At 57.7% G+C, this 113482-nt stretch carries 111 protein-coding genes and 3 pseudogenes (2 of these 114 cut by a window edge); 67 read left to right on the top strand and 47 right to left on the bottom strand.

The features are described 5' to 3' along the window. The 5 genes from H0484_RS05270 to H0484_RS05250 all read left to right on the top strand — a co-directional run. Positions 1-2955, top strand: the 3' portion of a protein-coding gene (locus H0484_RS05270) for an efflux RND transporter permease subunit (RefSeq protein WP_226953406.1). 249 nt of this gene lie to the left of the window's left edge; 2955 of the gene's 3204 nt are visible here — the last part of the coding sequence; the start codon falls outside the window, past its left edge; its stop codon occupies positions 2953-2955. Further along, entirely contained in the window at positions 2952-4427 is a 1476-nt protein-coding gene (locus tag H0484_RS05265) for an efflux transporter outer membrane subunit (RefSeq protein WP_226953405.1), read from the top strand. Before H0484_RS05270 ends, H0484_RS05265 begins: the two co-directional genes overlap by 4 nt. Further along, positions 4424-5152, top strand: a complete 729-nt coding sequence (locus tag H0484_RS05260) for a pyridoxine 5'-phosphate synthase (RefSeq protein ID WP_226953401.1) — start codon at positions 4424-4426, stop codon at positions 5150-5152. Before H0484_RS05265 ends, H0484_RS05260 begins: the two co-directional genes overlap by 4 nt. 17 nt (positions 5153-5169) lie before the next feature. Continuing rightward, complete coding sequence (locus H0484_RS05255) at positions 5170-5745, top strand: nitroreductase family protein (protein ID WP_226953399.1); 576 nt, start codon at positions 5170-5172, stop codon at positions 5743-5745. Positions 5746-5824: 79 nt separating this feature from the next. After that, positions 5825-7210 (top strand): dihydrolipoyl dehydrogenase, encoded by a 1386-nt coding sequence (locus tag H0484_RS05250; protein ID WP_226953398.1) that lies wholly within the window; start codon positions 5825-5827, stop codon positions 7208-7210. Positions 7211-7237: 27 nt separating this feature from the next. Here the strand turns inward: H0484_RS05250 and H0484_RS05245 are convergent, their stop codons facing one another. The 6 genes from H0484_RS05245 to H0484_RS05220 all read right to left on the bottom strand — a co-directional run bounded on the left by H0484_RS05245 (position 7238) and on the right by H0484_RS05220 (position 13665). After that, positions 7238-7801 carry an SCO family protein gene (locus H0484_RS05245; RefSeq protein WP_226953717.1) on the bottom strand — a complete coding sequence of 188 codons (564 nt, stop codon included), beginning with the start codon at positions 7799-7801 and terminating at the stop codon, positions 7238-7240. A gap of 101 nt (positions 7802-7902) precedes the next feature. Then, positions 7903-9987: a M3 family metallopeptidase gene (locus H0484_RS05240; RefSeq protein WP_226953397.1), complete on the bottom strand. Its 2085-nt coding sequence runs from the start codon at positions 9985-9987 to the stop codon at positions 7903-7905. Between the two features lie 101 nt (positions 9988-10088). Beyond that, entirely contained in the window at positions 10089-10958 is an 870-nt protein-coding gene (folD, locus tag H0484_RS05235) for a bifunctional methylenetetrahydrofolate dehydrogenase/methenyltetrahydrofolate cyclohydrolase FolD (protein ID WP_226953395.1), read from the bottom strand. Next, on the bottom strand, positions 10955-11581 hold the full coding sequence (locus tag H0484_RS05230; RefSeq protein WP_226953394.1) for a response regulator transcription factor: 627 nt from the start codon (positions 11579-11581) through the stop codon (positions 10955-10957). Before H0484_RS05230 ends, folD begins: the two co-directional genes overlap by 4 nt. Further along, positions 11578-13335, bottom strand: coding sequence for a PAS domain-containing sensor histidine kinase (locus H0484_RS05225; protein WP_226953393.1), 1758 nt, complete (start codon positions 13333-13335; stop codon positions 11578-11580). The genes H0484_RS05230 and H0484_RS05225 overlap by 4 nt, the downstream gene beginning before the upstream one ends. Positions 13336-13383: 48 nt before the next feature. Next, on the bottom strand, positions 13384-13665 hold the full coding sequence (locus H0484_RS05220) for a peptidylprolyl isomerase (protein ID WP_226953392.1): 282 nt from the start codon (positions 13663-13665) through the stop codon (positions 13384-13386). 379 nt (positions 13666-14044) lie between these two features. Between H0484_RS05220 and aceE the strand changes: the two genes are divergently transcribed. The 7 genes and pseudogenes from aceE to purF all read left to right on the top strand — a co-directional run bounded on the left by aceE (position 14045) and on the right by purF (position 24853). Then, positions 14045-16756, top strand: a complete 2712-nt coding sequence (aceE, locus tag H0484_RS05215) for a pyruvate dehydrogenase (acetyl-transferring), homodimeric type (RefSeq protein ID WP_226953391.1) — start codon at positions 14045-14047, stop codon at positions 16754-16756. 14 nt (positions 16757-16770) lie between these two features. After that, positions 16771-18450: a dihydrolipoyllysine-residue acetyltransferase gene (aceF, locus tag H0484_RS05210; RefSeq protein WP_226953390.1), complete on the top strand. Its 1680-nt coding sequence runs from the start codon at positions 16771-16773 to the stop codon at positions 18448-18450. An 11-nt stretch (positions 18451-18461) separates the two neighbouring features. Then, a complete protein-coding gene (lpdA, locus tag H0484_RS05205; RefSeq protein ID WP_226953389.1) occupies positions 18462-20219 on the top strand; it encodes a dihydrolipoyl dehydrogenase in 1758 nt (585 codons plus the stop codon). A gap of 444 nt (positions 20220-20663) precedes the next feature. Continuing rightward, positions 20664-21959, top strand: coding sequence for a bifunctional tetrahydrofolate synthase/dihydrofolate synthase (folC, locus tag H0484_RS05200; RefSeq protein WP_226953388.1), 1296 nt, complete (start codon positions 20664-20666; stop codon positions 21957-21959). 47 nt (positions 21960-22006) lie between these two features. Continuing rightward, positions 22007-22804: an SPOR domain-containing protein gene (locus H0484_RS05195; protein ID WP_226953386.1), complete on the top strand. Its 798-nt coding sequence runs from the start codon at positions 22007-22009 to the stop codon at positions 22802-22804. Further along, positions 22801-23286: pseudogene (locus H0484_RS05190) on the top strand (CvpA family protein); the annotation flags it as partial. The gene H0484_RS05195 and the pseudogene H0484_RS05190, both read left to right, overlap by 4 nt. 109 nt (positions 23287-23395) lie before the next feature. Next, positions 23396-24853, top strand: a complete 1458-nt coding sequence (gene purF, locus H0484_RS05185) for an amidophosphoribosyltransferase (RefSeq protein ID WP_226953384.1) — start codon at positions 23396-23398, stop codon at positions 24851-24853. A gap of 11 nt (positions 24854-24864) precedes the next feature. Here purF and H0484_RS05180 read toward each other — a convergent pair whose 3' ends face one another. From H0484_RS05180 to H0484_RS05160, 5 genes are all read right to left on the bottom strand, one after another. Next, a complete protein-coding gene (locus H0484_RS05180) occupies positions 24865-25638 on the bottom strand; it encodes an IclR family transcriptional regulator (RefSeq protein ID WP_226953383.1) in 774 nt (257 codons plus the stop codon). An 87-nt stretch (positions 25639-25725) separates the two neighbouring features. Next, a complete protein-coding gene (locus tag H0484_RS05175) occupies positions 25726-26154 on the bottom strand; it encodes a RidA family protein (protein WP_226953382.1) in 429 nt (142 codons plus the stop codon). Positions 26155-26160: 6 nt separating this feature from the next. Further along, the gene (locus tag H0484_RS05170; RefSeq protein WP_226953381.1) at positions 26161-27204 is read right to left on the bottom strand and encodes an aromatic ring-hydroxylating oxygenase subunit alpha; all 1044 of its coding nucleotides are present in this window, start codon (positions 27202-27204) and stop codon (positions 26161-26163) included. 34 nt (positions 27205-27238) lie between these two features. Next, positions 27239-27466, bottom strand: coding sequence for a recombinase-like helix-turn-helix domain-containing protein (locus tag H0484_RS05165; RefSeq protein ID WP_226953380.1), 228 nt, complete (start codon positions 27464-27466; stop codon positions 27239-27241). Further along, entirely contained in the window at positions 27467-27787 is a 321-nt protein-coding gene (locus tag H0484_RS05160) for a hypothetical protein (protein ID WP_226953379.1), read from the bottom strand. 321 nt (positions 27788-28108) lie between these two features. On the opposite strand from H0484_RS05160, the gene H0484_RS05155 reads away from it, so the two are divergent. The 12 genes from H0484_RS05155 to H0484_RS05100 all read left to right on the top strand — a co-directional run bounded on the left by H0484_RS05155 (position 28109) and on the right by H0484_RS05100 (position 39692). Then, complete coding sequence (locus tag H0484_RS05155; RefSeq protein WP_226953377.1) at positions 28109-28897, top strand: ABC transporter ATP-binding protein; 789 nt, start codon at positions 28109-28111, stop codon at positions 28895-28897. Between the two features lie 80 nt (positions 28898-28977). Beyond that, positions 28978-29970 (top strand): ABC transporter substrate-binding protein, encoded by a 993-nt coding sequence (locus H0484_RS05150; RefSeq protein WP_226953376.1) that lies wholly within the window; start codon positions 28978-28980, stop codon positions 29968-29970. Further along, the gene (locus H0484_RS05145; protein WP_390624813.1) at positions 29970-30848 is read left to right on the top strand and encodes an ABC transporter permease; all 879 of its coding nucleotides are present in this window, start codon (positions 29970-29972) and stop codon (positions 30846-30848) included. The genes H0484_RS05150 and H0484_RS05145 overlap by 1 nt, the downstream gene beginning before the upstream one ends. Positions 30849-30863: 15 nt before the next feature. Then, positions 30864-31646, top strand: a complete 783-nt coding sequence (locus H0484_RS05140) for an SDR family oxidoreductase (protein ID WP_226953374.1) — start codon at positions 30864-30866, stop codon at positions 31644-31646. Between the two features lie 18 nt (positions 31647-31664). Continuing rightward, positions 31665-32210, top strand: a complete 546-nt coding sequence (locus tag H0484_RS05135; protein WP_226953373.1) for a cupin domain-containing protein — start codon at positions 31665-31667, stop codon at positions 32208-32210. Between the two features lie 37 nt (positions 32211-32247). Beyond that, on the top strand, positions 32248-33075 hold the full coding sequence (locus tag H0484_RS05130) for an alpha/beta fold hydrolase (protein WP_226953372.1): 828 nt from the start codon (positions 32248-32250) through the stop codon (positions 33073-33075). Continuing rightward, positions 33072-33899 (top strand): IclR family transcriptional regulator, encoded by an 828-nt coding sequence (locus tag H0484_RS05125; protein WP_226953371.1) that lies wholly within the window; start codon positions 33072-33074, stop codon positions 33897-33899. Before H0484_RS05130 ends, H0484_RS05125 begins: the two co-directional genes overlap by 4 nt. Then, entirely contained in the window at positions 33896-34687 is a 792-nt protein-coding gene (locus tag H0484_RS05120; protein ID WP_226953370.1) for an SDR family oxidoreductase, read from the top strand. The genes H0484_RS05125 and H0484_RS05120 overlap by 4 nt, the downstream gene beginning before the upstream one ends. Beyond that, positions 34680-36368: a thiamine pyrophosphate-binding protein gene (locus H0484_RS05115; RefSeq protein ID WP_226953369.1), complete on the top strand. Its 1689-nt coding sequence runs from the start codon at positions 34680-34682 to the stop codon at positions 36366-36368. The genes H0484_RS05120 and H0484_RS05115 overlap by 8 nt, the downstream gene beginning before the upstream one ends. A gap of 14 nt (positions 36369-36382) precedes the next feature. Further along, positions 36383-37198 carry an aspartate dehydrogenase gene (locus tag H0484_RS05110; protein WP_226953368.1) on the top strand — a complete coding sequence of 272 codons (816 nt, stop codon included), beginning with the start codon at positions 36383-36385 and terminating at the stop codon, positions 37196-37198. Positions 37199-37244: 46 nt separating this feature from the next. Then, on the top strand, positions 37245-38720 hold the full coding sequence (locus H0484_RS05105) for an aldehyde dehydrogenase (protein WP_226953367.1): 1476 nt from the start codon (positions 37245-37247) through the stop codon (positions 38718-38720). Positions 38721-38729: 9 nt separating this feature from the next. After that, positions 38730-39692, top strand: coding sequence for a VOC family protein (locus tag H0484_RS05100; protein ID WP_226953366.1), 963 nt, complete (start codon positions 38730-38732; stop codon positions 39690-39692). A gap of 73 nt (positions 39693-39765) precedes the next feature. Here the strand turns inward: H0484_RS05100 and H0484_RS05095 are convergent, their stop codons facing one another. Together H0484_RS05095 and H0484_RS05090 are read right to left on the bottom strand one after the other, a co-directional pair. Continuing rightward, positions 39766-40533, bottom strand: coding sequence for an MFS transporter (locus H0484_RS05095; protein WP_226953364.1), 768 nt, complete (start codon positions 40531-40533; stop codon positions 39766-39768). After that, entirely contained in the window at positions 40524-40781 is a 258-nt protein-coding gene (locus tag H0484_RS05090; protein ID WP_226953362.1) for a hypothetical protein, read from the bottom strand. Before H0484_RS05090 ends, H0484_RS05095 begins: the two co-directional genes overlap by 10 nt. Before the next feature lie 35 nt (positions 40782-40816). On the opposite strand from H0484_RS05090, the gene H0484_RS05085 reads away from it, so the two are divergent. Then, positions 40817-41443, top strand: coding sequence for a helix-turn-helix domain-containing protein (locus H0484_RS05085; RefSeq protein WP_226953361.1), 627 nt, complete (start codon positions 40817-40819; stop codon positions 41441-41443). 11 nt (positions 41444-41454) lie between these two features. Here the strand turns inward: H0484_RS05085 and H0484_RS05080 are convergent, their stop codons facing one another. The 3 genes from H0484_RS05080 to map are packed head-to-tail and all read right to left on the bottom strand — an operon-like array spanning position 41455 to position 45358. Then, entirely contained in the window at positions 41455-41964 is a 510-nt protein-coding gene (locus H0484_RS05080; protein WP_226953360.1) for a disulfide bond formation protein B, read from the bottom strand. 4 nt (positions 41965-41968) lie between these two features. Then, positions 41969-44530, bottom strand: coding sequence for a [protein-PII] uridylyltransferase (locus tag H0484_RS05075; protein ID WP_226953359.1), 2562 nt, complete (start codon positions 44528-44530; stop codon positions 41969-41971). A 15-nt stretch (positions 44531-44545) separates the two neighbouring features. After that, positions 44546-45358 (bottom strand): type I methionyl aminopeptidase, encoded by an 813-nt coding sequence (map, locus tag H0484_RS05070; protein ID WP_226953358.1) that lies wholly within the window; start codon positions 45356-45358, stop codon positions 44546-44548. A 349-nt stretch (positions 45359-45707) separates the two neighbouring features. Here map and rpsB point away from each other — a divergent pair, with 349 nt between their 5' ends. The 16 genes from rpsB (at position 45708) to H0484_RS04990 (ending at position 61317) form a co-directional block, all read left to right on the top strand. Beyond that, the gene (rpsB, locus tag H0484_RS05065; RefSeq protein WP_226953357.1) at positions 45708-46463 is read left to right on the top strand and encodes a 30S ribosomal protein S2; all 756 of its coding nucleotides are present in this window, start codon (positions 45708-45710) and stop codon (positions 46461-46463) included. Positions 46464-46599: 136 nt separating this feature from the next. Beyond that, positions 46600-47475: a translation elongation factor Ts gene (gene tsf / locus H0484_RS05060; protein ID WP_226953356.1), complete on the top strand. Its 876-nt coding sequence runs from the start codon at positions 46600-46602 to the stop codon at positions 47473-47475. Between the two features lie 96 nt (positions 47476-47571). Continuing rightward, entirely contained in the window at positions 47572-48288 is a 717-nt protein-coding gene (gene pyrH / locus H0484_RS05055; protein ID WP_226953355.1) for a UMP kinase, read from the top strand. 13 nt (positions 48289-48301) lie between these two features. Then, a complete protein-coding gene (frr, locus tag H0484_RS05050) occupies positions 48302-48862 on the top strand; it encodes a ribosome recycling factor (RefSeq protein ID WP_226953354.1) in 561 nt (186 codons plus the stop codon). 27 nt (positions 48863-48889) lie between these two features. Continuing rightward, positions 48890-49648: a polyprenyl diphosphate synthase gene (gene uppS, locus H0484_RS05045; protein ID WP_226953353.1), complete on the top strand. Its 759-nt coding sequence runs from the start codon at positions 48890-48892 to the stop codon at positions 49646-49648. A 13-nt stretch (positions 49649-49661) separates the two neighbouring features. After that, complete coding sequence (locus H0484_RS05040; RefSeq protein WP_226953352.1) at positions 49662-50528, top strand: phosphatidate cytidylyltransferase; 867 nt, start codon at positions 49662-49664, stop codon at positions 50526-50528. Beyond that, a complete protein-coding gene (locus tag H0484_RS05035; RefSeq protein WP_226953351.1) occupies positions 50525-51721 on the top strand; it encodes a 1-deoxy-D-xylulose-5-phosphate reductoisomerase in 1197 nt (398 codons plus the stop codon). Before H0484_RS05040 ends, H0484_RS05035 begins: the two co-directional genes overlap by 4 nt. Before the next feature lie 102 nt (positions 51722-51823). Further along, positions 51824-53152 carry an RIP metalloprotease RseP gene (gene rseP, locus H0484_RS05030; protein ID WP_226953350.1) on the top strand — a complete coding sequence of 443 codons (1329 nt, stop codon included), beginning with the start codon at positions 51824-51826 and terminating at the stop codon, positions 53150-53152. A gap of 50 nt (positions 53153-53202) precedes the next feature. Further along, entirely contained in the window at positions 53203-55566 is a 2364-nt protein-coding gene (gene bamA / locus H0484_RS05025) for an outer membrane protein assembly factor BamA (protein ID WP_226953349.1), read from the top strand. A gap of 154 nt (positions 55567-55720) precedes the next feature. Then, a complete protein-coding gene (locus H0484_RS05020; protein WP_226953348.1) occupies positions 55721-56293 on the top strand; it encodes an OmpH family outer membrane protein in 573 nt (190 codons plus the stop codon). A 6-nt stretch (positions 56294-56299) separates the two neighbouring features. Beyond that, the gene (gene lpxD / locus H0484_RS05015; protein ID WP_226953347.1) at positions 56300-57415 is read left to right on the top strand and encodes a UDP-3-O-(3-hydroxymyristoyl)glucosamine N-acyltransferase; all 1116 of its coding nucleotides are present in this window, start codon (positions 56300-56302) and stop codon (positions 57413-57415) included. A 45-nt stretch (positions 57416-57460) separates the two neighbouring features. Beyond that, on the top strand, positions 57461-57913 hold the full coding sequence (gene fabZ, locus H0484_RS05010) for a 3-hydroxyacyl-ACP dehydratase FabZ (protein ID WP_226953346.1): 453 nt from the start codon (positions 57461-57463) through the stop codon (positions 57911-57913). Then, a complete protein-coding gene (gene lpxA / locus H0484_RS05005; protein ID WP_226953345.1) occupies positions 57913-58707 on the top strand; it encodes an acyl-ACP--UDP-N-acetylglucosamine O-acyltransferase in 795 nt (264 codons plus the stop codon). Before fabZ ends, lpxA begins: the two co-directional genes overlap by 1 nt. Further along, positions 58704-59900, top strand: a complete 1197-nt coding sequence (gene lpxB / locus H0484_RS05000; RefSeq protein WP_226953344.1) for a lipid-A-disaccharide synthase — start codon at positions 58704-58706, stop codon at positions 59898-59900. The genes lpxA and lpxB overlap by 4 nt, the downstream gene beginning before the upstream one ends. After that, positions 59890-60504, top strand: a complete 615-nt coding sequence (gene rnhB / locus H0484_RS04995) for a ribonuclease HII (protein WP_226953343.1) — start codon at positions 59890-59892, stop codon at positions 60502-60504. The genes lpxB and rnhB overlap by 11 nt, the downstream gene beginning before the upstream one ends. A 42-nt stretch (positions 60505-60546) precedes the next feature. Next, a complete protein-coding gene (locus tag H0484_RS04990; RefSeq protein ID WP_226953342.1) occupies positions 60547-61317 on the top strand; it encodes a TrmH family RNA methyltransferase in 771 nt (256 codons plus the stop codon). A gap of 65 nt (positions 61318-61382) precedes the next feature. Here H0484_RS04990 and ppsR read toward each other — a convergent pair whose 3' ends face one another. Then, on the bottom strand, positions 61383-62216 hold the full coding sequence (gene ppsR, locus H0484_RS04985; protein WP_226953341.1) for a posphoenolpyruvate synthetase regulatory kinase/phosphorylase PpsR: 834 nt from the start codon (positions 62214-62216) through the stop codon (positions 61383-61385). A gap of 213 nt (positions 62217-62429) precedes the next feature. On the opposite strand from ppsR, the gene ppsA reads away from it, so the two are divergent. The 4 genes and pseudogenes from ppsA (at position 62430) to H0484_RS04965 (ending at position 65848) form a co-directional block, all read left to right on the top strand. Then, on the top strand, positions 62430-64802 hold the full coding sequence (gene ppsA, locus H0484_RS04980) for a phosphoenolpyruvate synthase (protein WP_226953340.1): 2373 nt from the start codon (positions 62430-62432) through the stop codon (positions 64800-64802). A gap of 77 nt (positions 64803-64879) precedes the next feature. Further along, a pseudogene (locus tag H0484_RS04975) lies at positions 64880-65089 on the top strand (integrase); the annotation flags it as partial. A 76-nt stretch (positions 65090-65165) separates the two neighbouring features. Continuing rightward, entirely contained in the window at positions 65166-65528 is a 363-nt protein-coding gene (locus H0484_RS04970) for a type II toxin-antitoxin system RelE/ParE family toxin (protein WP_226953716.1), read from the top strand. Then, positions 65525-65848 carry a helix-turn-helix domain-containing protein gene (locus H0484_RS04965; protein WP_449288523.1) on the top strand — a complete coding sequence of 108 codons (324 nt, stop codon included), beginning with the start codon at positions 65525-65527 and terminating at the stop codon, positions 65846-65848. Before H0484_RS04970 ends, H0484_RS04965 begins: the two co-directional genes overlap by 4 nt. 126 nt (positions 65849-65974) lie before the next feature. On the opposite strand, the gene H0484_RS04960 is transcribed toward H0484_RS04965, so the two are convergent. Next, a complete protein-coding gene (locus H0484_RS04960) occupies positions 65975-66310 on the bottom strand; it encodes a type II toxin-antitoxin system HicB family antitoxin (protein WP_226953339.1) in 336 nt (111 codons plus the stop codon). 212 nt (positions 66311-66522) lie between these two features. On the opposite strand from H0484_RS04960, the pseudogene H0484_RS04955 reads away from it, so the two are divergent. After that, positions 66523-67785 (top strand): annotated as a pseudogene (locus H0484_RS04955) (NAD(P)/FAD-dependent oxidoreductase). Between the two features lie 604 nt (positions 67786-68389). Here H0484_RS04955 and H0484_RS04950 read toward each other — a convergent pair. Further along, on the bottom strand, positions 68390-69247 hold the full coding sequence (locus tag H0484_RS04950; RefSeq protein WP_226953338.1) for a sulfurtransferase: 858 nt from the start codon (positions 69245-69247) through the stop codon (positions 68390-68392). Positions 69248-69322: 75 nt separating this feature from the next. After that, on the bottom strand, positions 69323-69784 hold the full coding sequence (smpB, locus tag H0484_RS04945) for an SsrA-binding protein SmpB (RefSeq protein ID WP_226953337.1): 462 nt from the start codon (positions 69782-69784) through the stop codon (positions 69323-69325). 49 nt (positions 69785-69833) lie between these two features. Between smpB and H0484_RS04940 the strand changes: the two genes are divergently transcribed. From H0484_RS04940 to H0484_RS04930, 3 genes are read left to right on the top strand one after another with little or no spacing between them, the layout of a single operon-like run. Continuing rightward, the gene (locus tag H0484_RS04940) at positions 69834-70268 is read left to right on the top strand and encodes a type II toxin-antitoxin system RatA family toxin (protein ID WP_226953336.1); all 435 of its coding nucleotides are present in this window, start codon (positions 69834-69836) and stop codon (positions 70266-70268) included. A gap of 1 nt (position 70269) precedes the next feature. Then, positions 70270-70620: an RnfH family protein gene (locus H0484_RS04935; protein WP_226953335.1), complete on the top strand. Its 351-nt coding sequence runs from the start codon at positions 70270-70272 to the stop codon at positions 70618-70620. Positions 70621-70629: 9 nt separating this feature from the next. Then, positions 70630-71784 (top strand): enoyl-CoA hydratase/isomerase family protein, encoded by a 1155-nt coding sequence (locus tag H0484_RS04930; protein WP_226953334.1) that lies wholly within the window; start codon positions 70630-70632, stop codon positions 71782-71784. A 78-nt stretch (positions 71785-71862) separates the two neighbouring features. Here the strand turns inward: H0484_RS04930 and ygfZ are convergent, their stop codons facing one another. Next, positions 71863-72810, bottom strand: a complete 948-nt coding sequence (gene ygfZ, locus H0484_RS04925) for a CAF17-like 4Fe-4S cluster assembly/insertion protein YgfZ (RefSeq protein ID WP_226953333.1) — start codon at positions 72808-72810, stop codon at positions 71863-71865. Positions 72811-73046: 236 nt separating this feature from the next. On the opposite strand from ygfZ, the gene mltG reads away from it, so the two are divergent. The 5 genes from mltG to H0484_RS04900 all read left to right on the top strand — a co-directional run bounded on the left by mltG (position 73047) and on the right by H0484_RS04900 (position 77604). After that, positions 73047-74060 carry an endolytic transglycosylase MltG gene (gene mltG, locus H0484_RS04920; RefSeq protein WP_226953332.1) on the top strand — a complete coding sequence of 338 codons (1014 nt, stop codon included), beginning with the start codon at positions 73047-73049 and terminating at the stop codon, positions 74058-74060. Positions 74061-74098: 38 nt separating this feature from the next. Beyond that, positions 74099-74722, top strand: a complete 624-nt coding sequence (gene tmk / locus H0484_RS04915) for a dTMP kinase (protein WP_390624812.1) — start codon at positions 74099-74101, stop codon at positions 74720-74722. Next, positions 74719-75774: a DNA polymerase III subunit delta' gene (holB, locus tag H0484_RS04910; RefSeq protein ID WP_226953331.1), complete on the top strand. Its 1056-nt coding sequence runs from the start codon at positions 74719-74721 to the stop codon at positions 75772-75774. Before tmk ends, holB begins: the two co-directional genes overlap by 4 nt. A gap of 51 nt (positions 75775-75825) precedes the next feature. Then, positions 75826-76596, top strand: coding sequence for a TatD family hydrolase (locus tag H0484_RS04905; RefSeq protein WP_226953330.1), 771 nt, complete (start codon positions 75826-75828; stop codon positions 76594-76596). Between the two features lie 144 nt (positions 76597-76740). After that, the gene (locus tag H0484_RS04900; RefSeq protein WP_226953329.1) at positions 76741-77604 is read left to right on the top strand and encodes an ankyrin repeat domain-containing protein; all 864 of its coding nucleotides are present in this window, start codon (positions 76741-76743) and stop codon (positions 77602-77604) included. 45 nt (positions 77605-77649) lie between these two features. On the opposite strand, the gene H0484_RS04895 is transcribed toward H0484_RS04900, so the two are convergent. From H0484_RS04895 to H0484_RS04885, 3 genes are read right to left on the bottom strand one after another with little or no spacing between them, the layout of a single operon-like run. Further along, positions 77650-78453, bottom strand: coding sequence for an RsiV family protein (locus H0484_RS04895; RefSeq protein WP_226953328.1), 804 nt, complete (start codon positions 78451-78453; stop codon positions 77650-77652). Between the two features lie 14 nt (positions 78454-78467). Beyond that, complete coding sequence (locus H0484_RS04890) at positions 78468-79169, bottom strand: glutathione binding-like protein (RefSeq protein ID WP_226953327.1); 702 nt, start codon at positions 79167-79169, stop codon at positions 78468-78470. A 24-nt stretch (positions 79170-79193) separates the two neighbouring features. After that, a complete protein-coding gene (locus H0484_RS04885) occupies positions 79194-79685 on the bottom strand; it encodes a glutathione peroxidase (protein WP_226953713.1) in 492 nt (163 codons plus the stop codon). Positions 79686-79821: 136 nt separating this feature from the next. Between H0484_RS04885 and arsC the strand changes: the two genes are divergently transcribed. Beyond that, complete coding sequence (gene arsC, locus H0484_RS04880) at positions 79822-80166, top strand: arsenate reductase (glutaredoxin) (RefSeq protein WP_226953326.1); 345 nt, start codon at positions 79822-79824, stop codon at positions 80164-80166. Between the two features lie 19 nt (positions 80167-80185). On the opposite strand, the gene H0484_RS04875 is transcribed toward arsC, so the two are convergent. Then, positions 80186-81130: a PPK2 family polyphosphate kinase gene (locus H0484_RS04875; protein WP_226953325.1), complete on the bottom strand. Its 945-nt coding sequence runs from the start codon at positions 81128-81130 to the stop codon at positions 80186-80188. Positions 81131-81195: 65 nt separating this feature from the next. On the opposite strand from H0484_RS04875, the gene H0484_RS04870 reads away from it, so the two are divergent. Next, the gene (locus H0484_RS04870) at positions 81196-83490 is read left to right on the top strand and encodes a heavy metal translocating P-type ATPase (RefSeq protein WP_226953324.1); all 2295 of its coding nucleotides are present in this window, start codon (positions 81196-81198) and stop codon (positions 83488-83490) included. Here the strand turns inward: H0484_RS04870 and H0484_RS04865 are convergent. Next, the gene (locus H0484_RS04865; RefSeq protein ID WP_226953323.1) at positions 83460-84509 is read right to left on the bottom strand and encodes a YeiH family protein; all 1050 of its coding nucleotides are present in this window, start codon (positions 84507-84509) and stop codon (positions 83460-83462) included. The genes H0484_RS04870 and H0484_RS04865 overlap by 31 nt on opposite strands. Before the next feature lie 116 nt (positions 84510-84625). Here H0484_RS04865 and H0484_RS04860 point away from each other — a divergent pair, with 116 nt between their 5' ends. Then, positions 84626-85522 (top strand): LysR substrate-binding domain-containing protein, encoded by an 897-nt coding sequence (locus H0484_RS04860; protein ID WP_226953322.1) that lies wholly within the window; start codon positions 84626-84628, stop codon positions 85520-85522. A gap of 29 nt (positions 85523-85551) precedes the next feature. Here H0484_RS04860 and H0484_RS04855 read toward each other — a convergent pair whose 3' ends face one another. Further along, entirely contained in the window at positions 85552-86055 is a 504-nt protein-coding gene (locus tag H0484_RS04855; protein ID WP_226953321.1) for a DUF2165 family protein, read from the bottom strand. Between the two features lie 144 nt (positions 86056-86199). Between H0484_RS04855 and H0484_RS04850 the strand changes: the two genes are divergently transcribed. From H0484_RS04850 to H0484_RS04835, 4 genes are all read left to right on the top strand, one after another. Then, positions 86200-87069 carry a pirin family protein gene (locus H0484_RS04850; protein WP_226953320.1) on the top strand — a complete coding sequence of 290 codons (870 nt, stop codon included), beginning with the start codon at positions 86200-86202 and terminating at the stop codon, positions 87067-87069. A gap of 390 nt (positions 87070-87459) precedes the next feature. Beyond that, positions 87460-88638 carry an ABC transporter substrate-binding protein gene (locus tag H0484_RS04845; RefSeq protein ID WP_226953319.1) on the top strand — a complete coding sequence of 393 codons (1179 nt, stop codon included), beginning with the start codon at positions 87460-87462 and terminating at the stop codon, positions 88636-88638. A gap of 212 nt (positions 88639-88850) precedes the next feature. Further along, the gene (gene azu, locus H0484_RS04840) at positions 88851-89300 is read left to right on the top strand and encodes an azurin (RefSeq protein ID WP_226953318.1); all 450 of its coding nucleotides are present in this window, start codon (positions 88851-88853) and stop codon (positions 89298-89300) included. Between the two features lie 9 nt (positions 89301-89309). Beyond that, complete coding sequence (locus H0484_RS04835) at positions 89310-89735, top strand: universal stress protein (protein ID WP_226953317.1); 426 nt, start codon at positions 89310-89312, stop codon at positions 89733-89735. A 60-nt stretch (positions 89736-89795) separates the two neighbouring features. On the opposite strand, the gene H0484_RS04830 is transcribed toward H0484_RS04835, so the two are convergent. The 6 genes from H0484_RS04830 to H0484_RS04805 form a co-directional block, all read right to left on the bottom strand. Next, a complete protein-coding gene (locus H0484_RS04830) occupies positions 89796-90971 on the bottom strand; it encodes a PQQ-dependent sugar dehydrogenase (protein WP_226953316.1) in 1176 nt (391 codons plus the stop codon). Between the two features lie 4 nt (positions 90972-90975). After that, a complete protein-coding gene (locus H0484_RS04825) occupies positions 90976-91836 on the bottom strand; it encodes a slipin family protein (RefSeq protein ID WP_226953315.1) in 861 nt (286 codons plus the stop codon). 58 nt (positions 91837-91894) lie between these two features. Beyond that, positions 91895-92389, bottom strand: a complete 495-nt coding sequence (locus H0484_RS04820; protein ID WP_226953314.1) for an NfeD family protein — start codon at positions 92387-92389, stop codon at positions 91895-91897. 1 nt (position 92390) lies between these two features. Further along, positions 92391-93785, bottom strand: a complete 1395-nt coding sequence (gene fumC / locus H0484_RS04815; RefSeq protein ID WP_226953313.1) for a class II fumarate hydratase — start codon at positions 93783-93785, stop codon at positions 92391-92393. A gap of 113 nt (positions 93786-93898) precedes the next feature. Then, on the bottom strand, positions 93899-94927 hold the full coding sequence (locus tag H0484_RS04810) for a type I glyceraldehyde-3-phosphate dehydrogenase (protein ID WP_226953312.1): 1029 nt from the start codon (positions 94925-94927) through the stop codon (positions 93899-93901). Between the two features lie 14 nt (positions 94928-94941). Beyond that, positions 94942-95712 carry an SDR family oxidoreductase gene (locus H0484_RS04805; RefSeq protein WP_226953311.1) on the bottom strand — a complete coding sequence of 257 codons (771 nt, stop codon included), beginning with the start codon at positions 95710-95712 and terminating at the stop codon, positions 94942-94944. A 140-nt stretch (positions 95713-95852) separates the two neighbouring features. On the opposite strand from H0484_RS04805, the gene H0484_RS04800 reads away from it, so the two are divergent. After that, positions 95853-96461 carry a glutathione S-transferase family protein gene (locus H0484_RS04800; RefSeq protein WP_226953310.1) on the top strand — a complete coding sequence of 203 codons (609 nt, stop codon included), beginning with the start codon at positions 95853-95855 and terminating at the stop codon, positions 96459-96461. A gap of 50 nt (positions 96462-96511) precedes the next feature. On the opposite strand, the gene H0484_RS04795 is transcribed toward H0484_RS04800, so the two are convergent. The 6 genes from H0484_RS04795 to H0484_RS04770 all read right to left on the bottom strand — a co-directional run bounded on the left by H0484_RS04795 (position 96512) and on the right by H0484_RS04770 (position 102031). Beyond that, complete coding sequence (locus H0484_RS04795; RefSeq protein ID WP_390624811.1) at positions 96512-97093, bottom strand: VUT family protein; 582 nt, start codon at positions 97091-97093, stop codon at positions 96512-96514. Between the two features lie 11 nt (positions 97094-97104). After that, the gene (gene proC, locus H0484_RS04790) at positions 97105-97941 is read right to left on the bottom strand and encodes a pyrroline-5-carboxylate reductase (RefSeq protein WP_226953309.1); all 837 of its coding nucleotides are present in this window, start codon (positions 97939-97941) and stop codon (positions 97105-97107) included. An 8-nt stretch (positions 97942-97949) separates the two neighbouring features. Then, on the bottom strand, positions 97950-98462 hold the full coding sequence (locus H0484_RS04785) for a Dps family protein (RefSeq protein ID WP_226953308.1): 513 nt from the start codon (positions 98460-98462) through the stop codon (positions 97950-97952). A 109-nt stretch (positions 98463-98571) separates the two neighbouring features. Then, entirely contained in the window at positions 98572-99516 is a 945-nt protein-coding gene (locus tag H0484_RS04780; RefSeq protein WP_226953307.1) for a LysR substrate-binding domain-containing protein, read from the bottom strand. A 43-nt stretch (positions 99517-99559) separates the two neighbouring features. After that, complete coding sequence (gene recG / locus H0484_RS04775; RefSeq protein WP_226953306.1) at positions 99560-101623, bottom strand: ATP-dependent DNA helicase RecG; 2064 nt, start codon at positions 101621-101623, stop codon at positions 99560-99562. A gap of 21 nt (positions 101624-101644) precedes the next feature. Then, positions 101645-102031, bottom strand: a complete 387-nt coding sequence (locus H0484_RS04770; RefSeq protein ID WP_226953305.1) for a Rid family detoxifying hydrolase — start codon at positions 102029-102031, stop codon at positions 101645-101647. Positions 102032-102357: 326 nt separating this feature from the next. Between H0484_RS04770 and H0484_RS04765 the strand changes: the two genes are divergently transcribed. Continuing rightward, the gene (locus H0484_RS04765; protein ID WP_226953304.1) at positions 102358-103176 is read left to right on the top strand and encodes an alpha/beta fold hydrolase; all 819 of its coding nucleotides are present in this window, start codon (positions 102358-102360) and stop codon (positions 103174-103176) included. A gap of 2 nt (positions 103177-103178) precedes the next feature. Here H0484_RS04765 and H0484_RS04760 read toward each other — a convergent pair whose 3' ends face one another. Next, complete coding sequence (locus tag H0484_RS04760) at positions 103179-103955, bottom strand: ferredoxin--NADP reductase (RefSeq protein ID WP_226953303.1); 777 nt, start codon at positions 103953-103955, stop codon at positions 103179-103181. Positions 103956-104274: 319 nt separating this feature from the next. Between H0484_RS04760 and H0484_RS04755 the strand changes: the two genes are divergently transcribed. From H0484_RS04755 to H0484_RS04745, 3 genes are read left to right on the top strand one after another with little or no spacing between them, the layout of a single operon-like run. Continuing rightward, positions 104275-105312, top strand: a complete 1038-nt coding sequence (locus tag H0484_RS04755; RefSeq protein WP_226953302.1) for a Fe(3+) ABC transporter substrate-binding protein — start codon at positions 104275-104277, stop codon at positions 105310-105312. 1 nt (position 105313) lies between these two features. Continuing rightward, a complete protein-coding gene (locus H0484_RS04750; RefSeq protein WP_226953301.1) occupies positions 105314-106975 on the top strand; it encodes an ABC transporter permease in 1662 nt (553 codons plus the stop codon). A 19-nt stretch (positions 106976-106994) separates the two neighbouring features. Next, entirely contained in the window at positions 106995-107795 is an 801-nt protein-coding gene (locus H0484_RS04745; RefSeq protein WP_226953300.1) for an ABC transporter ATP-binding protein, read from the top strand. Between the two features lie 44 nt (positions 107796-107839). Here the strand turns inward: H0484_RS04745 and H0484_RS04740 are convergent, their stop codons facing one another. From H0484_RS04740 to rph, 7 genes are all read right to left on the bottom strand, one after another. Then, on the bottom strand, positions 107840-108238 hold the full coding sequence (locus tag H0484_RS04740; RefSeq protein ID WP_226953711.1) for a type II toxin-antitoxin system VapC family toxin: 399 nt from the start codon (positions 108236-108238) through the stop codon (positions 107840-107842). 8 nt (positions 108239-108246) lie between these two features. Further along, complete coding sequence (gene vapB, locus H0484_RS04735; RefSeq protein ID WP_226953299.1) at positions 108247-108477, bottom strand: type II toxin-antitoxin system VapB family antitoxin; 231 nt, start codon at positions 108475-108477, stop codon at positions 108247-108249. 196 nt (positions 108478-108673) lie between these two features. Beyond that, positions 108674-108991, bottom strand: coding sequence for a helix-turn-helix domain-containing protein (locus tag H0484_RS04730; protein WP_315859922.1), 318 nt, complete (start codon positions 108989-108991; stop codon positions 108674-108676). A gap of 63 nt (positions 108992-109054) precedes the next feature. Continuing rightward, complete coding sequence (gene glnA / locus H0484_RS04725; protein ID WP_226953297.1) at positions 109055-110470, bottom strand: type I glutamate--ammonia ligase; 1416 nt, start codon at positions 110468-110470, stop codon at positions 109055-109057. A gap of 111 nt (positions 110471-110581) precedes the next feature. Then, positions 110582-111790 (bottom strand): radical SAM family heme chaperone HemW, encoded by a 1209-nt coding sequence (gene hemW / locus H0484_RS04720; RefSeq protein WP_226953710.1) that lies wholly within the window; start codon positions 111788-111790, stop codon positions 110582-110584. A gap of 59 nt (positions 111791-111849) precedes the next feature. Beyond that, complete coding sequence (gene rdgB / locus H0484_RS04715) at positions 111850-112461, bottom strand: RdgB/HAM1 family non-canonical purine NTP pyrophosphatase (protein ID WP_226953296.1); 612 nt, start codon at positions 112459-112461, stop codon at positions 111850-111852. Then, positions 112458-113240: a ribonuclease PH gene (gene rph, locus H0484_RS04710; protein ID WP_226953295.1), complete on the bottom strand. Its 783-nt coding sequence runs from the start codon at positions 113238-113240 to the stop codon at positions 112458-112460. The genes rdgB and rph overlap by 4 nt, the downstream gene beginning before the upstream one ends. Before the next feature lie 83 nt (positions 113241-113323). On the opposite strand from rph, the gene H0484_RS04705 reads away from it, so the two are divergent. Then, positions 113324-113482 carry the 5' end (the start) of a YicC/YloC family endoribonuclease gene (locus tag H0484_RS04705; protein WP_226953294.1) on the top strand. Its footprint extends 768 nt past the window's final position, so only the first 159 of its 927 coding nucleotides appear in the window; its start codon is at positions 113324-113326; its stop codon lies off the right edge, out of view.

The following is a 113482-nucleotide window of genomic DNA, read 5'->3' as shown; positions in this document are numbered from 1 at the left end:
TCGTATGGACAAGCCGAGATCACTGCGACCTTCCAGCCGGGTACAGATCCGGACATGGCTCAGGTGGACGTGCAGAACCGTATCTCTAACGTCACCTCCCGTTTGCCTGCCGCTGTCATGCAGCAGGGTTTGAAAGTCGAGCAAAGTAATCCGGGCTTTCTGTTGTTGGTCACGATGTCGTCCTCTGACGGCAGCATGGACCAAACCGCTATTGCCGATTACATCGCCCGTAACGTTCAGAACGAAATCGCGCGCGTGCCCGGCGTGGGTAAGTTTCAGCTGTTCGCTTCACCCCGAGCCATGCGCGTTTGGGTAGATCCCGATAAGTTGACGGGCTTCCAGATCAGTATGGCGGAAGTCATGTCTGCGATTGCCAACCAGAATACCCTGGTGTCAGCCGGTATTCTGGGATCGCCTCCCAACCCCAGTGACCAACAGGTCTCTGCGCCTATCGTGGTCAATGGCGAATTACGCACGGTCGAAGAATTCGAGAACATCGTGTTGCGTGCCAATACAGATGGGTCTTCGGTTCGCGTAGGCGACATTGCCAGAGTGGCGGTTGGTTCAGACAACTACCAGTTCGGTGCTCGCCTGAATGGCAAGCCCACGGCAGCTTTTGCTATCTCTCTTACTCCTGATGCCAACGCTTTGTCGACGGCCGAGGGTGTAAAGACCAAAATGGCCGAGCTGTCTCAGTATTTCCCGCCCGGCATTGAATACGCCGTTCCTTACGACACCACGCCTTACGTCAATACCTCCATCAAGCAGGTGATACACACGCTGGTCGAGGCCATGTTCCTGGTGTTCGTGGTCATGTTCATCTTCCTGCAAAATGTACGCTATACGCTGATTCCAGCGCTGGTGGTGCCTATCGCCATCTTGGGGGCGATGACGGTGATGCTGGCGCTGGGGTATTCCATCAACGTGCTTACCATGTTTGCCATGGTGCTGGCCATCGGGATTCTGGTGGATGACGCCATTGTGGTGGTGGAGAACGTCGAACGTATCATGGTAGAGGACGGGTCCTCACCCCGAGAGGCCACCAGCAAGGCCATGCCGCAGATCAGCGGTGCGGTTGTGGGTATGACGCTGGTGCTGGCGACGGTGTTTTTCCCGCTGGCTTTCATGAGCGGTTCGGTAGGTATTATTTATCGCCAGTTTGCCGTGGCCATGGCGGTTTCCATTCTGTTCTCCGGCTTTCTGGCTCTGACTTTCACCCCAGCGCTGTGCGCGACCATCCTCAAGCCTATTCCCAAAGGTCACCACGAGGTGAAACGGGGTTTCTTCGGCTGGTTCAACCGTAAGTTCGACGGGCTGACGCATAGCTACGAAGGTTGGGTGGGTAAGTCTCTCAAACGCACCGGGCGCTTGATGCTGGTGTATCTGGTGCTGGTTATTGCCATGGGTTTCCTGTATTTCAGGCTGCCTACCTCCTTCCTGCCTCAGGAAGACCAAGGCTACACCATCGTCAACATCGAGCTGCCCGCCGGCGCTACCGCCAACCGCACCATCGATGTGATCGAGCAGGTCGAGAATTACTTCTTCGATCAGCCTCAGGTGAAAGACGTCATTACGGTTCAGGGCTTTAGCTTTAACGGTAGCGGCTTGAACGCGGCTATTGCCTTTACGCCACTGAAGGATTTCTCCGAGCGTAAAGGGGTAGAAAACTCGGCCCAGGCGATTGCCGACCGTGCCAATGCGCACCTGTTGTTCGGTATTCCCGACGCTATGGCGTTCTCCATCGTGCCACCGGCCATCTCGTCTCTGGGCAACGCCGCCGGCTTCGACATGCGCTTGCAGGATCGTGGTGGGGTGGGGCAGGTTGCCTTGCAGCAAGCCACTCAGCAATTGCTGGGCATGGCCATGCAAAATCCCATGCTGTCTGGCGTTCGCGTCACAGGCTTGGGGCCTGGGCCTCAGCTCGATGTCACCATAGATCGTGAGAAAGCGGCTGCGCTAGGGGTGGACTTCAGCGACGTTGCTGCCGTGCTTTCCGCTGGCGTGGGTTCTAGTTATGTATCGAAATTCCCCAATATGGGGCGCATCGAGAACGTCTGGGTACAAGCCGAAGACTCGCAGCGCATGGGGCCCGAAGACATCATGAAGATGACGGCGCGCAACCAGGCCGGCGAGGCTGTGCCCCTGTCTTCGTTTGTGAAAGCCGACTGGAGCTTCGGCCCGGTGCAGGTGGTGCGCTACAACAGCTACCAGGCGATTCGTATCGGCGGTACGGCAGCCCCGGGGTACTCCACTGGCGAAGCCATGACCGAAATGGAAAACATGGTGGGGCAACTGCCCGCGGGTTTTGGTTACGAGTGGACGGGGCTTTCTTACCAAGAAAAGCAAGCCGGCGCGCAAACCCTAGTGCTCATGGGTTTGGCCATGTTGGTGGTATTCATGGTGCTGGCCGCCTTGTATGAAAGCTGGGCTATCCCCCTGTCGGTGATGCTGATGGTGCCGCTGGGCATGTTGGGTGCGGTGGGGCTGGTGACTGCCCTGGGCATGGAAAACAACGTGTATTTCCAGGTGGGTATGGTCACCGTTATCGGTTTGGCGGCAAAGAACGCGATTCTTATCGTTGAGTTTGCCAAAGACGTGTATGCCGAAACAGGTAATCTGGTGACGGCCACCATCGAGGCCGCACGCCTGCGTTTCCGCCCCATTCTGATGACGTCCTTTGCCTTCATTCTGGGTGTGGTGCCGCTTACCTTGGCCAGCGGCGCCGGCGCAGCAGGCCAGAACGCCGTGGGTTTTGGCGTATTGGGCGGTATGCTGGCAGCCACGCCTTTGGCTATGTTGTTCGTGCCTACGTTCTTCGTATTCGTCATGACGCTCTTCAAAGCCAAAGTTAAGGCTAATCCACACCACACGTCGTTGACATCAGTGCATCACGACGATGCCGCAGACGAAACCCCCCCGACGTCGGGCTCGGACAAACAAGGAGATCAGGCATGAAGCAGCAAGTTTTTCGACGTGCCTGGTTGCCTTTGGTGCTGGGCGTGGTGTTGTCGGGCTGCTCGTTGGCGCCCAAGTACGAGCGTCCCCAGGCACCGGTACCCGCCCAGTTGCCCCTGGCGGGGGCTGCAGCCGAATCCAGCGATATGGCTGCCGATCTGGGATGGCGCGAGTTTTTCCGGGACCCTCAACTGCAAGCGCTGATTGAGCTGGCCTTAGAGAACAACCGCGATTTACGCATGGCCGTTTATCGTGTTGACGAGGCTCGTGGTCTTTACGGCGTACAGTTCAGTGATCGTTTGCCCACCATAGGCATAGGTGGGCAAGGGCAGCTTACGCGCCTGCCCGAAGACATGCGCCAGCCAGGTGCCGACAGCGTTACGCGCACCTACCAAGCCGGGCTGGGCATTACTTCGTTCGAAATCGATTTGTTCGGGCGGGTACGCAATCTCAGCGAAGCGGCCTATCAGCAGTATCTGGCAACCGAAGCAGGGCGCCGCACCGCGCATATCGCTTTGGTCGCCCAGGTGGCTCAGGCCTATTTCAGTCTGCGAGCCGCCGAGCAACAGTACGCACTGGCGGGCAGCACACTTAAGGCGCGCCAACAGTCCTACGATTTGGTTAAGCTGCGTTATGACAATGGCGTAGCGGGCGCGCTGGATTTGAATCAAGCCAGCAGCCAGCTGGAAAGCGTGCGTGCCGATCTGGTGCAGTTTGAGCGCCTGAAGACGCAGGCAGCTAATGCCTTGCAACTCTTGCTTGGTCAAAGTGTGCCGGCCGATTTGCCAACAGCGGCGACTTTTGGCAAAGATCAGTTGCTGGCTCAGGTCCCGGTGGGTTTGTCCTCCGAAGTCTTGCTGCGTCGTCCTGATATTGACAGCGCAGAGCACCAGCTATTAGGCGCAAACGCCAATATTGGTGCTGCGCGCGCTGCCTTTTTCCCCAATATCAGCCTGACCGGAATTCTGGGTTTTGCCAGTCCGGCATTAGGTGGCTTGTTCGGCTCGGGTAATCGTTATTGGACCTTCCAGCCCAATATCACCATGCCCATTTTTGCCGGCGGTACGGTAGGCAATCTGCAGGTGGCCGAGGCACGCAAGAACATCGCCATTGCCCAATACGAGAAGTCCATCCAGACAGCCTTCCGTGAAGTGGCGGATGCCCTGGCGGGCGAGGCCACCTACGCCGCTCAGCTTGATGCGCTGCGCCGATTAGAACAGTCGGCTGCCGAGTCGCTTGAGCTTTCCCGTCTGCGTTACGACAACGGCATAGATAGCTTCTTGCAGGTTCAAACGGCAGAAATCACCTTGTTCACTACCCAGCAACAGTTTATACAGGTGGGGCTGGCTTCTTTGACGAACCGGGTTGAACTCTACAAGGCTCTGGGTGGCGGCTGGAATGCCGATACGGTGTCTGAAACGTCGCCTGATACAGAGCAAGCGGCCTCCACTACCCAAGGTGACGCCTCATGATAGAGTTGGGCGTCAATATCGACCACGTGGCTACCTTGCGGCAGCAGCGTGGTACCGATTACCCAGATCCCATCCGTGCCGCGCAGGTGGCTGAAGATGCGGGGGCCGATCTGATCACCCTGCATTTGCGTGAAGACAGACGCCATATCCAGGATGCCGACGTCTTTGCCATGCGCAAGGCCATACGCACGCGCATGAATCTGGAATGCGCGGTCACGCCGGAAATGCTGGAAATTGCTTGCCGCGCGGAACCCGATGATGTGTGTCTGGTGCCCGAGCGGCGCGAAGAGCTGACGACCGAAGGTGGTTTGGACGTCATCACTCACGAGCAGTCGGTGCGTGCGGCTATCGAGCGCTTACAGCAGGCGGGTATCAGAGTGTCGCTGTTCATCGACCCAGACGCCCAGCAGATTCGTCAGGCGCACGCGCTGGGCGCTACGGTGGTCGAGCTGCATACCGGTGCCTATGCCGAAGCGGCGATGGCTGATCAGCCCGCTCATCTTGAGCGGCTGCGCGAAGCCGTGGCCGTCGGTGTGGGTTTGGGCTTGCGTGTCAATGCGGGCCACGGCTTACACTATGACAACGTCGCGCCCGTCGCAAGCATGCCCGGCATAGCAGAACTTAATATCGGCCATGCCATAGTGGCACGCGCCGTATTCGATGGCTTTGAGACCGCTGTGCGCGATATGAAGGCCTGTATGATTCGTGCCGTATACGGCAAGTAGTGTTAAGGAGTTTGTGCATGACCGCCACCCCCATCGAAGCCCTGTTGTCGCGTCGCTCTGCCAAATTGGTGGGCGCTCCGGGCCCGGATGCCGAGCAACTGGATCTTATTTTGCGTGCAGGGATGACTGCGCCGGATCATGGCCGTGCTCAACCATGGCGCTTTACCTTGATCGAAGGGCCCGCCATTGTTGAGTTTGGCGAGTTTGTCGTGCGTGCTCAAGAAGCCGCCGGGCAACCCATGCCCGAGCAAAAGATCAACACCATGCGGTCTTGGCTGGCTCAGGCACCGTTGCTGCTGGCCTTGGCCTGCCACCTTAATCCAGAAGACAAGCGCTTTCCCGAACAGGAACGCATATTGGCTGCCGGTGCGGCTGTCACACAAATGTTGAATGCCGCCCATATCTTGGGTTTCGGCGCTTTCTGGAGCACGGGTTTGGGTACCTACCTGCCCGCCGTACAGCAAGAGCTTGGCTATACCGAACCCGAGCACAGGCTGCTGGGTTTCATGTCCATCGGTACACCGTTGCGGGCCATGCCCAGCCCTATGCGCCCCGACCCTGCGACATTCATTCGCCGCTGGCCGCAAGCCTGAGCCTTTTTGAACCCGGCGCAAAGGCCGGGCGGCACGCTTGCCGGCCATTGCGCAGACCTCCATCACAAGGAGTACTGACATGCGGACCCTACATACCGATGTCGCTGTAATAGGTGCGGGCACAGCCGGCATGACGGCGTATCGCGCCGTAAAAAAACAAGGTAAGCAGGCTCTGCTGATCGAAGGCGAATACTACGGCACGACTTGCGCCAGGGTAGGGTGCATGCCTTCCAAATTGCTGATTGCCGCAGCACATGCTGCCCATGTCATGCGTCAGGGCCCCACGTTTGGCGTGCATATTGACGACCGGATACGTGTGGATGGCCGGCAAGTCATGGAGCGTGTTCGCAACGAGCGAGACCGCTTCGTGGGTTTCGTTCTGAAAGACGTAGAGAATTTTCCTGCCGAAGATAAACTTTGGGGCCAGGCGAAGTTCCTGTCCGCCACGCGCATCCAGGTGGGTGACGATACCGTGGTTGAAGCGTCCAGCGTTGTCATCGCAACGGGTTCGGCACCGGTCATCCCCGAGATGTATAAAGGGCTGGGCGACAGGCTTGTAGTCAACGACGATGTGTTTTCATGGCAAGACTTGCCCAAGCGAGTGATGGTCGTTGGTACAGGTGTTATTGGCCTGGAGCTGAGCCAAGCCCTGGCGCGGCTAGGTGTAGAGCTTGTCGCGGTAGGGCGCAGCGCGAGCTTGGCAGGCATTGCCGATGAGCAGGTTAAATCCAGCGCACTTGAAGCGCTACGCGAAGAACTGGATATTCAGCTGAATGCGCAGGTATGCAGCGTCAAGCGCGAGGATGACGAGGTGGCGGTGGAATATAAGCTTTCTGACGGCACTTTACGCCAGGAGCGCTTTGACTACCTACTGATGGCGGCGGGGCGTAAACCCAGACTGGAGGGTCTGGGCCTGGAAGACATAGGCGTCAAGCTGAACGACAAAGGTATGCCCGAGTTCGACGTGCAAACCTTGCAGTTGCAAGGGCAGCCTATTTTTCTGGCGGGGGATGTCAATGGACTGCATCCCATTTTGCACGAAGCCACAGACGACGGTTACCTTGCCGGTAAGAACGCAGCGGCTTATCCCGATGTGCAGGCAGGCGAGCGACGGGCCGCCTTGGGCATCGTGTTCACCGAACCCCAGATCGCCAAAGCGGGCAAAGTGGGCAAGTCTTTACCCGACGATGTCGTGATAGGTGAAGTCAGCTTCCGCAATCAGGGGCGTTCACGGATCATGCTGGAAAACCGGGGCTTGCTGAGACTTTATGTGCAAAAAGGTAAAGGCTTGCTATTGGGTGCCGAGATGGCTGGGCCCAGAGTCGAGCATTTGGCACATCTGCTGGCTTGGTCGATTCAGCAAAAATTAACCGTTGCACAGATGCTTGAGATGCCGTTCTACCACCCTGTGATAGAAGAAGGTTTGCGCACCGCCTTGAGGGACGCGGCAGCGAAACTAGCCTGAGTGTTGGCGCCTTAAGCCTTAAGGGGCTTAAGGCCGCATCAATGCTTTGACGTTTTCGGCCAACTCGCCCACCGAGCTTGCATCCGAGGCCAGTAATCTGGCCTTGCCTTGTTGATCGAAAATATAGATGCCCCGCGCATGGGTGACTTCATAGCGCTCGGGGTCATCACCTTGGGGTTTCTCTATCTGATAGGCCACGCGATAACGCCGCGCCACATTGGCTATCTGCTTTTCCGTGCCGGAAAGCCCCATGGCATGGGCATCGAACATACTGACATAGGCCTGCAGTTGCTCGGGCGTGTCACGATGCGGGTCGACACTGACGAACAGAATGCGTGCATTCCGGGCATCATCCCCAAGCTTTTGCATGACCATGGAAAGTTGCCCCATGGTGGTGGGGCAAATGTCGGGACAATTGGCATAGCCAAAGAACATCATGACCACCTTGCCCGCCAATGCGTCTTCGGTGACCAGGGTGTCATCCGGCCCTTGAAGCGTGAATTTCAAGTCGGGTAAAAAGCCAGAGACCTTATGAATAAGAGGGCGGGCCGGCGCTTGCTCTGTGGGCGTAAGCGCCATAGCAGCGGGCATGCCCAAGGCGCTGATCAGTGCCGAGGTACAAAGCAGGCTACGAAGAAAAAGCGCGGCGGACATGCGTAGAGGCCTCAATAGGTTTTTTACTGAACAGTGCCTTAGGCACTGGCCGTATCAGTGGACAGAGCCGTGTCCATACCCCCATGGCGCAACAAAGCATCCAAAAGCGGGGCTCGGCCACGAAACGCCAGGAAGGAGTCGGCTGCGGGACGTGTGCCGCCCACTGCCAACACTTCGTCCAGAAAGCGCTTGCCCGTGTGCGGGTGCAAGGTGTCTTGCCGGCCTTCGGCCTGTGCGGCTTCTTCGAAAGCAGCGTAAGCGTCGGCGGAAAGTACTTCGGCCCACTTGTAGCTGTAATAGCCCGCCGCATATCCGCCCGCGAACAGATGCGAAAAATTGTGCGGAAAGCGGTGCCAGCTGGGCGGAATGACCACCGCCACTTCTTGACGTACCTCGTTCAGGGTTTGCAGCACCTGAGCGATATTCATACCTTCAGGGCGCGCATGGATGGCCATGTCAAAAAGGGCGAACTCGATTTGGCGTACGGTTTGCATGCCGCTTTGGAAGTTGCGGGCGGCCAACAGCTTGTCGTAGAGTTCGCGAGGCAGGGGTTCGCCTGTTTGCACATGGGCGGAAAGCGCCTGGACTACCGGCCATTCCCAGCAAAAATTTTCCATGAACTGGGAAGGCAGCTCGATGGCGTCCCATTCGACGCTGGCAAAGGCGCTGACGCCCGGTTCGTCTACCCGTGAGAGCAGCGCGTGCAGCGCATGCCCGCTTTCATGGAAGAGCGTGATGACGTCATCATGAGTCAGCACCGAAGGCTTGCCGTCGGCAGGTGGCGTGAAATTGCAGGTCAGGCCCACCACTGGCAGTTGCAGGTGTTGACCTATACGGCGGCGATTGCGTTCGCTATCTACCCAAGCCCCGCCTTGCTTACCCTGACGCGCATAAAGGTCGACAAGCAGATAGCCCAAAACCTGCCCTTGCGCATCGACAGCACGCAAGGCTTGGGCCTGAGGGTGCCAAAGCCGGATCTCGGGGCAGGCTTCCAGGGTGACCTGGAACAGGGTTTTGACGACCTGGAACAAACCTTGCATGACGCGGGGCTCGGTGAAGTACTGCTTTACCTCGTCTTCGGAGTAGGCATAGCGCTTTTCGCGCAGGCGTTCGGCGTAATAGGGAAGGTCCCAGGGCTCGAGCTCTGTGATTTGATATTGGGTCTTTGCGAAGGCGCGCAGTTCGTCAAGGTCGCGCTGCGCATAGGGTTTGGCTCTATGTGCCAGATCGCGCAGGAACTCCTGAACCTCGCCTGCCGTGCGGGCCATACGTGTTTGCAGGCGCAGCTCGGCAAAATCGGCGTAACCCAATAACTTGGCTTCTTGAGCCCGCAAAGCCAGCAGACGTTCAATAAGAGCGGAGTTATCTTGCTCGGGCTTGCCATGCTCGGATGCCAGGGTGCCGTAGGCGCGATACAGGGTGGCACGTAGCTCGCGGTCATGGGCATATTGCATGACGGGCAGGTAGCAGGGCATTTTCAGGGTCAGCAGCCAGCCGGCCTTTTCTTGCTCTTCAGCGCGCGCGCGCGCCGCCTGTACGACATCGACGGGAATACCGGCCAAACGGCTTTCATCCTCGATCAGCAAGGTCCACTGATCAACGGCGTCCAGCACATTCTCGGAAAATTTTTGCGACACCTGGGCCAGTTCCGCAGCCAACTGCATATAGGTTTCGCGATCTTCTCCTTCGAGACCTACGCCACTAAGCTGGAAGTCGCGCAGCGCGAGTTCGACCACACGCTGACGGGTAGAGGGCCAGTGCTGAAAGTCGGGGCTGGATTGCAGGCGCTGATATTGCTGATACAAACCCAGATGCAGGCCTGTCCAGGTAGAAAACTCGGAAACCTTGGGCAGGCAGTCGTTATAGGCCTGACGCAACTCGGGCGTATTGACTACGGCGTTCAAGTGGCCGACCACCGACCAGGCGCGCCAAAGCTTCTCGCCGGCGGTATCCAGGGGGTCGACGATGGCTTCCCAAGTGGCGGGTAGCGCAGGGTTGGCGGCGGCCTCGACCGCTGCTCTGGCCTGTTCGATAAGCTGATCGACAGCCGGCTCGATATGAGCGGGTTCTATGGCGACGTAATCTATCAGGGTGTCGAGCGGGGCAAGCAGAGGATTGGTCATGGGCAGGCAAAACTCGGAAATTGAACAGTCATATAAAGCAGACAGCCCGACCGCCCGTTGGTTCCTTGGGGGGGCCGGGATCGCTAAGCGAGGAACTGGCTTCAGTCCAACAGGGGCGTGTGAGACAAGGAGCGCTCGGCAGCTTCGATGGTGTTGACCAGCAGCATGGCGATGGTCATGGGGCCTACGCCGCCGGGCACGGGGGTGATGGCGCCGGCCACAGCGCAGGATTCGTCGAAAGCGACATCGCCGGTAAGGCGGCCATCAGGCAGGCGGTTGATGCCCACGTCGATGACGATGGCGCCAGGTTTGATCATGTCAGAACGGATCATATTGGGGCGACCCGTTGCCACCACCAAGACGTCGGCACGGCGTGTCTGGGCGGCCAGATCGCGCGTTTTGGAGTTGCACAGCGTGACCGTTGCGCCCTGAGCCAGCAGCAGCATGGCCATGGGCTTGCCTACGATGTTGCTGGCACCGACAACCACGGCTTCGGCACCACGCAGCACGACTTTTTCGGATTCCAGCATCTTCATAACGCCATAGGGCGTGCAGGGAATGAAGCGAGGCTGGCCCGTCATCAGCAAACCTACGTTGCTGATGTGAAAGCCGTCCACGTCTTTGTCGGCGGCTATGGCGGCTATGACCTGATTGGCGTCGAGAGGGGCAGGCAAGGGTAGCTGCACCAAAATGCCATGAATGGCGGGGTCGGCGTTCAGGCCTTCGATAACATCCAGCAAGGTGGCTTGTGGGGTGTCAGCCGCCAAGCGAATTTCACGCGAGTACAAACCGGCTTTCTCGCAGGCCTGGGCCTTATTGCGCACGTATACGTGAGAAGCCGGGTCGTCACCCACCAAAACTACGGCTAAACCGGCGGTGATGCCTTGTGCCCGCAGGGCCTTGGCACGTTGCGCAACGTCTTCGCGTATGCCGGCGGCCAGCGCTTTGCCGTCTATGATGCGTGCACTCATTTGCTTCCTTGCGGCTGGTTCAGGGCGATCTTCATAAGATCAGCCACCGTGGTGACTTCGAGTTTTTCCATGATGTTGGCGCGATGAGCTTCTACGGTCTTGATGCTGATGTTAAGGTCGCCGGCAATTTGCTTGTTAAGCCTGCCCGCCACAATGCGCTCAAGAACTTGTTGCTCGCGGGAGGTAAGACGGTTAAGCACGGCCTGCTGGCTACGTTGTGCCAGCATCTCGGAGGCTTTGTCTGAAGCCGTTTGCAGCATACGGGCCACGATGCCGCGCAAATCGGTTTCGTTAAAGGGTTTTTCGAGAAAGTCGACGGCGCCTTTCTTGATGGTGGAGACGGCCATTGGTACATCGCCATGCCCGGTGATAAACACGATGGGCAAAGGCGCTTCACGAGCTAAAAGCTCTTCTTGAAGCTCGAGGCCACTCATGCCGGGCATGCGGACATCGACGATCAGCACGGCAACTTCGTCTGGTTCGTAAGCGCCAAGAAAGTCTTCGGCACTGCTGAAACTCTTGACGCGGTAGCCGTTGGCTTCCAGCAGCCAACGTAGCGAGTCGCGCACGGCTTCGTCATCGTCCACGATGTAGACGGTGTGGGAAGTGGGAGGGTTGGTCATGCGTGTAGCTCCTGAGGGTTCTCGGAGAGGTCTGGCGCGGGAAGGGGCACGCGAGGAAGCGTGAAACGGAAAATGGTGCCGCCTTCCGGGTTGGCAGTCGCCCAGAGGCGACCGTGGTGAGATTCGATGATGGTGCGGCAAATGTTCAAGCCCATGCCCAGCCCCTCGGATTTGGTGCTGTAAAAGGGCTCGAAAAGTCGCTCGGGATTCTGCAGGCCATGGCCGCGGTCAATGACGGCAATCTGTATCTGGTTGTCCTGCTCGGTAGCCTCGACGTGCAGAGTGCGATATTCGCTGTTCTCCATGGCTTCTATGCCATTTTTAAGCAGATTCAGCAGAACTTGCTCGATAAGTATGGGGTCGGCCATCACCTGCGGCACGGGGGAGGGCATGGAGGCGTCTATGCCAATTTGGCGCTTGCGGGCGTCGATATCGGCAAAGGCGATGGCATTGTCCATGATCTGGGTGAGCGGAACTTGCTGGCGCCGGGGTTCGCTGCGTTTGACGAACTCGCGGATGCGGCTGATGATTTTGCCGGCGCGTTCGGCCTGGCGCGCGCCTTTTTCAAGCGCTTCCAGCAGCACTTCGGGCTGAGCATTGCCTGATTTGATCATGGCTGAGGCAGCCATGTTGTAGTTGGCAATGGCGGTAAGGGGCTGATTCAATTCGTGCGCCAGCGAGGACGCCATTTCACCCATGGTGGTCAGGCGGCTGGTGAGCTGGATTTTCTCTTGCTGCACGCGCGATTCTTCTTCGTGCTCGCGGCGTTCGGTAATGTCGCGAGCCACTTGCAGCCTGACGCGCCGACCGTCCGTCCAGGCCAACATGCGGTGATGTACTTCGAACCAGCGTTGAGCCGACCCGGAAAAAACCTCTACGGTTTCGTCGGTAAAACGGCCCAGACGCCCCCCCAAGAGTTCTTCGTGGCCATTGGATTGCGCACCGAAAAAGCGTCGGTAGGTGCGGTTGGCAAACAACAACTCCAGGCCTTCGGGCGTGTCGGCCACCACCGAGATGGCATCGTCCAGGCCTTCGAGCACTGTCATGAAGCGTTCGTGGGCGGCGGTGAGAGCCTCGCGTATGCGCTTGGGCTCGGTAATGTCGGTCATGGAGGTCATCCAGCCGATCTGGTCGCCGTTGGGGGCGCGCAAAGGCGAAACGTACATACGAGCGGTAAAGCGTGAACCGTCGCGGCGTTGGGCTTCGACTTCGAGGCCGCTGCTGGGTGTGCGACCTGAAAGCAGTAGGTCCAGGGTTTCTTCGTGCTGGGCATGGCGACCGGGCAGCCAATAGGGGAAGGGCTTGGTTCTTCCGATAAGGTCGGCTTCGTTCCAGCCTATCATGCGGCAAAAAGCCGGGTTGACATAGGCGATGCGCCCCTGCATGTCAAAGACCCGCATCCCGGTGGTAATGGAGTTTTCCATGGCCCGGCGAAACCCGGTTTCCGCGATAAGGGCGGCTTCGGCGCGCGTGCGATAGCGTGTGTAACGCCAGAGCACCAGCAGGGAAATAACGATAAGCGACGATAGCGCGATGACGAACAGGTTAAGCCGCTGCAAACGGGCTTCCTGGTCGATGGTAACGAACATCACGCTATCGTTCTGCAGGCGTTGCATCCAGATGAACACGCCCATGACACACAGATACAAGACGAGCACAACCACCGGCGTTACCCAGTAGCCGCTGCGGCGCGACATCTTGGCCTGCTCGTAGAAGGTGGTCGGGATGAGGGATTTCTTGGGTGTGCTAGCCATGGCGCGTGACAACAATGCGGCCCATAGTTTACTAGGCGTTAAGGGTGCTTAGTCTTGGCGGCTGGTGACTTCGACAAGATGGTAGCCAAACTGGGTTTTGACCGGGCCTTGTACTACGCCTACGGGGGCGCTGAAGACGACAGCGTCGAACTCGGGAACCATTTGACCGCGACCGAAGGAACCCAGGTTGCCGCCGTCTTGGCGGGAGGGGCACTGCGAGTGTTGGCGAGCAACGGCAGCAAAATCAGCGCCGCCTTCGATGTCGGCCTTGAGTTGCTTGCATTGGTCCTCGGTGGGTACCAGGATGTGGCGAGCGGTGGCTTGTGGCATAGTGGTTTCCTAAGAAGAGGTTTGCGCAGGCATAGAAGTATGCAGCGCCTCGTCATTCTAGCTTACAGCTAGGATAGATCTGAGGTCGTGCAGTGATCTCTGGTGTAGTCTTTGAGAAAAGTTGAAAGGCCGGAAACCCTTGTGCGGCGCAGCATTTGGCGGTTTTCATGGATTTATTTTCATATTATGAAATTAATCACCACAAAGTGAAATTTACCTTGCTCAATGGCATCCTCTTTCCTAGAATGGCTGCGTGCATTACGTGTAGAGCGCCGGATGACGCCTGTCCCGAACTCATGCATGAAACCCCAGATATAGGATCCGTAGCCGAGACCCGGCTGCGGATAGCTGACCCAACATAACCCTTCAGGAGACGCTTATGTCCTCTATGGATCAGGCCAACGCGCTGACGCGCATTACCGAATCGGATGTCGAAGCCCAAGAGTGGCTCGACGCCCTGGAAGCTGTGCTCGAGCGCGAAGGTCCCGACCGTGCGCATTTCTTGCTTGAGCGTCTCATCGATTTAGCACGCCGTTCGGGCACCAACGTGCCTTTCACGCCTTACACGGGTTACGTCAACACGATTCCGCCGGGCCTTGAAACGCCTAGCCCCGGCAATCAGGAGCTCGAAGCCCGCATTCGTTCGTACACCCGTTGGAACGCCATGGCCATGGTGGTCAAGGCCAATAGCCATAACCCGCCTGACGGTGGCGATTTGGGCGGTCATATTGCCTCGTTTGCCTCGTTGGCGACCATGATAGAAACCGGCCAGAACCATTTCTGGCACGCGGATGATGGCGAGCATGGCGGCGATCTGGTGTATTTCCAAGGCCATACTTCGCCTGGCATGTACAGCCGCGCCTACCTTGAGGGGCGCCTGACTGAAGAACACCTGGATAATTTCCGCCAAGAGGTTGGGGGCAAGGGGCTGTCTTCGTATCCGCACCCCAAGCTCATGCCCGAGTTCTGGCAGTTTCCCACCGTTTCCATGGGCCTGGGGCCCATCATGGCCATCTATCAGGCGCGCTTTCTCAAGTACTTGCATGCGCGTGGCATTGCCGACACCAGCAAGCGTAAAGTCTGGGTATTTTGCGGCGACGGCGAAATGGATGAACCCGAGTCCTTGGGTGCGCTCAGCATGGCGGCACGCGAAAATCTGGATAACCTCATTTTCGTCATCAACTGCAACCTGCAGCGCCTGGACGGCCCAGTGCGTGGTAACGGCAAAATCATTCAAGAACTCGAAGGCGAGTTCCGCGGCAGTGGCTGGAACGTTCTTAAGCTGATCTGGGGCGGCTACTGGGACCCCTTGTTGGCGCACGACAAAGAAGGCATCTTGCGCCGTATCATGGAAGAAACCGTGGACGGCGAATATCAGGCTTACAAGGCCAATGATGGGGCTTTCGTGCGTAAGAACTTCTTCGGCAAGCACCCCAAGCTGCTGGAAATGGTCAGCCGCCTGAGCGACGACGATGTCTGGCGCCTGAACCGTGGCGGTCACGACCCCCATAAGGTGTACGCCGCTTTCGACGCCGCCACCAAGCACAAGGGTCAGCCTACCGTGATTCTGGCCAAGACCATCAAGGGTTATGGCATGGGTCACGTGGGTCAGGCCAAGAACCCCACGCACCAGCAAAAGAAGCTGGATGTCGAAGCCATCCGCGAATTCCGCAATCGCTTCAATATTCCTATTCCCGACGAAAACCTGGAAAAACTGCCTTATTACAGGCCGGCTGAAGATGCGCCCGAGATGCAGTACATGCACGAGCGCCGCAAAGAACTGGGTGGTTATCTGCCCAAGCGCCGGGTTAGGGCTGATGAGCAGTTCAAGGCGCCTGAGCTTGAGGTCTTCAAGGCTGTGCTCGAACCCACCGCCGAAGGCCGTGAAATCTCCACCACCCAGGCTTTCGTGCGTATCTTGAACCAGGTATTGCGCGACAAGCAGTTGGGTCCGCGTGTCGTGCCGATTCTGGCCGACGAATCGCGTACCTTCGGTATGGAAGGCTTGTTCCGCCAGATCGGTATTTATGCGCCGGAAGGCCAGAAATACGTGCCAGTCGACAAAGACCAGGTCATGTATTACCGCGAGGCTTCCGACGGCCAGCTGTTGCAAGAAGGGATCAACGAAGCGGGTGCTTTCAGTTCGTGGATAGCGGCGGCGACGTCCTATTCCACCAACAACCGCATCATGTTGCCGTTCTTCATCTATTACTCGATGTTCGGCTTCCAGCGCGTGGGCGATCTGGCCTGGGCGGCTGGTGATATGCGTGCGCGCGGCTTCTTGCTGGGCGGTACCGCAGGCCGCACGACCTTGAACGGCGAAGGCTTGCAGCACGAAGACGGCCATAGCCACATTCTGTCGTCCATGATCCCCAACTGCGTGTCTTACGACCCCACGTATGCACACGAGCTGGCTGTCATTATTCAAGACGGCATGAAGCGCATGGTAGAAAACCAAGAAGACGTTTTCTACTACATCACCGTCATGAACGAAAACTATGCCCAACCCGGTCTGACTGCCGGCGACGAAGAGGGCATTATTCGCGGCATGTACAAGTTCCGCAGCAATGGCAAACCCAAAGACAAGCTGCGCGTGCAGTTGATGGGCGCCGGTACCATCTTGCGTGAAGTGCTTGCCGCACAAGAGCTGCTTGAGAAAGACTGGGGCGTCAGCTCCGATGTCTGGAGCGTGACCAGCTTTAGCGAACTGCGCCGCGATGGCATGGATTGCGAGCGTTACCGCCTGCTGAACCCCACCGACAAAGCAGCTCCCCAGCCTTACGTGACGCGTCAGTTGGTCGACACCACAGGCCCCATTGTCGTGTCTACCGACTACGTCAAGCTGCTGGGTGATCAGATCCGTCCGTTCGTACCTGAAGGCCGCCGTCTGGCGGTGCTGGGTACCGATGGCTTTGGTCGCTCCGACTTCCGCTACCGTCTGCGTGAACACTTCGAGGTTGATCGTCATTTCGTCGTGCTGGCTTCCTTGCGCGCCTTGGCCGACGATGGCTTGGTGCCCGTGGAAAAGATTGCCGAGGCCATTGCCAAGTACGGCATTGATGTCAACAAGTCCAACCCGCACCACGCTTAAGCAGGAGCCCCGACATGAGCAAAACCCTGGAAATCAAAGTGCCCGATATCGGCGACTTCGATACGGTGGAAGTCATAGAAGTGTTGGTGGCCGAGGGCGACGAGATCAAGGCCGAACAAAGCCTGATCACGGTCGAATCGGACAAAGCCTCGATGGAAATCCCTGCTTCGGACGCGGGCAAGGTCAAGTCCATCAAGGTCAAGGTGGGTGACAAAGTCAGCGAAGGTTCGGTCATCGTTGAAATCGAGTCGCAGTCCGAAGCCGCTGCCGAGGCGCCTGCCAAAGAGGAAGCTGCTAAAGCCGAGGCGCCCGCCAAGCAAGCTGAGCCCAAAGCTGAAGCCAAGGCTGAGGCCAAAGCTGCTCCGGCGGCCAATGCCCAGCCTGTCAGCGTCACCATTCCCGATATCGGTGATTTTGACTCCGTAGAAGTCATAGAAGTGCTGGTGGCCGAGGGCGATACCGTCAAGGCCGAGCAAAGCCTGATTACCGTTGAGTCGGACAAGGCCTCGATGGAAATCCCATCGTCGGCGGCTGGCGTGGTCAAGGCCTTGAAGGTGAAGGTGGGCGACAAGGTTGCCAAGGGCAGCGAGATCTTGCAATTGCTGTCTTCCGACGAAGGCGCCGCTCCTGAAAAGGCTGAAGCTCCCGAAGCGCCAGCGCCTAAAGCCGAAGCCAGCCAAGAGCAGGCGCCCAAGGCTGAGGCTGCGAAGGCGGAAGCTCCCGCGTCAACCAGCGTATCGCCTACCAGCGGGCTTTATCCCGACGATACGCCTTTGCGCCAGCTGCCTCATGCTTCTCCCTCGGTGCGCAAGTTTGCACGCGAGTTAGGGGTAGATTTGAACCGCGTGCAGGGCAGTGGCGATAAAGGCCGCATCACGTTTGACGACGTGCGCGGCTTTGTCAAACAAGCCTTGGCGGGTGGGGCGGCAGCGTCGTCCAAGCCGGCTGCAGCGGGTGGCGGCCTGACAGTGCTCGACTGGCCCAAGGTCGATTTTTCCAAATTTGGCGAAATCGAAAGCAAGCCTTTGTCGCGCATCAAGAAAATTTCCGGTGCGAACCTGCATCGTAACTGGGTGATGATTCCACATGTCACCAACAACGAACAGGCTGACATCACCGAGCTTGAAGAACTGCGTCAGACGCTCAACAAAGAGAATCAGAAAGCAGGCATCAAGGTGACGATGCTGGCCTTCCTGATCAAGGCTGTGGTGGCGGCGCTCAAGAAATTCCCCGAGTTCAATGCCTCGCTGGATGGCGACAATCTGGTGCTCAAGCAGTACTACCACATCGGCTTTGCCGCCGATACGCCCAATGGGCTGGTCGTGCCAGTGATCCGTGATGCGGATCGCAAGGGCATTATTGAACTGGCCAAAGAAACCTCCGAGTTGGCCGCTTTGGCGCGCGACGGCAAGCTGTCGCCCTCGCAGATGCAAGGCGGTTGCTTCTCTATTTCGTCTTTGGGCGGAATCGGCGGCACGTCCTTCACGCCCATCATCAATGCGCCTGAAGTCGCTATTCTTGGGGTGTCGCGTTCGGCACATATGCCAATCTGGGACGGCAAAGCCTTCCAGCCACGCCTGATGCTGCCCATGTCGCTCTCTTATGACCACCGCGTCATCGACGGTGCTTCAGCGGCGCGCTTTAATGCCTATCTGGCCGCATTGCTGGCCGATTTCCGCCGCATCGCACTGTAGGAGACACGGATATGACGACGGAACTGCATATTCCAGATATAGGCGACTTCGACACCGTCGACGTCATCGAGGTACTGGTATCCGAGGGCGACGAGATCAAGGCGGAACAGAGCTTGATCACGGTTGAGTCGGACAAGGCTTCCATGGAGATTCCCGCCAGCGAAGCCGGGGTGGTCAAGCAGGTATTGGTCAAGGTGGGCGATAAGGTCTCGAAGGGCACAGCGATTGTGCGCATCGAGGCTGCTGCCGCCACCGAGAAGCCGGCTACCGAGAAAAAGTCGGCTCCGGCTGAAGAAAAGCCTGCGCAAGCTACGCCCGCTGCTGCACCGCAGGCGGCCAGTTTCGATGGCAAGGCTGACGACGAATACGATGTGCTCGTGTTGGGCGCAGGGCCTGGCGGTTATTCGGCGGCTTTCCGCGCCGCCGATCTGGGCCTTAAGGTGGCGCTGGTCGAGCGCTACGCCACGCTAGGCGGTGTTTGCCTCAACGTGGGCTGCATTCCTTCCAAGGCTTTGCTGCATACCGCAGCTGTGCTCGAAGAAGCGCAGACCATGGGCGAGCACGGGATCAAGTTTGCCGCGCCCACCATAGACCTTGATGCTTTACGCAAGCACAAGGAAGAGGTCATTGGCAAACTCACCGGTGGTTTGGCGGGTATGGCCAAAGCACGCAAGGTTACCGTGGTTCAGGGGCTGGGGCGGTTTGCCGACCCGCATCATCTGGCGGTTGAAGCCGCCGATGGCAAAAAGCAAACCCTGAAATTCAAGTCTGCCATCATTGCGGCGGGCAGCCAGTCGGTCAAACTGCCTTTCCTGCCGGACGACCCCCGTGTGGTGGATTCAACCGGCGCGCTGGAGCTTAAATTCATTCCCAAGAAGATGCTTATCGTTGGCGGTGGCATCATAGGCCTGGAAATGGGTACGGTTTACTCGGCTTTGGGTGCGCGCCTGGATGTCGTGGAAATGCAAACCGGCTTGATGCAGGGCGCCGACCGTGACTTGGTCAAAGTCTGGGAAAAGCGCAACAAGCACAGATTCGACCACATCATGCTGGAAACCCGCACGGTGTCAGCCGAGGCCAAAGAGGACGGCATTTGGGTCAAGTTCGAAGGCAAGCATGCGCCTGCCGAACCGCAGCGCTACGACTTGGTGCTGCAGGCAGTGGGGCGCTCGCCCAACGGCAAGAAGATAGGCGCGGATGCCGCTGGGGTGCAGGTGGACGAACGCGGCTTCATCACCGTCGACCGCCAGCTGCGCACCAATGTGCCGCATATCCATGCCATCGGCGACATCGTGGGCCAGCCCATGTTGGCGCACAAGGCCGTGCACGAGGCGCATGTGGCGGCTGAGGTCATTGCGGGCCAGAAGTCTTTCTTCGACGCGCGTGTCATTCCTTCCGTGGCCTACACGGATCCTGAAGTGGCTTGGGTGGGTTTGACCGAGGAAGAGGCCAAGAAGCAGGGCGTTGCCGTGCAGAAAGGTGTGTTCCCTTGGGCTGCTTCGGGGCGCGCGATTGCCAATGGCCGCGACGAGGGCTTCACCAAGCTGCTCTTCGACGCTGAAACCCATCGTATTTTGGGCGGCAGCATCGTTGGCACGGGTGCCGGCGATTTGATCAGCGAAGTGGCGTTGGCCGTCGAGATGGGGGCCGATGTGGTGGATATCGCCAAGACCATTCATCCGCATCCTACCTTGGGTGAGTCGGTGGGGATGGCGGCTGAAGCTGCCGAAGGTACATGCACGGATTTACCGCCGGTGCGCAAGAAGTAATCTGTTTTTTTCTGTGCTGTTGTGGTTTGCACAGGCTGAAAGTGTTAGGCGCCGCGAAGGGTTTTTAGAACCTTTTGCGGCGTTTTTCTTTTGGCGTGATTTTTTTTGGTTTCTTAAGTCGTGCGGATGAGGTACCGGACGGGGGCCGCAGCTCGCGCGGTTCCAGCTGTGCTGGAACTTCCCGACCGACAGGCCTTGCCCGGGGCGGTCGCATAACTCGCAACGCAGGTCATCCCCCGGATGACCTGCAAACGTGTTGCTCAGACAGATGCGCCCTTGCAGCCCCGTTCAAAACCCGTCGGTCGGCGCACTCAAATGCGTTCCCCATCCGGCACACGTACGGCTTAAGAACACCACTTCCGTCAGTCACCCAAACCCGCCCACAATGCTACTATCTCATCTTCCCCCGCAACACCCCCATTCCCCCTAGATTCCGCCGCCATCATGACCGCCTCAAGACCGAGCCCGGAAGCCTCGCTGGACACCTGGCTCGCCTACCTGGAAACCCTGCATCCCACCACCATAGAACTTGGCCTGGACCGCATACGCCGCGTTGCCCAAACCCTGGAACTGCAACTGCCCTGCGTCAAAATCACCGTGGGCGGCACCAATGGTAAAGGCTCTAACTGCGCCATGCTCGAAGCCATCCTGCTTGCAGCGGGATATAAAGTGGGCCTGTATACCTCGCCGCACCTGGTGAATTTCAACGAGCGTATACGCATAAACGGCGACTCGCTTGACGATAGCGCCATCGTTCAGCAGTTTGCCCGCATCGACGCTGCACGCGGTGAGACCAGCCTAAGTTATTTCGAGTTTGCCACCCTGGCAGCCATGCTTGCCTTCCAGCAAGAAGGGGTAGAGGTCGCCATCCTGGAAGTCGGCCTTGGCGGTCGACTCGACGCCGTCAACATCATGTCGGCTGACTGCGCCATTGTCACCAGCGTCGACCTGGACCACGTTGAATGGCTGGGCGACACACGCGAAGCCATAGGCTACGAAAAAGCGCATATCTTTCGGCCAGGTAAGCCGGCCATTTGCGCCGACCCCATGCCACCCGACAGCCTGGTGCAGTATGCCGAACAGATAGGCGCCGACCTTTGGCGCTTCGGGCGCGACTTCAATTATTCCGGCGACAAGCAGCAATGGGCCTACGGGGGCCGTGATCAACGGCGCCGGGCGCTGGCTTATCCCGCCTTGCGTGGGGCTAATCAGTTGCTTAACGCCAGCGCTGCGCTGGCCGCTTTAGAGTCATTGCAAGACCTTCTGGTCGTGCCCCAACAGGCTGTCAGAGTCGGGCTATTGCAAGTGAATCTGCCGGGGCGCTTCCAGATTCTGCCAGGCCGGCCCACCATCGTATTGGATGTGGCTCATAACCCGCATGCCGTCGCCGCCTTGTCGCAAAATCTGGACAACATGGGCTTTCATGCCTATACCCACGCAGTGGTGGGCATGGTGCAAGACAAAGACATTGCAGCCACCCTAAAGTCACTGGTGGGCAAGGTCGACCACTGGCATTGCGCCAGCTTGCCGGGCCCACGTGGCGCCAGCGCCGCCAAACTGGCGGGCATCGTACGCGAATTGTTACCTCGCGAAACGGATGAGCCCGTCACCGTTACGGAATATGAAAACCCGGTTCTGGCCTTTCGTGCCGCGCAAGGACAGGTGGACGAGAATGATAGAATTCTGGTATTCGGTTCATTTTCGACAGTTGGCCCCGTACTGCAAGAACTGGGCCGCTAGTGTCCTGAATTTGGCATGCGGGCCAGTTGCGGCCATAAGGTGTATACATGGGTTGGTTTTCTCGTAAAGATTCCGAGTCTGAAACCGGGCGACGCTCCAGCGGTCGCGGGCAACGGGCGCTTGATGACGACACGCATGCTTTGCGTCAGCGTGCTCGGCATCGCCTGATCGGCGCATTGGCGCTGGTGCTGGCTGCCATCATCGTTGTGCCCATGCTTATCGGCACCGAGCCCAATGCTCCAGCGCCTGTGCCTCAGGTCGTGCAGGCCAATATTCCGCCTTTACCCGAACCCATCACCCCCGACACCGGCATGCAAGCCGCAGCCAGCGGCCAGGTTGACACCACACCTCCGGTAGATTCACCCCTGCCGGCACCGACGCCCGTGCCAGAACAGCCGCCCGCGCCCGTGCCTCCCGCTGCGTCTACAAGCACGCCACCGGTCTCGCCTCCGCCTGCGCCACCTAAGCCCGAACCAGAACCCAGCAAACCCGCCGCCCCCGAAAAGCCCGCTGCCGGTAATCGTACCGACGACGGCGCAGTGGCACTGGCTTTGTTGGAAGGCCGCTCTGCCGAGAAACCCGCTTCGCCCCCACCCGCGGCAGCCGCTCGTGGCAATTTCGTGTTGCAGATCGTGGCTCTAAGCAGCGATGCCGAGGCTCAGAATCGGCGTGCCCAATTGGTGGCGGCAGGTGTCACCAACGCCTATGTAGAGTCCGCCAGCTCTGGGGGCAAAGCCACCTATCGCCTGCGAGTCGGTCCATTCCCCACGCGCGAAGCGGCTCAGGCAGCTCAGACACGACTGCGTGCATTGGGTTACGACAACAGTTTCATCTCTTCTAAGTGACGAGTTTCGACTACCTCGTTTTGGCCATTTTGGGCGTCTCCGGCCTGCTCGGTCTGCTACGCGGCTTCATCAAAGAAGCCTTATCCCTCATCGCCTACGGGGTGGCTTTTATGGCCGCTATCTGGTGGGGGCCTCGTATCACCGGCTGGCTGATGCCCTATATCGAGAACGACCTGCTGCGCATGGCTGCCGCTTATGGGGCCGTGTTTATTGTGACGCTGCTGCTGGTGGGCCTGCTGAACGTTACATTGGCCACGCTGATCCAGAAAACTGGCTTAACGCCTGCCGACCACGGCTTGGGCGGCTTGTTTGGTTTGCTGCGCGGGGCGCTCATCGTGGTGGTCTTGGTCGCGCTGGCAGGCTACACAGAGCTACCCAAAGAGCCCTGGTGGACCCAAGCGCGTTTATCAGGCACTGCGGTGCAGGGCGTACAAAAAATCAAACAGTGGCTGCCGCCCTCGCTGGCGCAGTGGCTGCCGTATCCAGAGTCTTACCAAGACTCAGAGGAAGTGCCGGCCAGTTCTCGCGCCGTATGGCGCAAGCAACCTTTTGATGCTTCTCTATCTCTCTCTTGACTGATCGGAACCAACCATGTGTGGAATCGTAGGGGTGATGGGGCGTGCCCCCGTCAACCAGACCATCTATGACAGCTTGCTGCTGTTGCAACATCGCGGCCAAGATGCAGCGGGCATTGCCACCGCGCACGAACAATTTTTCAATATGTTCAAGGCCAAAGGCCTGGTGCGCGATGTCTTCCGCACCCGTAACATGCGCTCTTTGCCCGGTAATAGCGGGGTGGGGCAAGTGCGCTACCCCACAGCGGGTTCCAGCGACAACGAGGATGAGGCACAGCCTTTCTACGTGAATGCACCGTTTGGCATCACCTTTGTGCACAACGGCAATCTGACCAACTGGCGTAGCCTGCGCGAAGAACTCTTTCGCATCGACAGACGCCACATCAACACGAACTCCGATTCTGAAGTGCTGTTGAATGTCTTTGCACACGAGTTGCAGTCTGCTGCCAGCGGTGCCAACCTGGATGACGACGCGGTGTTTGCTGCTGTGTCGGTTGTGCACCGACGCGCCAAGGGTGCCTACGCCGTCATTGCCCAGATTGCCAGCTTTGGCATGGTGGCATTCCGTGACCCGCATGGCATACGGCCTTTGTGCTTGGGCCGGCAAGAAACCGAGAACGGAACCGAATGGATGCTGGCCTCGGAGTCCGTGGCATTGACCGGTTGTGGTTTCAGCTTCGTACGCGACGTTGATCCCGGTGAGGCCATCATTATCGACCTCGATGGCCAGGTGCGTAGCCGTCAGTGCGCTGATAACCCCAGCTTGACCTCCTGTCTGTTCGAGTATGTTTATTTTGCACGTCCTGACTCATTGATGGACGGCGTTTCCGTCTATCAGGCGCGTTTGCGCATGGGCGAGTACTTGGCTGATAACGTAGCCAGAGCCCTGCGACTGGGCGACATCGATGTGGTCATGCCGATTCCTGATTCTTCGCGCCCTTCGGCCATGCAGTTGGCGGCGCGGCTAGACTTGAATTACCGCGAGGGTTTCATCAAGAATCGCTACATCGGCCGTACTTTTATCATGCCCGGCCAGGCCGTGCGTAAAAAATCGGTGCGCCAGAAGCTAAGCGCCATAGACATGGAATTCCGTGGCAAAAATGTGCTGTTGATAGACGACTCCATCGTGCGTGGTACCACCAGCCGGCAGATCGTCGATATGGCTCGCGAGGCGGGTGCCAATAAGGTGTTCTTTGCTTCAGCGGCGCCCCCAGTGCGTTTCCCCAATGTGTACGGTATAGACATGCCTACCCAAGCCGAGCTTATCGCCACAGGCCGCAGCATAGATCAGATCGCCGACGAGATCGGTGCGGATGGCTTGGTCTTTCAGCACCTTGAAGACCTTGAGCGCTCGGTACGCGACTTGAACCCTGCTATGACGCAGTTCGAGGCATCTTGCTTTGATGGCAAGTATGTCACGGGCGATATCGACGCTCAGTATTTGGCCGAGCTCAGCCGTTCACGCGGTGCTTGAGCGCTGTAAATTCAGTAATTCAGGCAGCGGGAAAGCTCTAGGGCGGCTGCGCGTAAGCGCACCGTCAGTGTCTCCCGCTTCTCTTGGGGAATACTGGCGCCAGGCACGGTAATGCCTACCGCTGCGCGCACGACGCCTTGTGCGTCGAGCACGGGTGCGGCTAGCGTAGAAATATTGGGCTCAAAAAAGCCTTCTTCCACGATGTAACCTCGTGCGCGGTCGTCTTTCAGCAGCGCGTAAAGTTCGGCAAGTGTCTGAGGGGTGCGCGGCGTATAAGTGCGTAGTTTTTCTTCGGGGTAAAGCGTTTCCAGCTGCTCGTAGGAAAGATGGCAGAGCAGGGCGCGGCCTAATATGGTGGCATGAGCCGGCAGACGTGTACCAACGTGCACCGAGCTGGTAAACACCGAGGGCGAACTGGCTTTTTGCACATAAATGATGTCTCGCCCGTCGCGGATGACAAGATTGGCGCTATAGCCTGCATCGTCGCGCAAACGTTCAAGTATGGGGCGGCCCAATTCGGTGATCGATAGCGACGCCAAGTACTCAAAACCCAGCTTGAGCACGGCTGTACCCAGCTGAAACTCGTGGTTGCCGGGCACGCGTTCAAGATAGCCCAGGCTTTCCAGCGTGACTAAAAGACGAAAAATGGTAGTGCGGGGGACTTGCAGGCGCCGAGCAAGCTCGGGTGCCCCAAGGCTGGGGGTTTCACGCGAAAACTCGGACAGAATGCGCAAACCACGCTCTAGTCCAGGAACTGCATACTTATCGGAAGTCGTGGTGGCCATGCCTGTCTGGGGTTGCTAAGCAAAGTGCTGATTGTGGGGGGACTTGGCGCGTCTGTCAAAAACGCTGACCCGCCTTTCCCGCAGCAATCATGGTGTGCTGGGAGCCAGACGGAAATCCAAGCGGGCGAAGGCGTCGATTTCTATGGTAAGACCAGGAAAAACCAAAGCCTGTATGCCAACCAATGTAGAACACGGATACTGAAGCCCGGCAAAGAAATCGGCCCGGGCTTGGTTGACAGCGTCTTTATCGGCGATGTTGGTGAGATAGATCACAAGTTTATAGAGATGCGCGCGCTGCACGCCGGCGGCCACCAGATGCTGTTCTATCTTGGCAAAGATGCGCATCGCCTGTTCGTAGGTAGACAGATAAGAGCCGTCGGGCGTGGCGGCGGGGTGCGCCGTCATGCCCGACAGGACGATCTCTGGGCCCATGATGAGGCAATTGGACCAGGTTGCGCCGGGCGGCACGCTAGCGCCCGGGGCGGGTAAGTTGCGGATAAGCTGAGGTTCGGCCATCTGTGCTTAAGCCGTGGCGGCCTCTGGGGTTTGCACCGCTTCGGCCTGCAACTGCTGAATGGCCAGCTGACGCAATTGGCGACGGGTGCGCACGATGCCCACATCGTGCTGATACAGGATCTCGCGCTTGTTGGCGTCGGGGTCCATGACTTCCAGCACTTCGCGGTCTTGCTCCAGCACAGCCCAGTGGCGGGCCTCCAGGCGGTTCTTGTACAGAAAACGCCAGACATCGCGTTGCCAACCCGAGACCTTGCGCATGCGCCAATGGAAGACAGCGGCCACATTGGGAGCGATAGGGGTGTAGCAGCCGATAATCACGAAGCTACCGCCGGGGCCACCGGTGTTGGGGTAGGGAATATCCAGACGCAGCCAGTGCAGCCCCGTATCGGCAAATTCGCTCCAGTCGAAGTTGACGTCGCGCTGGTTTGCTTTCTCGAAGATGAAACCGTGCTCGGTATCGCGCAGCTGAAACTTGGAGGCTTGTGCGCCTACGGACATGCTATGCGACTGCTTGTGCAGGAAGGTACCGTGCATGGGATCCATGACGTTATCGATGACGTAACGGTAGTCGCCAGCCCATTCTGTATAGCACAGGAAGCCCGAATACTCGTCGGAAATCAGTTGCTCGGGCAGGTTCAAGGGGGGCGGGTTGTCTATGTTTTTGTCTGTGTTGTACAAAAAGATGACGCCGTTGCTTTCTTTAAGATGGAAAGCAAGCGTGGGGCGCGAGCCTTCGAGTTTGCAACCAGGGCTGCCAGGCACCGAAACCACCGTGCCGTCGTGGCGCACCTGTACGCCGTGATACCCACAGGCGATCTTGTTACCCAGCGGCACCCCGACGGAAAGCGGCGCGCCGCGGTGGGGGCAGTGGTCTTCCAGGGCATAGGGTGTGCCCTCGGCGTCGCGCCAGAGCACCAGGCGATAGCCCAGACGGCGCAGGCTGGTGGGTTTGGCAGTCACAAAACCGGAAGGGCAGATGGCATACCAGCGGTTTTTGATGCCGCGCGCCAAGACGGCATCGATTTCAGCTTCAGACGGGGTAGTAGTCATGTCGGATTCCTGAGTATGGGAGGCCGTAAACAGCCTAGGCTTCGAGGCTGAGCCTGTGCAGCTCGGCGGCGAGCAGTTCTTCGGTCCAGGTGGTGGCTTTGCTTTGCGGCAGCGGCCCCGAAGCATTGAGAGCGGCCACCAGGCCTGAAAGTTCAACCACGCCCGAGCCAAACGCACGCTCGATGGCGTCGCCCAGCAGATTCTCGTATGCCGAAGGCTCGCGCGTGCGGGCCTGGTGAGGTTCGAGGTAAAGCTTGTTCATTCATTGGCCTCCGTTTTTGACGCGTTCCTTGATGCGTTCGCGTACAGGGATGAAGTCGTAAGTGGGATAGCACTCGGTAGTAAAGACGCCCCAAGCGCAACGTTCGAGTTCGACGTTGACCATAGGGATGAGCGAGACAGGCAAGCGCAGCGTGACGATTTGCCCCAAGCCCATGGCCACAGTCCAGGAGACGACTTCTACGCCTTCAGGGGGGAAGCGGTCCCACCATTGGCTGGCCTTGAGCTTGCCTTGGATGGCATCGAGATTATTGGACTGGTCATGTTTGAGAATGACCGTAAGCATAGCTTTCTCTGTCGTCATATTGCTGGCTGTTTGTTTCATATAAAAAACAACGTTTTATTTTTATATAATGTAGTGCTTTATCGCTGACCCCACCATACGGGGAAACCCGGTGGTTGAATTCTCGCTTCATAGAGCAATACCAAGTTGAAAGCCCAAGAATTTCCCATTATTACGGGGTTTTCAGCGAATTCCAAATAAGGATTCAAGGGATATCCCCAATACAACTTCTCTTCCAAGATCTGTAAATTTTGTTTGTATAGTAAACGCTGTTTCATATATAAACCAAACGCAAAGGCTGCGGGGCTGCCTCAGGCTTATCTTGCAAGGAATACCTTCATCATGATGGAAATTGAATTCAGGAACGTCGGTAAGTCTTTTCCCGATAAACAAAGCGGTTCGGTACGCGAAGCCGTTGCCAACGTCTCTATTTCCATTGCCAAAGGCGAAGTGGTTTCCCTGATCGGCCCTTCGGGCTGTGGCAAAAGCACCTTGCTGAATATGGGTTCGGGCCTTTACAGCCCCACCGTGGGCGAGGTTTATGTAAATGGCAAGCAAGTCAAAGGGCCTGTGCGCGAAGTGGCCTTCATGCTGCAAAAAGATTTGCTGATGCAATGGCGCACCATAGAAGATAACGTGGCATTGGGGCTGGAGATCGCCGGCACTCCCAGGGCTCAACGCAAGCGTGTAGCGGGCGAGCTGCTTGAGCGCTGCCATTTGAAAGGTTACGAAAAACATTATCCGCATCAGTTGTCCGGCGGGATGCGTCAGCGCGCTGCGCTGGCTCGCACCCTGGCGGTAGACCCGCAGGTGATGTTGCTGGACGAACCGTTTTCTGCGCTGGATGCACAGACCAAGATGGTGCTGCAGCAAGACTTGGCCCAGATGCTGGCCGAACACAAAAAGACCGCGCTCTTCATCACTCACGATCTGGTCGAGGCCATCGCCTTGTCCGATCGGCTCTTTGTGATGAGCGAGCGTCCCGGCACCATCATTGAAGAAATCATTGTCGATCTTCCTTTGCGCGACAACCCGCTTGAGCGCCGCAAGCTTCCCCAGATTGGTCCCTTGCAAGGGCGATTGATGGATCTGTTGAAGATCGGTAAAGAAGATAAAGCGGCTTTGCACTGATCGCGTCGCCGCCCAAGATTTGCTTGTCTGCCGTACGTGTACTCACTCAACCTATGAAGATGGACCCCTGGAGATAAACCATGAAAATCAAGAAGCTGATAGCCGCCATCGCCGTAGGCGCATGCGCCGCCATCGTGCCGTTTACCAGCGGCGCTCAAGAGAAAAAACTAGAGCCGATTACCTATTTGTTGCCGGCGCCGCAGAATCTGCCGGCCTTCGCGCCTTGGATGATCGCCAAGCAGCAAGGTTACTTTGAGGCCGAAGGTCTGGACGTTAATTTCGTGACGGGCAAGGGCGGGGTAGACGTGGCCAAACAGGTGGGTGCCGGTAACGCACCCATTGGTGGCGCCATTGGCGATACGCCCATCATCGTTCGCGCCAACGGCGTACCGGTGAAGTCTGTGGCGCTGGTAGGTGGCGGTGGTCTGACCTTGATCGCCTCGCATGCCGACGACCCAGTCAATGAACCTGCCCAGCTGAAAGGCAAAACCATCACCGTCATGGCTTATACCGACACGACTTACTACTCCTTGTTGGGCACCATGAGAATGGCAGGCCTGACGCGTGAGGACGCCGAGATTCAGGCGGCCGGCCCTGCCGGGGTATGGCAGTTGTTTGCTTCGGGTAAATCTCAGGTGATGGCTGCGGTCGGTGACTGGGTCGTCATGGCTGAAGAAGCTGGGGCGAAGGTGCACTTGATGAATCCTGCCAAAGGTTTCAACAGCATGGCTCAAGCCATCATCGCTTCCGATGAAATGATAGAAAAGAACCCCGAGCTCATCCAGCGTGTGGTGCGTGCCACGCTTAAAGGCATGACGCTGATCCAGAACGACATCGATGGGGCGGTTGCGGCTTACGTGAAGGCTGTGCCTGCACACCAAGGCAAGGAAGATCAGGTCAAACGCATCTTTGAACTGTTCAACAAGTATCTGTATGCCGGTCAAACCGTACCCGGCATTATGGATCCTGCCCGTTTGGAATCCGTACAGAAGTTCTATGTTGAAGAAGGCATAGTCAGCAAGGCATCGCCGCTTGATTCTCTGTACACCAACCAATTTGTAGAGGCCAAGTAATGGCAGACGGGATCTCCTCCACCATATCACCCTCGGCTGTGGCGGGGGCGGGTCCCGCCGCCTCTGTCTCTTCAAAAAATGCTCCCGGAGGGTTAAAAGTGTATAAGCGCCACTTCGTTACAGTCGGCTGTAGCCTACTTGTGCTGGTTTTGTTTCTGGCCGCATGGGAGTGGCTGCCCGGCTGGCTGGGTATGCCCGAGTTCATCTTGCCTCGGTTCACCACCGTAGTGCAGGAAGGCATACGCATGTGGAACACCGGCAGCTTCATGGAGCACTTCAACATCACGGCTTTCGAGGTGGTGATAGGCTTCATTCTGGGGGCATTGCTGGGCCTTTTGGTGGGCGTGGTGCTGGGCTTGTCGCCCACCACTGAGTCTGTGCTTTCGCCTTATATTCTGGCCCTGCAAATCGCACCCAAGGTGGCTTTTGCTCCGCTGTTCGTCATGTGGCTGGGCTACACCATCTATCCCAAGATACTGGTGGCCTTGTTGATCGTGTTTTTCCCCATCATGGTCAACGTGCTCTCGGCCATACGCACGGTAGACCCCGATATGGTCAACCTGGTGCGTACCCTCAACGCCAGCCGCTGGCAGATTTTCCGCCTGGTTGAGTTTCCTTCCTCCTTGCCGGCGCTGTTCTCCGGGCTGCGCATAGGTGCAACCCTGGCTGTCATCGGCGTCACCGTGGGTGAGCTGGTGGGTGGCAATAAAGGTCTGGGCTTCTTGCTGGTAGACGCCGAAGGGCAGGGCAATACCGCCGGTGTGTTTGTTGCCATCTTTGGGCTAACCGTGATTGGTATTGCCGCTTATGCAGCGGTGGTGTGGATAGAGCGTCGCTGCTTGCACTACATCCCCAAAGCCAATGTCACGACGGTCTGAACCCCAGGGGCAAGCATGAACGCAAATACTCAAGCCTCTAATAGCGCGAATCTCTTGAAGGGGCGACGTGTGCTTGTAACCGGTGCCGCACGCGGGCTAGGTCTGGAGTTCGCCCGCAGCCTGCTGCAGGCGGGTGCGCAAGTGGCATTGGCCGATATTCTGGCGCGTGATCTGCACGCGGCTGTTGCCGATCTGCGTGCGCAAGGCCTGCCGGCATATGCCATAGAGTTCGATATGAATGACCCAGCCTCTATCGAGGCCTGCGCGCAGTCAGCCGTGCGTCAAATGGGGGGCTTGGATGGTTTGGTCAACAACGCGGCGATGACGCATTCCGGCGGCAAGACGCTGCATGAACTTGACGTGGCCGTGTGGGATCAAGTCATGAACATTAATGTGCGTGGCACTTGGCTGATGACGCGCGCCTGCCATGCCGCCTTGAGCGAAAGCGGTCGTGGCGCAGTCGTTAACTTGGCGTCGGATACCCCCTTATGGGGAGCGCCAAAATTGCTGGCTTATGTGGCCAGCAAGGGCGCCATCATCGCCATGAGTCGCACGCTGGCGCGCGAGATGGGGGCCGACAACATTACGGTTAACACCATCGCGCCGGGTTTGACCTTGGTAGAGGCCACTGAATATGTGCCGCGTGAACGTCACGAGCTTTATCAGAACCAGCGCGCTTTGCAGCGCGCACAGCTGCCGGACGACGTCAGCGGCGCCATTCTCTTTCTATTGTCCGACCTGTCTCGTTTCATGACGGGTCAGTTACTAGCCGTCAATGGCGGCTTTGTCATGCATTAATTGCAAAAGGTGAGTGTCATGAGCGAACACGTAGTTGAAGAGCGTAATACCCAACAAGCTTCTTGGGCCCGTCCCGAAGGCGCCTCGCTGGAAGACTGGATGACGAGTCGCATCGCCCGTTACGCAACGCGTAAGTACGATTGGGATGCACTCAAATTTCAGGCTGATTTCGATCCCGTCTATCGCCGTGCGCAGATGCGCTACGTGGGCACGGGCGGCACGGGTGTTGCCGCGGATATGAACACCGTGCCCGCCGAGAATTTCACGTTCTCAACCATGGTGATACCGGCAGGTAACGAAGGCCCCATGCACCTGCATACCGATGTCGAGGAAGTCTTCTTCGTCATTCGCGGCAAGGTCAAACTCATGCTTGAAAAAGACGGCGAAACCTACGAAACCATTCTGACCGATAGGGACCTGGTTTCCATCCCGCCAGGAGTGTATCGCGGTGAAGTCAATATCGGTGATGAAGACGCCTTGATGTGTGTGATGTTGGGCGCCAAAAAGCCCATTACACCCACTTATCCGCCCGAGCATCCACTTGCCAGCATCAAGCGCGGCTAATCAAGCCTGATTTGTCGGCACAGCGAGCAAAGTATCCATGAGTAAAGACGTGTTTGGCAGGCAAGAGCTGAATCTGGGCGACCTCCGCTTCAGTTACCGTGCTTGTGGTCACCAGGGGCCTCAGCTTGTGCTGCTGCATGGCATCAGTTCGGGGGCCGCAAGCTGGTCGGCCTGCGCGCAGGCCTTGGAAGGCAAAGCACGTGTGTTGGCCTGGGATGCTCCAGGCTATGGCAGCAGCTCGCCTTTGCCCGACAAGGCGCCCAATGCGACGGCTTACGCCCAACGCCTGGCGCTCTTGCTGGATGCGCTCGATATTGAGTCTTGCGTGCTGGTTGGACATTCCCTCGGCGTCTTGATGGCGGCGGCATTTGCGCAATTGCATGCCGCACGCCTGCGGGCGCTGATGTTGTTCAGCCCGGCCTTGGGCTATGGCGGTGGCGAGCGGGCCCAGGCGGTGCGCACTTCTCGTTTGGCGGGGTTAAGCCTGGGTATACCAGCCATGGCGAACAAACTGCCTACCCGCTTGCTCTCAGCCAATGCCACTGCCGAGCAGCAGCAACAGCTGCGGCAGGTTGCGCTGGGTTTGCATGCCGATGGTTATACGCAAGCGGTAGAAATGCTGTGCGCCGAAGATTTGTTTGCTTATAAAGATCTGCCGCCTCTGACACAGGTGCACTGCGGAGAACACGACATCGTCACTACGCCCGAGCAGTCGCGCGCCTATGCATTGCAACAAGGCCTGCCTTTTTCCTTGATAGCCGGCGCCGGCCATGTCTGCCAGGTCGAGCAGCCTGCAGCCGTCGCAAGCTTGATTGCTCAGGTATTGGCCCAGGTCGAATCTTCAAGCTCGGGAACCGCACCATGAGCCGCGCTGCACCTGATAACAGTCACTACATCGTTCCGGGGCTTGAGCGCGGCTTGCGCATCTTGAGTGCTTTTACCCGCCATGAGGCGGTGCTCTCGGCGCCGGAGCTTGCCCGTCGCCTGGAGATTCCGCGTTCCACAGTGTTCCGTTTGCTTGCGACCTTGGAACAAATGGGTTTGGTTGAGCGCGACGCGAGCGGCAAAGACTATCGTCTAGGCCTGGGCGTGTTGCGACTGGGCTTTGAGTGTTTGGCTTCCAAAGAAATGATTGAGCTGGGTAAGCCCATTCTGGAAGCCTTGCGTGACGAAGTGGGGTATTCGTGCAACCTGGTTGTCAGAGACGGGCGTTTTGTGGTTTACGTGGCAAGGGCAGTCGTGCAGGCGCCTTTTTCCAACAATGTGCACCTGGGGATGCGATTGCCCGCACACGCCACGCTGTTTGGTCGCATTTTGCTGCGAGACCTGAGCTTTGAGTCTTTGCAGGCCTTGTACCCCGAAGAGTATTTGCATCAGAGCACCGAGTTCACGCCGGCGACAGTCTTTGATCTGTTCAAACTGATGCAGGCTGACAAGTCCAGCGGCTACCTTTTCGATCCAGGCTATTTCGAGCCTTCCATCAGCACGCTTGCCGCGCCAATCAGAGGCGCAGGTGCGTCCATCGTCGCCGCCATAGGCGTAACGATACCGACTGCTCATGTAGAGCGGCTTGATATCACCGGTTTGGGCGAGGCCACGGCGCGTGCGGCGTCTCGTCTTTCCCAATTGCTGGATCACGTTCAACCCGTCAATGACATACCCGTCGTAAACAAAGAGGTCTTTGCATGATCAATCTGGAAGGAAAGAAAGCCGTAGTGACGGGGGGGACCTCGGGGATAGGCCTGGAAACGGCACGCTTGCTGCTGCAGTTGGGTGCCGATGTCGCCCTGTGCAGCCGCGATGCCGAGCGCGTAAAGGCCACCACGCAGCAATTACAAGAAGCTTATCCCGCACGCCGTGTGCTGGGTCAAGCCTGTGACGTGCTGGATGCCGAACAAGTGCGAAGCTTTGCCGAGCAGGTTCGCCAATCTTTCGGCGCCGTAGACGCACTGATCAACAATGCCGGCCAAGGGCGTGTTTCCACCTTTGCCAGCACCACCGATGAAGAGTGGGAAACCGAACTGCGGTTGAAATTCTTCTCCATCATTCATCCCACACGTGCTTTTTTGCCTTTGCTGGAGCAAAGCAGCGAGCCGGCCATCGTGTGCGTCAACTCTTTGCTGGCCGCCCAGCCCGAGCCCCATATGGTGGCAACCTCGGCGGCACGTGCGGGGATCAAAAACCTGGTGCGTTCCTTGGCAAGCGAATTCAGCGTCAAAGGCATACGCGTCAACGGCATTTTGTTGGGTTTGGTCGATTCCGGTCAGTGGCGTCGCCGCTACGAGGCGCGCGAAGACCGCAGCCAAAGCTGGGAACAGTGGGCTGGTGACCTGGCCAAGCGCAAGCATATTGAATTAGGCCGTCTAGGTCGCCCTGAAGAGGCGGCCCGAGCCATTGTTTTCCTGGCTTCGTCCGCATCGTCGTACACGACGGGCAGCCATATCGATGTTTCCGGAGGAGTATCCCGTTATGCATAAGCAACAAGAAAAACTGGTGACGGTAGGAGAAGTCGTCGCCGCCTTCCTGGAAGCCTGCCAGGTCAAAACCGCCTTTGGCGTGATCTCCATCCATAACATGCCTATTCTGGATGCCATGGGCGAGCGCGGCGTGATGCGCTTCGTACCCGCTAGAGGCGAAGCCGGCGCTACCAGCATGGCCGACGCCTATGCGCGCACCACGGGCGAATTGGGCGTTTGCCTGACCAGCACCGGAACCGCCGCGGGTAATGCCGCCGGTGGAATGGTTGAGGCCCTGACGGCGGGTACGCCCATGCTGCACATTACCGGCCAGATAGAAACGCCTTACCTGGACCTGGGCTATTCCTACATACACGAGGCGCCGGACCAACTCAGCATGCTCAAGTCCATTTCCAAGGCGGCTTATCGGGTACGCGATGCCCAAAGTGCCCTGGAAACACTCAAGCAAGCGGTACAAGCCGCCCTGACGGCGCCTACCGGCCCGGTCAGCATAGAGATTCCCATAGACATCCAGCAGGCCATGATCCCCATGCCTGAGGATCTGCAACCGCGCGAAGTGCCGGTCTGGCAACCGGAAGCGGCAGCGCTGGATAGGCTGGCCGACACCTTGGCTCGCGCTCGTCGTCCGATGTTGTGGCTGGGCGGCGGGGCTCGCCATGCAGGTGCCGCCGCGCGCCGCTTGCTGGATATGGGCTTTGGCCTGGTCACCAGTACGCAAGGGCGGGGCATAGTGCCCGAGACCGACCCTCGCACCTTGGGTGCTTTCAATCTACATAAGCCCGTAGAAAATTTCTACCAGACTTGCGACGCCATGCTGGTCGTGGGTTCGCGGCTGCGCGGCAATGAAACCCTTAAATATCAACTGAAGCTGCCGCGTCCTTTGTTGCGTGTCGATGCGGATGTTGAGGCAGAAGGCCGGTGCTACGCCAGCGATGACTTTGTCATGGGCGATGCGCGTCTCGTGCTGGAAGGGCTGGCCGATAGGCTGGAAGGTCGCATGAAAACCGACCCCGCATTCATCAAGGATTTGCAGGCTGCACGCCAGCAGGCGGTGAGCACACTGGTGGACGGCTTAGGCCCTTATGCGCAGTTGGTGCAAGGCTTGCAAGAGGCCGTAGGCGAACGCTTCAATTGGGTGCGTGATGTCACGGTATCCAATAGCACTTGGGGCAACCGCTATTTGTATTTAAATGACGCCCGGGCCGGTGTGCATGCGCTGGGCGGCGGTATCGGCCTGGGGCTGGCCATGGCCATAGGTGCAGCGGTGGGGGCGGCGCAAACCGCGCCAGGCAAAAAAACATACTGCCTGGCCGGCGACGGCGGTTTCATTCTGAATCTGGGTGAATTGGCGACGGCGGTGCAAGAGCAGGCCGATATGGTCATCATTCTGATGAACGATGAAGGCTATGGTGTCATCAAGAACATTCAGGATGCACAGTACGGTGGCCGCCGCCATTACGTGGATTTACATACGCCCGATTATGCTCAGTTGTGCGGTTCCTTGAAACTGGCTCACCAGCGCGTTTCGAATCTGGATGACGTGGGCGCAGCACTTGAGTCCGCCCGTGCGCAGCCCGGTCCTTTCATGCTCGAAATCGATATGTTGTCCATCGGGCGATTCAAAACCGCTTTTGCCGGTCCTCCTGTTGTCGAACAGCAGGCGGCCCCCGCAACAGCTTAAGCAAGAGGCCACTTATGCAACGCATTGCAATGATAGGCTTTGGCGCGATTGGGCGCGCGGTCATCGAAGCCATACGTGAAGAGCCCCGTCTCAAGCTGGTGCAATTGATTGCCACGCCAGGCAAAGTCAGCGAAGTGCAGGCTCAGCTAGCGACCCTGGGGCTTTCCGAACCGCCCCTGGTGTCCGAGTCACTGATCCTGGACGGCAGTTGCCCCGTGGATTGCGTGGTGGAGTGCGCTGGTCACGCAGCGATCCAAGAGCATGTTCTGCCTGCCTTGCAAGAGGGCCTGCCATGCGTGCTGGTGTCTATAGGCGCTTTGTCTGAGCCCGGCTTAGCAGAGGCGCTGGAAATGGCGGCGGGACAAGGCAATACGCAGTTGCACTTGCTGTCTGGCGCCATAGGCGGCATAGACGCCTTGGCTGCTGCACGCATCGCCGGCCTGGAAGAGGTGGTGTATACCGGTCGCAAGCCGCCCATGGGTTGGTTGGGGTCTCCCGCTGAAGAAACACTGGACCTTGCCGCTTTGACGCAAGCCGAAGTTTTCTTCGAAGGCACGGCCCGCGACGCGGCACAGCAGTTTCCCAAGAATGCCAACGTGGCGGCTACCTTGGCCTTGGCAGGCATAGGGCTAGACCGCACGCGGGTGCGCCTGATTGCCGATCCCGAGGTCACCGAGAACATCCATCACTATCAGGCGCGCGGTGCCTTTGGCCGTATGGAAGTCACCATGGTGGGCAAGCCCTTGGCCAGCAATCCCAAAACCTCCGCCCTGACCGTTTACAGCGTGGTCAGAGCACTTTGCAACCGAGTCAGATCGATCACGGTCTGAAGCCAAGGCCGGGCATCCGTCCGGCCTTCCCAGCAGGAATATTGCTATGAGCAGTGTTGAAGTCCTTCCCATCTGTATTGCGGGGCAATGGCGCCCAGGGCGTGGTACGCGCTACGACACTTTGTATCCGGCCACGGGCGAAGTCGTGGGCACTTTGAATGCCGCCGACCTGCAAGACGTGGAAGAAGCCATTCAGGGCGCGCAACTGGCTTTTGAAACCAGCGGCTGGGCACAACGCAAACCCCACGAGCGTGCGCAGGTTTTGTATCGCATCGCCCAACTGATACGCGAGCACGGCGAGCGGCTGGCACAGCGTCAGCGCCTGGATAACGGCAAGCCTATCAGCGAAACCCGCGCCTTGGTCGCCAGTGCAGCCGGCACCTTCCAGTTTTTTGCGGCTGCTTGTGAAACCCTGGAAGACAGCCTGACGCCGTCTCGCGGCGACTACCTGAGCCTGAGCGTGTATGAGCCCATGGGTGTGGTGGCCGCCATTACGCCATGGAACTCCCCGATTGCCAGCGAAGCCCAAAAAATTGCTCCCGCTTTGGCGGCGGGTAACGCAGTGGTGGTCAAGCCTGCCGAGATCACCCCTTTACTGGCGCTGGACTTGGCCCGCCTGTGCGAAGAGGCCGGTTTGCCCAAGGGCATGATCAGCGTGCTGCCTGGTAAAGGCTCGGTCATAGGCGATGCGATTACCCAGCACCCCTTGGTGCGTCGTGTGTCGTTTACCGGGGGGACCTCGGTAGGGCGACATATTGCCGCCATCGCCGCGCAAAAATTGATGCCGGTGTCGCTAGAGCTGGGGGGTAAATCGCCCACCATCGTGCTGGAAGACGCGGATCTGGATCACGCGGTAGCTGGGGTGTTGTATGGCATTTTCAGTTCATCCGGCGAGTCTTGCATTGCCGGCTCTCGACTGTTCGTGGCCCGGCCGCTCTACGAGCGCTTTATCGAGCGCTTGGTGCAAGGCGCCCAGCGCCTGCGCGTGGGGGACCCGGCGAATGAGCAAACCCAAATGGGTCCGCTGATCAGCGCCGCGCATCGCGCTTCGGTCGAACGTTATGTAGAGATCGGCTTGAGCGAAGGCGGTCGTCTGCTGACCGGCGGTAAACGCCCGGTAGGCGCGCTCTACGATAAAGGCTTTTACTACCTGCCCACCATTATCGACGGCCTGGAAAATCACGCGACTTTGTGCCAGGAAGAGGTTTTCGGCCCTGTGCTGGTGGCCCTGCCTTTCGATAACGAAGCCGACCTGATCAAGCAGGCCAATGACAGCGTTTACGCTTTGGCCGGCGGTGTCTGGACGCGCGACTACAAACGCGCTTGGGCGCTTGGGCGTGCATTGAAAGCCGGAAACGTCTGGATCAATACCTACAAGCAGTTCTCCATCGCCACGCCTTTCGGCGGCTGGCGTGATAGCGGCTTGGGCCGCGAGAAAGGCCGCGAGGGCATACGGCAATACATGGAGCAGAAAAGCCTGTACTGGGGGATGAACGAAGCTCCCTTGCCCTGGGCCAACTAAGGAATCATCATGCGCATAGAAGGCATAGACGAAATCACCTACGGCGTCGAAGATTTCGACACCTGCAAACGTTTTTTCAGCGATTGGGGGCTGGAACTGGTTTCCGAGCAAGCCGGCGAAATCATTTATCGCACCTTGAATGACTGTCGGGTGCGTCTGATAGATGCGGCGGCGCCGGGTCGCGCACCGGCCATAGAAGCCGGCCCGACCATGCGCGAGGTGGTGTGGGGCGTAACCAGCCCACAGGTGCTGGACGAATTGGCGGAATCCCTGGCTAAGGAGCCGGGCTTCGAGCGCACCTCGGAGCGCGTCTGGTGTGTGGACCCGAGTGGCATGGTTGTTGCTTTCCAGCTTTCACGCAAACAGCCTGTAGAAGTCGTTTCGGGCCGATTCAATACTTGGACCGAACGCCAGCGCGTCAATGAGCGCGCTACCTTTTACGAGCGTGCGCATCCCATCGAAGTGGGGCATGTGGTGTTTTTCGTCAAAGACGTCAACGTCATGGAGGCTTTCTACACCGAAAAAGTGGGCTTCGTCCCTTCAGATCGCTACCCTGATCGGGGCGTGTTTCTGCGTTGCGATGCACAAGGTGGACACCACGATCTGTTCTTGCTGCAAACGCCCGATGGCAAGGTGGGTTTGAACCACGTGGCTTTCACCGTGCGTGATATTCACGAGGTATTCGGGGGCGGCCTGCACTTTGATCGATGCGGTTGGCAGACGCAGCTGGGGCCGGGCCGTCATCCCATTTCTTCAGCCTACTTCTGGTATTTTCAGAACCCCGCAGGCGGCTTGATCGAGTATTACTCGGATGATGATGAACTGAACGAGGATTGGGAACCTCGTGAGTTCGAGCCTTCGCCCACCCGGTTTGCAGAGTGGGGGGTGGAAGGCGGTATTGATGGCAACACTCGGCGTCAGAAGCAGGGCGCCAAAGCCGTGGACGCCAAATTTCTGACTGACCGGCGTTAAAAAGCTGTTTGGATTTGCATGTGGAGAAGGGCTGTTCGACGTGAGCGGCCCTTCTTTTTTTGCCGGGCAGCAGTTAAGCGCCGGGCCGTGCAAGGCTTGGAACCTGGGATGGGTGACTTAGCCAGGCGCGGCTTCGCAATGCCAATGCAAATGCCAGTATGGAGCCTATCAGCAGCCCTGCCAGTAAACCCAAGTGCCCCAGTTGGTCTAGCAAAATGCCGGCAAGCATGGGAACCACGGTTCGCGCCAAGATGAACAGGCTGGATTGCACGCCGTAGTCCAGGGCGGCCAGTCCTGGCCTGGCAAAAACCATCATCAAGCTAAAGAGCATGCCGGAAGTCAGACCCATGGCAGCCGCAATCATGAATGCAGCAGCAAATATAAGGGGTGCGGCACCCCATTGCAGCGCGATGGCCAATGCGGCGATGGCCAGCACGGCGGCCAAGGCAAAGGCCGGCATACTGAAGCCCACACCCATGCGACGAGTCAAATGACTACCCAGCAAGCTGGCAAGTGCTGCGACCGTACCGCCGCCCATTCCCACAACAAGTGCGATCTCTTGAGGGGCAAAGCGCAGGTCAATTAAAAGCGGCTTCAAGTATATCCAGGCAGCGCCTATGAACGGAAAATACAGAACCAGCAGAAGTGCCCAGCGGCCATGCGACGGCACCTTGAAATAGCTCAGCCATGCTTGCCAACCTGCGCTTTGCGTCGCGGGCGGCAAAGCGCTGAGCGAACTGCGCAGCTTTACAAGGCCCAATAGCGCGACTCCCAATAACAAGCCACCTGCCGAGAAATAAAAGGGCCATGCCCAGCCCCAATGTGTTTGTATCAACAGCATGACGCCACCACGCTAACGGTAAACCCTAGTAACGCGGCAGCGTAAAAGAGGCCAAGCATCATGGCCCAATTGCGATAACTGGCTCGACCGAGCTTGTAGCGATCAATGGGGGTGGCCATCACGAACTTCAAAATGGCGGGCAGGCCCGCCAGTTGCAAGAGGCCGATTTCGCTACCAGTCCAACCGTGCTCCCGCATCACCATAGGTAGACCGATGAATAAATACACCAGGGGAGCAGTGAGAGACAAGTTCAGCCAGGCAAAAAGCCCTTGCAAAAGCCACCATGTTTCGCAGCATGCGCGGCGAAAGGCGCTACCTGGCTCATGAAACCGTGTGCCAATGGCGGCTGATTGTGGATGAGAATGCCTCGCGCAGCTACGCGCTGGATGCCTTGATTGAAGGTGGAAAGGTTCACGCCGGAGCGCGGCAACTTTTGTTTGCACCCAGCAGCGCCAGCATTGCACATGGGGTCGATCATCTGGCGCATTTATATAACACCGCCGGCAGCCGCCTGGATCTACAAATTGCCGCGCTTTCTATGCTGGGCGAGCAAGTCCGTCTACTCACGCCGCCACAGCGGTCGCTAGCGTCTCAAGGTACTCAACACCAAGAGAAAATACTTCGGGCACACGAACTGATGCTGGCGCAGTACGGTCGCGCCCTGACCATTCCATATTTATGTGCGGCAGTCGGCACCAATGAATTCGCGCTCAAACAAGGGTTTCGCGAAGTATTTGGCGTCAGCCCACACAAAATGCTCGTGGATATCCGCATGCGTAAAGCTCAAGCGCTATTGGAGTCTGGTGAGCCAGTTTCCAGCGTGGCCTACAAGGTAGGATTCCAGCATCCATCCAGCTTCAGTGCGGCATTTCGCCGTTATTTTGGATGTGTGCCCAAAAGCTTGAAATGACAGTCCCCGCTTTAGCGCCGGGCACGCAGGCCCACCAAGGCGAGCAGCGCCAAGAAGACGAACAGGCCCAGGCTCCATAAGGCATACTCCACACCAAACAGCTCGACGCGGGCATCCATGCAGCTTGCATAAATACCAAATAACCAGGGCACGCCGGCATCCAGACCTGACGACACCATGAAGCGGTCGGCAAAGGTCTGAGAGCACGAAACCATATTGGCGGCTACGTCGTGTTGGTACCAGGCGGTGGCAACCCCGCCGAAGGCCACCAAGGCGGAAAGGGCGCAGGCGATACGCCCAAAGAGGGAGTGCAAACGACCGATCAGCAAACCCAGCCAGCAGATCAGGGTTAAACATAGGTAAAGCAGGCGCTGAAAAGTACACCAGGCGCAAGGCGGCATTTCGAACACATGCTGGGAAACAAGCGCCACACCTACGGAAGCCAGACTGAGCCAGGCAATCAAATGCAGGCACAAGCGGGTGGTGTGGGGAAGGGTGGTGCGGATGGGCTCGGTGCGCATAGATTCAATTAACTAAATTGCTGGAAAGACATTCGAGCACGGCGCGTTCGAATGCCTGCTGACGGCGCGGGTCTTGCAGCGCCTCGCTATGTAAGGTGAAACTGTCTTCGACACGATCACCTAGCGTCATGATTTTGGCCATGCGTAAGTCTACTTGGTACTGGGCGAAGGTTTGCGCGAGATTGTAGAGCAGACCGCGTCTATCGGCGGCGACCAGTGAAAGCCGCCAGTTGTCTTCGACGTGCGGGTTGGCGCTAAGTTCTATGCGCGGCACGATGGGAAAGCTGCGGGCGCGGCGCGAGGGGCGGGCTCGGAAGGGCGGGCGGGGCGGCTCGCCAGCTCGCATCAGTGCCGCAGGCAGGTCACGCTCTACCGAGGGGATACGGGAACGCAGGCCGGCGTCTCCGGTGACTGGCAGCACAATAAAACTATCCAGGGCCCAACCGTGACGGGTCGTGTGTATGCGGGCTTCTTGTACGCTGAGTTCGCATTCGGCAAAGTAATGGCAGATGTCCGCAAACAAATCGGCGCGGTCAGGGGCATAGACCATCACTTGCATGCCTTCGCCATGCTCCAGCATGCGGCAGCACGCCACAGGTATGGGCGTATCGGGGCATTTGTGGAGGTGGGAAGTATGCCAGGCAATATCCGATGCATCGTGCTGCATGAAGTAATCCGTACCCAGCTGGGCCCAGAAAACGTCGCGCTGCGCTTCTGTCAGGCGATCAGCACGCAGCAATGCCGTGGCGGCCTGTTGATGCCGCGCTACCAGGGTGTCCATATCCATGGGCGCGCCGCCCAGCAAAACAGAGGTCTGCTGATAAAGCGAGTCGATCAGACGTCCTTTCCATGCGTTCCAGACCTTGGGACTGGTGCCTCGGATATCGGCAACTGTCAGTAGATACAAAGCGGTCAGGCGCTCGGGAGTGCGCACGATATCGGCAAACTCGCGTATGACGATGGGGTCGGCCAAGTCGCGTTTTTGGGCGTAGCGGGACAAGCTTAAATGCTGCTCTACCAAGAAGACGATGAGCTCGGTGTCTTCGGCGCCAAGTTCGTGTTGACGGCAGAAACGCCGGGCGTCGCGTGCCCCCAGCTCGGAATGGTCACCACCTTGGCCTTTGGCGATGTCGTGATAAAGCGCGGCAATGTCCAGCAGCCATGGTCGAGGCCACTGACGCAGCAAGCGATGAGCCAGTGCCGCATCGTGCAGGGCGTCTTCTGTGGCAAAGCGATGCAAATGCCCGATTACCTTAAGAATGTGTTCGTCTACGGTATAGACGTGAAACAGATCGTGCTGCATTTGCCCTACGATACGGCGAAATTCGGGCAGATAATGTGCCAGCAAACCCAGCGTATGCATGCGACGCAGTGCCGTTAAGGCCCCTGTGGGGTGACGCAGAATGCGCATGAACAGATGCCGGTTCTGCGGCTGGCGCCGAAAGCTTGCATCAAGACGTTTGCGCGCCTGCCACATGGCGCGCATCATGGCGGCGGTCAAGCCTTCCAGGTCTGCGCGATCTTGCATCAAGGCAATCGCTTCCAGCAACAGGCTGGGCTGCTGGATAAACGCTTCGGGTTGGCGAATGTCGAGCCGGTTGCGCACCAGTTTGAAGTGACGGTCTATGACCCGCAGAGCCGTGGGCGGCGCAGGGAAAAGGTGTTCCTCCAGGGCTTGCATGAGTAGCCGGTTGAACAAACTGACCACCCGGGCCGCCCAGTAATAGCGCTGCATCAGCAGTTCGCTCGGGCGGCGTCCGCGTACGGACTCAAAGCCATATACCTGGGCAAGCCGGATTTGCATGTCGAACAGCACACGGTCTTCGCGGCGCCCAGCCAGCAAGTGCAACTCTATGCGCAGGCGTTTGAAAGCCAGTTCGGCACGGCGCAAGGCGCGATATTCGGTCAGATCCAGAAACCCTGCGGCGACGACTTCACGCCACTGGCGACCGATACCGGCGGCCTGCGTCATCCATTGGATGACGGTAAGGTCTCGTAAGCCGCCCGGAGACTCTTTGCAGTTGGGTTCCAGCGCATAGGGCGTGTTCTGGTAGCGGGCATGACGCTGTTGCTGTTCGGCGCGCTTGGCCAGAAAGAATGTGCGCGGATCACGCTGGCGTTGCATGATGGCCTGCAAACGACTGACTAAGTGGGCGTCCCCACCCACCCAGCGCAACTCCATCAAGGCGGTTTCGACGGTGACGTCGTTGGCGGCCTGGCGCTGACATTCCACCACGGTGCGCACGCTATGGGAAAGGTCCAGGCCCAAATCCCATAGGGCGGCAATCAGGTGTTCAAGCTTCTCTTGGTCGGCCAGGCTGGCTGGGCGACGCAGCAGAATCAGCACGTCAACATCGGAATAAGGAAAGAGCTCGCCCCGGCCATATCCGCCCACCGCGCCCAAGGCTGCGCCTGAAGGCAAAGGGTGCTTGATGAGCGTGGCACGTAAAGCCGTATCGGTCACGCGCGAGAGAGCCTTAAGCAAGGTTTCCGCGCGTTGATGGCGGCGCCACCGAGCAATGGCTTGTTCACGCTGGGCGTGCAGTTGCTCGCGGATGGCGCGCATAAGGCTGGGGGCGACTTAGCGACCGCCCTGCGCGAAGGCGGGCGGGGCCGGCATGCCTGGCGAGATCGTCAGGACTTCGTAGCCGTTTTCGGTGACCAGAATGCTGTGTTCCCATTGCGCCGACAAGCTGCGGTCACGCGTTACGACTGTCCAGCCGTCAGCCAGGGTGCGGATCTCTTTGCGCCCGGCATTAAGCATGGGCTCGATCGTAAAGATCATTCCCGGCTCAAGGCGTTGGCCCGTGCCGGGTTTGCCGTAGTGCAAGACTTGGGGATCTTGGTGAAACTTACGCCCAACGCCGTGGCCGCAGTATTCGCGCACGACAGAAAAACCTTGTTTTTCGGCGTGGCGCTGAATGGCAGAGCCGATATCGCCCAGCGTGGCGCCTGGCTTGACTTGCTCTATGCCCAACCACATGCAGTCATAGGTGGTGTCGACCAGGCGCTTGGCCAGAATGGAAGGCTCGCCTACGCAAAACATGCGACTGGTATCGCCAAACCAGCCATCTTTGATGACCGTGACGTCCATATTGAGGATGTCGCCATTTTTAAGCGCTTTTTCGCCGGGGATGCCGTGGCAGATGACATGGTTGACCGAGGTGCAAACCGCGCCGGGGTAAGGAGGATAACCAGGGGGCGCGTAGCCTACCGTTGCGGATTTAACGTGCAGCGTGTTGGCGATGAATTCTTTGCAAAGCTCGTCGAGTTCACCTGTAGTGATACCGGCGCGCACATGGGTGGCCAGATAATCCAGAGTTTGAGCGGCGGCCTGGCAGGCGGCGCGCATTTTGTCTAGGTCGGCAGGATCGGTGACAAGCGGGGTGGTCATAAGCGGTAGATGTAACTTGATAGATGGTCTTATAAGATAGTAGAATTATAGGCTTTGTTGAAAAAGGCAGCGGAAAAGCCGCAGCAGGTTGGCAGTAGGCTAGCCTACTTTTTCAGCAAAAAAGTAGTGCTATAAAAAGCAGAACTGTAAAAAGCAGTGCTGTAAATATAGTATGCAGTAAATAGCGTAGCAGGTCGGTACTCAATCGTGGCAAGGCGGGTTTTGCCTTGTGTGCGGTACCCAGGGTGCTTGGCGTGGCTGGCCGATGCTTGAATTTTAAGCTTTGGCTAGGCAGCGTGCCAGGCTGGCAGACCTGCTACAAGACACAACCCTTACGGAGTAAATTAACATGTCGCTGATGCGCGAAATGCTGGAAGCCGGTGTGCACTTTGGCCACCAAACCCGTTACTGGAACCCCAAGATGTCGCAATACATCTTCGGTCAGCGTAACAAGATTCATATCATCAACCTCGAACAAACGGTCGAGAAGTTCCAAGAAGCCGCCAAGTACCTGCGCCAAGTGGCATCCAAGGGCGGCACCGTGCTGTTCGTTGGCACCAAGCGCGCTGCTCGCGACATCGTCGCTGAAGAAGCTGCCCGTTGCGGCATGCCTTACGTCGACAGCCGTTGGCTGGGCGGCATGATGACCAACTTCAAGACGGTTAAGACTTCGATCAAACGCCTGAAGGAAATGGAAGTCCAGCAGGCAGAAGGCGCCACCGAGCGCATGAGCAAAAAAGAAGGCCTGATGTTCGCACGCGAACTCGACAAGCTCAACAAGAGCTTGGGCGGCATCAAAGACATGAACACCTTGCCCGACGTGCTGTTCATCATTGACGTGGGCTATCATAAGATTGCCATCAACGAAGCGCGCTCGCTGGGTATTCCCGTCGTGGCGGTTGTCGATACCAACCACTCGCCCGATGGCGTGGATTACGTCATTCCTGGCAACGACGACTCTGGTAAAGCTATCGCGCTGTACGCGAAGGGCATGGCTGACGCCGTTCTGGCTGGTCGCGAACAAGCGCTTAACGGCTTGGTCGAAGAGATCGCCGAAGCAGGTGAGGAATTCGTCGAAGTTCAGGACGAGCAGCAGGGCGAGTAAGCCGCCCGACGCGTTTGTGCCCTGCTAGACGGGGCGCCCGACTGACGGCCATGACGGGCAAAGCCGTGCCCGCTTGGCCGTTTCATCCGTCAGCCTTCGGCAAAACCGAAGACGAACACTAATCTGGAGAATTCAAGTGGCTCAAATCACCGCTGCTATGGTCAAAGAACTGCGCGAGAAAACCGATGCGCCCATGATGGAATGCAAAAAGGCCCTGACCGAGGCCGATGGCGACATGGCCAAGGCAGAAGAGCTGCTGCGCGTCAAGCTGGGTAACAAAGCCAGTAAAGCCGCCAGCCGCATCACCGCCGAAGGTCTGGTTGGCTTGCACATTTCCGACGATGCCAAGAAGGGCGCATTGGTTGAAATCAACTGCGAAACCGACTTCGTTGCCAAAAACGACGACTTCATCGCTTTCGTCAGCCAAATTAGCGAACTCGTCGCCGACAAGAACCCAGCCGATGTGGCTGCCTTGTCCGAACTGGCCATGGGCGAAGGTACGGTCGAAACCGTGCGTGCCGCCTTGGTAGGCAAAATCGGCGAAAACCTGTCCATCCGTCGCTTCCAGCGCTTCGAAACACCCAACAAGCTGGCCAGCTACGTGCATGGCGGTCGTATCGGTGTACTCGTCGAGTTCAGCGGCGCCGATGAAGTCGGTAAAGATCTGGCCATGCACATTGCAGCTACCAAGCCACAGGCGCTGGATGCTGACGGCGTGCCTGCCGAACTGATCGCCGCCGAGCGCTCGGTTGCCGAACAGAAAGCCTCCGAATCCGGCAAGCCCGCCGAAATCGTCGCCAAGATGGTTGAAGGCAGCGTGCAGAAATTCCTGAAAGAAGTCACGCTGCTCTCGCAGCCTTTCGTCAAGAACGACAAGCAAGCCGTTAGCCAAATGCTCAAAGAGCAAGGCGCCGACATTCAACGCTTCGCTTTGTTTGTGGTGGGCGAGGGCATAGAGAAGAAGTCCGAAGACTTCGCTGCCGAAGTGGCTGCTGCCGCCGGCAACGCCTGATAAGACTTACCTCCGCGTCAAGGCAGCCAGGCCTGGAACGGCCCCCGGCCTGGCACACGAGATCATCGGGCTGTTGTTTTTTTTGGATGGCCTCACATGTCGCCCCGTTCGTACAAGCGAATTCTCCTGAAACTTTCCGGTGAAGCCCTGATGGGCGACGATGCCTTCGGCATCAACCGGGCCACCATCATGCGGATGACGGATGAGATTGCCGAAGTCGCCTCTTTGGGCGTCGAATTGGCCATCGTCATCGGTGGCGGTAATATTTTCCGCGGCGTCGCTCCCGGTGCTCAAGGAATGGACCGCGCCACTGCCGATTACATGGGCATGATGGCAACCGTCATGAACGCACTTGCCTTGCAAGACGCTCTTAAAAACAAGGGTGTCGATGCTCGCGTTCAGTCCGCGCTTAATCTCGATCAAGTGGTCGAGCCCTATATTCGTCCCAAGGCACTGCGTTATCTCGAAGAAGGCAAGGTTGTCATCTTCGCGGCAGGCACGGGCAACCCTTTCTTTACCACCGACACCGCTGCGGCGCTGCGTGGCGCCGAAATCGGGGCCGAAATCGTCCTGAAAGCCACCAAGGTCGACGGTATCTACACGGCTGATCCCAACAAGGATCCCGATGCCACCCGCTATACCCGCATCAGCTTCGACGAAGTAATTTTGCGTCGCCTGGAAGTCATGGACGCCACCGCGTTCGCACTGTGCCGCGATCAGAAGCTGCCCATCAAGGTGTTTTCGATCAACAAGTCCGGTGCTTTGCGCCGCGCCGTCCAGGGCGAAGACGAAGGCACCCTGGTCCACGTTTGAAAAAGGATTTGTCATGAGCGTTTCCGAAGTCAAGAAGTCCGCCGAATCCCGCATGAACAAGAGCCTCGAATCGCTCAAGACCAACTTGGCCAAGATTCGTACAGGTCGGGCTCATGCCGGTATTCTCGACCACGTTCAGGTCGAGTACTACGGCTCTCCCGTGCCCGTAGGCCAAGTGGCCAACGTGAACGTGCTGGATGCGCGTACGCTTAACGTGCAGCCCTACGAAAAAAACATGGTGGGTCCCATTGAGCGCGCCATTCGCGACTCCGACTTGGGCCTGAACCCCATGTCCATGGGCGAAACCATCCGCGTACCTATGCCCCCCCTTACCGAAGAGCGCCGTCGCGACTTGACCAAAGTCGTGCGTTCCGAAGGTGAAGAGGCCAAGGTTGCGGTGCGTAACGTGCGTCGCGACTGTAACGATGCACTCAAGAAGCTGGTTAAGGACAAAGAAATCTCCGAGGACGACGAGCGTCGCACCCAGGACGATGTCCAGAAGCTGACCGACCGCCACGTAGCGGACGTCGATAAGCTGGTCAGCCAAAAAGAAGCCGAGATCATGACGGTCTAAGGATCTTCTTTTTCTACGATGATCTCCATGCATACCAGCTCCACGATGGCGGTACCGGAAAGCGGCCAGGTGCCAGAGCACTTGGCCATCATCATGGATGGCAATGGCCGTTGGGCAACGCAGCGCTTCTTGCCCCGCACCGCCGGTCACGTCAAGGGTGTGCAGGCGGTCAGACGAATCGTAGAAGCTTGCGGGCGACGCGGCGTGCGTTATCTGACGCTGTTTGCTTTCAGTTCCGAGAACTGGCGTCGTCCCCAAGAAGAAGTCAGCATGCTGATGCGCCTGTTCGTACAGACGCTGGAAAAAGAAGTCGATAAGCTGGCTGCGCAAGGGGTCAGGCTGCGTATTATTGGCGATCTTTCCGCCTTCGAGCCACGCCTGCGCGAGCTGATATGCGCGGCTGAACAGCGCACCGAACACAACGACAAACTGCATTTGACCATCGCAGCCAATTACGGCGGCCGTTGGGATATTCTGCAGGCCACGCGTCGTATGCTGTCAGCGCACCCAGAATTGGCAGCTAAGCCCCAGGCCATACAGGAAGCCCAGCTGGCTTCTTATTTGTCCATGGCTTATGCCCCCGAGCCCGATCTGTTCATACGCACGGGCGGCGAGCAACGAATTTCCAACTTCCTGGTCTGGCAGTTGGCCTACACCGAGCTTTACTTCACCGACGCCTATTGGCCCGATTTCGACAGTGAAGATGTCGATGCCGCCTTCGAATGGTATGCCAGGCGTGAACGCCGTTTCGGGCGTACCAGTGAACAACTGGCCGATAAGGCCTAGACACAGGTTCCTCATGCTCGGACCACGCATCATCACCGCCATCGTTCTGCTGTTCATTTTGGGCGCGGTGTTGGCGGCGCCTGGTCAATGGCCTTTGCCGGCTTTGCTTATTGTGGCTGCAGGCTGCGCGCTATGGGAATGGCTGCGTTTGGTTTGGCCGCTTAGTAGCGCAGGCAAAGCGGGCCCAATCCTGGTGGCGCTGATCGGCGCTTTGCTGATGGCAAGTCAGCTGCTGGGTTTGCTGGGTGTCCAGGAAGCGATTTCCTCACTGGCCGCCTCGCAGCTTGTCATGCCAAGTCTGGTGCTTGTGGCGGGCCTATTCTGGTTGTTGATTGCCACCACCATGGTCGTGCGCGGAAACACCTCGGCGGCGTCACGCAGTTTTCCCCTTGCTGTGATGGGTGTGGTGGCTGTGTGCACCACCTGGTGGGTGTTGACACGTTTTTACCTGATACATGGCGCCTGGTTCCTGGTTTCACTGATGGCTTTGGTCTGGGTAGCCGATATCGGTGCTTACGCAGCGGGTAAAACCATGGGTAGGCACAAGCTGGCGCCTAAGGTCAGCCCCGGTAAAAGCATAGAAGGTGCCTTGGGTGGCATCGTTGCAGCTTTGCTGTGGGTGTGGGCCAGCAGTTATTGGCAGGGCAGTTTCGGGCAAGTTCTGATCAGTGAATGGTCATGGCCCGCTTCGGTGCTAATAGTCATTGCCTTGGCGGCTATTTCCATAGTTGGCGACTTGTTTGAATCCTTGCTCAAGCGCCGCGCCGGTGTCAAGGATTCCAGCGCTTTGCTACCGGGGCACGGAGGCGTGTACGACCGTATAGACGCCTTGTTACCCGTCAGTGTGTTGGCCTGGCTTTTGCTTCAGGGGCTGGCATGACGCCGCGTTGTCTTTGCATACTGGGTGCTACCGGCTCTATCGGTGAAAGCACGCTTGATGTCGTGCGTCGTCACCCCGAACGTTTTCAGGTGTACGCCCTTAGTGCCCATAGCCGCATGGAGCGGCTGGCCGAGTTGGCGGCGCAAACGGGTGCCAAGCTCGTGGCCGTGCCTGACGATGCGGCCAGGCTTAGGTTTATTGCCGCGTGGCCCGCAAGCGGTATCCCTTTGCCCGAAATTTTGTTGGGCCCAGAAGCCCTGGAAGCCTGTGCCAGCGCCGATCAGGTGGATACTGTCATGGCGGCTATCGTGGGGGCTGCCGGTTTGCCGTCGGCCTTGGCCGCTGCGCGTGCCGGCAAACGCGTGCTGCTTGCCAACAAAGAGGCCTTAGTGGCTGCCGGTGGTCTGTTTATGCAGGCGGTGCGCGATACCGGTGCCGAACTCTTGCCCATAGACAGCGAGCACAATGCCATCTTTCAGTGCTTGCCGCAGACCGATAAGGCCTTCGCGCCACATATGCCGGCGCCCGGCGTGCGTCGCTTGCTGCTGACTGCCTCCGGAGGGCCTTTCCGTACCTTGCCCATTGAGCAACTGGCTCAGGTCACGCCCGACCAGGCCTGTGCGCACCCCAATTGGGAAATGGGTCGCAAGATATCCGTGGATTCGGCCACCATGCTGAACAAAGGCCTGGAAGTCATAGAGGCCCACTGGCTTTTCGCCATGCCGCCGGACCGTATCCAAGTCGTCATCCATCCGCAAAGCATGGTGCATTCCATGGTTGAGTACGATGACGGCTCGATATTGGCGCAATTGGGGCAGCCCGATATGCGTACGCCCATCGCCTATGGCTTGGGGTTTCCCGAGCGCATAGACAGTGGTGTGGGCCTTTTAGACCTCGCCACCCTGGGGCGTCTCGATTTTGAACCCCCGGATTTACAGCGCTTTCCGTGCCTGGCCTTGTCCTTTCAGGCCCTACGCTCGGGTCAGGATGCCTGCATAGTGCTGAATGCCGCAAACGAGGTGGCCGTCGCCGGATTTTTGGCGCAGCGCCTACCTTTTACCGGCATCACGCGGTGCATAGAAGAAAGCCTGTCGCACTTCCAGTCGCGCGCGCATCCGGTAGATGCATTGGATGCGATTCTGGACCTCGACGCCCAGGTGCGACGCTACGTCGCGGGGCGGGCCGGGCGGTAGGCTAAAATACTACCCAAAATTCGCTCAAGCGCCGCATTTCACCTCTGTTGCTGCAGTGCGGCACAGGTTTCCGACACTCACCCCATCGTTATCGGGTTTTCCATGCTCACCACTTTGCTTGCCTTTGCCGTTGCGCTGGGGCTGCTGATTACGTTTCACGAGTTGGGTCACTATTGGGTGGCCCGCTTGTGCTCGGTGCGCGTCTTAAGGTTCTCGCTGGGCTTTGGCCGCGTGCTGTGGCGTCGTACCGATAAGCACGGCACTGAATGGGCGTTGTCAGCCATCCCGCTGGGCGGTTATGTCAAGATGCTGGACGACCCTGCCGAAGTGCCGGGTAGTCTTCCTGAACAAGCTTTTCAAAGCAAAACCGTGTGGCAGCGCATTGCCATCGTAGCGGCGGGGCCGGCGGCCAATTTGTTGTTGGCGGCGCTGCTATACGCCGGCTTAAGCTGGGTAGGCACGCAAGAACCTGCGCCTGTTCTGGCCCAGCCGGCTGCCGGTACACAGGCTGCACAGGCCGGCGTGGTGGCGGGCGACCGCATCACGGCTGTAGACGGCCAAGCGGTGCAGTCATGGATGGATGCCCGCTGGCGTTTGATGCGTCATATGGGCGGCGGCGGAACCGCCCAGCTCGAACTTGACTCCCCGGGTCAGGGCAGGCGCGAAGTATCGGTGGCCATTGCCGGCGGCTTACCGGAAGACGAGCAAGAAGATTTTCTCGAAGAAGCAGGGTTGGCTTTACAGCTGCCCCGGGCCCGCGTGTCTGATGTGGTCTCAGGCAGTGCGGGTGCGCTAGCCGGCTTGCAGTCAGGCGACATCGTGGTCAGCGTGGCACAGCAGGCCGACCCCTCAATCCGTGACTTCGTGGATATCGTTAAAGAGCACCCGGGGCAGACCATAGCCCTGAAGGTGCTGCGAGACGGTGCGCATTTAACACTGCAAGCCACGCCTCAGGCGCAAACCGAAGAGGGCGCTACCGTAGGGCGCCTGGGTGTCATGCTGGCCGCCGATTTTCCCAGTGTCACGGTAAGCCGCGGCATCTTTGACGGCCTCTGGCATGGCGTTACGCGCACCTGGGAGACCGCTTGGTTCAGTCTCAAAATGATGGGTCGCATGCTGGTGGGCGACATATCGGTCAAGCATATCAGCGGCCCCGTGACCATAGCCGATTACGCCGGGCAAACGGCGCGTATCGGTCTGGCCGCCTATATCGGTTTTCTGGCGCTCATCAGCGTCAGCATAGGGGTATTGAATTTGTTACCTATCCCTATGCTTGACGGCGGGCATCTTCTTTATTATTTGATGGAAATCGTACGAGGCAAGCCTGTGCCCGAACACTGGATGCAGGCGGGCCAAAAAATTGGGCTTGGGCTGCTTGCCGCCTTGATGAGCCTGGCTTTTTTCAACGACTTCGTGCGTCTTTTCAGTTAATCCGGTTCTAGCATACAATCGTCCACCACTCGGTTACAGGATACTCAAGCATGTCGAATGCCAAACGTTTTCCATTTGCCCGCCGCTTGCTGCCATGGCTGGTTGCATCGGCAATGCTGCCAAGCCTGGCGCAGGCGTTTACCCCTTTCGTGGTAAAGGACATCCGCGTCAATGGCATTCAGCGCGTGGAACCCGGTGCGGTTTTCAGCTATTTACCCGTTCGGGTGGGTGAGCAGTTCACCGAAGAACAAGCCGGCGAGGCCATCCAGCGCCTTTATTCCACGGGCTTTTTTAGCGACGTCGCCGTAGACGTCGACGGTGACGTCATCGTCATTAGCGTCAAAGAACGTCCTACCATCGCTTCCGTGTCTTTCAATGGCATGCGCGAGTTCGACGACAAAGCACTTAACGAAGCGCTGCGAGGCGTAGGTTTTGGGCCGGGCCGTGTCTTTGACCAAGCCATGCTCGAGCAGGCGGAGTTCCAGCTTAAGCAGCAGTATCTGGCCAAAGGCAAGTATGGTGTCGAGGTTACCCCCATCATCACGCCATTGCCGCGTAACCGTGTGGGTGTCAGTTTCGATATCTTCGAAGGCGACGTTGCGACCATCAGCGAAATCAACTTCGTAGGTAACGAGGCTTTCTCCACCGGTCGTCTTACCGATGAACTCGAGCTCACGACCTCGGGTTTCATGACTTGGTACACAGGCACCAACAAGTATTCTCGCGAGAAACTCGAAGGCGACATGGAGCGCCTCCGCTCCTTTTATCTCGACCGCGGCTATCTTGAGTTCAACATGGAGGCCCCGCAGGTCACGATTTCCCCCGACCGCGAGAGCATCTTCCTGACCTATACCGTCTTCGAAGGCGAGCCCTACACGATTAACGAAGTTAAGCTGGCCGGCGACCTCTTGGGCCTGGACGAACAAATCCAGCAGCTGATTACCGTCAAGCCGGGTGAAACCTTCAATGCGTCCAAAACCAACGAAACCGTCAAGGCTATCACCGACTACCTGGGCACCTTGGGTTACGCATTCGCCAACGTCAACCCCAGCCCTGTGCTCGACCGCGAAAACCACCAGGCCGACCTGACTTTCTACGTCGATCCGGGCCGACGCGTTTATGTGCGCCGCATTCAGGTAGGGGGCAACACCCGCACCCGCGACGAGGTCGTGCGCCGCGAAATGCGCCAACAAGAAGCGGCTTGGTACGATGCCGCGCAAATCAAATCCTCGCGCGACCGTGTCGACCGCTTGGGCTACTTCAACGAGGTGGATGTCCAGACCGAGCCGGTCCCAGGCTCGCCCGACCAGGTTGACGTAGTGGTCAACGTCAAAGAAAAGCCCACGGGCATGATCAACCTGGGTGTGGGCTATGGCTCCACCGAAAAAGTCATTCTGTCGGCAGGTATCAGCCAAGACAATATTTTTGGTAGCGGCAACAGCTTGTCGCTGCAAGTCAATACCAGCCGTACCAACCGTGCCCTGGTCCTGGCTCACACCGACCCCTACTGGACCAAAGACGGCGTCAGCAAGACCACCTCGCTCTACTATCGCCGCACTACGCCATACGATTCAGGCAGTGGTGATTACGAAGGCTACGACGGTTACTATCGCAATACGGCTATTGGTGCCGGCATGAACTTCGGCGTACCTATTTCCGAGTGGGACCGCGTGTTCGCCGGCTTCAACTTCGAACGCAATACGCTGGATCTCTACGACGGTTCGCCCAAGGCTTACACCGATTACGTCGACGAATACGGTCGTACCACCAACGCCATGATTTTCAACCTGGGCTGGTCCAAAGACACGCGTGACAGCGCTTTGGCTCCGACCGAAGGTAGTTACACCCGCTTGGCAGGCGATTTCTCCACCCTGGATCTGCGTTATTACGTCCTGAGCGCTCAGCAGCAGTACTTCCTGCCTTTGGGCCGCAATTTCACGCTTGCCCTGAACGGCAGCATAGACTGGGGTAACGCTTACGGCGGCAAATCCTTCCCCGTCATCAAAAACATGTACGCCGGTGGTATCGGTTCCGTGCGCGGCTACGAAGGTGCCTCACTGGGCCCACGTGACGAGCGTTCGGGTACTTATTTGGGTGGTGCCCGCCGCATCGTGGGTAACGTGCAGTTGTACCTGCCGTTCCCTGGCGCAGCGCGTGATCGTACTTTGCGCTGGTTTGTGTTTGCCGATGCCGGCCAAGTACGGGCGGGTAGTGGCATGACCTGCGTGGCAGGTCGCGATGCCAGCGGCATGCCTGCTGTTGATGATCCTTGCGGCTGGCGTTATTCGGCCGGTATCGGCCTGTCTTGGCAGTCGCCCATGGGCCCGCTCGAACTCTCGTTTGGCCGTGCGCTTAACGCCAAGCGTGGCGACGACAAGCAGGCCTTCCAGTTCCAAATCGGTACCGGTTTCTGATTTTTATGCTTGAGGCAAGCCCCCAGCCTTTGTCCGGCACCGTGCTTGTCCCCGATACAGGGGCGGGCGCAGTGTCGGCTGTGCGATTTACTCAGGGCTTCCTTAGTGGCACAATGCTCCTTTCATCTGCACTTAACCGCAAGGTAGATTTTTCATGAAGTCTAGTTATGTACACAAGGTTTCCGCGTTGGGTCGTACGGTAAGCGCTACGCCTCGTGCCCTGGCTTTGGCACTGGCACTGACTGCCGGTTTTACCGCAGCAATTGCCCAGCCCAGCGTAGCCGTGGCTCAACAGAGCAGCAACCGCATCGGCTTCGTGAGCACCGATCGTATTCTGCGCGATTCCGGCCCAGCAAAATCGGCCGAAACGCGTCTGGAATCCGAATTCAAGCGTCGTGATCAAGAACTGCAGAACCTGGCTAACAATCTTCGCAGCCAAGTGCAAAAGTTCGAAAAAGACGCGCCAGTCCTGTCCGAGTCCGACCGTGTCAAGCGTCAGCGTGATCTGGCCGACCTCGACGCCGACCTGCAGCGCAAACGTCGCGACTTCCAAGAAGACTACAACCGTCGTCGCAACGAAGAATACTCCGCTATCTTCGAAAAAGCCGATGCGGCCATCAAGACGATCGCCGACCAGCAAGGCTTCGACCTGATCATCCAGGACGCCGTCTATGTCAGCCCGCGTGTGGACATCACCGACCAGGTGCTGCGCGCTTTGGGCGGTTGAGCCCTCATGCCGGTGCTGTTGGCGCCCCCAGAGGCGCCGCTCTTGCCTGAACTCTTGCGCGAGGCCAACGTTGTTGGCCTCGACTGCGAGATAGCTGCCTTTCATGAACCCATGCCACGCATACGCGGGCTGGGTTCTTTGCTTCATGCGGGCGAAACTGAAATCAGTTTCCTTGCCAATCCCAAGCTGGCCGATCAGCTTGCCCAATGTCGCGCCGCAGCCGTCATACTGACGCCCGAGGCCTGGCAAACCTTATCGGATACGCCGCCTACTTGGCATGTCGTGTTGTGCAGCCAGCCATACCTCATGTATGCCTTGCTGGCGCAATGGTTCGACCGCCACCGCATCGCCAATCTGCCAACCGGCATCCACCCCAGCGCCGTCATACATGAGTCAGCGCGCATCGAGGCCGGTGTCAGCATTGGCCCGCATTGTGTCATCGAGGCCGGTGCAGTGATAGCGGCGGGTACCCGCCTTGGGCCGGCATGTATCGTAGGGGCGGGTAGCGTCATTGGCGCCGATAGCCTGTTGCACGCCAGGGTAACGCTCTATCACGGTGTTCACATCGGGGCCCGCAGCATTTTGCATAGCGGGGTGGTATTGGGTGCTGATGGCTTCGGCTTTGCGCCCATGCCTGGCGAACAAGCCGGTGCTTGGGCCAAGATTGCCCAAATAGGGGGCTTGGTCATCGGTGATGACGTCGAAATTGGCGCCAACACCACCGTCGATCGCGGCGCCCTCGACGATACCCGCATAGGCAATGGCGTCAAGCTCGACAATCAGATCATGGTTGCGCACAACGTTGTCATAGGCGATCACACCGCCATGGCCGCCTGCGTCGGCGTGGCGGGTTCCACCCAAATCGGCAGTCGGTGTACGATAGGCGGCGCGTCCATGATCTCCGGCCATCTTGTGTTGGCAGACGACGTTCACGTCTCGGGCGGCACTGCCATCACCTCCAACGTGTCTAAACCTGGTCGCTATACCGGCGTATTCCCGTTTGGCGAGCACCGCGATTGGCAACGCAATGCCGCGGTGCTGCCGCAGTTGGCGCAGTTGCGCCGGCGTCTGCGCCGCCTCGAAGACGCCGGGCCCGCAGCAGGCCAGGCCAAAGATTCTTAACTTTTATTTGGGCGCCAACTTGGGCGCCAGCAGGAAAACCACGGTATGAAGCTCGACATCAAGGAGATCATGACACGACTGCCGCATCGCTATCCGATGCTGTTGGTCGACAAGGTGCTTGAAATGGAACCCGGCAAGAGCATCGTCGCCATCAAGAACGTGACGATAAACGAGCCTTTTTTTGAGGGCCATTTTCCGCACCATCCCGTCATGCCCGGCGTCCTCATCATCGAGGCCATGGCACAGGCGGCGGCATTGTTTTCGTTCGAAGGTAACGAACAAGTCAACGCTGCCGACCAAAAACTGGCTTATTACCTGGTGGGAGTGGACGAAGCGCGTTTCCGCCGTCCGGTGGTGCCGGGCGATCAACTGCGCCTGGAAGTCACCGCTGACCGTATCAGCAAAGCCATTTGCAAGTATTCCGCGCGCGCCCTGGTTGATGGCCAGGAAGTCGCATCGGCCAAGCTGATGTGCGCCATCCGTGTCCTGGAGGACTGATGGAGTCTCGCATACATCCCACGGCCATTATTGCGCCCGGCGCGCAGCTTGCGTCGGATGTTCAGGTAGGGCCTTATAGCCTCGTGGGGCCTAATGTTTCCATCGAGAGCGGTACGGTAGTCGGCCCTCATTGCGTCATCGATGGCCACACCCGCATAGGCAAAAACAACCAGTTTTACCGTTTTTGCTCTGTAGGCGGCATGCCCCAAGACAAAAAATACGGTGGCGAGCCTACCCGCCTCGAAATTGGCGACGGCAATATGGTGCGTGAGTACGTCACCATCAATACCGGTACGGTGCAAGACGTCGGTGTGACGCGTGTGGGCAACGACAACTGGATCATGGCTTATGTGCATATCGCCCATGATTGCCAGGTAGCCAACCACACCATCATTGCCAACAATGTGCAGCTGGCGGGCCATATACATATCGATGATTGGGCCATTATCGGCGGCTCCTCGGCTGTGCATCAGTTCGTACGCATAGGCGCTCATTCGATGATAGGCGGCACCAGTTCCATACGCCAGGATATTCCACCCTATGTCATAGGGGCGGGCGATCCTTTCCGCCCTGTAGGTATCAATTCCGAAGGCCTGGGGCGCCGTGGCTATACGCCCGAAGTTGTCTCGGCGCTTAAAGAAGCCTACAAAATGCTGTACCGGCGCAAGCTTTCCACGCAACAAGCAACCGAGCAAATGCGCAGCCTGCAGCAAACGACCCCAGCCGCCCACGACGCCATTCAGGTGTTGCTTGATTTTCTTGAAGCCTCGTCGCGAGGCATTGCGCGCGCATGACCCTAGGCCCAAATGCCGGTCGCATCGGTATGGTGGCGGGCGAGCCCTCTGGTGATTTGCTGGCTTCGCGTATTATGCGCGGCCTGCAGGACGGTATGCTCGATGTTCAATGCGAAGGCATAGGCGGGCCCGCCATGCAGCAGCAAGGCTTGCAATGCTGGCACCCCATGCATGCCTTGACCGTGTTTGGCTATGTCGATGCGCTCAAGCGTTTGCCTAGCTTGCTTCGTACCTATGGCGATGTAAAGTCGCGCTGGCTACGCCAGCCGCCTTCTGTGTTTGTAGGCATAGATGCTCCCGACTTCAACCTGCGCCTAGAGCAGCAGTTGAAGGCGGCAGGGGTTCCTACGGTGCATTTTGTCGGACCTTCGATTTGGGCCTGGCGCTACGAACGTATTCACACGATACGCAAAGCGGTTTCGCACATGCTGGTGCTGTTTCCCTTCGAGACAGCCATCTACGAAAAAGAAGGCATACCGGTAACTTATGTCGGCCATCCGTTGGCGCAAGACATTCCCATGCAGCCCGATCGCGAGGGGGCTCGCACACGCCTGGGCCTGCCGGCCGGTGCACGCGTGCTGGCCGTCTTGCCCGGCAGCCGACGCTCTGAGGTAGCCTTGTTGGCACCGCGTTTTCTAAGCGCCGTGCAGATACTGCAAGCTCAAGACCCTGATTTGCAGATTTTGGTGCCTATGGTCAATGCCCAGCGCCGCGAGCAGTTTGCTCAGCTGCTGGCGCAAACTCCCATACGAAACCTGCATATGCTGCAGCAGCAGGATAGCGAAGCAGGGCATCCCGCCGCCTGGCAGGCCATGGAGGCTGCTGACGCGGTTTTGGTGGCCAGTGGTACTGCCACCCTGGAAACCGCACTTTTCAAGCGACCCATGGTGATCTCGTACGTGCTGAGCCCCTTGATGCGTCGTCTGATGGCATGGAAATCAGGCCAAGAAAAGCCCTTGCTTCCTTGGGTGGGTTTACCCAACGTGCTGCTTAACGATTTTGCCGTTCCCGAGCTTTTGCAAGAAGACGCGACGCCCGAAAATCTGGCCGAGGCGACCTGGACAGCGCTGACCGACCCCGCTTTGGCCCAAGACCTGTACCAACGCTTTTCTGCATTGCACGCCTCCTTATTGCGTGATACCCCCGGTTTGGCAGCCGAGGTCATTCTTAAGCTGGCGCGTCATGCAGGCTGATCTGTTTGGTTTGGGTATTCAGGAAGACGCCTGCATAGCGGGCGTGGATGAAGCGGGCCGTGGGCCTTTGGCAGGGCCGGTTTATGCGGCTGCGGTCATCTTGCATCCCGATCGGCCTATTATCGGCCTGGCCGACTCGAAAACCTTGAAAGCCGAACGCCGTGAAGCTTTAGCGCATGTCATACGCGATCAGGCTTGGGCATGGTGTGTGGCCAGCGCCAGCGTAGAAGAAATCGACACCCTGAATATTTTGCAAGCCACCATGCTGGCGATGCGCCGCGCCTGCGAGGGTTTGTCGGTGCGGGCAAGCCAATACTTGGTAGACGGTAATCGGCTGCCCAAGGGCTTGCCGGGGCCAGGGCAAGCCATAGTCAAAGGCGACAGCCTGGTGCAGGCTATCTCGGCAGCTTCCATATTGGCCAAAACTGCCCGCGATGCCGACTGCATGAGCTTGCACGAGCAGTATCCGCAGTATGCCTTCGATGCGCATAAAGGCTATGGCACCGCCTTGCATTTACGTTTGCTGCGTGAGCATGGCCCATGCCCAGCGCATCGCCGCAGTTTTGCGCCGGTAAGGCAGTTGCTGGTCAGCGCCACCGACTGAATTGCTTGCGCCCACCCCGGCTTATACAGATTCGCTACCGCCATGAAGCTCATCCAGTCTTCTCATAATCCCACGTATCGCGAGCTGCTGCGCTTGTCGCAAGGCAAGGGCGATGACGGGCAGGTGCTGCTGGAAGGCATACATTTATGCCAGGAATGGCTGCGCCATCGAGGCCAGCCTGAGCTGGTCGTGTTTGATGCCGAACGCTTAGAGCAGCTGCCAGAACTGCAGGCCTTGTGTGATGGCTTGGCCGGCGTACCTATGCTGGCCTTTGCACCGCCCTTGGTCAAAAGCTTGGCGCAAGTGAAAGCACCGCAGGGCGTGTTCTTTCGGGTGAGTGTCCAGGCGCCTGTTGTGCCCGAGAGCCTGGTTTCAAACAGTCTGTGGCTGGACAGAATCCAAGACCCGGGCAATATGGGCACTTTGCTGCGCACGGCTGCGGCGGCTGGCGTGCAAGAGGTTTACGCCTCGCAAGGCTGCGCCGATGCTTGGTCGCCCAAAGTGCTGCGCGCGGCTCAAGGTGCCCATTTTGCTTTGCATGTTTTCGAAAAAACAGACCTGAAAGCCTTGTGCAGCCGCCTGCAAGTGCCTTTGCTGGCGACGAGCCTGGAACACGCCACCAGCCTTTACGATGCGGCTTTGCCCAGCGCTTGCGCCTGGGTGTTTGGCAATGAAGGGCAGGGTGTGCACGCCGATTTGCTCAGCCGTGCGGATAGGCGTGTATTTATTCCCCAAGCGGCAGGGGTTGAATCGTTGAATGTTACCGTTGCGGCGGGCATTTGCCTGTTCGAGCAGAAACGGCAAAACGGTTAAGTTTTGTAAAAGGCGCCCTGAAGGTTTTTACAGGGCGCCCCTGGCAAAAGCGTAACGTTAACGCCTTAGTAACTGCTGCGGTTCAGGCCGATTTCTTCCAGAACCTTAGTGGAAATCTCTTCAATAGAGCGTGCCGTGGTCGAAAGGCAGGGCACCCCCTCTATGCGCATCATGCGTTCGGCCTTGGCGACTTCGTAAACACATTGTTCTAAAGTGGCGTACTTGCTGTCGGGACGACGCTGAGTACGGACTTCGGACAGGCGTTTGGGGTCTATGGAGAGCCCGAACAGTTTCTTGCGATAAGGGGCCAGCGTGGCCGGCAGGGTGCCTCGTTCGAAGTCTTCGGGTATCAGGGGGAAGTTGGCGGCTTTGACGGCATACTGCATGGCCAGATACAGACTGGTAGGGGTTTTGCCGCAGCGCGAGACCCCTATGAGAATGACTTCGGCTTGTTCCAGGCCGCGCACGTACTGGCCATCGTCGTGGGCGAGCGTAAAGTTGATGGCTTCGATGCGTTTTTGATATTGGGCGCCCAGCCCCCCCATATGCGAACGCCCCACGGAATGGCTGGATTTCAAGCCCAGGGCTTCTTCCAGGGGCCGAATGAAAGTGCCGAATAGGTCGAGGAAAGAACAGTTGGCTTGCCGCACGACAAAAGCGACTTCGGGATTGACCAACGTGCTAAATACCAAGGGCGGCTGCTTTTCTTCGTCGGCGCAGCGATTGATGCGGCGCACCGCTTCGGCGGCTTTTTCGGCGCCATCTATGAAGGGGATGCGAACAGGGGTGAAGCTGACCTGTTCGAACTGCGACAGCACCGCATGGCTGAAGGTTTCTGCAGTGATGCCTGTGCCATCCGAAACGATGAATACGGTACGGGCACTGTGGGATTCAGTCATGAAAAATCCAGCAACGAAAAAGTGAAGGAAAAACGGTACAATCCAGATTTTGCCCAATAGGGCTGGCATGACAGTGTCGCAGGCAACACCTTAAAAGCGTCACAAAAAGCTGGTTCGTTCAGTGCATAGATTGTAGGGTAATTTTTACCTCTTCCCCCTAAGCGGGCTATGCCTTGAACAAACAAGCTTTTTTATTTGATTCAGGGTGACTTCATGTCTTACGTAATTTCTTTCGAGCAGCTCCGCATGACGGACGTTGACTCGGTAGGGGGCAAAAACGCCTCGCTGGGCGAAATGATCAGCCAGCTTTCCGATGCCGGTGTGCGCGTGCCTGGCGGTTTTGCCACCACGGCCGAGGCCTTCCGTATCTTCCTCAGTACCAGCGGTCTCGACAAACGCATTGCCGACCGTCTCTCTACCCTGGACCCTAGCGATGTGCGCGCATTGGCCGAGGCCGGTTCGCAGATCCGCCAGTGGATGCTGGAAACGCCTTTCCCCGCCGAACTCGAACAGCAAATCCGTGCGGCCTTCGCCAAGCTCGACGCCGACGGTAAAGGCTCTTTTGCCGTGCGTTCTTCAGCTACCGCCGAAGACTTGCCCGACGCTTCGTTTGCCGGCCAACAGGAAACCTTCCTGAACGTCGTGGGCATAGACGAAGTGCTCGAAAAAATGCACCAGGTGTTTGCCTCGCTGTATAACGATCGCGCCATCTCTTATCGCGTACATAAAGGCTTTGCCCACGCCGACGTGGCTCTGTCTGCCGGTGTGCAGCGCATGGTGCGTTCCGACAAAGGCAGCGCCGGTGTCATGTTCACCATCGATACCGAATCCGGCTTCGAAGACGTGGTGTTCATCACTTCGTCGTATGGCCTGGGCGAAACCGTGGTGCAAGGCGCCGTCAACCCTGACGAATTCTATGTTTTCAAGCCCGCGCTGGCCGCCGGCAACTATCCCATCATCAGCCGCCGCATTGGCTCCAAGCTGATCAAGATGGAGTTCGACGAATCCCGCAGCACCGGCCATGCCGTTCAAACCGTAGACGTTCCCGTCTCCGAGCGTAATCGCTACTCGCTCACCGACGAAGAAGTCATCGAGTTGGCACGCTATGCCGTCATCATCGAAAAGCACTACCAGCGTCCCATGGACATCGAGTGGGGCCGCGACGGCATAGACGGCAAGCTGTACATTCTGCAAGCTCGCCCCGAAACCGTTAAGTCGCAGCAGGTTAACCGCGACGTGCAAGAGCGCTATCGCCTGAAGGCCACCGGCGAAGTGGTGGTTACCGGTCGTGCTATCGGTCAGAAAATCGGTTCCGGTCAAGTGCGACTGGTGGGCGATATTTCTCAAATGGACCAGGTCAAGGCCGGCGATATTCTGGTCACCGACATGACCGACCCCAACTGGGAACCCGTCATGAAGCTGGCTTCGGCCATCGTCACCAACCGTGGCGGTCGTACTTGCCACGCCGCTATTATTGCGCGTGAATTGGGCATCCCCGCTGTGGTCGGCTGCGGCGACGCCACCGATCTGCTGAAAGACGGCCAAGAAGTCACCGTTTCGTGCGCCGAAGGCGACGAAGGCCGCATTTACGACGGCCTGATCGAAACCGAGGTCGAAGAAGTGCGCTGGGGCGAAATGCCCGAAATCGGCGTCAAGATCATGATGAACGTCGGCAATCCCCAGCTGGCCTTCGACTTCTCGCAGATTCCTAACGCTGGTGTGGGTCTTGCTCGTCTCGAGTTCATCATCAACAACAACATCAACGTTCACCCCAAGGCTGTGCTCGACTATCCCAACGTCGATGCCGAGCTCAAGAACGCTGTGGAATCGGCTGCACGCGGCTACGCCAGCCCACGTGCCTTCTTTGTCGAAAAACTGGCCGAAGGCGTGGCGACCATTGCCGCAGCCTTCTATCCCAAGCCCGTCATCGTTCGCATGTCCGACTTCAAGTCGAACGAGTACCGCAAACTGGTGGGTGGTTCGCGCTACGAGCCCGAGGAAGAAAACCCAATGCTGGGTTTCCGCGGCGCTTCGCGTTATATCGCCGACGAATACGAAGAGTGCTTCCGCATGGAATGCGAAGCCCTCAAGAAGGTGCGCGACACCATGGGCCTGACCAACGTCGAGATCATGGTGCCATTCGTGCGCACCACTTCTCAAGCCAGCCGCGTCGTGGACCTGTTGGCACGTCACGGCTTGGCGCGTGGCGATAACGGCCTGCGCTTGATCATGATGTGCGAAGTGCCTTCCAACGCCATTCTGGCCGATCAGTTCCTCGAATATTTCGATGGTTTCTCCATTGGTTCCAACGACATGACACAGCTGACGCTGGGTCTGGACCGTGACTCGGGTATGGAACTGCTGGCTGCCGACTTTGACGAACGCGACGAAGCCGTCAAGTTCATGCTTGAGCGCGCGATTCAGGCTTGCCTGAAAGCAGGCAAGTACGTCGGTATTTGCGGCCAAGGCCCCAGCGATCACCCCGACCTGGCCGAGTGGCTGGTCAGCAAAGGTATTTTGTCCATGTCGCTTAACCCTGACACGGTCGTTGATACCTGGCAGCGTGTTGCAGCACTGAAGAAATAAGCCTTATGCCAGTACCGGTTTGGTTTTTACCGAACCGGTACTTGAAAGCTTATACGCCGCGTCTTTGTACGCGGTTTTTTTGTGCCCACCGTTCCGAAATCTGCCCACTCATATGGGATTGGATTGATCTGGAGAAGCGCCGCGTGGTCTGGACGCGTGTGCTCAAGGGCGCTGGCGTGCTAATCAAGGTGGACAAGAAGTTCACAGGCCACAAGACCGTGGCGATGTTTATGCATTATGTTCATACCGAAGACAAGCCCGTGCGGGATGCGGCCGAACTTGTGGCGATCCTGCCGGTCCAGTTGTCGCAACGTTGTCGCGACAATTCAGGCGCTTGCCATCTATACCCGAACGGATATAATCATGACAGAGAAACGCAAGCTCCTGTACTGGGAAGGCTCATCGAAGAAGGACTTCAAGGAGTTTCCCGTCTCCGTGCAGAAGGACATGGGCGTGTCATTGTTCGTCGTCCAGTTGGGCGGCACGCCGGACTCGGCCAAGCCCTGGAAAGGACTTGGTTCTGGGGTGTACGAATTGGTGGAAGACCATCGGGGCGACACCTTCCGTGCGGTTTATACAGTGAAGATCGGGGACGTGGTGCATGTGCTGCATGTGTTCCAGAAGAAGTCCAAGTCCGGCATCGCTACGCCGCAGCCGGATGTGGAGTTGATCGAGAAGCGGTTGAAGGCAGTGCTCGCCCGCTACGCAGCGAACAGGAGAACATGATGAGTCGCAAAGATACCCCTCAAGGCACCGACAACGTGTTGCTGGATCTCGGCTTCGACGATGCGGAAGAATTGTCGGCGAAGGCCGCGCTCGCGCTCAAACTCAACGAGCTAATTGACCAGCGCGAGCTGAGCCAGACCGAAGCCGCCCACATCACCGGCATGACCCAGCCCAAGGTGTCCCAGGTTCGCCGCTACAAGCTCCAGAACATTTCGCTGGAGCGCTTGATGCAGGCGCTGGTGTCGCTGGATCAGCATGTGGAAATCGTGGTGCAGCCAGCCCGTCGCGAGCACGCGCCAGGCATTACGGTCGCTGCCTGACTTCCATGGAAAGCCCGTTTAAACCTTTCGAATTGTACTGGGCTGACATAGCCGAGGGTTGAATGTAAGCACGCAACGTCGCGTAAGTTCGCATCTGTTGTGGGCATGTGCACACAGTTCGCTGACTTAGGCGTAAGTAGCTTCTTTGATAACTTGGGACACCCACTGGTTCAAGCTTTCTCCGCTAGCAGCCGCTGCGATAGAGGCGGATTCATGTACATCTGGGGAAATACGCAGGACGAACTTGCCAGAGAATTTTTTGCGTGGCTCAATACCGCGCTTAGTGCACTCATCTAGAAAAACCGTGAGCGAGGCCAGCCCCTCGCGCTGCAAGCCGGCTACGTCGGAAGCATAGAAATCGGCGCTGCCATTTAGGCCAACGAACTCACCCCGGAACATTTCGATCTCGGGGTCGTAGTTGATGACAGCTTGGATTCCGTTAATGGTCATCACGTTCTTCATGGTTTCACTCCGTTTTCTTCCAGCCATTTTCTGAGAGAAGCCACCGTTCCTTTGTCCATGTCAGGCGATGGATGAGGGCGATTCATTTCCTGGTTATAGTATCAAAATATAGTATCTTTATGCGCGCTGGTATTCAGTTGAACTACCTATATGTGGATTCGTGACAACTGGGCTGGGAACGCATTTTCCGTCGCCATGGTTTATCATGAATAATGGTTTTCCCCAATCAGGACGGCACGATGCAAGCTCAGGATAAGCAGACATCAACGGTTCACCGCGTTGTTATTTTGGGCGGCGGTGCGGGGGGTTTAGAACTGGCAGCCAAGCTAGGCCGGCAGTTTGGCCCAGAACACGTGTTGCTGATAGACCGCAATGCCGAGCACATCTGGAAACCGTCCTTGCACGAGGTAGCCGCTGGCACCCTGGATATTCACCGCGAGGGGCTTTCTTACTTTTTGCTCGCTCGCGACAGGCGTTTCAGCTTTATGCTGGGCGAAGTCGTACATATAGACAGGAACGAGCGAACCATCCACCTCAATCCCATTCTTGATGCCTAGGGCCAGGAAATCGTTCCGTCTCGCACGGTGCCCTACGACACCTTGGTTGTTGAAGTAGGCAGCAAATCTAATTTCTTCAATACGCCAGGGGCAGCACAGCAAGCCATAGCGCTAGACTCAACGGCTCAGGCCGAGAACTTCCGTCTGCAGCTGATGCGCGAGCTGGTTCTGCTTAACGAGCTCAAGCCCCAACAGCCCAAAGCCAAGCTGAACATTGCCATCGTTGGCGGCGGTGCCACCGGTGTCGAGTTGGCGGCTGAACTGCTGGAAGCGCGTCTAGGCATGTCTTTCTACGGCTTAGAAAACATCAAGCCGTTGGAGGATGTTTTGGTGACGCTGCTGGAAGGCGGCCCTAGGCTGCTACCGGCTTTGCCTGAGAAGCTTTCCCAAACGGCGCGTGAGCTTTTGCAAGAGCGTGGGGTAAGGGTGGAAACCTCGGTGCGAGTCGCTCGCGTGACATCTGAAGGCTTGTATGACACCCAAGACCTTTTTTACCCCGCGCAGCTATGCGTTTGGGCAGCGGGTATCGAAGCACCCAAGTTTCTTGCGCAGTTAGGCCTGGCCGTGAATCGGCTGAATCAACTAGAAGTGGATGACAAGCTGCGCACCGAGGATGCCCATGTTTACGCCTTGGGCGATTGTGCCCATACGCCATGGGTGGAAGAGGGCAAAGAGGGCGCAGAACCCGCTTTCTTGCCTGCCCGAGCGCAAGTCGCGCATCAGCAAGCCACTTATCTCTTCAAAGTCATTGCTGCGCGTATAAAGGGCCAGTCTATTCAGTCCGTGCCCTTTCATCACGTCCGTGGCATGCTGAACAGCCTCTGCCCATGGGTTCGACGGCATGAGATCACCGAGTTCAGGGAACCAATCTCCAACGTACGAGAGAATTGGATCGATTGTGTGATGCTCTTTGGCTAGACATCCGTATTCATGTCTGAGCAACTTGTCGATAGAAATGAGAGCGTGGCGTCCGCATAGATCGGAGAGACAAGCAGCACGTTCTTCCGCCATCGTGGAGTGCTCCCATTCTAACGGTGCCATCTCACTAAGGTGCGCGCCTGAGTACCAAAACTCTACATGCCCGTCGTCTGAAAGGGTTTGTAGCGCCCTCCGCTTGTCATGTATATGTGGAGGGCTGCGTGGGTTGGATAGGTTCGAATAATCCGCACTATCGAGATAGACACGCAGCTTCCTTTTTTCGGTGATCAAAACGCTCCTCCTAACACTTTGCATCCGAACGTATTTGAGGTTCAAAGGGGAATACTTTGGCTACAGTGCAACATCGGTAATGAATTTGTGTGTCCGCTTTATTTGGGTGCGTTCATCACTGCACGGATAAACTAAATTCAGATCTCGCGAATGGAGACCGCTGCTGCATGCATCCAGCATGCTCCGAGCACTTCGCCTTGGTGGCTTTAGATCAGCCTATCCAATGGCCGCTTCTGGCCGTTCCCCGCCCAACAACTTTTGTCAGCTCAAGCCAGCCTCATACACATAAACACTCAACACCTACAGCACCTACTCAAGATCCCTCAATAGGCGCACCGGGCTGTCTGCACCATTCGCTCCACGACCCAGGATAGAGTGCGCTGCCGTACAAGCCGGCGACTTCCATGGCTAAGAGGTTATGGCAAGCGCTGACGCCCGAGCCACATTGGTGCACCAGCTGATGGGCTGGCCTATCGCCTAGCAGCGCTTGGAACTCGGCTCGCAATTGGGATGGGGTCTTGAAGCGACCGTCTGCGTCCAGGTTATCTTTATAGTGCCGATTAAGCGCGCCAGGGATATGCCCACCCACCGGGTCCATGGTCTCGTTCTCGCCTCGAAACCTATCGGGGCTGCGTGCGTCTAGCACTTGCAGTTTGCTGTCAGAAACGTTACCCAAAACTTGCTCAAAGCCCACTGTAGGTCGGCTGGGTTGGTGTACAGACAGAGCGCCAGGGGTAGGCTGGGGCGTTTGGCTTGAGAGTTCGCCACCTGCCTTCAACCAAGCCTGCAAACCGCCGTCGAGCACGCACACGGCTTCATGGCCTATCCAGCGCATCAACCACCACAGACGCGACGCGAAAACTGATTCGCCGGTGTCGTAAGCGACGACCAAAGTAGATTGGGATACTCCCAAAGCGGCCATGTCTTTGGCGAAGCGCTGAGGGTCAGGCAGAGGATGTCGCCCTCCCAAACCTGTCTGATTCGCCGGTCCGCTCAATATCTCGCCAAGGTCAGCATACACCGCACCAAGAATATGCCCTTGGGCGTAGGCCTGAGCGCCGGCAGCCGGATCGGTTAAGACATAGCGACAGTCGATGAGCAGCACATGTAGAGAAGGCTGGCGCAACAAGTCTTGTAATTGTTCAGCGGAGATAAGCGGTGAAACAGACATCGGAGGCTCCTTGCGCAAGGCATGCCCAGCCCGTGAACAAGCCAGGCGGAAAAGGGCGATGCAAACCGCGTGAGCTTAGTCTTTGCGGTTGCGGGTGTCGTGTTTGAGCAAGCGCTCTTTTTCGCGCTGCCAGTCTTTGTCGCGCGAAGTGTCGCGTTTGTCGTGCAGTTTTTTACCGCGTCCCAGGCCGAAATCCATTTTGATGCGGCCATTTTTGTAATGCAGATTCAACGGCACCAGGGTGTAGCCGCGTTGCTCGACCTTACCGATAAGCTTGTTGATTTCTTCTTTGTGCAGCAACAGCTTGCGGGTGCGCGTGGATTCGGGCGATATATGGGTAGAGGCCGTGGGCAGGGGGCTGATGTGCATACCCACTACCCAGATGGCGCCATCACGCACAATGATGTAACTTTCTTTAATCTGTACGTGCCCGGCGCGTATGGCCTTGACTTCCCAGCCTTCGAGCACAACTCCGGCCTCATAGCGGTCTTCTATGAAGTAGTCATGAGTGGCTCTGCGATTGTCTACGATGCTCATTTGTGCCAGGAAGGTAAAATCACATCATTCTATCCATTTATGGCAGTCGATGCATACCATTCAACGCTCCGTTCTCGTTCCGTACAGCAACGCGCAGATGTTCGACCTTGTGGCCGACGTGGGCAGCTATCCTGAATTCATGCCTTGGTGTGGTGGTGCGCAAGTGCACAGCCGCGACGAACACGGCATGCAGGCTTCCGTCACCATTGTGTTTGCGGGCGTACGTCAAACCTTCACCACGCGCAATGTGCACCAGTATCCCGATCGCATCTCCATCGAGCTGGTAGACGGCCCGTTCTCGCAACTGAGCGGTGTTTGGGAGTTCAAGGCGCTGGCGCCCGACGCCTGTAAAGTCATATACACTATGGAGTACGCCTTTTCGAACCGTGCTCTGGAAATGGTAGTGGGACCCGTCTTCAACCGCATCGCCAGCAGTTTCATTGACTCTTTCACCCAGCGCGCCCAAACGTGCTACGGTGGCTAGTATGTCGGTATCTGCTTGGGTGCAGGCTGGCCTGCACGTAGAAGTCATCAGGGCATGGCCAGACCGTATCTGGCGTCAAAACGTAAAGCTGAACCCGGGTGCCACCGTTCAACAGGCGCTGCAGGCCAGCGGGGTATTCCAGGTTTTTCCCGAGCTTGCCGGTCAAGCCTTGGCGCTAGGTATCTTCGGAAGGCCGGTTCAGGCCGACGAAACTTTATCCGATGGCGATCGCATCGAACTTTACCGTCCGCTGCGTTTCGACCCCAAAGAATCCCGCCGCCGTCGCGCGGCCCACAGGCTGGCTCAACGCCAGGCCGCCACCGTCCGCAATGTAAAGCGGGCAAGGCCCTGATTTCTCCTCATGAACGCCTCAGTTGTCTTTGAAGAACTCCCCACCCACGCGCGCAAGAAAATTGCTATTGCGACGCTGAACCGCCCCAAGTTGCTTAACGGCTTATCGCTGGAAATGTGCCATCTGCTGACCGAGCAGCTGCGCCGCTGGGAGCTTGATGATTCGATTGCATTAGTGGTGTTGCGCGGCGAGGGCGGTAAAGCGTTTTGCGCCGGCGGCGATCTGCACAGTCTCTATCGGTCGGTACAGCAAAATATCAGTGGGCGCCCTTGGGACAACGTTTATGCGCGCGAGTTCTTTGCCGTCGAGTACCGGCTGGACTACAGCATCCATACCTATGCCAAGCCTGTGCTTTGTTGGGCCAGCGGCATCGTCATGGGCGGTGGCGTAGGTTTGATGCTGGGCGCCAGTCATCGCATCGTGACCGAAACCACGCGTTTTGCCATGCCGGAAATCAAGATAGGCATGTTCCCCGATGTCGGGGGCAGCTGGATGCTTGAGCGTTTGCCTGCGGGCTTAGGTATGTTTCTGGCCCTGACCGGTGCCCAGTTGGGGGCACCGGACTGCCGTTACCTTGGGTTGGCGGATTACTATCTGCCCTCGCAGGCCTGGCCCGAACTGCTAAACGCTTTGCAAAGCAGCTCTTGGACAGACGCGCGCGAAGAAAACGACGTGCGCTTGCATCAAATTCTGCGGGGCAGTCGACGAGACGCCTTGGGCATTGGCCCTATGCAGCGTCATCATGCTTTTCTGGGCGAGCAATGTGATGGCCCCGATTTTGACGCCATCTGCGCTGCCATTGCTTCGTGGCAAAATCATCCCGATCCGTTCTTGGCCAAGGCGGCAGATACCTTCACGCGTGGTTCGCCGGGCTCGGCCAGGCTGGCGTTTACCTTGCAACGGGCCGCCAAAGGCCTATCGTTGGCCAGCGTTTTTCAGATGGAATACACCGTGGCTTTGCAATGCATAGGCATGGGTGATTTTATGGAAGGCGTGCGCGCCTTGCTGGTAGACAAAGACGGCAAGCCTCGCTGGCAACCCCAAAGCATTGCCCGTGCCAGTGCCGATTGGGCGCGCCATATGTTTGAACCGTCTTGGCCCGACACTGAAGCGCACCCACTGGCAGACCTGCGCGAGATCAGCAACTATAAAGCGGCGCTTTAAATGCAACAGGCCCCGCAAAGCTTGAACAGGGTTCAACTTTTTGGGGCCGTTAAAAAAGCGCAGACGGATGCGTTTGCTTTAATTGGCAGCGATGGAATAGGGCAGTTGGATCAGCTGAATGGCCGGCCCCTGAGCGCTACCCAGGTGCAGCTGAGCTTGTTCCAGATCGGCCAGTTGCGCTTCAAACAAGAGCCAGGCTTGATCGCCTACCTTTTGCAGATTGACGACGCGGCCCCACGGGGCATCGGGATGCTGGGCATCGAAAACATCGGTACCGGCTGCGTAATCTGAGCTGTTTTCCGCACTGGCTGCGGATGGCAGTGAGCAAATCCCCGCCGCCATACGACGCTTGATAGTGCCTCGATAGTGGCTGCGTGCTACAACCTCTTGGCCGGGGTAGCAGCCTTTGGTGAAGCTGACACCGTCTATCAATTCGAGATTCAGGGTTTGGGGGATGAACATCTCTTGGGTGGCTGCTTGTACCCAAGGCAGTCCGGCGCAGATGTCTTGAGCACGCCAGTAGGCGGCCCATTCTGTGTTGAGATCGCCGGCCTCAATTTTGGAGACATCACCGATAAACCAGCAACGCGCAATGGCGGTATCGCCGCCAGGAGCCTGGGGCGCACGTATCCAGTCGCCGGCTTCGGTTTCGTTGACGGCCCAAGCCTCGCTTGCCGCGGCTTCGTGAGCAGCGGGCAGGCCTAGGCCCCACACCGGGTTTGGCATACGTTGCACGCGGACTTTGGCGCGCAGTACAAACATGCTTAGGCGCTTCACCAGAGCATCGGCTAAGTCGGCGCGCACCAAAGCCCGGCAGGTGTCGGCTTGGCGTTCGCTGCGCCACACAACCATGGTGGCCAAGAGCCTGCCTTTAGCTGTGCAGTAGCCGGCCGGCTTGGCTTGCTTGAAGGGCAAACCGGCTATATCTTGGGTGAGTTGGCCCTGTAAAAAACTCAGGGCGTCGGCGCCGGTGAACTCGATAAGAGCAAGTTCTTCCAGGGGTGCGTGCAATGCTGGGGTAAACATGTTGATCCTAAGCCTGAAACATAAGGCGGCCTGCGTTTTAACGAAGGCCGCAAGACTACAATGAACACTCTCAATGATAACGGCAGCGACCGTGATAAGGGGGCTATTCCCGCCTTGCGCCAGGGAGATAGCCTAAGTGCGTTGACATCGGGCGGCACCGGTCACGCCGGGTTTAAAGCCCGGAACAGGCGCCTGGCCTGCGCTACACTGTTGGCCACCCAGCATATGCGGCTTACATGAAAAAATTCCTGTCTTTTCTTCTGTGGGGCTTGACCGCCCTGATCGTGCTTGTGGTAGCGGTTTCAGCGGGTGCCTGGTATTGGGTAACCGAGCAACCGGTGGCGCTTCAGGCCGAACGTATCGACTATCTGATCGAACCCGGTAGTTCGCCGCGACAAGTGGCGCGCACCATGCGCCAAGCCGGCATAGATCTTAACGAAGACGCCTTTGTTTATGTGGCCAGGCTCAGCAAGCTCGACACTCAGCTTAAGGCAGGGGGCTACGAGGTTGTACAAGGTGACTCTTTGTGGCGCATGCTGGAACGCATGGCCAGTGGCGACGTCACCCAGCGACGCCTGACCTTGGTCGAAGGCTGGACGTATCAACGCATACGCGAGGCGCTGCGAGCACATCCCGACGTGCGCCAAACCCTGGAAGACGTAGACGATGCAGCCTTGCGTCAGCGTTTGGGTATCGTCGAAGACAGCCTGGAAGGGTGGTTTTACCCCGACACCTACGTCTTTGCGCCGGGCACTACCGATTTCGATATTTTGCGCCGCGCTCACCATGCGCAGCAAACCTTGTTGAATTCCATGTGGGAACAGCGCCAGCCCGACTTGCCGCTCAAGAGCCCCTATGAAGCCATGATTCTGGCTTCCATCGTCGAGAAAGAAACCGGCCATGACGCCGACCGTGAGCGGGTGGCCGGCGTGTTCATCAACCGCCTGAAGCGAGGCATGCTCTTGCAAACCGACCCCACCGTCATTTACGGTATGGGGGAGGCCTACCAGGGGCGTATACGCAAACGCGACCTGACCACCGACACGCCGTGGAATACTTACACCCGTGCCGGGCTACCGCCAACGCCTATCGCCAATAGCGGCAAGGCCGCCTTGCAGGCGACGCTGCACCCCGAAGCGCATCGCTACTTGTATTTTGTTTCGCGAGGCGATGGCACCAGCGAGTTCTCCGAGAACCTGCAGGCTCACAACCGCGCCGTGTCGCGCTACATATTGAATAGAGGGCAATGATGCAACTTGATGCCGTCACGCGCGGATGTTTCATCACCATGGAAGGTTTGGACGGCGCGGGGAAAAGCACCCACGTACAGGCGCTGGTCGACCATCTTCACGCCCAAGGCTTGGACGTTGTCAGTACGCGTGAACCGGGCGGCACGCCCTTGGGCGAAAAACTGCGCGAATTATTGCTGACCGAGCCCATGCATCTGGAAACAGAGACCTTGCTGATGTTTGCCGCGCGCTGCGAGCATTTACAGCAATTGATACTTCCCGCTTTGCGGGCCGGCAGTTGGGTCGTGTGTGATCGCTTCACCGATGCCACCTACGCCTATCAAGGCGGCGGGCGCCAACTGGGCGGTGCTCGCGTGGCCGCGCTTGAGCACTGGGTACACCCCCAGCTGCAACCCGATCGCACCTGGATATTCGATGTGCCCCTGGAGGTGGCGCGCGAACGCCTGGCGCAAAGTCGGACGCTGGACCGCTTCGAGCGCGAACAAGCCGATTTCTTTCAAAGAACACGTCAGGCCTACCATGAGCGGGTCGCCGGCGACCCTCAGCGCCTAAGGGTGCTAGATGGCACCCAGTCGATTCAGGCCGTGCGCAGCGAATTGCTGGCGCAGGCCGATGAGCTACTGAGTCAATGGCGTCAGCGCCAGCAGGGGCATCGCCCATGAGCTTGGCCGGCATGCCCGAATTTCTGCCTTGGCAACGTGACCTGGCCCAAGCTTGGCTGGGCGACCGCAATCGCTTTTCACACGCTTGGTTGATTCACGGCATGTCAGGCATAGGCAAGCGCGAATTTGCCAAGGCCGCTGCCGCCGCTTTGCTGTGCGAAGCCCCTCAAGCGGGCTTGGCCTGCGGCGCCTGTGCCGCTTGCCATTGGGTCGCCAAAGGCAGTCATCCCGATCTGCGCTTGATAAGGCCAGACGCTGTGGCACAGCAAGAGGGCGAAACACCGGCTGAAGACAGCCAGGAGAGCACGCGCAGTAAATCGGCCTCGAAAGATATACGCGTAGAACAGCTGCGTGCTTTACACGACTGGTTCAACACGGCTACCCACCGGGGTGGCTGGCGAGTGGCGGTGCTGTATCCAGCAGAGGCCCTGAACATGATCTCGGCCAACGCTTTGCTGAAGGTCTTGGAAGAGCCCCCCGAGCACACCTTGTTTCTTGTCGTGGCCGATGCGCCAGATAAGCTGCTGCCTACTTTGGTGTCGCGCTGCCGCCGCCTGCCTTTGCCTGTGCCCGATCGCACATCAGCCTTGAAGTGGCTGCAAGACAGGCAGGTCGCCCAGCCGGAAGCTTGGCTGGACGCCCGCGGAGGTGCGCCCTTGCACGCCTTGGCTTTTTCGCAGGAATCGGATGATGTGTGTCCGGCCTGGCTACGACAATGGGCAAACGCAGTCAATGCCGAGGACGAACCCGACTATATGCAACTGGCCCAGTTGCTAGAGGCTCAAGCCACACAAATCTGGCTAGACACCTTGCAACGTTTTATCGTTGATTTGCAGTTTGCCACTTTGAATTTGCCCGTGCGGTATTTTCCCAGCCTGGGCGAAGTGACGACCGCGCTGGCAGGGCGCACCGATGCCCGTATCGCCGCTGATGCGGCCAAGTGGTTGAACAGCCAAAGCCGCTTGGCCGGCCACCCGCTTAATGCGCGCTTGTTTGCCTACAAAACCCTGCATAGGCTGGGCCAAGCCTGTCGCGGCACGGTTGCGGTTTAAGTATTGGCCTTGGGCTAAGGCCACAGACAGTATCGAATTCTGGAAACACCCATGTTTATAGACTCTCATTGCCATCTCGACTTTGCCGATTTGTCCAGCCAACTACCCGAGGTGCTGGCGCGCATGGAAAGCCAACGCGTCACCCATGCGCTGGTAGTCAGCGTCAATCTGCCTGCCTGGCCGGCTTTGCTGCAACTGGTCGAGACTCAGGAACATTTGTTTGCTTCCGTGGGGGTGCACCCCGATTACGAAGACGTACAAGAACCTACGGTAGAAGACTTGGTGTCGCGTGCGCAGCACCCCAAAGTGATTGCCATAGGTGAAACCGGCCTGGATTACTACCGTTTGACAGAACCCTTGGAGTGGCAGCGCGAACGTTTTCGCGTGCACATTCGTGCGGCTCGCCAAGCCGGGCTACCCTTGATTATTCATACCCGTGCGGCCAGCGAAGACACGCTGCGCATCATGCGCGAAGAGGGCGCTGACGAGTGTGGCGGGGTGATGCACTGTTTTACCGAGGATTGGGACGTCGCCCAAGCTGCCATGGACATGAATTTTTATATTTCATTGTCTGGCATCGTGACCTTCAAAAGCGCCAAGGTGGTGCACGACGTCGCGCAGCGCATGCCCTTGGAGCGCCTGCTGATAGAAACGGACGCCCCTTTTCTGGCGCCCGTACCTTTTCGCGGTAAATTGAACGACCCCTCGTTGGTGTCTTATACGGCTCAACATATTGCCGACTTGAAAGGGCTTAAGGTAGAGGAAATTGCGGCGGCCACTCGCGCGAATTTCTTTAAACTATTCGCCAAAGCCAAGCCTTAAGGCCAGTGAAACACTTCTTATAATTTACATTGATATTATTCATTAAGCTCATGATTTAAATTGAATAATTTTTTTTAAACTTAATGTAGATTATTTAGAGTGAATTATAGGTTTGGTATATAACCATTTGATTATATTGAAAATATGCAAAATTCTATAGGTTTTCGCCGCTTCGCGACCTGGCTTTTGCTGCTAGGCCTCAGTCTTAGTTTGATGGGTGCAGCCTCTGCCCCAAAAGATTGGTGGATTGCCTTGACGAATGACCACGCCTCTGACGTGCGGGAAGGCCTGCGGCGCGGCGTAGACCCTAATGCCGTCACGGCCGAAGGCATGCCGGCCATCATGCAAGCCGTACGGGAAGACTCCTGGAAAAGTTTTGATCTGTTGCTGGCCCATCGCAAAATCGATGTCAATGTGACCAATAAAATAGACGAAACCCCACTGATGTATGTGGCGGTGGTAGGCCAAACGCAGCGGGCTGCGCAGCTGATTGCCAAGGGTGCGCAAGTGAATCGTCTGGGTTGGACGCCTTTGCATTACGCGGCTTCTACCGGGCAAATTGACACGATGAGAATGTTGCTTAAACATCAGGCCATCGTCAATGCGCCCGGGCCCGACGGCACGACACCCCTCATGATGGCGGCTTACGGGGGCAGTGAAGAAGCCATCCGCGTACTGTTGGCGGCGGGTGCCGACATTACTGCGCGCAATCTGGAAAGCCGTTCGGCGGTGGATTGGGCCAAGGTGCGCAAGCACGATGCTTTGGCTGCCAAGCTGCAAGACCTTACCAAACGAGAATTAGACAAACGTGCGGCCTTGCGCAGGCAAGTCGAAGGCGAATCAGCGCTTCCTGCAACCACGCCTGCCCAGGCCGTGGCAGCCCCTGTGCCGGCGCAGCCCAACCCCGCCGAGTCCAAGCCAGCCCAAACCGAAGGCGAGCCGCCTCAAGGCAATTCCTCTTACTTTGACCTTCAACGCTTCGAACGCGAAGACGGCGACACCTGGTAGAGCGTCGCCGTCTTCAGCGCTTGCCGCGAAGCATGCCCCACAATACTACTGGGGCAGGTATTCGGGCTTAAGCACGCCTTGCAAGGCGCTGTAGGGAATCAGCAGCTCGGGCTGGCCCGAAGAATAGGGCGCAATGGCATAAGCATCGTATTTAACAACCAGGCCGGTGTCGGTGAGCGCAAAATTGTCGGTCAGCTGAAACGGCCACAGGCGTTTGAACTGTTGCATATCCAGTTGGGCGTCTGGCTGCTGGCTTTGCCACGCCGCGTGCGCCTGCCTTAGGGCTGCTTCATAAGCGCCGGCTTGACCCGGCAGCAAGATGTCTTTCAGGGTAATCAGTTGATCAGTGCGATTATCCCAATTGATGAAGCGTGTGGCCGGAATACCGTGGGCGGCTCCGGTAATGTATTGCCAGGTGTTCAGCTCGATAACCGTCAGGCCTTGGCTGCGATAGCGCGCCTTGGCAGCCAGCACGGCAGAATCTTTAGGCGCAGCCGTACGCCAGAAATAAGCCTCGAACCCCGCAAGGTTGGTGTAATCGGGCGGCGGGTCTTGCCAAAGCGTCGTCATCTGCGCCAGACCCTCGTCTACCCACTGGGTCAACTTGGGGTTGCCCGGAAACACCAAGGAATCCAGCGTGATGGTGGGGCATTGCCCTTCGCAGCCCGGCGCCTTGCGCTCCCATTTTCGGGGTTGTGTGAAAACACCGTCTTTACTGCTTTCTTGGGCAATTTGTCCGGCGGGGATCAGGGAAACATGATCTTTAGGCCCGCTGGCGCACGCAGCCAGCAGCGTAGCAAGCATAAGCCCGCCTAGCGGACGTAAAGCGTAATGAAATGAGAGTGTCATGGTGCTTTGGTGCTTTAGCGTACGGTCGCGGCATTTTGCCCGAACAGTATCTTGCGGGCTTCTTCGTCATGCACAGTGGGTTGCGTATTGATTTCTTGGGCGCGCGCATAGGCGCGTTGGGTGGCCGGGCGCTGGGCTATGGCTTGAAACCAGCGCTTCAAATGGGGGAAGTCGTCTAGATTCTGCTGCTGGCGCTCGTGCGGCACTATCCAAGGGTAGGAAGCCATGTCGGCAATGGAGTAGTGCTCGCCAGCCACGAACTCACGATCGGCTAGCTGCTTGTTCAGCACGCCGTATAAACGACCGGTTTCCCCCACATAGCGTTGGATGGCGTAGGGCAGTTTTTCGGTGGCATAGGTAGCAAAATGATGATTTTGGCCCGCCATGGGCCCAAGCCCACCCATTTGCCAGAACAGCCATTGCAGAGTTTCGTGGCGTTCACGAAGGCCCTGCGGTAAAAACTGGCCGGTTTTTTCGGCTAAATACAAAAGAATGGCGCCCGACTCAAACAGGGCCAACGGGCCTTCGCCTTCGGCGGCTTGGTGGTCGACCATGGCCGGAATCCGGTTATTAGGCGCAATCTTGAGAAAATCGGGTTCGAACTGCTGGCCTTTGGCGATATTGACGGGGATCAGCTTGTAGGGCAAGCCGGTTTCCTCAAGAAACATCGTAACCTTATGGCCGTTGGGTGTCGTCCAATAGTAAAGATCTATCATGGTGTCGGTTGGCAAAAGTAAGCGTCAGGCGCTCGCTTGCAAAGCGGCCAGAATGGGCTTGCGCAGGGCGTCGGGCGTAGTGGTAGGGGCAAAGCGGTCTATCACCTGGCCATCACGGCCTATCAGAAACTTGGTGAAATTCCACTTGATGGCTTCGGTGTCTAGAATGCCGGGCTTTTGTTCTTTGAGCCAGGCATAGACGGGATGGGTCTTGGGGCCGTTAACGTCGATTTTTTCGAACAAGGGGAAGCTCACCTTGTATGTGGTAGCGCAAAAGGCCAGGATCTCTACGGCATTGCCGGGTTCTTGGTGACCAAACTGGTTGCAAGGAAAACCCAATATGACAAAACCTTGGTCTTTGTACTCTTGGTAGAGCGCTTCCAGGCCTTCGTACTGGGAAGTGAAGCCGCATTTAGAGGCCACATTGACGACCAACGCGACCTGATTGCGGAAAGAAGAGAAATCTACAGATTCGCCGGTAATGGCGCGTGCCTGCAAAGAATGGAAGTCGGACATCTGGAACACAGCCCTTGTAAAGAGTTGGCCGAAAGGCAGGCTTACCAAGACTGTACTGTAGCAGCGCGGCTAGGGCAGGGCAAACCCCGCATCTTTACCGTAGAATGCGGAGCAGTTTGTTCAAACGGGCCTTGCCATGATCACGATTTATCACAACCCCCGCTGCAGCACTTCGCGTAACACCTTGCAGATGATTCGCGACAGCGGTGTCGAACCGAATATTGTCGAATATCTGAAAACACCGCTGAACGAGCAAGCGCTTGAAAGCCTGATAGGCTCGGCCGGCCTGACAGTACGTGAGGCCATGCGTGCAAAAGAGGCGATCTACACCGAGCTTAAGCTTGGCGACGAGACGCTAAGCGATGAGCAGTTGCTGCAAGCCATAGCGGCCCACCCCATTTTGCTGAATCGGCCTTTTGTCACCACACCTAAAGGCACGCGGCTGTGCCGTCCGATAGACGTGGTGAACGACATCCTTTAAAACGCAGGCACGGCGCGGCTCAGTCGGTATTCTTGCCGTTTTTGCCGTTCTTGCCTTTTTCCTTGTCCTTGGGCTTGTCTCCCAGCGCCTTGCGCCAAACCTGAGACTGCACTTCGAAATCCAGGGCCGGCTTGGGGTAGTTTAGGCTCATGCTGTCCAGGGTTTCCTGCAGAATCTGGGCGACGATAAGGCGCATGTTTTCTTTGTCATCAGCGGGAATCACGTACCACGGCGAGTTTTCGGTGTGCGTGGCGCCCAGACAATCTTGGTAGGCCTGCATGTAGTCGTCCCAGTGCCCGCGCTCGGCCACATCTGAAGGGTCGAATTTCCAGTGTTTGGTGGGGTCGTCCAGGCGGGCGATCAGGCGTTTGCGCTGCTCTTCGGGCGACACATTCAGGAAGAACTTCACCACGCGCGTGTTGTTGCGTGTTAAGTGGCCTTCGAAATCGACAATAGAAGCATAACGCTCGCGCCACAGCGCGCTCAGATCGTTCATGCGGTGCCCCATGCCCGCGCCTTCCAAGAACTCGGGGTGTACGCGCACCACCAGCACGTCTTCGTAGTAAGAGCGATTAAAGACGGCCATCATGCCGCGGCTGGGCAGGTGCCGCTGCGCTTTCCAGAGGAAATCGTGGCTCAGGTCGCGCTCACTGGGCGCTCGAAATGAGGTCACGTCGCAACCTTGCGGGTTGATGCCCGTTAACGTGGCTTTGATGGTGCTATCCTTGCCCGCGGCATCCATGGCCTGAAACACCAGTAGCAATGCCTGTTGGCTGCCGGCAAACAGCATTTCCTGGCGATTGCTTAGACGTTCGCCATAGGCGGCCAGCTGTTCTTCGTAATCACGCTTGTTCTTGTAGAAAAGCTCTGTCGAGCTTGGCCACTGGGCGATGTTGCCCCGGTCTACGTGGGGTAAAAGGTAGTTGCTACCGATGATGCCAGGGGTGGAGTTCGTCTTTGCCATGTCGGGAAGCTTTAAGATATCTTATTAGCGCTTGTTGGTTGCCGTGTATACGGCAGGAGATTTTCATGCATTCTACCCTTAGCCCCAATTCACAGAGCGAAGCATCGCACGTCAGCCTGCTGGTATCGGGCATGAGTTGTGCCTCGTGCGTGGGTAGAGTAGAGCGGGCCTTGGTCGGGTTGCCGGGGGTTGCCCAGGCCAACGTCAATCTTGCCACGGGCAAAGTCGATGTGCGTTTCGAAGGAACCGCAGACGCCGCTGCGGCCTTGGCAGCTGTCAAGAAGGTCGGTTACGAAGCCATACTGGACGAGCGCGAGGCGCAAGACCGCTTGGCCAAGCAGCAACAAGCCGAGCAGGCCCAGTTGCAACAGTCGCTGATCATTTCACTGATACTGGCCTTGCCGGTATTCATACTCGAAATGGGCAGCCATATGATTCCGGCCATGCACCATTGGGTGATGGCCAATATCGGCATGCAAACCAGCTGGCTGATTCAGTTTGTCTTGACCACGCTGGTACTGGTGGGCCCGGGGCGGCGCTTTTTTACTTTGGGTATTCCAGCCTTGTTGCGCGGGGCGCCGGATATGAATTCTTTGGTGGCAGTTGGCGCGGGCGCAGCCTATCTGTACTCGCTGGTAGCCACTTTTGCGCCGACATGGTTGCCGCCGGGCACGGTGCATGTGTATTACGAAGCGGCGGCTGTCATCTGCACGCTGATCCTGCTGGGGCGCTTTCTGGAGTCCCGGGCCAGAGGCCGTACCTCAGACGCCATCCGCCGTCTGATCACGCTGCAGCCCCGTACCGCCCATGTGCAGCGTGATGGGGCCATCAGCGATATTCCTATCGAAGAGGTCAAAACCGGCGACATCTTGCAGGTGCGTCCGGGCGAAAGCATACCCGTAGATGGCTTGGTGATCAGTGGCGACAGCTTCGTGGATGAATCCATGATCAGCGGCGAGCCTGTGCCCGTGCAAAAGCAAGAGGGTGCCGAACTGGTGGGCGGCACCTTGAATCAAACGGGTGCGCTGATGATGCAGGCCCAAAGCGTGGGTGAAGAAACCGTGTTGGCGCAGATCATTCAAATGGTCGAGCGCGCCCAGACCTCCAAGCTGCCCATACAAGCACTGGTGGATAAGATCACCTTATGGTTCGTGCCCGCCGTCATGCTGGCTGCTGTGATCACTTGCGGGGTCTGGTTGTTATGGGGCCCCGAGCCTGCACTGACATTCGCCTTGGTGAATGCCGTGGCGGTGTTGATTATTGCCTGCCCATGCGCCATGGGCTTGGCCACGCCCACCTCCATCATGGTGGGCACAGGCCGCGCGGCGCAGATGGGCATTTTTTTCCGTAAGGGTGAAAGCCTGCAGCGCTTGGCCGATGCCCGCGTCGTGGCGGTGGATAAAACCGGCACGCTCACCAAAGGCCGGCCTGAACTGACCGATCTGATCCTGGCGGCAGGGTTCGAGCGTTTCCAGGTATTGGCGGCTGTCGCCGGGGTCGAGGCGCATTCCGAGCATCCTATTGCCCAGGCTATCGTGCGGGCCTCACAAGAGGCGAACGGTCGCGAGGCGACGCCCGCCCAAGCCTTTCAGTCAGTCACGGGTTTTGGCGTAACCGGCCAGGTAGACGGCGTGGACGTCAAGGTTGGCGCCGACCGCTATATGCGTAAGCTGGGTTTGGATGTCTCGGTGTTCGAGGCGGAAGTGGCACGACTGGGCGACGAGGGCAAAACCCCTTTGTTTGCCGCCCTGGATGGCCGACTGGCAGCCATGATCGCGGTGGCCGACCCGCTTAAGCCGACTACGCGTCAAGCCATAGACAGCCTGCACCAACAGGGCTTCAAAGTGGTCATGATCACGGGGGACAACCGTCGTACCGGCGAAGCGATTGCGCGCAAACTGGGCATAGACGAAGTGGTGGCTGAAGTGCTGCCCGACGGCAAAGTCGAAGCGGTACGTAAATTGCGTGACACCCACGGGCTGATTGCCTATGTGGGTGACGGTATCAACGATGCACCGGCCTTGGCCGAAGCCGACGTGGGCATTGCCATCGGTACGGGTACCGATGTGGCCATGGAAGCTGCCGACGTCGTGTTGATGTCCGGCGATTTGCTGGGTGTGCCCGATGCCATAGGGGTGTCGCGTGCGACCTTGCGTAATATTCGCCAGAACCTGTTCTGGGCTTTTGCCTACAACACGGCCCTGATTCCCGTAGCGGCAGGGGTGTTGTACCCCTTTAACGGCGTGTTGCTTTCGCCCATTTTTGCGGCTGGCGCCATGGCCTTATCCAGCGTATTCGTACTGAGTAATGCCCTGCGTCTGCGCGCCTATCAGGCCACCCACCATCGCGTCAGCACATAGCCCACACCCAGCAACATCAAGGCGGTCATAGCGGCCAGCAACAAGGGGCGCCAACCGGCACGCAGCACGTCGCGTAGGCGCGTGCTAAGGCCCAGCGCTGTCATGGCCATGGCCAGCAAAAAAGCGTCAAGCTTGAGAATGCCGGCTACCGCCGGCTCGGGTAGCCAAGCCAGGGAGTTGACCCCGGCCATGGCTACGAAGCCCAGGGCAAACCAAGGGATGACCAAACGCTTGGCGTCTTGCGAAGCCGCCGCGCTGTCAGGACGACGCAGCAGATAGGCCGAAAGCAAAAGCAAGAAGGGGGCCAACAACAGCACTCGCAGCATTTTTTCGATGACTGCGGCATGCAAAGCGGCCTGGCCCACGGCAGCCCCTGCTACCACCACTTGCGCTACCTCGTGTATGGTGGCCCCGGCATAGCGGCCATAGGCCACTTCAGAGAGGCCCAGATAAGGGTAAAGGGCAGGGTAGACAAACATGGCCAGGGTGCCGAACAACACCACCGTAGCCACCGCGACCGCGACCTGATCGCTGCGCCCCTTTACCACCGGTTCTGTCGCCAACACAGCTGCTGCACCGCAAATGGCACTGCCTGCTCCGATCAGAATACAGGTGTCGCGTTCCATACCCAGATAACGCGTGCCCACATAGACGGTGACCAGAAAAGCCATAGACAGCATGGTGACTGCCAGCGCCAAGCCGCCGACACCCACCGCAAGCAGTTCGAACCACGTCAGGTGAAAGCCGAACAAAATAATGCCCAGACGCAGGCAGCGCCCTTTGGCAAACTGAATACCGGCGTCGACCAAGCGCAAGGGCGCAGGTGCCAGATTGCCGATGATCATGCCCAGCACAATGGCAAGCGGTAATACCGAGATACCCGCTTTTTGCATGGCGCTTTGCTGTGCCAGTATGCCTGCCAGCCAGGCCAGCAAAACGCATAATAAAACGCCGTAAACCCAGCCTACACTGTGGCGTAGGGGTTGGGCAGAGGTATCGGCAAGGGAAGGAGCGGACATGACAGCGGTGCATCTTTACAAATCAGACGCTCTTAGCATATTATTTTTCGTTATATAAGTAAAATATCTATTTTTCAACAATTAATGAATTAAGCTCATACCTTGGGTGTGCTGCCATGTCACTGAATCTTCATCTGGCCCGCATGTTTCACGCCGTTGCCAGTCAAGGCGGTTTCTCACGAGCGGCGGAATTGCTGTGCGTCAGCCAGTCTGCGGTTTCCAAAGGCGTTAAAGAACTAGAACTGCAATTGGGCCTGGCTTTGGTAGACAGAGCCGGACGTGGCACTTCGCGCGCCGGCATCCACCTCACCGAAGCCGGGCAAGCCATGTTCGAGCACCTGAAAGAAATCTTCGCACTCGAGCATGCGGCACTTGAAGACGTGCATGCCCGCACGGGGCTCAGGCAAGGCACGCTGGTCATAGGCGCCAGCACCACGGTAGCCGGCTACTGGCTGCCACCTTTGCTGGCGGTTTACCGCGATCAACATCCCGATATCGAGCTCAAAGTGGTGGTGGGTAACACCCAGTTCATCAGCGAAGGCCTGCTCGATTGCCACATGGATCTGGCTTTGGTTGAGGGTGTCGTCGACGAAGCCGGTATCGTGGCAACCGTTTGGCAAGAAGAGGCGCTGGCGGTGGTCAGCGCAGCGGGCTGGCCGGCATTGGCGCAGGCGGGGCGGCCTACGCTGCAACAATTGGGCGCAGAGCCCTGGTTGGTGCGCGAGGCGGGTTCGGGCACCGGCGAAGTGGCGCAGCGCCTGCTGCGTGCTTGCGGTGTTACGCCAAGCCGAACCTTGGAAATCGGTAGCAATGAAGGGATAGCCAGGGCGGTGGCCCAAGGGCTGGGCCTGGCCCTTTTGCCTGCCTGCATGGTGCAAGACCTTATCGCCTTGAAACGGCTTGCGCAGGTGCAAATGCCGCTACAGCTGAGCCGCCCGCTATATCGCTTACGCCGCGCCAAGCGGCCTTTATCGCCGGCAGCTCAAGCCTTCTCCAGCTTGCTGGATGCTTGAGCAGGGGGCAAACGGATAGAGCAGGGCGCTTAGTCCTGAAGGTCTTCGTCGCGCTGCGTCAGGTAAAGCAAGACCACGCCAATGGTAATAAAAAAGCGAAAAGCATCAGGCACGCCATTCCATTCCTTGGACATCCACATGCCGAACCATTCGCCACCGACGGACATGAAGCCCACCTGCCATACCAAAAAGCCTAGCGTCAGCCCGGCAATACCCATAGTTTTGGCACGGTTGAAATCACGACCACTGCTGGTTTTGACACGGCACAGCAGGCGCGCGGCGCCTATCCAGCATAAAATGGCGGTCAGGGCTTCCAGCGCAATAATAAATATGTAGCCCGCATGGTGAATAAAAGGAGACTCAATGGAGCGGTACTTAATGCTTGCATCCGGAAAGATCGTATCCATCAGAAATACGTGCTGCACGAATGCAAAGTTAGAGCCGTAATCGGTGATGTTGCCGAAAGCAACCAGGCTGGCAAACAAGGCGATGGCCGCCAGCAACAAAATCTTCGAGTAACGTACAGCAAGCATAATGGCCTCCGGGCGCTAAGGTAAACGCGCAGGCTTTAGCCTTTCATGCCGGCATCAGTCATGCGTCTGGATAGCAACTATAACTGGGCTGCACCAAGAAGTGCAGCCCTGAAATCGCTTCAAACTGACAAAAGGAAGCCCTTCATGCTGGATATCGTCATTGAAACGCGCTCCCACGATTTGGGTGGCGGCTTCGAGGTGGGCAGGGTGTTGCCGTTTCGTCAGCGCCGCATGGTAGGCCCATTCGTGTTTTTTGATCGCATGGGCCCACACGATCTACATGCTCCGGTGCCCGAACAATTCGATGTGCTCCCGCATCCGCACATAGGCTTGGCTACCGTCACTTATTTATTCCAGGGCGAAATGACCCACCGCGACAGCCTGGGGGTCGAGCAAATCATACGGCCAGGCGCTTTGAACTGGATGATGGCGGGTTCCGGCATCAGCCATTCCGAGCGATTTGACGGCATGCGCCCCAAAGGCGGTGTCATCGATGGCATTCAGGCCTGGGTGGCCTTACCTGAATCCCACGAAGAAGCCGCGCCTACGTTCAATCATTACCCACCCGACGCCTTGCCCATCATCGACGAAGCAGGGTGGCAAGGCAGGTTGATCGCGGGCAGCGCCTACGGCCAAAGCAGTCCGTCTCCGGTGTATTCGCCCTTGTTCTACTTGCATGTGCAGGCGGGAGCCGGCGCCCAGGTGCCGCTGCCCGATACACACCCTGAACGGGCCGCTTACGTGGCTTCGGGGCGGGTGGAATACCAGGGCCAAACCTATCAGCCAGGGCAAATGTTGGTGTTTGCCCCGCAAGCCACAGGCGCCATACGCGTTGTTGAAAACACCCAGATGATGTTGTTGGGTGGCGAACCCGTGGGGCCCAGGCATATCTGGTGGAATTTCGTGTCTTCCAGCAAAGAGCGCATAGAACAAGCCAAGGCCGACTGGCAGGCGGGCCGTTTTCAGTTGCCGCCACATGATAAAGACAAGGTGATTCCTTTGCCGTCGGTTTGAATCAAGCGGACTTGCCGGCAAATCAAGCGCTGCAGGCTCGGCATAAAACCTTGTTAGCCTGAGAAAGCTGCGGGCCTTGTAGACAGCGCAGGCTGCGAAACAGAAATGGACGTCTGAAGGCGTCCTTATTCTTTAGTCATAAAACACGCATAATGTATATTATGTCAACTAATACTTAGATAGGTGAACTAGGGTAAACATGACTGTGCGTAACAAACGTACATGCGTAATATGACATCCTGCTTCGCCTTTGTTGTGGCAAACAGTTGCCCAAGCAATCAGAAGCCCCTATTTTTTGACATTATTTGCCGTCAAGCCCATTCACGGCGCGGCCATAAAGCAATATCATTCGTCATCTAAAACATTCCTATAACCCGCCCTGGAGGCAACATGAACATCAAAACGAAATTGTTGGTATCGGTAATAGCAGGCGCAATGGGCGGCCTGTTCTCTGGCGCTGCTTTGGCAGACATCAACGTCGGCATCTCGCTCTCGGCCACCGGCCCCGCAGCCGCCCTGGGCATTCCCCAGCGCAATACCATTCCTTTGCTGCCCACAGAAATCGCCGGGCAAAAGGTCAACTACATCATCCTAGACGACGCTACCGATTCCACTGCCGCCGGCCGCAATGCTCGCAAAATGGTTGATGAAAGCAAGGTCGATATCCTGATCGGCTCGTCGGCCACGCCTACCGGCGCTGCCATTGCAGAAATCGCCAACGAGTCTCAAACCCCGCAAATTACGCTGGCGCCAGTCGAGTTGCAGGGCGAGAAAAACGTCTGGGTGTTCCGTTCTCCCCAGCACTACGACGTCATGGCAGAAGGCCTGATCAACCACATGAAGGCCAATAACGTTAAGTCTTTGGGCCTTATTGGTTACGCCGACGCCTATGGCGAAAGCTGGGTCAATGCCATGCGCAAAGCCGCCGAAAAAGCCGGTATCGAATTCAAGAACATCGAGCGCTTCAACCGCAACGACACCAGCGTTACCGCTCAGGCCATCAAGCTGGTCAGCGCCAACCCCGACGCCATCTTGGTTGCCGCTTCGGGCACACCCTCGGTGTTGCCTCAGGTTACCCTGCAAGACCGCGGTTACAAGGGGCGCATTTACCAAACCCACGGTACCGCCACTAAAGAATTCATCCGTGTAGGCGGTAAGGCAGTTGAAGGCACGGTCATGCCAGTAGGCCCTGTTATGGTGGCTAACCAGTTGCCTGAAACCCACCCTTCCAAGGCTCCTGCACTTGAGTACATCAAGTTGTACGAGGACAAATACGGCCCTGGTTCGCTCTCGCCCTTTGGTGCTCACCTGTACGACGCCGTCATTCTCGTAGAAAGTGCCGTGCCCGAGGCGCTTAAAGCCGGCCAGCCCGGCACGCCAGAGTTCCGTAAAGGCCTGCGTGACGCCCTCGAGGCCTCGCAAGGTGTGGCCGTTACGCACGGCGTCTTCAACATGACCCCCGAAAACCACTTCGGTCTTGACGACCACCGCTCGCGCGTCATGATCAGCATCGAAGACGGCGATTGGAAACTGATCGACGAAAACGCAGCCTACACGCCCAAGCGTTAGTTCGTGTCCGGCACAAGGCTGTGTCGTTAAGCACAGCCTTGTTTAAGCCTGCTCACGCCCCGCATAGTGAAGCCTGCTTCGCGATGTCGGGGCGTTTTTACATTGATTAATGCCATGACTTGGCCTACATGGCTGCGTCCAAAGGGGTAGAATGAATATATCGATTGCGGCCACGCGCCGCCGATGTCTTTTTATTCTCAGGAGATTCACATATGTTTGCCAAGTTTGCTGCAACCGCCCTGCTTTGCACCGCTGCCCTTCCTGTCATGGCCGCTGAATGTGACGTTACCATCGAAGGCAACGACGCCATGCAGTTCAACCTGAAAGAGATCGTTGTCGATAAAAGCTGCAAAGAATTCACCGTCAACCTCAAGCACACCGGCAAACTCAAGGTGGCGCAAATGGGCCATAACTGGGTGCTTACCAAAGCTTCCGACACTGACGCCGTAGCCAAAGAAGGCATGGCAGCCGGCCCCGCCAACGGTTACCTTAAAGCCAACGACGAACGCGTAGTGGCTCATACCGACATGATAGGTGGTGGTGAAACCTCTAGCGTCACGTTCGACGTCAGCAAACTGGCCGACGGCGAAGACTACGCCTACTTTTGCTCCTTCCCCGGCCACTGGGCCATCATGAAGGGCGTGCTCAAGGTCTCTAGCTAAAAGAACCACATGAACCGTATTCTCGTTCCCATAGACGGCTCTGCCTCGTCGGCCAACGCCCTGGCCACCAGTCTTGTTTGGGCCAAAGGCATGGCCGGTGTGCAGCTGCATGTGTTAACCGTGCAGCAGCCTATTGCCTCGGGCAACGTCAAGCGTTTCATTTCAGCCGACACACTGAATCAGTACTACGAAGAAGAAGCCTTGAAGGTGCTTGAGCCTGTGCGCGAGCAACTGGCAGGCAGCGGCATCGACGTACAGTTTCAGTGGCGGGTCGGCTCGATTGCCGACACCATTGTCGACTACGCAAAAGAAGCCGACTGCGAGCACATCGTCATGGGCACGCGCGGCATGGGCGGTTTTTCCAATCTTTTGCTGGGCTCTATTGCAACCAAGGTACTTAGCCTGACTCACGTTCCGGTAACGCTGGTCAAATAAGCCTTGGGTGGCATAGCTTGTGCCAGGCCCGCCTAGCAATTTTGCAGGCGGGCCTTTTCTTTATGGGCCTGGGCTGACTTTAATCAATTGGCCATTGCGGGCGTCGGTTAGCACATAGACATAGCCATCAGGCCCCACGCGCACGTCGCGTATGCGCGCATCAAGGTCTTGCAGCAGGCGCTCTTCCGCAACGATGTTTTGGCCGTCTTTATCCAGCTGCAGGCGCAGCAAGGCTTTTTCTTTAAGGGCGCCAATAAACAGCGAAGACTGCCACTGAGCAAAGCGCGGGTGATTATAGAAATCCATACCGCTGATGGCTGGGGATACCGGCCAATAATAAAGCGGAGCCTCGGTATCGGGCACCTGCTGGCCTTGGGCTTCAGGTATGGCCAAACCCGAATAATTCAGCCCGTAGGTAGCCAAAGGCCAACCATAGTTGGCGCCGGCTTGCAGGACGTTGATTTCGTCGCCGCCCCGTGGGCCGTGCTCGTGAGTCCAGACTTGTTGGGTCCAGGGGTTTATGGCCATACCTTGCGGGTTGCGATGCCCATACGACCAGATTTCGGCTCGTGCGCCGGCCTGATCCTGAAAGGGATTGCCGGGCGCGGGGCTGCCGTCGGGCTTCAAACGCACGACTTTGCCCTGTAAACCCTGTAAATCTTGAGCGGTGGGACGCTGGTTGTTTTCGCCTAGCGTCACGAACAGCAGGCCCTCATCGTCGAACACCAGGCGTGAACCAAAGTGGGCGCCGCTGGAAAGCTTGGGTATTTGCTGGAAGATGGTTTGCACGTCTTCCAGACGCTGATTGTCTTCAGACAAACGTGCCAAGGCAATTTCAGTACCCGCCGGTGCCTGAGTGGGATTGCGTGCTTCGCCTCGTGAATAACTGAAATAAACAAGGCGATTCTGCGCAAAATCAGGGTGCGCCACGATATCGAGCAAACCGCCCTGCCCTTGTGCAAACAGCTCGGGCAGGCCGCGTATGGGCTTGGATAGACCTGAGTCGGCAGACCAATGACGCAAACGCCCCGGGCGCTCGGTAATCAATACGCTGCCATCCGGTAAAAAGGCCATTGCCCACGGGTGTTCAAGATCTTGGGCCAACACTTGAGTGTTGGCCGCTGCCGTGGCGGCTTGGGCCGGCGCCGCTGTTTGAGCGTGGCCGACCAAGGGCGCCATCACTGCAAGAAACGTTGTCAATATCAGGCGGTTCAGTGTGTGCGTGCGCCCTGCCATACTTTCAGCCTCGTTCGTCGGTGGGCGCAGAAGGCTCATCCGACTTGCTGCCGTTGTCGCTTAAAGTGTGCCAAGCCTGCTGCAGTTGCTCGACCATTTGTTCGCCCTGGCGTTTTTCGACAAAGGCAGACAACAAATCGATAGGTACCGGGAAAACAATGGTAGAGGTTTTATCGCTGGACACTTGCGTTAGAGTTTGCAGGTAACGCAGTTGCATGGCCGAAGGCTGTGCCGAGAGCTTCTCGGCGGCTTCGGCCAATGCATGGGCGGCCTGGCGTTCACCATCGGCATGAATGACCTTGGCGCGCCGTTCGCGTTCGGCTTCGGCTTGCTGGGCAATGGCGCGAACCATGGTTTCGTTCAAGTCTATGTGCTTGATTTCAACGTTGGTGACCTTGATGCCCCAGGCTTCGGTTTGGGTATCCAGTATGGCTTGAATGTCGTGATTCAGCTTTTCTCGCTCGGAAAGCATGTCGTCCAGGTCGTGCTTGCCCAGTACGGCACGCAAGGTGGTCTGAGCCAATTGGCTGGTGGCGTCCAGGTAGCGCTCGACCTGAATAATGGCTTTTTCAGGCGAAACCACACGGAAATACAAGACCGCACTGACTTTGACCGAGACGTTATCGCGTGAAATGACGTCTTGGCTGGGAACGTCCATGGTGACCACACGCAGATCTACCCTGACGATCTGTTGCAGGCCGGGAATCACTATGACCAGGCCCGGCCCTTTGACGCTGGTAAAACGGCCCAAGGTAAAAATGACGGCGCGCTCGTACTCGCGTAAAACCTTGAAGATCTTGAAGATCAAGATGAGAATAACCGCTACCAGGATGATGAAGCCGAATTCGAAATCGAAGTAAAACATGCTGGGTCTGGCTCCTGAGAGGTGAAACTGGGAAGGAATGCCGTAACTGGCGCCGCTGTCAGGCGCCGATGGATGACGTCAGGCGTTCAACGTGCAAGGTAAGGCCTTCTATGCTGCTGACCCGTACTGAATCGCCGGGCTTAAGGGGGTGCTTGCTGGAGACCAGCCACATTTCACCCTGCACACGGGCGTAAATGGCGCCGGGTTCGACGGAGATGACTTCACCACGTTGACCCTTGAGGCCCTCTTTGCCGCTGACGACGCGCTTGCGTTGCGAACGTATCGCCAAAATGACCAGTGCGACAACGATGATGACGCCGGTCAGTGAAGCCAGCGCCAAATAGGAAGGATTGATGACCAAACCAGGGATGTCGGCCTTCATGAGCAGAATGCCGCCCACCGTAAAAGCAATGACGCCCGTAGCACCAATGGCGCCAAAGCTGGGTAGCGCCGCTTCGACAAACAGCAAGAACAAGCCCGCCATGACCAAGGCCATGGCGGCCCAGTGCATAGGCATCAAAGAGGCGCTGTCGAAAACGGCGGGGTCTATCATCTTAGTTGTGCGTCATGGCCTGAGGGTCTATCCAGGCGTCGTATTGCTCGTTGCTAAGGTAGCCCAAAGCCAACGCGGCTTCGCGCAAGGTGCTTTGCTCGGCCTGCGCCTTTTTGGCGATGGCCGCAGCTTTATCGTAACCGATATGGCGGTTCAGGGCGGTTACCAGCATCAGGTTGCGGTCTAGATTGCGCTGTATGACCGGCAGATTGGGCTCTATGCCCACGGCGCATTGGTCGTTGAAGGCCAGGCTGGCGTCTGCCAGCAAGGCTATGCTTTCCAGCACATTGTGCACCATAACCGGCTTGTAAACGTTAAGCTGGAAATTGCCCTGGGTGCCGGCAAAGGCCGTGGCGGCATCGTTGCCGAACACTTGTACGCACACCATGGTGAGGGCCTCGCACTGGGTGGGGTTAACCTTGCCCGGCATAATGGAAGAACCCGGCTCGTTGTCGGGGATAATGAGTTCGCCTATGCCGCAGCGTGGGCCGCTGGCCAACCAACGTACATCGTTGGCCATTTTCATGAGCCCGCCCGCTAATTGACGTAATGCGGCAGACAACTGCACCAAAGCGTCGTGCGCGGAAAGCGAGAAAAACTTGTTTTGGGCCGAGGCGAAAGGCAAGCCTGTGAGGTCGGCAATGCGTTGGGCGGCAGTTTGGCCGAACTGGGGATGGGCGTTCAGGCCGGTGCCCACAGCCGTACCGCCTATGGCCAGATCATAGATGCCCGGCAAGGCGGCACGCACCGCTTCCAGGGCAAAGTCTATCTGGGCCACCCATGCACCGATTTCTTGGCCCAGCGTAATAGGCGTGGCGTCTTGCAAGTGGGTACGACCGGTTTTTACGACATATTCGTAGGCTTGCGCCTTTTGTGCCAGGGTGTCGCGCAGCGTCGTCAAAGCCGGGAAAAACTTGCGGTGCAATTGCAGCGCCACCGCGATGTGCATGGCGGTAGGAAAGGTGTCGTTGGAAGATTGCCCCCGATTCACGTGGTCGTTGGGGTGCACCGGTTTTTTGCTGCCCAACTCACCGCCAGCCAAAGCGATGGCCCGGTTAGAAATGACCTCGTTAGCATTCATATTCGACTGCGTACCCGAACCGGTTTGAAACACCACCAAGGGGAACTCGTTGTTCCATTGCCCGGCGATGACTTCGTCAGCGGCTTGTACGATCAGATCGGCAACTTCAGCTGGCAATTCGCCCAACTGCCCGTTGGCCTGGGCCGCCGCTTTTTTCAGTATGCCCAAGGCTTCTATCATGGGCGGTTGCCATTTGAAGCGGTCGGTACCGATGGGAAAATTCTGTATGGAACGCTGCGTTTGCGCGCCCCAATAGTGTTCGGCGGGAACCTCGATGGCGCCCATGGAGTCAGTTTCGACACGAACTTCTGACATGACACGACCTCTTTGCTAGGAAACGATGGTAGGTAGACCCGCAGAGGCGGATCAATCGATAATGACTATCATTTCATAAACAGCAATGTGACGCAAACGGCCGCCCTGCTCTATTACCTTGCTTGAGCACGCCAATAGCGCGCCACATCGACCAAGCGGTTGGCAAACCCCCATTCGTTATCAAACCAAACCAGCACATTCAACAGATGCGGGCCGTTAATGCGCGTTTGGCTGGCGTCGAACACGGTAGAAAGCGAACAATGGTTGAAGTCTGCCGACGCCTGGGCGCAATCGGTATAACCGAATAGCTCGGGCGATTGCACACTGGCCTGCGCCATCATGGCATTGATACCTTCTTGGGTGACGGGCTGGCGAGTCTGTAGCATGACGTCTATGGAAGACACGTTAAGGGTAGGCACACGTATAGCCTTGGCCAACACCTTGCCCTGAAGCTCGGGCAGCAGACGCTCAACGCCGCGTGCCAAGCCGGTAGGCACAGGCACGAAGGACTGTATGGCCGAACGTGTATAGCGCAGATCGGCGCTATGGTAGCCGTCTAGCAAAGGTTGATCGTTCATGACCGAATGCAGCGTAGTCAAGAACACATGTTCGATGCCGGCGCTACGATGTATGCGTTCCAGCACGGGTACGACCGCATTGGTGGTACACGAGGCCGCCGAGACGATACGTGCGTCGGAGTGTAAATCTTGGTGATTGACGCCAAAGACCACAGTCGCGTCGACGTCAGCCGCGCTGCGCCCAGGGTTGGAGAGCAAGACCCGTCGGCAACCTGCGTGTAAAAAACGTTCAAGGTCGGCGCGGCCGGTGTATTGCCCCGAGCATTCCACCAAAATATCGATATCCAGTTCGCGCCAAGGCACGGCTTCGGGCTCGCGTTCGTGCCAAACGGCTATGGGTTTGCCGTCGACAATGAGATGGTGGTCGTCATGAGACACCGTACCCGGAAACGGCCCATGGGTAGAGTCGAAACGCGTCAGGTGGGCCAGCGCCGGCAAAGCTGCGGGTTCGTTGATGGCAACAATTTCAAACTCGGCCATACGGCCGGATTCGCGCAGGGCGCGCAAAAAGCACCGGCCTATACGACCATAGCCATTGATCGCCAAACGCAAGGGGGCAGACATAAACAACTTTACCTTCAGAATGTAATAGAGAAGCCGCCATCAACCACTAGTATGTGGCCGTTGACGTAACTGGCAGCCGGGCTGGCAAGATAAACCGCAGCACCGGCGATTTCTTGGGGCTCGCCCCAGCGCTGCATAGGGTTGCGCCCCAGAATCTGCGGGCCTTTTACCGGGTCGCGCGCCAAGGCTAAGTTGCTTTCAGTAGCAAAGGTGCCTGGGGCTATGCCGTTGCTGGTAATGCCGTAGGCACCGTATTCAACCGCCAATGCACGCACCAGACCGCTTAGGCCATGCTTGGCAACGGGATAAACCGCATCGCCAGGCCGCGCCACGCGGTCGGCAATAGAGGTAAGACTGACAATGCGCCCATAGCCCCCTTTTTGCACCATGCGTTGTGCGGCCAGCTTGGATAAATAAGTGGCCGATGCCAGGTTAACGTGCAGCATGGTGGTGATATCGCTAAGCGAGCTTTCCGCCAATGACTTGCGTATGCGTATGCCCACATTGTTGACCAGGATGTCGGGTGTGCCCACTTGCGTGCACAAGGCGTCGAAATCTTGTTGCAGGGTGTCTAGCTGCGAAACATCACGCACCCATGCGTGCGCCTTGAAGCCTTCTTGCTGCAACGCATGCACAGCCGCTTCGGTACGCGCAGTGTCGCGCCCGTTGATGATGACGGTGGCGCCCCCCGCACAGTAGGCACGGGCAATAGCCAAGCCTAAACCTTGCGAAGCGCCGGTCAGCAAAGCCAGGCGGCCTTGAAGCGAAAAATCAGGAAATGACATGACGGTTTTTATTTGTTGGGTAGGTGTGGGGCACGGACGATGAGGCCGTTTGTAAAACACCCCAAAAACCCTGGATGTAGTGTAATCTGGTTTGCGTTCTTAAATCCCCTTACACCTGTTTTCTAAATGGTGCGGTAAACATGAAGCTCTACAACTTGCCAGGCGCATGCCCCATGGTCACCCAGATCGTTCTTGAATGGATGGGTCTGGAATACGAACTCGAAAACGTAGCCCGCGAGGCGCTAAAGCAGCCTGCGTTTCTGGCCTTGAACCCAGCGGGCTCGGTGCCTGTGTTCACCGATGGCGATCTCGTGCTTACACAAAGCGTTGCCATCCTGGAATACCTGACCGACCTGCATCCCGAAGCCGGCTTGCACGGTAAAACCCCCGCCGAGCGTGCGCAAGTGCGCCGCTGGCTTTCGTTCTGCAATGCCGATCTGCACCGCACTTTCGCCATGCTTTTTGGCGTCGCCGCGTATAGCGAAGACCCAGCGATTCAGCAGGTATTAGTCAGCAAATCCGCTGAAAAACTCGTCTTCTTGTTTGGTTTGCTTGATCAGCAATTGCAAGGTCGCGACTATCTAAGCGGCACACGCTCTATCGCCGACCCTTATCTGTATGTATTGCTGCGCTGGGCTCAGGTCAAGCAAATCAATGTGTCTGAAATGGCCAATCTGCAGCGCTTTTTCAAGCAGATGGATAGCGATGAAGGCGTGCGTCGCGCTTTGACCAAGCAAGGTATGGCTTAAGCAATAAGGGGCGGCAAGCCCCGCTGCTTGAAAGGCCAAGCCGCACGAATTTAATCGCGCCCGTCGGGGGCTTTAGCTTGAGTTTGTGCAGGCTTGGCCAGATTCCACATCAGCGCCCTGAAGGGCGCCAACAAAAACAGATTCATCAGCAGTTTGATTCCCAGGTCGCCCAGCGCCAGGGTGAACCAAGGCATGTCGGTGCCGGCAAAAGCCACGCTAAAAAATAGAAACGTGTCCAAGATGGCGCCTGCCAAACCCGCAATCAGGGGTGCCCGCCACCATTGCTGGTTTCTTAAGCGGTCGAACACCTGAATATCAAGCAGCTGCGCGCATAAAAAGGCCAAACCCGAAGCCAAAGCGATGCGCGGTGTTGCCAGCCATACTGACACCACAACTGCCGCAACGAAACCAAAAGCGGCGACCCGGCGCGCAGCCCCTGGGCCGAAACGTCGATTGAGTAAGTCGGCCACCAAAAAGGCGACCGGATACGTGATGGCACCCCAGGTGAGCCAGTTATTGATGGGGTACTGCACCAAGATATTGGAGCCCACCACCACGGCGCACATGGCCATGACGCCTGCCGCAAACTGCACAGGCGTCATGGGAAGAAAATGCGCTTTATGCGCAGACATGCAAACGCGCCCTACTGCTGCGCGGAGTCTGCAGCCAGTTGGCCGGCACGCACGTAGGCAGCCTGCATGGCGGTACGCACGGTGTCGACCCAGCCTTGCTGTTCGAACACTTGTAGCGCCGCCGCAGTGGTGCCGCCTTTGGACGTTACCCGTTCACGTAAAGTGGCGGGGGTATCGGGCGACAAGGCAGCGAGTTCGGTGGCGCCGGACAAGGTTGCCAAAGCCAAGGTGCGCGCTTGTTGGGGAGACAGGCCCAACTGCGTACCGCCTTGAATCAGGGCTTCGATAAACAAAAACACATAGGCCGGGCCACTACCCGACAAGGCGGTAACGGCGTCTAGCTGGTCGTCGTTTTCGAACCAGACAAACTGGCCTACGGCCTTGAACAGCATTTCGGTAACAGCTTTGCCCTGTTCGTCGACAGCCGGCCCCGCCAGCAAGCCCGTGGCACCCGCGCCGATAAGGGCGGGCGTATTGGGCATGCAGCGCACCAGGCGCTGCCAGGGTTGTTCGGCAGTGCCCAGCCATTGACCCAGCGTGTGGCTGGTAATGCCTGCGGCGATGCTGATCACCAAGGTGTCGGGGCGCAGATAAGGCCGGCATTGCTGCGCGACCTCTTTCATGTGCTGGGGCTTGACCGCCAACACCCACACACGCTGGCTGGAAAGCTGCTCGTCGGGGTGGGTGTGGGTGGTGCAGCCTTGGTCTTGCCAAGACTGCAAAGTGGCCTTTTGGGTGTCTATCACGTGCACTTTGGAAGCTGCACAGCGTTTACCGATAAGGCCACTGGCCAAAGCATTGGCCATATTGCCGCCGCCTATGAAGGCCAGCGTAAGTTCCTGATTCATGTTGGGTATCAGGCCAGCAAGCTACGCAGCATCCAGGCGTTCTTTTCGTGGATGTCGAGGCGACGTGTGAGAAGGTCGACGGTAGGTGCGTCGTTGGCAGCTTCGCCACGCTTGAGCGCAGCACGAGCCGTTTTGGCGACGGCTTCGTTGCCCAGCACCAGCGTGTGGATCATTTCGGTGGCGTCGGGCACGTTCTCGGGCGTAGAGATGGAGGCCAGATCGGCGTACTGCTTGTAGCTACCAGGTGCGTAATGGCCCAAGGCACGGATACGTTCGGCGATTTCGTCGAGTGCGTTCCATTCTTCGGTGTACTGCGTCATGAACATTTGATGCAGTGTGTTGAACAAGGGGCCGGTCACGTTCCAGTGGAAGTTATGCGTGGTGAGGTACAAGGTATAGGAGTCGGCCAGCAATTTGGAGAGCTCGTGAGCAACGGCAGCACGGTCTTTTTCGGAAATGCCGATGTCGATACGGACTGCTTGATCCGATTTTTTAGGAAGGTTTTTGGACACTTTAGCCATGAAGATCTCCTGTTTTGAGATGAATGGATCACTGCTTAATACCTGAGGGTTAGCATACCACGGCGACCTAGGGAAACCGCGCAGTATTCAGCTTATTTCATAACTTGAATCAGGCGTTTTGCGTTTGCTCTTCAAGGTAAAGAACACCGGGCAAATCGGCCTTGTGTACCGCTTGCGTCAGCGCGTCGATGGCGCTGACGCGCGGAAAACTTTTGCGCCAAACCAGCACCACGCGCCGGTCGGGCACGGGTTTGCTGAAAGGCACGTAAACCAGCAAATCGTTCTTGGGGTCTTGCATGTGCAAGGCGCTGGCGGGCAGCACGGTTAAACCTATGCCGGCGGCCACCATATGGCGTATGGTTTCCAGCGACGAGCCTTCGAAGGTGCGCTGTATCCCTTCGCTGGAAGCCGAGAAACGCGATAGCTCGGGGCAGACCTCCAGCACCTGATCGCGGAAGCAGTGGCCCGCCCCTAGCAGCAGCATGGTTTCCTCTTTGAGCTCGGAGGCGCTGATGCTTTTACGGTTGGCCCAGGGGTGTGTTTTGGGCAAAGCCACAAAGAAAGGCTCGTCGTACAAGGGGCGCACCGCCAAACCGGTATCGGGCAAAGGCAGGGCCAGAATGGCGCAGTCAATTTCGCCTTGGCGCAGCAGCTCCAGCAAGCGTACAGTGAAGTTTTCTTGCAGCACCAAAGGCATTTGCGGAACCACCTCAATCTGTGCCGGCACCAAGCGCGGCAACAGATAAGGGCCTACCGTATGAATCACGCCCACGCGCAACGAACCCTCCAAGGGGTCGTGCCCCTGACGGGCGATTTCTTTCAGGTTGGTGGCTTCTTCCAGCACGCGCTGGGCCTGGGCCACGACTTTCAAGCCTATGGGTGTCACCCCTACTTCGGTACCGCCGCGCTCGAACAGCACGACACCCAGCTCGTCTTCCAGCTTGCGTATGGCAACCGACAAAGTGGGTTGGCTGACGAAACAGGCGTCGGCGGCACGGCCAAAATGCCGCTCACGCGCCACGGCTACGATGTACTTCAGCTCGGTCAGGGTCATGGTGTTTCCCTCGCGGGCCACTGAGGCCCTTTAAATTCAAACATCAGGAGCGCAGATAATCCTGGCGCCCCCGCATCCAACGGCGCAAATGACGTTGCGCCAGTTCAGGCTGTTGTTCCAGCCATTCCGCGGCCAGCGTGCGGGCTTGCTCGACCAAGCCGCCATCGGTTTCCAGATCGGCAAAGCGCAATAAAGCCTGACCCGACTGCCGCACCCCTAAAAACTCGCCAGGGCCGCGTTGTTCAAGGTCGCGCCTGGCGATTTCGAAACCATCGTTGGTTTCGTACATGGCGCGCAAACGCTGACGCGCCACCATGCTAAGCGGGGTTTGGTACATGAGTAAACAGACAGACTTGGCGCTGCCCCGCCCTACCCGACCACGCAACTGATGCAACTGCGCCAAGCCAAAACGTTCGGCATGTTCAATCAGCATCAGCGAAGCATTGGGCACGTCTACGCCCACCTCAATCACCGTCGTGGCTACCAGCAGGTGGATCTCGCCTTGTCTAAAGGCCTCCATCACAGCAGCTTTCTCGTCGGGTTTCAGACGTCCATGCACCAAACCTATGGAAAGATCGGGCATGGCTTGTGCCAGCAAGGCATGGGTGTCTACTGCGGTTTGCAACTGCAAGGCCTCACTTTCTTCGACCAAGGGGCACACCCAATAGGCTTGCCGCCCTTGGCGAATCTCGTCGCCCACATGGGCCAACACCTCGTCGCGCCTGTCCATGCTGATGAGTTTGGTCACTACGGGGCTGCGCCCAGGGGGCAGTTCGTCTAGCACCGAGACATCTAGGTCGGCAAAAAAAGTCATTGCCAGCGTGCGCGGAATGGGTGTGGCACTCATGCTGAGCTGGTGCGGCATGTAGCGCACAGCAGCCTCTGCTTCTTCACCCTTGCGGTTTAGCTCCAGCCTTTGGCCCACGCCAAAGCGGTGCTGCTCGTCTAGCACTACCAGCCCCAGCTTTTCAAATTGCACATGGGTTTGAATCAAGGCTTGCGTGCCCACCACCAGCCTGGCATTGCCGTTGGCGATGCTTTCCAGGGCTTCGCGGCGCTGGCGCGTACGCAAGCTACCCGTGAGCCAAGTGGTCTGTACCCCTAAAGGCCCCAGCCAATCGGCCAGCTTGCGAAAGTGCTGCTCGGCCAAAATCTCGGTGGGTGCCATCAGTGCCACTTGAAAGCCACTATCGATGGCTATGGCTGCGGCCATAGCAGCCACCACCGTTTTTCCGCTACCTACATCGCCTTGCAATAGTCTATGCATGGGATGAGCACGCAGCATGTCGGCGCGTATCTCGGCAACTGCACGCTGCTGCGCACCGGTTAGCGCAAAGGGAATGGCTTGTTCCAGTCGTTGAACCAAATCGCCGTCATGCCCATCCAGTGGCCAGGCTTTTTGGCTATGGCGCATGGCACGCGCCATGGCTAAAGACAGTTGCTGAGCCAGCAGCTCGTCGAACTTGATGCGGTGCCAAGCCGGGTGTGAATGGTCTTCAAAAGACGCCAGCGAAACATCGGGACTAGGATGATGCAAGCAGCGAATGGCCTGTTCAAAAGGGATCAGGTCAAAGCGCCTGCGCACCTCGTCGGGCAAGGTGTCGGAAAGATCCGCACGCGCCAACGCCTGGGTAATCAGGCGGCGTAAGCTGGGTTGCGCCAGCCCCGCCGTGGTCGGGTAAATAGGTGTCAGCGTGCTGGAAAGCATGCCGCTGGCCTGGTTCAGGCGCGGGTGCACCATTTCCAGGCCGTTGAAACCCAGGCGTGCTTCGCCCCAAATACGCAGTCGTCGTCCGACTTCCAGGGCTTTCTGCTGGCTGGGATAAAAATTCAGCCAGCGCAGCGCCAGTTCGCCGGAGTCGTCCGCCACCCTGGCTTGCAACTGCCTGCGGGGTCGAAACTGCACGTCGGCCTGCAAGACCTCGGCTTCGACCAAAGACGCCTGGCCCGGACGCAAACGCGCAATCGGCGTTACCTGCGTTTGGTCTTCGTAACGCAAAGGCAAGTGCACGATGAAATCTTGCTCGTGCTGTAGGCCGAGTCGCTGCAAGCGCTGTTGCAACGGCGTCAGTTTGTTGCGTGGGGCCGATTCAGCCTGAGAAGGCATGAGAAATATTGCCGCCGCGCCTTAAACCACGATGATGGCTTCGACTTCGAATTGCGCGCCTTTGGGAAGGCTGTCTACGCCCACGGTGGAGCGTGCAGGAAAAGGCTGCGGAATGATGTCGGCCATGATGGCATTGGCGCTGGCGAACTTGCTAAGGTCGGTCAGGTACAGCGTGAGCTTGACGATGTTCTCCAGCGTGCCGCCCGCGGCTTCGATGACAGCCTGCATATTGGCGAACGACTGGCGCACCTGCCCTTCAAAATTTTCAGAGACCAGGTCGCCCGTGCCGGGTTCCAGGCCGATTTGGCCGGAGAGATAGATAGTGCGCCCTTCTGGAGCGACGACGGCTTGTGAATAAGGACCGACGGCAGCCGGCGCTTGGTCTGTATGAATAATTTGCTTGAACATGGAAAGCTCGCTATGTGAGCGCAAGAAGGCTGCGCGGAATAAGCAATAACTATTGAAGTTTATACATCTATAGCGAAAAGGAACAGCCGTAGGTAAGCAACACGATTAAAAGCATAGATACGACAGGTTACTTTTGTAAGGAAAAAGAGGCCAGGCCAATTGTGTCTGAGCGGGCCAACCGTCTTGCTCAAAGAAATCCTTTTGTTCGTGAGGATTTTGCACGGAACTGACGCTACCCACTAAGAATCCTTACGATCTTGCGGATTACAGGGGAATCGCTCAACCGTGTAATATGCCCCTTGCCTTTAGCTACAAACACTCTGCACATGACTGATACTGCTGTCCCAACCGCTCCTATCGATCAATACGTCGAACACGCCCAAGGGCGTATTTTTACGCGCCGCTGGTCGCCTGGCCAGTCGCTTGACGCCGCGCCCATCATCTTGATGCACGATTCTCTGGGTTGCGTAGAGTTGTGGCGCGACTTCCCTGCCCTGCTTAGTCAAGCTACCGGGCGTGATGTAGTAGCTTACGACAGGCTGGGTTTTGGGCGTTCCGATGCCCGGCCCGAGCTACCCTCGCTAGACTTTGTAGCGGAAGAATCGCGTGAGTATTTTGCCGAAATCTGCAAGCAGCTGGGCATAGACGCGTTTGTGGCCATGGGCCATAGCGTGGGTGGTGGCATGGCCATAGAATGCGCCGCTGCCTTCAGCCAAGGCACGCCCCGTTGCGAGGCTTTGATTACCATTGCCGCCCAGGTTTACCCCGAAGACCTTACCTTGGCCAGCATACGCGAGGCGCGCGAACAGTTTCAAGACGAACAGCAACTGGCGCGTCTGGCCAAATACCATGGCGACAAATCAGCCTGGGTGCGCGACGCCTGGATAGAAAACTGGCTGCACCCCGAATTTGCCAAGTGGTCGGTAGAAGACGCCCTGACACGCGTGCAATGCCCGGTACTGGCCTTGCACGGCGAAAACGACGAATACGGCACGGCCTATCACCCGCAAACGATAGGCCGGCTTGCCGCCGGCCCTTCGCAGGTAGAGATACTGGCAGGTATAGGGCATGTGCCGCATCGCGAACAGCCCCAATTGGTGCTTGAGAAGGTGGCCAGTTTCCTGGCCAACCCAGCAAACGCCTAAGCTTATTTTTCGACGAAAGCGCGCTCGATGACGTAGTCGCCGGGCTCGCCAACGCCGGGCGACACGGTGAAGCCCAGGTCGTCAAGGATCTTGCACAAATCTTCGAGCAAAGCCGGGCTACCGCACATCATGGCGCGGTCGGTTTCGGGGTTGAGTTGCGGCAGGCCGATATCGGCACACAACTTGCCCGACAGGATCAGATCGGTTTGGCGGCCGGTATTGCGGAAGGGTTCGCGCGTGACGGTGGGATAGTAAATGAGCTTGTCGCGCACCATTTCACCGAAATACTCGTTGTTGAGCAGATCGTGTTCGATGAAATCTTTGTAGGCAAGTTCGCTGGTGTAACGCACGCCATGCACCAGAACGACTTTTTCGAAGCGTTCGTAGATATCGGGGTCTTTGATGATGCTCATGAAAGGAGCCAAGCCTGTGCCGGTACCGAACAGGAACAGGTTTTTGCCTGGCCTGAGGTCGTCGACCACCAAGGTGCCCACGGGCTTTTTGCTGACCAGAATGCTGTCGCCCACCTTAAGGTGCTGCAAGCGCGAGGTAAGCGGGCCATTTTGCACCTTGATGCTGAGGAACTCAAGGTTTTCTTCGTAGTTGGCGCTAACAATACTGTAAGCGCGCATAAGCGGCTTGCCGTCGACTTCCAGGCCAATCATGACGAAGTGGCCATTATGGAAGCGCAAGGCAGGATCGCGCGTGGTGGTGAAAGAGAACAGCGTGTCGTTCCAGTGGTGCACGCTAAGCACGGTTTCGGTATTGAAGGCTGCCATTGCGGTTCGATCTCGAGGTTGATGCGCTTGGCCAACTGACTGGCCACTACGCTGGAATGTTAAGAATAAGCACTTTGAGGCAATTCTACACCATTCTATTTATATTGAGTACTCACTACTTAAATATGTCTTTGTTATTTAGGGCTTAGCGCAATACCCAGTTTAAAAGCATCAAGGGAAAACCCTGCCGTCACCCGGCCTGGAAGTTCTAGCTGGATATGAGAACAATTTTTATTTTAAACTGCTCTTTTGCGGCTTACCCGCCGCTCAGGGCCGGCATCACATTTGCCGGCCTATTTTCGTCGCACAGGAGAACTCGATGCATCGCCGTATCCCCTCGTCACTGTTTAACAGCCTGGCCATCGCCGGCTTGCTGGCCAGCGCCACCCCTGCGTTGGCAGACGTTACCTTGTACACCACCCGCGAGCCCGGCCTGATCCAACCTATTCTGGACGCCTTCACCAAAGACACCGGCGTTCAAGCCAACACGGTGTTTGTCAAAGACGGCCTGCTGGAACGCGTGCGTGCCGAGGGCGAGAAATCCCCTGCTGACGTGCTCATGACAGTAGACATCGGCAACCTGATCGACTTGGTGCAAGGCGGCGTGACGCAGCCTGTTGAATCCCAAGTCTTGAATGAAGCCATCCCGGCCAACCTGCGCGACGCAGAAAACAATCACTGGTATGCGCTTTCCTTGCGCGACCGCGTGGCCTACGTGGCCAAAGAAATCGACGTAGACACGATTACCTACGAAGATTTTGCCGACCCCAAATGGAAAGGCAAGGTGTGCATACGCTCGGGCCAACACCCCTATAACACCGCCATGGTTGCCGCCATGATCGCCCACGACGGCGCCGAGGCCACCGAGCAATGGCTGCGCGGTGTCAAGGCCAACCTGGGCCGCAAAGCCACAGGCGGCGACCGCGACGTCGCACGCGACATTCTGGGCGGCATTTGCGATATTGGCATTGCCAACGCCTACTACGTGGGCCGCATGAAGAACGCCAAGCCCGGTACCGACAACTATAAGTGGGGCGAAGCCATCAAGGTCGTGCGCCCGACTTTCGCCAATGACAAAAGCAAAGGCACGCACGTCAACGTTTCGGGTGCTGCGGTAGCCAAGCATGCCCCCAACAAACAAGACGCGCTTAAGCTGCTGGAATATCTGGTTTCGGACAAAGCCCAAAGCCTGTATGCCAAAGCCAACTACGAATACCCGGTCAAGGCCGGCATCGAGCTAGACCCGGTAGTGGCCAGCTTTGGCGAACTCATCATCGACCCCCTGCCCTTGACTGAGATCGCCAAGCATCGCAAACACGCTAGCGAACTGGTGGATAAAGTTGGCTTCGACAACTGATTTGGTTTCATCCCGTCGTTTCCGTATCGTCAATGCGCTGTGGCCCGCCGGCACATGGCTGATCGCCCTGTGCGTAGCTGCACCGGTACTGGCCCTGATCTGGGTTGCCGCGGGCGGCAATCTGGATCATTGGCAGCACCTGGCCCAGCATGTCTTGCCCGTGGCAGCCGTCAATACCCTGTGGCTGCTGCTGGGCGTAGGCGTACTGGTAGTTTGCCTGGGCAGCGGCGCTGCCTGGTTGGTTACGGCCTACGATTTTCCTAGTCGCAAGGTGTTGAACTGGGCCCTGCTGCTGCCCTTGGCGGTGCCCACCTACATTGTTGCCTTCGCCTATCTAGACCTGCTGCACCCCCTGGGGCCGTTTCAGTCGCTGGTGCGCGAAATGCTGGGTTACACCAGCCCGCGCCAGTTCCGCCTGCCCGATTTACGCGGTTTGGGCGGTGCTATTTTTCTGTTGGGGTTCGTGCTGTATCCCTACGTTTACCTCAGCATGCGCGTCATGTTCTCTACCCAGGCTGCCAGCCTGCTAGAGGCCGGTCGTATTCTGGGCTTGAGCAGCCGTGGCGTCTTTTTTAAAGTGGCCTTGCCTATGGCGCGGCCTGCTCTGGCGGTAGGGGTTAGTTTGGCTCTGCTCGAAACCCTGAACGACATCGGGGCTTCAGAGTTTCTGGGCGTGCAAACACTGACCGTGTCGGTTTACACCACCTGGATAACGCGTTCTGATCTGGCCGGTGCCGCCCAAATCGCCCTAAGCATGCTGGCCTTGGTGGTGCTGCTGATTCTGTTGGAACGCCATGGGCGCAGACGCCAGCGTTATTCCAGCACCCAGCGCATGCGGCCCATACAGCCACAGCGCCTGAAAGGCGCCCCTGCCCTACTCGCTTTTGTGCTGGGCTGGTTGCCTGTTGCCATCGGTTTTGTAGCGCCATCAGCGTATTTGCTGGCTGAAACCATCAAGCGCTTGCACGAAGTCGGGGGGGTCTCAGATCAACTGCTTTCCAGCATCTACAACACGATTTATGTGTCTTTGGTGGCGACTGTGATTACCGTGTTGTGCGGCGTGGTCATTACCTGGGCCGTGCGCAGCGCTCGCTCGCGTCGCCCGCGCATGCTGCAGTTTCTGTCGCGTTTGTCCACCATAGGCTATGCCTTACCCGGCACGGTGCTGGCCATAGGCCTGTTGCTGCCGGTGCGCCTGCTAGACGACGCCATGAACTGGGTGCGCAGTCTGTTTTCCGACACCCCCGCCAGCTTGATCGTCATGGGCACCATGGCCGCCTTGCTGGGGGCCTACGTCATTCGCTATTTGGCCATTGCCGTAGGTAGCCTGGAATCAGGCTTGGCGCGCATACCGCCCTCATTAGAACAGGCTTCGCGTCTGCTGGGCGAAACGTCTTCGGGCACCCTGAGACGCGTGCATTTGCCCTTGCTTAGGCCCGCCATAGGCGCCGCCGCGCTGCTGATTTTCGTGGACACCATGAAAGAGCTGCCGGCTACGCTGCTGCTGCGCCCCGTCAACTTCGAAACCCTGGCAACTTGGCTATACGCCGAAGCCGCCCGAGGCACCTACGAAGAAGGCGCCGTGGCCGCATTGGCCATCGTCTTGGTGGGGCTGCTTCCTGTTATCTTGCTGGCGCGCCACCAACTTAAATCCGGTCACTGACCCCTTAGCCGTACCGCCTATGTCCGCCTTACTTGAACTCGACGCCATTTCCCTGGCCTATGACACGCCTCAAGGCCTGCTCACTATCGTCAACTCGCTGGATTTAACCCTAGAGCGCGGCCATATCGGCTGCCTCTTGGGTGCATCGGGTTGCGGTAAAACCTCGGTGCTGCGGGCAATTGCTGGGTTCGAGCCTTTGCGGGCCGGGCGTATTTTGCTGGATAAGCAAGTACTTTCCACCGAGCATAAACGGGTAGACCCCGAGCACCGCCAAGTGGGTATGATGTTCCAGGATTACGCACTTTTTCCTCATCTAAGCGTTGAGAAAAATGTGGCGTTTGGCTTGCGGCGCTGGGAAAAAGTCGCTCGCGCCGATCGCGTGGCCAGCTTGCTGGCGCTGGTGGGCCTAGAGGCGGTAGCGCATCGCTATCCGCATGAGTTGTCCGGTGGACAGCAGCAGCGTGTGGCCCTGGCGCGAGCCATGGCGCCCAACCCCGAGCTGTTATTGTTGGACGAGCCGTTTTCTAACTTGGACATCGATACGCGCGAGCGCTTGGCTTTTGAGGTACGGGATATTCTGAAAGCCTCGGGCCATACGGCTTTGCTGGTAACGCACAACCAAGCCGAGGCCTTTGCGATTGCAGACCGTATTGGCGTAATGCGCAGCGGTGCTATTGAGCAATGGGACACCCCGTTTCAGCTGCATAAGCATCCGGTGAATGATTTTGTGGCGGATTTCATCCGTCGTGAAGCGCTGATGACGCAACGGGCGCAGGCGTATTTGCGCGGTGGGGAAGCTGGGGAAATGGTAATTAGTTGAGTTGTGGTGGTCAGGGGGTTGGGTCGATTCGCGACTCAAGCGTATCAAACCCAATCTTCATAAACGAGATTTGCAACCCTGCAGAATTCGCGCGTGTTGTTCGTCACAAGTATGCAGCTTGCAGCAATGGCATGACCTGCAATAGCAGTATCGTTCGGGCCAATGGGTGTGCCCGCTTCGGAGAGTGCTTTCTTAACTTCCGTGGCCGCATCCACGGCATGTCTGTCCCACGGTAAAACGGCATCGAGCCGCAGCACAAACTCATCAACCAACGCCTTATGGTGGGCAGAGGCTTTTTTGCCGATTTGGCCGTAGCGCATTTCCGCATACGTGATCGCAGAGATAACGATGCGATGCTTCTGACCGCTGATAAGTGTCAGTCGATGCAAGACCGAGGCGGGCATCTCACGCATGATGAACGAACAAATGTTTGTATCGAGCATGTAGGTGCTCACAACACACACCTGCCTTCATCATCGACTACCGATTGACGCTCCTGCAAGAAGTCAGCATCGGCTTTCTTAGCAGAAGCCAAGGATTCCCAGCTTGGCCGGACTGGACGCAAAGTGATGACATCGCCCTCGCGGGATATTTCCAGTTCGCGCACATCCTCGTAAGCCATGTCCACCGGCAGGCGTATGGCCTGGTTCTTGCCATTCATGAAAAGGGATACGGTTCGCATAACGGCTCCTTTCATAGGTTAGACATATGCCTGTATTGTAGACGGGGCCAACAGCAAGTGCAATGTATCCGCAGAACACATGTTCTGGACTGCGAGCAGCGGGGTCGTGAATCAATGACTGCTTTGAGATGCTATGTCCACTGTCGCTTTTGGGGCGTTAGGCGAGTAAATTCAAGTTAGCACAGCTATCCCTGCCTTAAAGACACTCCCCAACAGCCAATCGCACAGGTTTCCCAACCCGGCTGAGCATTTCCACCAGTGAATCGATAGTAAATTTTGTCGTCTTTTTATTCACCACGTCAGAGACGCGCGGGCGCGACACCATCAGGATCTCCGCAGCTTCTGCCTGCTTCAAATGATGCTGTTCGATCCAGGCCACCAACTCATTCATGAGTTGCTCTTTGAGCTTCTTGATGTCATTGATTTGTTGCTGTGATGCCTGTTGCAAACGCAGGCCTTCCTCCCGCAGAAATCCGACCGAACGCCAAACCTCGCCGCAAAAAAAAACGGACATGAGAAATCCCATGTCCGCCTTCTTACCTAAACCGCGCCGAGAACCCTCAGCGCTTCAACCCGATTACAGGCTGTAGTACATATCAAACTCAACGGGGTGTGGAGCTTGGCGCAGGCGCGTGATGTCGGCCATTTTCAGGTCGATGTAGGCGCTGATCATGTCGTCGCTGAACACGCCACCGCGTGTCAGGAACTCGCGGTCGGCGTCCAAGGCTTCGAGTGCTTGCTCAAGCGACGAGCACACCGTTGGGATCAATGCGTCTTCTTCGGGCGGCAGGTCGTACAGGTTCTTATCGGCAGCATCACCTGGGTGAATGCGGTTCTGCACGCCGTCCAGGCCTGCCATCATCAAGGCGGCGAAAGCCAGGTAGGGGTTGGCAAGAGGATCGGGGAAACGAGCCTCGATGCGACGGCCCTTGGGGCTGCCCGAGTAAGGAATACGGATGGAAGCCGAGCGGTTGCGTGCCGAGTAAGCCAGTTTGACTGGGGCTTCGAAGTGCGGAACCAGGCGCTTGTACGAGTTGGTGCCGGGGTTGGTGATGGCGTTCAAGGCACGGGCGTGCTTGATGATGCCGCCAATGTAGAACAAGGCAAACTCAGACAGACCTGCGTAGCCATTGCCGGCAAACAAGTTCTGGCCGTCTTTCCAGATGGACTGGTGCACGTGCATGCCCGAACCGTTGTCACCCACCACGGGCTTAGGCATGAACGTGGCTGTTTTGCCATATGCATGCGCCGTGTTGTGGATGGTGTACTTCATGATCTGGTTCCAGTCGGCGCGCTCGACCAGCGTGCTGAAGCGGGTACCGATTTCAAGCTGGCCTGCGCTGGCCACTTCCGAGTGGTGGATTTCAACCGGAACGCCCTGCTGCTCTAGCAACAAAGACATTTCGGAACGCAGATCGCTGAAGGAATCCACTGGAGCCACGGGGGTGTAGCCGCCCTTGGTGGTGGGACGGTGGCCCAGGTTGCCGCCTTCGTGATCGGCACCGGTAGACCAAGCCGCCTGGTCGGAGCGGATTTTGTAGAAGGCGCCCGAAGAGTGGTTGTCCCAGGTGATGCCGTCGAACACGAAGAACTCGGGCTCGGGGCCGAAGTAAGCGGTGTCGCCCAGGCCGCTGGATTTCAGGTAGGCCTCGGCACGTTTGGCCAAGGAACGTGGATCGCGGTCGTAACCTTTGAGGTCGGACGGATCGAGCACGTCGCAAGTGAGCACCAGCGTAGCTTCTTCGCGGAAGGGATCCATGCGAGCCGTGCCGCAATCGGGCATCAGCAGCATGTCAGAGGCTTCGATGCCTTTCCAGCCGGCAATGGAAGAACCATCGAAAGGCTGACCGGACTCGAGTTTTTCCTCGTCCACCGCATGGCTGGGTAAAGTCATGTGGTGTTCCCGGCCCAGGGTATCGGTGAAGCGGAAGTCAACGAAGCTGACTTCGCGCTCGGCGATTAGAGCGACAATTTGTTCGGGGGTAGACGGCATACAGGCTCCCAGGGCGGATGGAATAGATTAAAAAATACTGAATACAAAATTCTTGTGCAACGCATTAATCATATAGCAATGTGACGTTTTTGGCGCGTCAAATACTAGGGTTTAGGGCAATTTTTCTTCAAGAAATTCCTCGAGTGTGTCATTCAGGAAACGCCACCCCAGCGTACTCGCCTTCAATTGTAAGGCGTCGTCCTCCAATAAGCCCTTTTGCAGACATCGCTCAACGGCAGGCGCCACGGCAAGCTGTGGCAGACCGGTGCGCTCGGTGAAATAGCGCCAAGGCACGCCCTCTTTCAGGCGCAAGGCGTTCATCATGAATTCAAAAGGCAAGTCTTCGTGAGCGATGTCTTGTTCACTTGCGATATGGCTGCCGTTTCTGAGGACGGCTTGTTCCATCCAGCTTTCGGGTTGCTTCAAACGGGCTTGCCGGTGAATCCTGTTGTAAAACGACAACTTGCTGTGGGCGCCAGGGCCTAAGCCCAGGTAATCACCGAATTCCCAGTAGTTGACGTTATGGCGGCTGCGCGCGCGGCTGGATTTTGCATAGGCCGAAACTTCGTAGCGTTCCCAGCCTTGGGCAGCAGTCAACTCCTCTACTTTGTCTTGCATCGCCGCGGCTAGGTCGTCGTCCGGTAGATTTGCGGGCGGGTATTTAGCAAAGACGGTGTTGGGCTCTAGCGTCAGGTTGTACAAAGACAAATGTTCCGTGCCGTAAAACATGGCGGCGCGCAGGTCGGCCTCACAGGCCTGTAACGACTGCCCTGGCAGCGCAAACATCAAATCCAGGTTGACGCGGGGCACGGCGCGCTGGGCGATGTCGATAGCGGCGTGCGCCTGCTTGGCATCGTGAATGCGGCCCAATACCTGCAAAGCGTGGTCATCAAAGCTTTGTATGCCCAGTGAAAGCCGATTCACGCCGCTGGCAGCATAAGCGGCAAACTTGCCCGCTTCTATGGTGCCGGGGTTGGCTTCCAGGGTGATTTCGGCGTCGGGCCAAATCGTCAAATGTGTGCGCAGCAGGCTTAGCAGACTGTCTAGCGCCTTGGCCGACAACAGACTGGGCGTGCCGCCGCCGATGAACACGCTGCTGACCTGCCGGCCCCATATATCGGGCAAGGCTTGTTCAAGGTCGGCCTGCAAAGCGGCCAGATACTGTTCTTCAGGCAGTTCGCCTTGCAAAGCGTGAGAGTTGAAGTCGCAATAAGGGCATTTACGCACGCACCAAGGCACGTGCACATACACCGCCAGCGGTGGCAGGCCCACCAGCTCTAGGCCGGTGTCGCCTGCCAAGGCTGCCGCGCCCTGCCCCATCAGCCCAGAGGCCGACTTGGGCTTGGAAAGCTGCTCGACGATGGGAATAACGGTGCGTTTCAAGAGTTTCCTTCGCCCCGCAAACGCGCCACCAAGGCCCGCAGGGCCTGGCCGCGATGGCTGATCCGGTTCTTGGCCTCGGGGGCCAAAGCAGCGGCGGTAAGCCCAAGATCGGGCAGGAAGAAATGTGGGTCGTAGCCAAAGCCATTGGCGCCCGAGGCCTGATCGACGATAGCGCCGCGCCAGTGCCCTTCGGCAATCACGGGACAGGGGTCGTCGGCGTGGCGCACGTAAACCAGCACCGCCACATAAGAGGCGGCGCGGTTCTCTTGACCAGCCAAAGCTTCAATCAAGCAACGATTGTTGTCGACGTCGCCTGAGCCTTTACCCAAACGCTTGGCGTAGCGCGCCGAATACACGCCGGGAGCACCGTCTAGGGCATCTACGGTGAGGCCGGAATCGTCGGCCAGGGCGGGCAAGTTGGTGAGCCGGCTGGCATGGCGCGCTTTGGCCAACGCATTTTCAACAAAGGTGACGTGAGGCTCTTCGGCAGGCGGCACGCCAAGTTCGCCTTGGGGCACCACATGCCAGCCTATCTCGGCCAAAATGGCAGAGAATTCGCGTAGTTTGCCTGGGTTGTCAGAAGCGAGAACGACTTTTTCTTGGCTCATGCCGACTCCAGTGCTTGTTGTTGAATACCATGCAATTGTGCAATGCCATCCGCCGCCAAATCCAGCAGCTCATCCAGCTGTTGGCGCGAAAACACCTGGCCCTCTGCGGTGCCCTGCACTTCCACAAACTGGCCGGCGTCCGTCATAACGATGTTCATATCGGCATCGCAAGCGGAATCTTCGGGGTAGTCCAGGTCGAGCAGACCCAGGCCTTGAACGCGGCCCACCGAAACCGCGGCCACTTGGCCTTTAAGGGGGTTGGCGGCCAACAGGCCTTGCGTTTGCAAGCGGCGCACCGCCAAGGCTGCCGCCACCCAGGCACCGGTAATGCTGGCGCAGCGTGTACCGCCGTCAGCCTGCAGCACGTCGCAATCCAGATGCAAGGTGCGTTCGCCCAGAGCGCTTAAGTCGAACACCGCACGCAGGCTACGGCCAATCAGGCGTTGAATTTCTTGGGTACGGCCAGACTGCTTGCCGCGCGCGGCTTCACGGTCGCTGCGCGTATGGGTAGAACGCGGCAACATGCCGTATTCGGCAGTCACCCAGCCCGAGCCCTGCCCTTTCAGGAACGGCGGCACGCGTTCAAGCACACTGGCGTTACACAGCACATGCGTGTCGCCCATGCGGATCAGGACGGAACCTTCGGCGTGACGGCTGAAATGAGCTTGAATTTGTACATCGCGCAACTGCTGCGCAGCCCTGCCCGAAGGCCGGGTGAAACTTGAATCTGACAAAATGGACTCCTGTGGGGCGCCAAGCCCAATGACACAATATGGCATGCTGTGCCCCCTGCCATACGCAGCGCAAAGGGCAATAGGCAATAATAACGGTTGTAAAGCTTACACGACGCAGGAAACCCACCATGATATGCAGCATGACGGCCTTTGGTGCCGCTCGCGCCAGTGCCGAGATCGGTCTGGTGTCTGTCGAGCTACGCTCGGTAAACAACCGCTACCTTGACGTAAGCTTGCGTCTGCCCGAAGAACTGCGACAGGCCGAAGGCCCGCTACGCGAACGGCTG

It is taken from the genome of Mesopusillimonas faecipullorum (assembly GCF_020539505.1).
Classification (GTDB): Bacteria; Pseudomonadota; Gammaproteobacteria; order Burkholderiales; family Burkholderiaceae_B; genus Mesopusillimonas; species Mesopusillimonas faecipullorum.
Note: the sequence above shows the minus strand (reverse complement) of the source record. Positions and strands in the feature narration are given on the sequence as shown.

Coding starts and splice junctions, on each gene's coding strand:
- H0484_RS05265 (WP_226953405.1), top strand. CDS start 2,952: ATGAAGCAGCAAGTTTTTCGACGTGCCTGGTTGCCTTTGGTGCTGGGC.
- H0484_RS05260 (WP_226953401.1), top strand. CDS start 4,424: ATGATAGAGTTGGGCGTCAATATCGACCACGTGGCTACCTTGCGGCAG.
- H0484_RS05255 (WP_226953399.1), top strand. CDS start 5,170: ATGACCGCCACCCCCATCGAAGCCCTGTTGTCGCGTCGCTCTGCCAAA.
- H0484_RS05250 (WP_226953398.1), top strand. CDS start 5,825: ATGCGGACCCTACATACCGATGTCGCTGTAATAGGTGCGGGCACAGCC.
- H0484_RS05245 (WP_226953717.1), bottom strand. CDS start 7,801: ATGCCCGCTGCTATGGCGCTTACGCCCACAGAGCAAGCGCCGGCCCGC.
- H0484_RS05240 (WP_226953397.1), bottom strand. CDS start 9,987: ATGACCAATCCTCTGCTTGCCCCGCTCGACACCCTGATAGATTACGTC.
- folD (WP_226953395.1), bottom strand. CDS start 10,958: ATGAGTGCACGCATCATAGACGGCAAAGCGCTGGCCGCCGGCATACGC.
- H0484_RS05230 (WP_226953394.1), bottom strand. CDS start 11,581: ATGACCAACCCTCCCACTTCCCACACCGTCTACATCGTGGACGATGAC.
- H0484_RS05225 (WP_226953393.1), bottom strand. CDS start 13,335: ATGGCTAGCACACCCAAGAAATCCCTCATCCCGACCACCTTCTACGAG.
- H0484_RS05220 (WP_226953392.1), bottom strand. CDS start 13,665: ATGCCACAAGCCACCGCTCGCCACATCCTGGTACCCACCGAGGACCAA.
- aceE (WP_226953391.1), top strand. CDS start 14,045: ATGTCCTCTATGGATCAGGCCAACGCGCTGACGCGCATTACCGAATCG.
- aceF (WP_226953390.1), top strand. CDS start 16,771: ATGAGCAAAACCCTGGAAATCAAAGTGCCCGATATCGGCGACTTCGAT.
- lpdA (WP_226953389.1), top strand. CDS start 18,462: ATGACGACGGAACTGCATATTCCAGATATAGGCGACTTCGACACCGTC.
- folC (WP_226953388.1), top strand. CDS start 20,664: ATGACCGCCTCAAGACCGAGCCCGGAAGCCTCGCTGGACACCTGGCTC.
- H0484_RS05195 (WP_226953386.1), top strand. CDS start 22,007: ATGGGTTGGTTTTCTCGTAAAGATTCCGAGTCTGAAACCGGGCGACGC.
- purF (WP_226953384.1), top strand. CDS start 23,396: ATGTGTGGAATCGTAGGGGTGATGGGGCGTGCCCCCGTCAACCAGACC.
- H0484_RS05180 (WP_226953383.1), bottom strand. CDS start 25,638: ATGGCCACCACGACTTCCGATAAGTATGCAGTTCCTGGACTAGAGCGT.
- H0484_RS05175 (WP_226953382.1), bottom strand. CDS start 26,154: ATGGCCGAACCTCAGCTTATCCGCAACTTACCCGCCCCGGGCGCTAGC.
- H0484_RS05170 (WP_226953381.1), bottom strand. CDS start 27,204: ATGACTACTACCCCGTCTGAAGCTGAAATCGATGCCGTCTTGGCGCGC.
- H0484_RS05165 (WP_226953380.1), bottom strand. CDS start 27,466: ATGAACAAGCTTTACCTCGAACCTCACCAGGCCCGCACGCGCGAGCCT.
- H0484_RS05160 (WP_226953379.1), bottom strand. CDS start 27,787: ATGACGACAGAGAAAGCTATGCTTACGGTCATTCTCAAACATGACCAG.
- H0484_RS05155 (WP_226953377.1), top strand. CDS start 28,109: ATGATGGAAATTGAATTCAGGAACGTCGGTAAGTCTTTTCCCGATAAA.
- H0484_RS05150 (WP_226953376.1), top strand. CDS start 28,978: ATGAAAATCAAGAAGCTGATAGCCGCCATCGCCGTAGGCGCATGCGCC.
- H0484_RS05145 (WP_390624813.1), top strand. CDS start 29,970: ATGGCAGACGGGATCTCCTCCACCATATCACCCTCGGCTGTGGCGGGG.
- H0484_RS05140 (WP_226953374.1), top strand. CDS start 30,864: ATGAACGCAAATACTCAAGCCTCTAATAGCGCGAATCTCTTGAAGGGG.
- H0484_RS05135 (WP_226953373.1), top strand. CDS start 31,665: ATGAGCGAACACGTAGTTGAAGAGCGTAATACCCAACAAGCTTCTTGG.
- H0484_RS05130 (WP_226953372.1), top strand. CDS start 32,248: ATGAGTAAAGACGTGTTTGGCAGGCAAGAGCTGAATCTGGGCGACCTC.
- H0484_RS05125 (WP_226953371.1), top strand. CDS start 33,072: ATGAGCCGCGCTGCACCTGATAACAGTCACTACATCGTTCCGGGGCTT.
- H0484_RS05120 (WP_226953370.1), top strand. CDS start 33,896: ATGATCAATCTGGAAGGAAAGAAAGCCGTAGTGACGGGGGGGACCTCG.
- H0484_RS05115 (WP_226953369.1), top strand. CDS start 34,680: ATGCATAAGCAACAAGAAAAACTGGTGACGGTAGGAGAAGTCGTCGCC.
- H0484_RS05110 (WP_226953368.1), top strand. CDS start 36,383: ATGCAACGCATTGCAATGATAGGCTTTGGCGCGATTGGGCGCGCGGTC.
- H0484_RS05105 (WP_226953367.1), top strand. CDS start 37,245: ATGAGCAGTGTTGAAGTCCTTCCCATCTGTATTGCGGGGCAATGGCGC.
- H0484_RS05100 (WP_226953366.1), top strand. CDS start 38,730: ATGCGCATAGAAGGCATAGACGAAATCACCTACGGCGTCGAAGATTTC.
- H0484_RS05095 (WP_226953364.1), bottom strand. CDS start 40,533: ATGCTGTTGATACAAACACATTGGGGCTGGGCATGGCCCTTTTATTTC.
- H0484_RS05085 (WP_226953361.1), top strand. CDS start 40,817: ATGTTTCGCAGCATGCGCGGCGAAAGGCGCTACCTGGCTCATGAAACC.
- H0484_RS05080 (WP_226953360.1), bottom strand. CDS start 41,964: ATGCGCACCGAGCCCATCCGCACCACCCTTCCCCACACCACCCGCTTG.
- H0484_RS05075 (WP_226953359.1), bottom strand. CDS start 44,530: ATGCGCGCCATCCGCGAGCAACTGCACGCCCAGCGTGAACAAGCCATT.
- map (WP_226953358.1), bottom strand. CDS start 45,358: ATGACCACCCCGCTTGTCACCGATCCTGCCGACCTAGACAAAATGCGC.
- rpsB (WP_226953357.1), top strand. CDS start 45,708: ATGTCGCTGATGCGCGAAATGCTGGAAGCCGGTGTGCACTTTGGCCAC.
- pyrH (WP_226953355.1), top strand. CDS start 47,572: ATGTCGCCCCGTTCGTACAAGCGAATTCTCCTGAAACTTTCCGGTGAA.
- frr (WP_226953354.1), top strand. CDS start 48,302: ATGAGCGTTTCCGAAGTCAAGAAGTCCGCCGAATCCCGCATGAACAAG.
- uppS (WP_226953353.1), top strand. CDS start 48,890: ATGCATACCAGCTCCACGATGGCGGTACCGGAAAGCGGCCAGGTGCCA.
- H0484_RS05040 (WP_226953352.1), top strand. CDS start 49,662: ATGCTCGGACCACGCATCATCACCGCCATCGTTCTGCTGTTCATTTTG.
- H0484_RS05035 (WP_226953351.1), top strand. CDS start 50,525: ATGACGCCGCGTTGTCTTTGCATACTGGGTGCTACCGGCTCTATCGGT.
- rseP (WP_226953350.1), top strand. CDS start 51,824: ATGCTCACCACTTTGCTTGCCTTTGCCGTTGCGCTGGGGCTGCTGATT.
- bamA (WP_226953349.1), top strand. CDS start 53,203: ATGTCGAATGCCAAACGTTTTCCATTTGCCCGCCGCTTGCTGCCATGG.
- H0484_RS05020 (WP_226953348.1), top strand. CDS start 55,721: ATGAAGTCTAGTTATGTACACAAGGTTTCCGCGTTGGGTCGTACGGTA.
- lpxD (WP_226953347.1), top strand. CDS start 56,300: ATGCCGGTGCTGTTGGCGCCCCCAGAGGCGCCGCTCTTGCCTGAACTC.
- fabZ (WP_226953346.1), top strand. CDS start 57,461: ATGAAGCTCGACATCAAGGAGATCATGACACGACTGCCGCATCGCTAT.
- lpxA (WP_226953345.1), top strand. CDS start 57,913: ATGGAGTCTCGCATACATCCCACGGCCATTATTGCGCCCGGCGCGCAG.
- lpxB (WP_226953344.1), top strand. CDS start 58,704: ATGACCCTAGGCCCAAATGCCGGTCGCATCGGTATGGTGGCGGGCGAG.
- rnhB (WP_226953343.1), top strand. CDS start 59,890: ATGCAGGCTGATCTGTTTGGTTTGGGTATTCAGGAAGACGCCTGCATA.
- H0484_RS04990 (WP_226953342.1), top strand. CDS start 60,547: ATGAAGCTCATCCAGTCTTCTCATAATCCCACGTATCGCGAGCTGCTG.
- ppsR (WP_226953341.1), bottom strand. CDS start 62,216: ATGACTGAATCCCACAGTGCCCGTACCGTATTCATCGTTTCGGATGGC.
- ppsA (WP_226953340.1), top strand. CDS start 62,430: ATGTCTTACGTAATTTCTTTCGAGCAGCTCCGCATGACGGACGTTGAC.
- H0484_RS04970 (WP_226953716.1), top strand. CDS start 65,166: ATGACAGAGAAACGCAAGCTCCTGTACTGGGAAGGCTCATCGAAGAAG.
- H0484_RS04965 (WP_449288523.1), top strand. CDS start 65,525: ATGATGAGTCGCAAAGATACCCCTCAAGGCACCGACAACGTGTTGCTG.
- H0484_RS04960 (WP_226953339.1), bottom strand. CDS start 66,310: ATGAAGAACGTGATGACCATTAACGGAATCCAAGCTGTCATCAACTAC.
- H0484_RS04950 (WP_226953338.1), bottom strand. CDS start 69,247: ATGTCTGTTTCACCGCTTATCTCCGCTGAACAATTACAAGACTTGTTG.
- smpB (WP_226953337.1), bottom strand. CDS start 69,784: ATGAGCATCGTAGACAATCGCAGAGCCACTCATGACTACTTCATAGAA.
- H0484_RS04940 (WP_226953336.1), top strand. CDS start 69,834: ATGCATACCATTCAACGCTCCGTTCTCGTTCCGTACAGCAACGCGCAG.
- H0484_RS04935 (WP_226953335.1), top strand. CDS start 70,270: ATGTCGGTATCTGCTTGGGTGCAGGCTGGCCTGCACGTAGAAGTCATC.
- H0484_RS04930 (WP_226953334.1), top strand. CDS start 70,630: ATGAACGCCTCAGTTGTCTTTGAAGAACTCCCCACCCACGCGCGCAAG.
- ygfZ (WP_226953333.1), bottom strand. CDS start 72,810: ATGTTTACCCCAGCATTGCACGCACCCCTGGAAGAACTTGCTCTTATC.
- mltG (WP_226953332.1), top strand. CDS start 73,047: ATGAAAAAATTCCTGTCTTTTCTTCTGTGGGGCTTGACCGCCCTGATC.
- tmk (WP_390624812.1), top strand. CDS start 74,099: ATGGAAGGTTTGGACGGCGCGGGGAAAAGCACCCACGTACAGGCGCTG.
- holB (WP_226953331.1), top strand. CDS start 74,719: ATGAGCTTGGCCGGCATGCCCGAATTTCTGCCTTGGCAACGTGACCTG.
- H0484_RS04905 (WP_226953330.1), top strand. CDS start 75,826: ATGTTTATAGACTCTCATTGCCATCTCGACTTTGCCGATTTGTCCAGC.
- H0484_RS04900 (WP_226953329.1), top strand. CDS start 76,741: ATGCAAAATTCTATAGGTTTTCGCCGCTTCGCGACCTGGCTTTTGCTG.
- H0484_RS04895 (WP_226953328.1), bottom strand. CDS start 78,453: ATGACACTCTCATTTCATTACGCTTTACGTCCGCTAGGCGGGCTTATG.
- H0484_RS04890 (WP_226953327.1), bottom strand. CDS start 79,169: ATGATAGATCTTTACTATTGGACGACACCCAACGGCCATAAGGTTACG.
- H0484_RS04885 (WP_226953713.1), bottom strand. CDS start 79,685: ATGTCCGACTTCCATTCTTTGCAGGCACGCGCCATTACCGGCGAATCT.
- arsC (WP_226953326.1), top strand. CDS start 79,822: ATGATCACGATTTATCACAACCCCCGCTGCAGCACTTCGCGTAACACC.
- H0484_RS04875 (WP_226953325.1), bottom strand. CDS start 81,130: ATGGCAAAGACGAACTCCACCCCTGGCATCATCGGTAGCAACTACCTT.
- H0484_RS04870 (WP_226953324.1), top strand. CDS start 81,196: ATGCATTCTACCCTTAGCCCCAATTCACAGAGCGAAGCATCGCACGTC.
- H0484_RS04865 (WP_226953323.1), bottom strand. CDS start 84,509: ATGTCCGCTCCTTCCCTTGCCGATACCTCTGCCCAACCCCTACGCCAC.
- H0484_RS04860 (WP_226953322.1), top strand. CDS start 84,626: ATGTCACTGAATCTTCATCTGGCCCGCATGTTTCACGCCGTTGCCAGT.
- H0484_RS04855 (WP_226953321.1), bottom strand. CDS start 86,055: ATGCTTGCTGTACGTTACTCGAAGATTTTGTTGCTGGCGGCCATCGCC.
- H0484_RS04850 (WP_226953320.1), top strand. CDS start 86,200: ATGCTGGATATCGTCATTGAAACGCGCTCCCACGATTTGGGTGGCGGC.
- H0484_RS04845 (WP_226953319.1), top strand. CDS start 87,460: ATGAACATCAAAACGAAATTGTTGGTATCGGTAATAGCAGGCGCAATG.
- azu (WP_226953318.1), top strand. CDS start 88,851: ATGTTTGCCAAGTTTGCTGCAACCGCCCTGCTTTGCACCGCTGCCCTT.
- H0484_RS04835 (WP_226953317.1), top strand. CDS start 89,310: ATGAACCGTATTCTCGTTCCCATAGACGGCTCTGCCTCGTCGGCCAAC.
- H0484_RS04830 (WP_226953316.1), bottom strand. CDS start 90,971: ATGGCAGGGCGCACGCACACACTGAACCGCCTGATATTGACAACGTTT.
- H0484_RS04825 (WP_226953315.1), bottom strand. CDS start 91,836: ATGTTTTACTTCGATTTCGAATTCGGCTTCATCATCCTGGTAGCGGTT.
- H0484_RS04820 (WP_226953314.1), bottom strand. CDS start 92,389: ATGATAGACCCCGCCGTTTTCGACAGCGCCTCTTTGATGCCTATGCAC.
- fumC (WP_226953313.1), bottom strand. CDS start 93,785: ATGTCAGAAGTTCGTGTCGAAACTGACTCCATGGGCGCCATCGAGGTT.
- H0484_RS04810 (WP_226953312.1), bottom strand. CDS start 94,927: ATGTCTGCCCCCTTGCGTTTGGCGATCAATGGCTATGGTCGTATAGGC.
- H0484_RS04805 (WP_226953311.1), bottom strand. CDS start 95,712: ATGTCATTTCCTGATTTTTCGCTTCAAGGCCGCCTGGCTTTGCTGACC.
- H0484_RS04800 (WP_226953310.1), top strand. CDS start 95,853: ATGAAGCTCTACAACTTGCCAGGCGCATGCCCCATGGTCACCCAGATC.
- H0484_RS04795 (WP_390624811.1), bottom strand. CDS start 97,093: ATGTCTGCGCATAAAGCGCATTTTCTTCCCATGACGCCTGTGCAGTTT.
- proC (WP_226953309.1), bottom strand. CDS start 97,941: ATGAATCAGGAACTTACGCTGGCCTTCATAGGCGGCGGCAATATGGCC.
- H0484_RS04785 (WP_226953308.1), bottom strand. CDS start 98,462: ATGGCTAAAGTGTCCAAAAACCTTCCTAAAAAATCGGATCAAGCAGTC.
- H0484_RS04780 (WP_226953307.1), bottom strand. CDS start 99,516: ATGACCCTGACCGAGCTGAAGTACATCGTAGCCGTGGCGCGTGAGCGG.
- recG (WP_226953306.1), bottom strand. CDS start 101,623: ATGCCTTCTCAGGCTGAATCGGCCCCACGCAACAAACTGACGCCGTTG.
- H0484_RS04770 (WP_226953305.1), bottom strand. CDS start 102,031: ATGTTCAAGCAAATTATTCATACAGACCAAGCGCCGGCTGCCGTCGGT.
- H0484_RS04765 (WP_226953304.1), top strand. CDS start 102,358: ATGACTGATACTGCTGTCCCAACCGCTCCTATCGATCAATACGTCGAA.
- H0484_RS04760 (WP_226953303.1), bottom strand. CDS start 103,955: ATGGCAGCCTTCAATACCGAAACCGTGCTTAGCGTGCACCACTGGAAC.
- H0484_RS04755 (WP_226953302.1), top strand. CDS start 104,275: ATGCATCGCCGTATCCCCTCGTCACTGTTTAACAGCCTGGCCATCGCC.
- H0484_RS04745 (WP_226953300.1), top strand. CDS start 106,995: ATGTCCGCCTTACTTGAACTCGACGCCATTTCCCTGGCCTATGACACG.
- H0484_RS04740 (WP_226953711.1), bottom strand. CDS start 108,238: ATGCTCGATACAAACATTTGTTCGTTCATCATGCGTGAGATGCCCGCC.
- vapB (WP_226953299.1), bottom strand. CDS start 108,477: ATGCGAACCGTATCCCTTTTCATGAATGGCAAGAACCAGGCCATACGC.
- H0484_RS04730 (WP_315859922.1), bottom strand. CDS start 108,991: ATGTCCGTTTTTTTTTGCGGCGAGGTTTGGCGTTCGGTCGGATTTCTG.
- glnA (WP_226953297.1), bottom strand. CDS start 110,470: ATGCCGTCTACCCCCGAACAAATTGTCGCTCTAATCGCCGAGCGCGAA.
- hemW (WP_226953710.1), bottom strand. CDS start 111,790: ATGGGGCAGGGCGCGGCAGCCTTGGCAGGCGACACCGGCCTAGAGCTG.
- rdgB (WP_226953296.1), bottom strand. CDS start 112,461: ATGAGCCAAGAAAAAGTCGTTCTCGCTTCTGACAACCCAGGCAAACTA.
- rph (WP_226953295.1), bottom strand. CDS start 113,240: ATGCCATATTGTGTCATTGGGCTTGGCGCCCCACAGGAGTCCATTTTG.